This window comes from Amycolatopsis panacis (assembly GCF_003600245.1).
GTDB lineage: Bacteria > Actinomycetota > Actinomycetes > Mycobacteriales > Pseudonocardiaceae > Amycolatopsis > Amycolatopsis sulphurea.
Genome location: NZ_QZFV01000153.1, coordinates 1 through 115,343 on the forward strand (window position 1 = coordinate 1; position 115,343 = coordinate 115,343).

A 115,343-nucleotide genomic window follows, 5' to 3' on the forward strand; every position below is an offset into this window, starting at 1 on the left:
GGCCGCACCCGCCACCCCGGTGCTCGCCATCCCACCCCGCCGCCGCACCCGCCACCCCGGTGCCGCCGACGCAGCCGTCCCCGACCGGAGAACCCGCCCGAGGCCGTCGATCCATCCCTTGCCAGGCCGGAAAAACCACCCGCACCCGGCCGCCGATCCCACCCCTCCGGGCCGCCGCCCGGGGCACCATCCCCTTCCACCGTTGTGAGGACCCATGACACCGCAAACATCGACATCGCCGGACCGGACTCCGTCCGCGGGCCACACCCGAGGTGAGGGGAGCGTGCGCGGTGTCCACTTCTGAGCTTCGCAGCACTGCTGCGCAATCCACCGTGCCCGTGGCGGAGAAGACCCGGCGGCGTGGCCCGAACCGTGACGCGGTTGTCGCGGCGGTCAAGGCCGTGGCCGGGATCGTCGGCATCTTCGCGGTGTGGCAGATCGCGGTGGCCATCTTCGATCCGCCGGAATTCCTGTTGGTCGGGCCGTTTTCGGCGTTCGCCGAGCTGGCCGAACGACCGGAGTACTTCCTGAGCAACACTTTCGTCACGCTCCAGGAGGCGCTCGCCGGGTTCGCGCTCGGCACCGCGCTGGGCGTGCTGTGCGGGGCGGCGCTGCATTACTCGTCGACGGTGCGCAGCTTCCTTTACCCCGCGCTGATCGCGATCGACACCATCCCGAAGGTCGCGCTCGCGCCGCTGTTCATCGTGTGGTTCGGGTTCGGCTTCGAGTCGAAGGCCTTCGTGGCCATGGCCATAGCGTTCTTCCCGCTGGTGATCAACACCTACGACGGGCTCAGCTCGGTCCCGCACGAGCTGCAGGAGCTGGCCCGGATCAACAAGGCCTCGCAGTGGAAGAAGATGACGAAGATCGAGTTCATCCACGCGCTCCCGGCGGTGCTCTCCGGCGCGAAGATCTCGATCTCGCTGGCCGTCGGCGGCGCCGTGGTCGGTGAGTTCATCGCCGGTTCGAAGGGGCTGGGCTACGTGATCCTGCTCGCGAACAGCCAGGTCGACCTGGCGTCGATGTTCGCCGCGTTCATCATCCTCGCGGTGATCGCGCTGGCGTTGTTCTTCCTTGTGGATCAAGCGGGACGCAGGCTCGTCCCGTGGAAGAACCACTCGAGCTGAGCGGGGGAGTGAAGATGCGGATACGGAACTCGGTGCCGCGAACCCGCCGGTGGACGGCCGTGGCCGCGATGGCGGCGCTGCTCGCGACGCTCGCCGGCTGCGGCAGCTCGGACGGGCGCGACTCGATGACGCTGATGCTCGACGTTGGGTATCTCCCGAAGCACGCCCTGTTCGTCTCGGCGATGGAGCGTGGTTTCTTTGCGGCAGAAGGCATCGACCTCACGGTGATGCCGGGCTCGGGCTCGACGAACACCGTCACCTCCGTCGAGACCGGCAAGGTCGACGTCGGCTGGGCGGACTTCGGCGCGACCGTCACCAGCCAGGGGCGCGGCGCCAAGGTCAAGCAGGTCGATCTGCTGCAGGCCAGGTCGGCGTACGCGGTGGTCGCGCTGGCGGGCAGCGGGATCTCCACGTGGAAGGACCTGCCGGGCAAGACGGTCGCGACCGAGGGCGCCGGCGCCATGACCGCGATGTGGCCGCTCGCGATGAACAAGCTCGGCCTGAAGCCGGGCGAGGTCAACGTGGTGCACGCTTCGAGCGCGTCGAAGATCCCGGGCCTGCTGGCCCGGCAGTGGGACGCGAACCTGGCCCTCTACGTTTCCGACGGGCCTGCCATCGACGCGCTCGGCAAGCAGGCCGTCGTGCTGAAGTGGTCCGATCTCGGCATCGACCTGTACGGCAACGGGATCATCGCCTCCGACGACAAGCTCAAGACCGATCCCGATCAGATCAGGCGGTTCAACCGCGCGATGCAGAAAGGCTACCTCTGGGCGTGCGCGCATCCGCTGGACGCCGCGCACGATTTCCAGCAGGAGGTCTCCGGTTTCGAGGACCGGACGGTGACGCTCGCGATCGGTCAGCAGTGTGCGCTCAACTGGGGCAACGGGCCCGGCGCGGACAAGTTCGGCGTGATGGACGACGCCGGGGTGCAGAAGGTGCTCGACGTGGCCCGCCGCTACCTCGGGATGAACGCCAAGGCCAAGCTCACTCCGGCCGACGTGTACAGCAACGCCTACCTCGAACCGTTGCCGCGCAACGAGAAAATCCAGGCACCGTGAACGCCGGGACGGAGAAGAAGATGAACGACGACTACGCCATCTCGATCGAGAACGTCGGCAAGACCTACCGGTCCCGGGACGGGCGGGAGCATCCGGTCCTCAAAGGACTGGACTTCCGGGTGCGGCCCGGCGAGTTCGTGTCCATCGTCGGCCAGTCCGGCAGCGGGAAGACCACGCTGCTCAAGACGATCTCCGGGCTGCAGGAACCCACCGAGGGCCGGATCCTGGTCAAGGGCAGGCCGATCAGCGAGGGCGTGGAGGACATCGCGATGGTGTTCCAGGCCCCGGTGCTGCTGCCGTGGCGGAACAACCTGGACAACGTGCTGCTGCCGCTGGAATTCCGCGGCACCCGCAACGAGCAGTCCCGCGACTACGCCAGGGAACTGCTGGAGATGGTCGGCCTGGGCGACAAGGCCAAGCGGTACTCCTACGAACTCAGCGGCGGGATGCAGCAGCGGGTGGCGATCTGCCGCGCGCTGGTGTCGCGGCCGGACCTGCTGCTGATGGACGAGCCGTTCGGCGCGCTCGACGCGATGACCCGTGACTCGATGAACTTCGAGATCCAGCGCATTTGGCGCACCACCGGGTGCAGCGTGCTGTTCGTGACGCACAGTATTTCCGAGGCCGTCTGGCTGGGCGACCGGGTGGTGGTCGTGGGCGACAAGCCCGGCCGGATCGTCGCCGACGTCACGATCGACCTGCCCCGGCCGCGGGACACCACGCACCGGTTCTCGCCGGAATTCTCGGGCTATGTCACGGAGATCGAAGCCCACATCGGAGTCACGGCGGGCATCAGCTGACCGCCGCCGCGCCACCGCCACAGTCCTCAATAGACAGTGATTCGAGAGGAGCCCGAATGCTCACCCTGACCGCCGACCCCGCCGAGGTCGAGCGACGCTACGGCCTCGACGCGCGCAAGAGCCTGCTGTTCTCCGCGATCCGCCTGGACTCCCACCCGCTGGTCGCGCCGTTGATCGCGGAGCGCGGGGAGGACCGGTATCTGCTGGTGCGCCAGCAGGAGCAGGGCAACGTCCTGTCCGCCGGGGTCCCGAAGGAGCAGATCCGGTTCTACGCCCCGTGGGTCACCATCGACCCGCGGATCATCGCCGACACCCCCGCGTCGGCGTCGCTCACGGCCCTGGTCGCGGAGCTGGCCGGCGATGGCCCGGTGCGCCTCGCGGCGGATGTGGTCTACAGCCACTACCGCACGCTGTCCGGCACGGTCGACCTCGTCGCGGACGATCAGGCGCCGGCCCCGGTCACCGCCTACGAGATCGACCCCGCGCAGGTGCTGGCGCGGTTCGCCGGATGGCGCGCCGAGGGCGTCAAGACCGCGCGGCGGTTGATCGAGGACGTCGAGCACCTCGCCGGTCTTGCCGAGCAGTTCACTGTGGACGTCGACACCCGGTTCGAAGCGCTGCGCGAACTCGCCGAAAGGCGTTCCCTCGACGCACTGCTGCTCGCCGCCCCGCCGAACTTCAGCGAAGTGACCGGGTTCGCCGGTGCGGAGGGCGCGACCGCGCTGTGGCTGGCCGGCACGAACCGGCTGCTCGTGCTCGCCCCGGACGGCACGGCCGGGATCCCCGGGACGCCGGTCGCGCGGTTCCCGTCCACCGGTGCGGCGGTGCGTGCGCTGGCTTCCGGCGCGCGGACCGGGGTGGAGGACGAGTGGATCGGCGTCGGCCTCGCCCGCGAGCTTGAGCACGAGGGGGCGGAACTCGTTCCGGTGTCCACGGATCTCGCGCACTGGCGCGACATCCGTGACCACGAGGACCTGGCGTTCCAGGTGGTCGCGGCCCGGACGAGCGTGTTCGCCATCGAGGAGGCACTGGCCTGGGCGGAGGCCGGGCTGGCCGCCGGGCGCGCCTTCTCAGAGCTGGACATCAACGCGGTGTATCTCGACAAGATCGCCGAATTCCGCAAGGAGAACGGGATCGACTTCGCGGTCAAGCCCTATTTCACGAACCTGCACTCGTCCAACCGGATGCTTTTCCCCGGGCCGCCGGTGGACTTCCCGATCAACGACGAGACCACCTGCATCCAGCTGGACGCGGGGGTCCGCGTCGCCTTCGACGGGGTGACCGTGGCGACTTCGGACATGGCGCGATCGCTGCCCCGCACCGAGGCGGCGAAGGCCGCGTATGCGTTCTTCTTCGACGTGGTGCGGGAAGGCATCATCGGACAGCTGAAGCCGGGCGTGGTGTGTGAAGACGTGCACGAGGGCACGATGCGGTATCTGGAGCCTCATCTGGACCGGATGATCGAGATCGGCATGCTGGGTCCGGAGGTGGATTTCCGGGCGGAGTACCGCAAACGCAACGTCGGGCACCTGATGGGCAAGCAGGAGTCGTTCGCGAACGAACTCCGGCCCGGGTACCGGCACGTGCTCACGGCCGGGTCCTTCGGCGCCGCGGAAATCCCGTGGCGGTACGACAACGCCGCGATCGGCACCGAGGATCTCTGGTACATCGGGTCCGACCGCACGTACATCGTGAGCAAGCGATGACGTCGGCGCTGGAGCGGCTCGACGCGCTGTCCCTCGAACTGCCGGTGCTCGGGCCGCCCAAGTACGCCTACGAGGCGACCACCCAGTGGGGCGAGTTGCTGTTCGTCTCCGGTCAGATCTCGCGTACCGGGGCCGGAGTGGTGCTGACCGGCCGTCTCGGCGAAACGGTGGACACGGCCGAAGGCGTGGCCGCTGCCCGGGTGGCCGCGCTGAACCTGCTGGCCCGGCTGCACGCCGCCGTCGGGCTCGACCGGGTCGAGCGGGTGCTGAAGCTGACCGCGTGGGTTTCCGGGACCCCGGACTTCACCGGCCAGCCGACCATTGTGGACGGTGCCTCACAGCTCCTGATCGACGTGCTCGGCGAGGCGGGCAGACACGCCAGGACCGCGCTCCCGGCACCGGTGCTCCCAGCCGGCGCGATCGTCGAACTGGACGCCGTCGTGGCGGTCCGCTCCTGAAGGCTGTGAAGGGCACCTTCACGGCCTCAGCGTCCGTGAAGGTGCCCTTCACAGCTTGTGGCTTCAGTCGAGGAGTTCGACGTGTCCGAGGGTGCCGTCCAGCCGGATCCGCTGGCCGTCGCGGATCCGGCGGGTGGCCTCGGGGACGCCGACGACGGCGGGGAGGCCGTATTCGCGGGCGACCACCGCGCCGTGGGTCATCAGGCCGCCGACTTCCGTGACCAGCCCGGCGATCCGGACGAACACCGGGGACCAGCTGGGGTCGGTATAGGCGGTGACGAGGATGTCCCCGGCGGCCACGTCGGCCTCGGCCAGGTCGAGGACCACGCGGGCGCGGCCTTCGACCGTCCCGGTGGACACCGGCAGGCCGGGGAGCGCGCCCTCGGGAACGTCGTCGCGGTGGTGGCTGCCGGAAACGGTTTCCCCGTCGGAGGTGAGTACTCGCTGTGGCGTGAGCTTCTGGTGTGCGGCGAATTCTTCCTTGCGCTGCCGGATGAGGTCCGCGTCGGCGGTGCCGGTGCGAGCGGCTTCGTGTAACTCCTCGAAACGCAGGAAGTAGCAGTCCTGTGGGGCTTCGAGAATCCCGGCCGCGACCATCCGGTCCGCCTCGGCCAGCAACGCCTTCTTGTACTGGAAATAGCGACTGATCATGCCGTACTTCGGGTATTCGCGATAGCCGATAAAGGTGCGTAGCCGAGCGATCTCCGTCTTGGTCTCTTCGGCTTTCCGTGCGCCGTCCGGCAGGTTGCGCAGGCGTTCGAGCAGGTCTTGTTCTTTCTGGCGGGCTGTTTCCCGGCCGTGCTCGAAACGGCGCCGGGATTCGCCGGGTGCGAAGTTCTCGACGTTGCCCAGCAGGACCGGCAGCAGTGCGGTGGGCTGCTCGCTCCAGCGCGGCCGCGTGATGTCGATCTCGCCGGTGCAGCGCATGCCGTAGGCATCGAGATAGGCGACGATGGCGGCGCGTGATTCGCCACCGCCCGGCAGGGCAGGCAATTCGTCCAGGAAGCCGTCGTCGGTGACGGTGTGCAGGAATTTCACCACTTCCGGATTCGGACGGAGGGCATCCGCGACGTCGAGCAGGGCCAGCCCCATCTCCGACGAAACGTTGTCAGGTGCGGATTGCGAAAGGACGTCGGTCGTGTTCTCCTCGCCGAGCCACGTGCGCATATGCTCGTTCAGCCACGTCGTGGCGCCCATCCCGGCCATGATCGCCTGATGGCTTTGCGGGTTGAACAGAAGCCGTTTCATCTCCTGCAGATCCGTCCGGATGAACTCGAACAGCGCGATGCCCCGCTTCTTCCGGATCTCGCGGGTGAGGGTGGCGACGGACCGCTGGTTCTCCGCGATCAATGCGTGCACGAACGCCGGATCGATCTCGATCGGTTCGGGCGTGACGCCGAACGGCGACAGGACTTCGCCACCGTCCGAGGGCTCCGGCAGGAAACCGCGGTCGAATACGGTTTGCAGGGCGTCGCGCGTCATCGGATCCGACGCGCCCAGCATGTCCAGGAACCCGGCGCGGCCGACCTTCGTCGCCACGCGCGCGGTCAGGTCGACGAACAGCCGGCTGCCCGCCTCGGCCATCGGCCACGGCGTGGTCAGCTGCCACACCGACAACCCGAGCGGCCGCATCGCGTCGGTCATCATCTGCTGGTGACCGACCGAGAGGTAGACGCGATTGCCGTCGCTTGTGGACGGTGGAATCGGGTACAGCGTGGTGATCGGCCTGCTCTGCACGATCTGGAAACCCCCGCCGTCCAGGCACCACTCGATGTCCTGCGGACGGCCGAAATACGCCTGGATCCGCCGTCCCAGCCGCGCGAGCCGCAGCACTTGTTCGTCGGTGAGCGCGGGCAGCTCCCCGGCTTCGGGTGCCAGTGTGTCCTCCCGCGTGCCACCGCCGGGTAGCGGGCGGATCGCCAATCGCTTGGTGGAAACCGTTTTCTCGACGATCTCGTCTTCGCGCACCCGATAGCTGTCCGCGTTCACGAGTCCGGAAACGAGGGCTTCCCCGAGTCCGAACCCGGCGTCGATGCTCGTGACCTTCCGGTCCGAGGTGATCGGATCGGCGGTGAACAGGATCCCGGACGCCGCCGAATCGACCATGCGCTGCACCAGCACGGCCATTTCCACCCGACGATGGCCGAATCCGTTGCGCAGCCGGTAGGTCACCGCCCGGTCGGTGAACAGCGAGGCCCAGCAACGCCGGATGTGGTGCAGAATCGCCGCCCGCCCGGTGACGTTCAGATACGTGTCCTGCTGACCGGCGAACGAGGCCGTCGGCAGATCCTCGGCGGTCGCACTGGAACGGACGGCGTAGGCGGCCTGCTCGTCGAGCGGTGCGAGCAACGCCGCCGCCACCTCATCCGGAACCGGCGCGCCGGCGATGATCTCGCGCACCCGCGCGCTCCCGGCGGCGATCGCGTCCCGATCGCCCGGATCCAATTCGGACAAACGGTCGATTCCCGCCGTGAGCCCTGCCACGTCCGCCAGCACGCTCCGGAAGGCGTGCGTGGTCACGCAGTACCCGGCGGGGACGCGGACTCCCTCGATTCGCGAGAGTTCCGCCAGCTGTGCGCCCTTGCCGCCGACCACCGGGACCTGCTCCCGGCCGATCGCGGAGAAGTCCAGCACCAGCGGCCCGGCCGTCTCGCCGATGCCCTTGATTTGTGCCACGTTGTTCGTCCCCCGTACTTCCGATTCCGGCCGGGGTCCTGTTCCGGCCAGGACCGACGATTCTGCCCGGTCACCGGGGTCTTGCCGCAAGACCGGGGGTGCGCTATATGTTAAAGGGGAGGGGCTTTCTGGTCCCTCTGTCCGAGATGGATTCCCCGGGTTACCGAGGCGAACTGAGCTGCTGCGTTCCGATGACCGAGAGCAGCTTCAGCTTTCGTGGCTCTCACTCCCCGGAATCGCTGTGTTCGGGGTCGAGCAAGGTCACCGAAACGGCTGACCACCGTCGACGGGTTCGGACTGCAGTTCGGCAGCAACCCCCTGGGGCACTTCGCGCTCGTCGCCGGCCTGCTGCCGCTGCTGCGCGCGGGACGTGTCCGGGTGACCTCGCAGGTCAGCATCGCGGCGAACGCGATCAACTGGGACGACCTCGGCTGGGAACGGTCCTATCACCCTCAGCGCGCGTACCGCCAGTCGTGTTCGGGCTCGAACTGGAACGGCGCAGCCAGGCCGGTGGCTGGGGGATCACCAGCAATCTCTCGCACCCCGGCGTCGCCCCGACCGGCCTGCTGAATGCGCGCCCGGAACTCGGCCGGGCACGGGACACTCTCGCCGTCCGGGATCCGGGCGCTCTCCCGTCGCGGCATCCTGCTCGGGACGGTCGAAACCGTGCTGCTTCCCGCCACTTCCCCGGATGCACGTGGCGGGCCCTTCCACGGCCCCAGCAGTCTCGGGCACCTGTCCGGCGCGCCCGCCGAGCAGGCCCTGTACTCCCGGCTTCGCAGCGAGGACGATCCGCGCGCCTGTGGGAAGTCTCGGAGAAGCTCAGCCGGACCCCTTTCCCGGCCATGGTTGGGGAATTAGTGTCTAAAAAGGACACTAGGCGATACTGATCTCGTGCCTCGTCTCCGGGATATGCCCCCGTTTGGGAAAGAACAGCAGCGTGGCGAGCACCCCGACAGCCAGCAGCACCACGGCCGCGGCGAGCAGCAGGGGATAGCCGAACGTGCCCGCCAGCGCGGTGCTCGCCGCGCCCACGCCGAACGAGACCGCGGTGCCGACCGTGCTCAGCGCCGTGTAGTCGCTGCCCGCGCTGTCCGGCCTGCACAGATCCATGGAGACGGTGGACGCCGCGGTGGTCGCCGCTGCGTAGACGAGGTGGACCAGGCAGATGATGATCGTGGTGAACAGCGGGTCGGCATGGCCGTACGCCACCGCGAACAGCCCGGGCACGACGATGAGCTGCGCGATGCCGAACACCAGCAGACTGCGCCGCTGCCCGAGCCGCGCGGTGATCGGCCCCGCGGCCAGACCACCCGCGATCGCGACCAGGCTGCCGAACACGGTGACCACGACGCCGATCTGCGACAGCGACCAGCCGGCGTCGAGCAACATCGGGTTGAGCAGCGTGAAATAGCCCCCGATTCCCGCCCACGGCAAGGGAAGCAGGATCAACGCCCACCGCGCCACCCCCGGTTGGCGCAGCAGGTCCGCCAGCGTCGCGAGCCCGTTTCGCTCCGGCCGCACCGGCGCCGGTTCCCGGAACCGCAGCACCGGCAGCATCGGCAACGCGGTCGCCACCACGAGGATGAGCAGCGCCGCCGTCCAGCCGATCCGGTCATAGACCAGCAGAACCGCGCCGCTGCCCAGAATCGTGCCGACAAACCCGGCCGCGGTCTGGATACCGTTCGCGACCCCGCGCCCGGACTCGTCGAGCAACCGGATGGACAAGGCGTCCGTGGCGACGTCCTGCGTGCCCATCAGCACCCACAGTACGAGCACCAGCACCGTCACGCCGCCGAGATCCCCGACCGGGTCGAGCGGTATCAGCGCGGCCACCGCCAGCGTCATCGCCGGCTGCGTCACCAGCAGCCACGACCGGTAGTGCCCGAAACGCCGTGCGCCGTAGCGGTCCACCAACGGTGCCCAGAGAAACTTCACCAGCCCGAGGATCGTCAGCGCCTGGAACGCGCCGAGCTGCTCCAGGGAGACGCCTTGCTGGTAGAGGATCGTCGTCAGCCCGCCGAGCCCGAGGAACCCCGGGGCCATCGACTGGCCCGCCCAGAGAGCGCCCAGGAGGAGGTAGACCCGCTGGGCCGGTCGTCGCTTCATGATCACGAGCGTTCCCGGAGGCGGGGCGGTGGCGGGGGGTGATGTCCGGAATCCTGCGGACTTCGTCTGCCCGGGGGGTGGTGGGGGTTCCTTGGCGGATTCGTGAGGGGATTGGGGTTCTTGCTGCGGAAATCGTGTTGCATCTGGGGTAGAGATTTGTTTCCGGAATCGTGGGATATTCTGTCCCGGGGTTGGCCGGCCGAGCTGCCCTGTCTGCATGAGGTGACGCTCACGCCATTAGGAGGCAGGGTATTCGCTGGTCACAGTAAATGTGGCGACGATCGTGGCCACCCTTTGCTGACAGCGTGCGGTGATCATGGCTAGAGTGATGGTGTGACCGCGTGTGGTCGTGTGACAGGTGGAGGGGACGGCCGGGTTCGCCGTGATTGAGCGGCCGGTCGAGGAGGAGGGGCATCGCGTGTCGAATGGTCAGGGGCCGAGTGGCCATGCAGGGTATATCCCGCCGGAGGAGTTGGCTCAGCGTGAGGCTGAGCGGGCGGCTTCGGTGGTGGTGCCGAATCCGGCTGCGGTGGTGTCCGCTGCGCAGAATGCGGTCCAAGATGTGAGCGCGAATGCGGCGGTGGCGGGTGGCCGGTTCGAGATGGATCTCGATGCGCTGAAGGCGCTGCTTCCGGAGTGGCAGGAGATCGCCGACAAGCTTCGACGTATGCGCGAGCGAGCGCAGCCATTGCCGGGCTTGCGACAACCTGCCAAGGACCCGGGCAGTACGGTCCAGATAAGAGCTGCGAGAAGCCATGCGCTGGCCTATCTGGCCAGTTTGCAGCAGCAATTCGTCTATGCGCAGGGTTACGTGGACAAACTGAGGACGGCGATCGACAATTATGGGAAGAGGGAGAGCGCGAACACCGATGCGGTGCGTAAGCAAGGATAATCCGGTGATCAAGACCCTCGCTCTCTCCGCCATGACCGCCGCCGCGCTCTTGGTGGCGACGGCATGCTCGTCCCCGTCCGGAACGCCCAGCCCGGCCACGTCAGCTCCGCCTGTGTCGATCAGTACCGGTCCGACAGTGCCGCAGGTGTCCAACCCCTTGAACGCAAGCAAATTCGAACAGGATCCTTGCGGATTGCTGACGCATGCGCAGGCGGGCCAGTTCATCGACGGTGTCCGTACTAGCGGAAAGAGCGGCGGCAGGTTTCCGATGTGCCACTGGAACGGTGAGAAAGGCAGCGGTTTCGGTGTAAGTTTTATCGTCGGCCAAGGTGGCTTGGCGACTGTCTATGAAAATGGCCAGAATGGTGGCGCCGGGTACTTCGAGCCGGCTCCGGATGTTGCGGGATATCCGGCGGCCTTCACCGCTACTATGGATGACCGTAAAAGTGGTGGGTGTCAGATCATGGTCGGGATCACGAACGACGAATTGGTTACAGTCGGGGCGACTCTGTGGACCAGTTCGCCCTCCTACAACGCCCCCTGTCCGGTGGCAACCAAAGCGGCGGAACTTGTGGTGGCCAAGCTCAAGGGTGGTGCGTAGTGGATTCGGAGTTGTCGGCGCAGCAGATCATCGATCTGGTGCGCGCGGGAGTGGGGCCCGGCGACCTGTTCCACGGCTCGACGACCAGCGGCGATCTGGCCGCGCAGCATGACGAGGTCGCGGGTCGGATGCAGCGGTTGCAGGACAAGATGAGCCAGTGCTGGAAGGGTGACGCGGCGGGGCAGGCCTACGCCGGTGCGGGGCCGCTGGTGCAGGCATCGAAGGTCAGTGGTCAGCATCTCCAGCAGGCTGGGGATCTTTACAACGGCCAGGGTAATTCGTATCACACCCTGAAGAGCAAAGTTCAGTCTGCCGGAAATCTGGGTGACCGGCCGAGTGGTGACCTCGTCAGCGGGACCTGGTTTTCCTTTCTCACCAATCGGGCCGACGAGATCGAGAAGTGGGATCGGAAAGCACAAGGCGTGATCGACAGTTATCACGCTTATCACGGGGAATCCACTGACAATTCCGGCAGGTGGGCCAGTCCGTCGCAGTACGGGGATTTGTCGATGCCGTCCGGTGGTGGCGAATTCGGTCCTGCGCAGCCGGACGGTGGTGGGCAGGAGCATCGGCCGTCGGTCGCGGCGCCGGGTGGGCACGGTAGTGCCGGTGGGGTCACTGGCGGTACGCATTCGGCGGGTGGCCATCGCGGGAATCCGGGCGACAATGGTGGGCATGCTGGGGCGCCAGGAGGGGCCCCAGGGGTACATGCCGGGAGCGGTCCGGGTGTCTCGGGATCGGGGTCCCATGCCCCGTCGGCCGGCACTACCAGCGCGGGTTACGTCCCGCCTGCCAGCACCACGGGGGTCGGACCGGGTGGGTGGAATTCGATCGGGAGCCAGTCCGGTACCGGTGGGGGTGGGCTTGGCCTGCCTGGTGGTTTCGGGCCAACGGGCGGGAACGGTGGGTTCGGGCCGCCCGGTGGGTTTGGCCAGACAGGCGGGTTTGGTGCGGTCGGTGGGTTCGGCCCGACAGGTGGGTTCGGGCCGGGTGGCGCGGGTGGCGGTAGCGGGAGTTACGGCGCGGGCAGCGGGGCGGTCGGCGGTGGCAGCGTCGGGCGGGGCGCGGGCACCGGGGCGGGTGTGGGAAGTGGGGTGGGCAGCGGCGCGGGTGCGGTGAACGACGGGGTGGCAGCCCGCGCCGGGACACCGGCGTCGGGATCCGGCGGGCGGGCCGGGGCGCCGGGGATGGGTGGCATGGGCGCCGGGGGCAAAGGCGGCAAGGGCGAGGGGGACCAGGAACACAAGACGGCGGACTATCTCCTCGAAGCCGATCCGGACGACGCGCTGGTCGGCGAGTTGCCCAGGGCGGTGCCGCCGGTGATCGGGCTCTGACCGGGATGCTCGTGCATGATCGGGCACTGGTGTTGCCGGTCGGGTGTCTGGCGCTGGCCGCCGAGCTGGCGGGGGTTTCGCTCCCGGCAGCACTGGCCGGGGCACCGGTCTGGCGGGCGCCGGAAAGGTTCCGCTCTGTTCGCGACGGTGCGGCGCAGGCATTGTCGGAGCGAGGTATTGGGAACAGCGGCGGGCTGAGGGGTGATTTCGCGCGGACGATGATCGTGCTGTGCCGGGGTGCCCGTGAGCTGTCCGCGCTGGTGGATTCCGGGCCGGATCGTCGTTATCGCGTGCTGGTGTCCGCCGAAGGACAGGACGCGGTGCTGGCTTGCCGTGCACCGTCGTCGGATCACGTGCTGATTCGGCCGGCGCGGGCGGAAGCGCTTGCCGAAGAGCTGGCGGGCGAATTGCCGGCCAACGGGCCCGGGGCAGGCCCGGCGATGTCGGTTCCGGAAGCGGACCTCCGGCGTGCCATGGACGGCGCACCGCCTCGCCGCGACGTCCGGAGGGTCATGGACGTCGCGGGTCTCCCGCGTAGCGGTGCCGCCCAGTTCGCCGCGGCGACCCGTGACCGGATTGGTGGACGTCGCACCAGCGGCGGCAACCTTTGTACCTACTACGACACCTCGCGCGGCCGTTATCTGTTCTCTGTCAACGGCGAACCGGGGCAGGGCCGGTACGTCAACGTCACCCCGGCGCGTCCGGAAACGCTGATCGCACAGCTGCGTGCACTCGTGAACTGAGCGGGTACCGACGCTAGGCCAGCAACTCCTGCAGTTCCCGGACCGCGACGCTCAGTTCCTCCGCGAAGCGGTGCATCTCGGCGGCGACAGGTTTCGGTGTGCTGAGGTAGATGTTCCAACGGTCCGGCAGCAGGACGTACGCGACGCCGATGCACTGCTGGCTGGTCGAGCCGAAGCCGAAGTACTGGATGTTGACCGACGGCGCCGAGCTGGTGCTGAGGTAGTCGTTGCGCGACTTCAGCCAGCCTGGCGAGGTGTACAGGGCGGGCGGCTCCGGGTCGCCGCGGCGTTGGGCGATCAGCTGCAGTTCCCAGAGGTGTTGTTCCGGGGCGTCGCCGGCTTGGCATTGCTTCGCGCGGGTGACGTGCTGTGTGGCGGCGGTGCGGAACGCTTCACGCTTGTCGTCGAGTGAGGCGGTGGAAGTGGTCATGACGTCGGCGAAGCGGACGACCTCGGGCGTGACAACGCGCATAGCCTCAGTGCGGCCGTTCTGGAATTGCCGGGTGGCGATGGACTCGTACGTCGCGCCGGTGAGGCCTTTCGCGCGTCGGTGGGCCAGTTGGTACGCCAACTGCGCGAAGGCATCCGGGGACATGCCTAGCTCCTTCGCCCGGTTCGCGCCGAAGTCGAACGAGACGGTCTGCGTCGCGGTCGCGTCGGCGTACGCGGCGAAGGCGGCGCCGGCAGCAAGGGCGTCCTCGCGGAGTGCGTCGGTGAGGGTGAACTCGACGGGCTCGTAGCGGGGTACGCCGGAAGCGGGCTCCCGCGGTGCACGCGAGCCGGTCAGCACGGCGTCGGTGAAGCCGAGGATGGTGGTGCCGTCGAGTTCGCAGTGTTCGACGTTGATCCCGGCGGTGCCGTCCTCGAAGACGATGAGCGATACGGCCTTGTCGAACCAGCGGTTGCCACTGTCTCCGTGCAGCAGCCGGTCGCAGGCTTCGAGAGCGGTGGACGGCGTGAAATCGTCCAGGCACAGGCAGAGCAGCGCCGTCTCGATGGTGTCCAGCGCCGCGCCGTTCCCGGCTTCGATCAGCGCCGCACGCGAGGCGGCCCACTCCGCGCGGGCCTTCGTGGTGAAGTGCCCGGCGGCGACGTCGGCGACGTGGTCGTCCTTGAGGATCGCGCGCAGACCGTCGGCGAGCTGCTCGGCGGAGTACGGGCGGCTGTTCTCGTCGAGGACGTCCAGCCGGTACGGGGTGTTCTTGCGGAACACCACGATGTGCCGCTCGCGCGAAGGCCCTTCCCAGCCTTCGCGATACGGCGTCCGCGCAGTATCCAGCTCCACGCCCGGGATCCGCGTCGCCGAGAAGAGAAACTTGTGCTGCACCATCGACTGTGGCACTCCCCGCACGAGAACCGGCGGCAGCAGCTCGTCATCGACCTTCAGCTTGTAATCGACGGCGGACGCGGTCAGCTCGGCCGCCCGCTCCACCTGGCCCAGCGGAGACTCGCGGAACAGGAAGAAGAAGTTGGCGTTGAGCGCGATCCGGTCGCGGCGGCCTAGGTAGCGGTACGGCCAGAACGTGTCGAGCCAGCTGCGTACACCGGGCGAGCGGTCGTACGCCTCCAGCGTGGCCTGGAGTTCGTGCGCCGGGCTGTCCGGCGCCAGGAACGCCGCGACCGCGGCTTCGGTCTCGGCCAGCTCCTCCGCCGTGAGCAGCGGCGCGCACCACTCCAGGAAGCGGCGGCCGCTGTGCTCCAACGTGGGGACCGGGACCCGGGGCAGCCGGTCGTCGTTGCCGAAGGTGCGGGTGGACCATCCCGGACTGCTCACGGTCATCCTTCTTCTCGAGGCGAAACAGCGCCGAGCAGGGCCGCGAGATCCACGGCCGCGCCCGCAGGCTGGGAAACGTACAACCGCGCGTAGAGCGAACCTTCGGACTCCAGCCCGGTCGGGTCGACACCGGCAGCGGTCAGGTTGCCGATGATCTGCGCCTGCTCCTCTTCGGAGGCGAAGCTCCGCTGCCGGAACACGCCGTCGACCTCCGCGGTCTCGTAGCCCAGCGAGGCCAGGCTGTCCGCGACCGGCGCGTAGGAGAACATCCGCAGCACGAAGTGGGCCATCCACGGCCGCGCGCCGCGGGCGATCCGCGTGATGGTCTTCTCGGTGACGTAGCCGACGGCACCGGTGGAGACGACGAGATCGACGTCCTCCAGCAGCGCGCTCTGGGCGCTGTCCGGGTCGTCGCGTTCGAAGTCCGCGTGGATCGTCTCGTCGAGAAACCCGGCCGACAGCGCGTACGCGAGCGCCGGCGCGGAGCTGTCCAGGCCGTAGAACCGCGCGGCGCTCGTGTCGGTGATGCGCGCGCGGTCGGCTTCGAGCAGCTCGTCGCGGCTCATGGCGAGTACGGCTGGGTCGGTGTAATGGGTGTACACCTCGTCGATCGTCGTGGCGCAGCGCTGCAGGCTCGCGTTGACGCCGTACGAGCAGCCGACGTCGAGCAGGGTCGGACGCTCGGCGGGGTGCGCGTCGATCAGCTTCGCGACGTACGGCTTCGCACGCTGCGGGATGTCGTAGCCGACGCGCTGCAGCGTGGTGAAGAACGGCCGCGGGTCGGGTTCGGTGTAGATGTGGTCGAACGAGATCTTGCCGGTCGAGTCGAAAGGCACGGGCCAGGCTCCTGATCTAGTCGAGCAGTTCGTCACCCCGGTCGGGGCGCCCTAGCAGATGGGCGGGCAGGACCCGGCCGAACAGCTGCCTGGTCCGTTCCGCGCTGCCGATGACCCCCGGGCGCTCACTGTAGGCGAAGATCGCGGAGTGGCGCGCGATCCCGCCACCCACCTTAGTGACCCGGTGCAAGGCGAAGCGTCCTTGGAACAACTGCAGGTCCCCCGGACGGAGGCGGAGACGGTGCACCGGATGGGTGCCGTCCTCCCGGAGCACCGCCCGCACGGCCGGGAAATTCTCGTCCGCCGCGGACCGGATGTTCGGGCAGTATTCAAAGATTCCACCTTCGCCGGCAGCCTGGGTGAGCAGGCTGACGGTGTAGGAGTTCGTATCGAAGTGCCACGGATGCGCGCGACCGGGCGCGATGACGTTGAGCGTCAGCCCGGCGAGCGGATCGGCGAGTTCGTGCAGCACGGGCAGGCCGAAACAGCCGGCGACGAACCGCTGGAACAGCGGGCTGGTGTAGAGCTTGCTGATGATCGACGACGCCGGGATGCGGTCCCGCGCGACGAAAGCGTTGCCGCGCTCCATGATCGTGCGGCCCGGATGGTCCTCGGGCAGCGGCTCGCCGATCGCGGTGTTGTAGGCGTTTACCTTTTCGATTTTGGCGTACGTGTACGCCTCCAGCTGCGCGCATTCCGCCCGCAGCGCCTCGTGCAGCTCGGGCCGGATGAAGTCGGCGAGCACGTGGCAGCCGAAAGCGGCCAGCTCCGCCCGCGCGTTCGCGACGACCTCCTGCCAGGCCGGGCTGCCCGGTTCGGTGAGTGGGTAACGGTCGGTGCCGACCATGTCCAGTGCGGCCGCGGAGGTGCTCACTTGACGTCCTCTCGGCAGGTGAAGCTGCGATGCTTGCCCTGGTCGTGAAGGAAAGTGGTAGCACAGATCCCGCCCGGCCAACGGTCGGTTTGTGAGCGGTCACACAAGGTCATCGGGGGCGGGCGGGGAGGCGGCCGGGTGCGACGGCGGGAGGTTCCTGCCCGGCGTGGTGGATCACCCGGCCGGGTCCTTGCCCGGTGTTACCGGCTGGGAGCAGGCCCGCGGCCTGGACTGATCGGGTAACCGTGCCGGGGAACGTGTCGCACGGAAGGTCATCACTCGGTGTGATCGGCTTCCCGGGCCGAGCCGGCGGCCTAGACTGGCCGGATCCCGAAGCTCACACCAGCGATCGAGGTGAAGAGATGAATCTGCCCGACCCGAGCGCCGACAATCGCGCGGTGGTCACCGGCGCCTCCTCCGGGATAGGCACCGCGCTGGCCGGGGCATTGGCTCGCCGCGGATATCACCTGGTGCTGATCGCCCGTCGCGCGGACCGGCTCCGGGAGCTGGCGGATCGGCTGGCGCGGGAGCACGGGATCGAGGCCGAGGTCCGCGCCTGCGATCTCGGCGACCGGGCGGCTCGGGAAGAGCTGGCCCGGGAGCTGTCCGGCCGGGAAATCGCGGTGCTGTGCAACAACGCCGGGTTCGCCACGTATGGCCCGCTGTCCGCGGCCGATCCCGAGCGTGAGCGGGAGGAAGTGGAACTCGACGTGGCCGCGGTGCACGACCTCACCCAGGCCGTGCTGCCCGGCATGCTCGACCGCAAGGCCGGCGGCATCCTGATCACCGGTTCCACCGCGGGCAACCAGCCCGGCCCGCTGAACGCCACTTACGCCGCGTGCAAGGCGTTCGCGAACACGCTGGCCGAGTCACTGCACACCGAGCTGAAGGGCACCGGGGTCGGGTGCACGCTGCTCGCCCCGGGGCCGGTCCGCACCGAGTTCGCGGAAGTCGCCGAGGTGAGCAAGCTGACCGACATGCTGCCGGAAGCCCTGCTGGTGTCCGTCGATCGCGTGGCGGAGCAGGCCATCGACGGCCTCGCCGGCGGCAAGCGACGGGTCGTGCCCGGTCCGCTGGCCAAGGCACAGACCCTGCTCGGCACTTACGGGCCGCGTGGCTTGTCCGGTCCGGTCCTGCGTGGCGTTTACCGACGGGCAGGGTGACCGGCCCCTACCGGCAGCGGTGGCACCCCTACTGGCCCGACCAAGCAAGCCAGGTCCACTGGCGCCCAAAGGCTGTGAAGGCCACCTTCACGGACTCTGCGTCCGTGAAGGGACCCTTCACAGCTTTTCGCCCCGTCGCACCACCGCACCGCCTGCGGCTCCTGCCGGGAGGTTGAGCGACGGCCGGGATGCGGCAGCCGCCGTCCCGGTCAAGTCTTGACCGGCGAAACTCCGGCCATCGCCTCCCGGCCAGACCGCCTCAGCCGCCAACCTCCGTCGTCAGGTACTTGCCGAGCACCGGGGCAATCGCCGTGAGCGCCGCCGGTTCGGTCATCGCGTTGTGTTCGCAGTCGACGGGGACCTCCTCGATGTGACCCGCGACCAGCGGCTGCCACGGGGCGGCGAAGCCGGACGGGTGACTGCGTGAAGCGGTGAAGAACAGCAGGTCCGTCTCCACCGGATGGGTGAACGGGGTGCGCAGCAAGGTCGTCTGCCCGCGCTGGATCTCGGGCAGCGCGGCGAGACTGCGTTCCCCGAGGCCGGCGAGCGGGTGATCGATCTCGCGGAGGAAAGCGTGCAGCACGGCGAAATCGAGTTCCTGTGCCGGGTCCAGTTCGAGCCCCAGTTCACGAAGTGCGTCGTAGAGCCCGCCGGCGTCCGGTTGGTCATAGCCGGGGCCGGGCACCGTCGTGTCGAGCATCGCGAGCAGCCCGATCTTCTCGCCTTGAGCGACGAGTCGTTCGGCGACGGCGTGGGCCACCGCGCCGCCGGACGACCAGCCGAGCAGGTGGTACGGCCCGTGCGGCTGGATCGAACGGATCCGGGCCAGGTAGTCCTCGGCCATTTCGGGCACCGATCCGGCGAAAGTTCCGCTGCCGTCGAGACCGGCGGCTTGTAGTGCGTAAATCGGCTGTTCCCGATCAAGGTGGTGCAGCAGACCCGCGTAGACCCAGCCGAGTCCGGTCGCGGGGTGCACGCAGAACAACGGCGGTCTGCTGCCGGTCCGCAGCGGCAGCAGGACTTCCAGCGACGTGCCGGTGGTGTTCGTGCCGAGGCGTTCGGCCAGACCGGCGACGGTCGGCGTTTCGAACAGCGCGCGTACGGCCAGTTCGACGCCGAGTGCGGCGCGCACCTTCGCGACGAGCTGGGTCGCCAGCAGGGAATGCCCGCCCAGCTCGAAAAAGTTGTCGTCGATGTGCACCGGCGACACGCCGACGACTTCGGCGAAGAGGGCGCACAGCGTCCGTTCGCGGTCGTTGCGGGGTTCCCGGCCGTCGCCGGTCTTTGCGGCTTGAGGGGCCGGTAGCTGCCGCCGGTCGAGTTTGCCGCTGGCGTTCAGCGGGAGCCGGTCGAGGGGCACGATCGCGGCCGGGACCTGGTGTCCGGGCAGCTCGTGGCGGGCGAACGCGGCCAGCTCGCCGGGCCGGATCTCCTGGTCTCCGGCGGGCACGAGGTAGGCGACGAGGCTGGTGTCGTCCCGGGCGTCCCGGCGGGCGAGCACGGCGACCTGGGCGACCGACTCGTGCCGGGCTAGGACGGCTTCGGTTTCGCCGGGTTCGACGCGGTGGCCCCGGATCTTGACCTGGTCGTCGACCCGGCCGACGAATTCGAGCAGCCCGTCGGCACGCCAGCGGACCAGGTCGCCGGTCCGGTACATCCGTTGTCCCGGCTCGTCGAACGGGCAGGCGACGAAGCGCTCCGCGGTCAGGGCGAACCGTCCGAAGTAGCCGCGGGCCAGCCCGGCCCCGGCCAGGTACAGCTCGCCGGGCACGCCCGGTGGCACTGGGTTCAGGTGATCATCGAGTACGTAGGTCCGGTAGTTCGTGATGGCCCGGCCGATCGGGGCGACCCCGGCGGCGTTTCCGTCGTCGAACCACGCTGTGGCGTAGACGCAGGCTTCGGTGGGGCCGTAGAGGTTCGCGATCCGGACGCCCGGTGCGGCGGCGCGCAGGTCGTGCATCAGCCGCGGGGTGACCGCTTCGCCGACCAGGATTACTGTGCCCAGCTTCAGTTTTCCGCCCGGAACGAGTGCTGCGGAGATCGCTGACGGGGCGGTGCAGACGAGGCTGGCCTCGGGCCGTTCGCCGTCGGCGAGGGCGAGCACGTCGCGCACCATCTCGATGCATCCACCGTTCAACAGCGGCAGGAGAGTGTCCGACACCGAGACGTCGAAGGTTGCCGACGTCGTCGCGAGAGTGGCGCCGAATACGTTGTCGGGCAAGGTTTCCGACGCCCAGCTGGAGAGGTTCGCCACCGAACGGTGCGTGACCACGACGCCCTTCGGCCGCCCGGTCGACCCCGAGGTGTAGATGACGTAGGCCGCGTCCTCCGGGTGCAGAGCTGCTGTCAAGTCGGCGGGGTCGAGCGCGTTGAGGGTCGCCACCGTCGACGGGTCGTCGAGCACGATCCGGCGCACCTCGGCAGGCAGGCTGGCCGCGCTCGCGGTGTCGGTGAGCACGACGACCGGCTGCGAATCTTCGACGAGGTAACGGATTCGCTCGGCCGGGTGGGACGGGTCGAGTGGCACGTAGGCCGCGCCCGCGATCAGGACCGCCCACATGGCGGTAGGCAGTCGTTCGTCGCGGGGGAGGGCCAGCGCGACTCGGGCGCCTGGGCCGCCGCCTTCCGCCACGATCAGCCGGGCGAGCCGGTTGGCCGTGCTGCGCAGCTCCGCGTAGGTCAGTGTGCGGCCTGCTGCGCGGATCGCGGTCGCGTCGGGTTGACGAGCTGCTGCGGCCGTGAAGAGGGCCGGCAGGGTTTCCGCGGGGACTTCGGCGGCGGAGCCGTTCCACGCGTGCAGCAGCCGGGTGCGTTCGTCCGGCGCGAGCAGCTCTATCTGGCTGATTCGCTGGTCCGGATCGGCGGTCACCGCGTCCAGCATGCGCAGCAGACGGCTGACGATCGCCTCCGCGGTCTCCCGGTCGAACAGGTCGGCGGAGTATCCGAGCGCGCCCCGCGCTCCGCCTTCCCGGCCGTCCTCGTGGTAGCGGGCCTCCAAGTGGACGGACAGGTCGAACATCGCGGCCTCGACGCCGACCGGGGTGCCCTCGGCGGTGAGGCCGGGCAGGCGCAGCTCGGTGTCCCGGGTGTTCTGGAAGGCGAACATCACCTGGAACAGCGGGTGCCGGGCGGTCGAGCGGTCCGGGTTGAGCGTTTCCACCAGGTGCTCGAACGGCAGATCCTGATGCGCGTAGGCGTTCAGGTTCGCCTCGCGCACCCGGTCGAGCACCTCACGCAGGGTCGGATCGCCGCTGGTGTCGGTGCGCAGCACCAGCGTGTTGACGAAGAAACCGACCAGCTCGTCGAGGGCCTCGTCGGTGCGCCCGGCGATCGGCGAGCCGATCGGGACGTCGGAGCCGGCGCCGAGCCGGGTCAGCAGGGCCGCGAGCGCGGTCTGGACGACCATGAACGCGGTCGCGTGGCAGTCCACGGCCAGCCGGTTGATCCGGGCGTGGAGTTCCGGGCCGTAGCCGAAGGGGACGCTGCTGCCGGCGTGGCTGGGCGTCTTCGGCCGTGGCCGGTCCGTCGGCAGCGCGAGTTCGTCCGGGATCCCGGCGAGTGCGCGCCGCCAGTACGCGATCTGCTCGTTCACGAGGCTGTCCGGATCGGCCTCGTCGCCGAGCAGTTCTCGTTGCCACAGCGTGTAATCCGCGTACTGCACGGGTAGCTCGGCCCATTGCGGTGCCTGTCCTGCGCAACGCTGCGTGTAGGCGGTGCTGAGGTCGCGGGCGAGCGGGACCAGCGACCAGCCGTCCCCCGCGACGTGGTGCAGGACCAGCACCAGGACGTGCTGTTCCGGGGAAACGGTGAGCAGCCGGATGCGCAGGGGCAGGTCCGTTGTGAGGTCGAAGCCCTCCGCGACGGTCTCCGCGATGGCGTCGCCGAGCCCGTCACCGTCTACTTCGGACACGAACAGTTCGGCTCGCGCGGCTTCGGGCGCGAGGATCAGCTGGTGCGGAACGCCGTCGACATCGGGGAAAACGGTCCGTAGCGTTTCGTGCCGCGCGAGGACGTCGCTGATCGCGGCGGTCAGTGCGGCTCGATCCACCAGGCCGGTGAGGCGCACCGCCATCGGGATGTTGTAGGTGGCGCTCGGGCCTTCCAGCCGGTTGAGGAACCACTGCCGGCGCTGGGCGGGTGAAAGCGGGATGCGGTCCGGGCGCTGCGCCCGCACGAGGGGGCGGCGCCGCGTGTCGCCTGCCCGGTCGATCAGCCGTGCGAGGCCCGCGACGGTCGGTGTGCCGAACAGATCGCGGATCGCCAGGTCGACGCCGAACGTCGCGCGGACCCGGGAGATCAGCCGGGTGGCCATCAGCGAGTGTCCGCCGAGGTCGAAGAACCCGTCATCGATGCCTACCCCGGGCAGGCCGAGGATTTCGGCGTAGATCCGGCACAGCGCGTCTTCGCGCGAATCGCGTGGACCACGGCCGACCGGAAGTCCGGAGGCTTCGGGAGCCGGGAGCGCCCGCCGGTCCAGCTTTCCGTTCGGAGTCACCGGCAGTGCATCGAGGGCCACGAAACCGGCGGGGACAAGGTGTCCTGGCAACCGCTCGGCGAGGAATTCCCGAAGGACGGGCGCATCGTCGCCGGGGACCACGTACGCGAACAGCCGGGTGTCGCCCGACTCGTCGGTGCGGGGCACCACGGCGACCTGCTCGACTGCCTTGTGCTGCAACAAAACCGCCTCGATCTCGGCGGGTTCGACGCGGAAGCCGCGGACCTTGACCTGGTCGTCGGCGCGGCCGGCGAATTCGAGCGACCCGTCGGCACGGCGGAGCGCGAGGTCGCCGGTGCGGTACATGCGACGACCGGGTGCGCCGAAGGGGCACGCCACGAAGCGTTCCGCCGTGAGCGCAGCGCGGCCGAGATAGCCGCGCGCCAGCTGCTTTCCGGCGATGTACAGCTCGCCGATCACGCCGGGAGGGACTGGTTGCAGTGCCGCATCCAGCACGTACAGGGCGGTGTTCCAGACCGGCCGGCCGATCGGCACCGAGGTGGCGCCGGGTTCGGGACGGCATTCCCAGCTGCTCACGTCGACCGCCGCTTCGGTCGGTCCGTAGAGGTTGTGCAGTGGTACGCCGATCATCTCGTCCGTTTTGCGGGCCAGATCGGCGGACAGGGCTTCGCCGCTGCTGATCAGGCGGCGTAGCGAGGGTAGCCCGGCAGTGGGCTCCGCGACGAACGCGGCGAGCATCGATGGTACAAAGTGGACGGTGGTGACCTGTTGCTCGCGGATCAGGCCCGCCAGGTAGGCCGGGTCCCGGTGCCCGTCGGGCTTGGCGACGACCAGCGCGGCGCCGGTGATCAGCGGCCAGAAGAACTCCCACACCGAGACGTCGAATCCGGCCGGGGTCTTCTGCAGCACGCGGTCGGTTTCGTTGAGGCTGTAGCGATCCTGCATCCACAACAGCCGGTTGACGATCCCTTCGTGGGACACCGCGACGCCCTTGGGGTGGCCGGTCGACCCCGACGTGTGGATCACATAGGCGGGATGCTCCGGCAGGCAGCGCGGCAGGGCGGTGTCGATCGGTTCCGCATCGAAGAGGTAGTGCCCTTCGGTCAGGATCAGGACCGGCTCTGCGTCGTTGAGTAGATAGTGGACCCGTTCGGCCGGGTAGCCCGGGTCGATCGGCACGTACGCGGCGCCGGCCTTCAGCACGGCCACCAGCGCGACCACGAGCTGTTCGGACCTCGGCAGCATGACTGCGACGCGGGTTTCCGGGCGTGCGCCGTGTTCGACCAGGTGCCGGGCGAGCCGATCGGCGCGCTGATCGAGTTCGCGGTAGGTCAGCTCGGCGCCTTCGAACACCACGGCGGTTCGCTTCGGCGTGCGCTGCGCCTGTTCGGCCAGCAGCTCGGGCAGCGTCGTGTGGGGGACGTCGTGGGCCGTGTCGTTCCAGGCGTGCACGGCCTGGTCCCGTTCAGCCGGGTCGAGCAGCTCGGCCGCGCCGATCCGCTGTGCGGGATCGGCCGTCATCGCGTCGAGAATGCGCGCGAGACGCGCGGCCAGCTCGTCGACGGCCGGTGCGTCGAACAGGTCGGCCGAGTACTCGATCATGCCGGCCAGCCCGGCCGGGGTCCCGTCCTCGTCGAAGGACTCCCGGAGGTGAATGGCGAGGTCGAACTTGTTCTGCACGATCCGGGTCAGCGGTTCGGCGCTGGTGGACAGGCCCGCGAAAACCGGGTCGGGCGCGGCGCCGTGCAGGGACAGCAGCACTTGGAACAGCGGGAGCCGCCCGGCGGAGCGGTCCGGCTTGAGGATCTCGACGAGTCGTTCGAACGGCACGTCCTGGTGCGCGTAGGCGTCGAGATTGGTTTCGCTGATCCGGCGGAGCAGCTCGTGCCAGGTCGGGTTGCCGCTGGTATCGGTGCGCAGCACGAGGGTGTTGAGGAAGACGCCGATCAGCTCGTCGAGCGACTGGTCGGTGCGCCCGGCCACCGGGGTGCCGACAGGGATGTCGTCGCCGGCGCCGAGCCGGGTGAGCAGCGCGGTGAGCCCCGCCTGGCCGACCATGTACAGGCTGGTGCCGGTGTCATTGGCGAGCGCGGCCAGCCGCCGATGCAGCTGCGCGTCGAGATGGAACGTCGTGGTCGCCCCGTGGTAGGCGGCGGTGCGCGGGCGGGCGCCGGGCAGCCGCAGATCCTCCGGCAGGCCCGCCAGCGTCCGGCGCCAGTAGCCGATCTGGGCGCCGGCCAGGCTGTCCGGATCGTCCTCGCGGCCGAGGAGTTCGCGTTGCCACAGCGCATAGTCCGCGTACTGGACGGGCAAATCCGTCCACTGTGGATTCTTTCCGGAGTGACGCGCGGTGTAGGCGGCGGCGAGGTCGCGGGCCAGCGGTCCCATCGACCAGCCGTCCCCGGCGATGTGGTGCAGCACGAGCGTGAGCACGTGTTCTTCAGGGGACAGGGCGAACAGGCATGCCCGGAGCGGCAGTTCGGTGGCGAGATCGAACCCGTTGCCGCAGAAGGATTCGAGCCGTCCGGCGAGTTCCGCGGGGCCGACTTCTTCGGTGCGGAGTCCGACCCGGGCCTGCTCCGGCGGGACGACGTCCTGATACGGCGTGCCGTCGACGTCCGGGTAACGGGTGCGCAGCGGCTCGTGCCGGTCGCTGAGGTCCTGGACGGCTGCGGCCAGCGCGTCGCGGTCGAGCGGGCCACGCAACCGCATCGCGATCGGCATGTTGTACGTGGAGGTGTTCTCTTCGAGCCGGTTGAGGAACCACAGCCGTTGCTGGGCGAAGGACAACGGCAGTCGTTCGGGTCTCTCGGCGCGGACGACCGGCCGCCGCAGCGTGGTCGCGGCCCGGTCGATCACCTGCGAAAGCCCGGCGACCGTCGGCGCCGTGAACAGGTCCCGGATCGACACATCGACACCGAGAGTGGCCCGCACTCGTGCGATCAGCCGGGTGGCCAGCAGGGAATGCCCGCCGAGGTCGAAGAATCCGTCGTCGATCCCGACCCGGGGCAGGCCGAGCACCTCGGCGATGAGGCGGCACAGCGCTTCTTCCCTGGCGTTGCGTGGTCCCCGCCCGGTCGCCGAGACGGCTGCGCCCGGCGCCGGAAGCGCCCGCCGGTCGACTTTGCCGTTGGGGGTCAGCGGGATGCTGTCGAGCACGACGAAGGCCGACGGCACAAGGTGTTCCGGCAGCGTCCGGCGGACGTGCTCGCGCACCGACTCGACCAGCCTTGCCGACGCCGGTGCGGCGACCGGATCGTTGGTGAAGGACGGCGAACCGGCGGCAGGCGGGCCGGGCCGGTAGGCGGTGCCCGGCGCGGTCCCGGGTGCGGTGAACACGACGTCCAGCTCATCCGGCCGCCCGGCGCCCGACCAGGTGACCACGGCGCCGTGCCCGGTTTCGCCGCCCAGCGCGGCGAAAGCCTCGGGTCCGGGGGCGTCCGCCTCGGCCAGCGCGGCGAATGCGGCCGCCGTGTCTCCGTCCTGAATGGCTTGTGCAGCCGCGAGTTCTCCGGTCACTCGGATGTTCGGCACATGTGTCACACGCAGGTGTTCCGGGTAGCTGGCCAGGGCGTCCCGCAATGCGGCCAGGCTGGTCACGTCGATGCCCCAGGCGAGTTCTGCCCCGGGGCCTGTCGGCTCCGGCAGGGCTGTGGTGCGTAGCACGACGTCGTAGCGGTGCCGGGTGAGTTCGTTGCGGTCGTCGCCGTCCTTGACCCGGATGTCGGCTGCTGCGCCGAGCGTCGTGAAGAAGTCGGGGTCGACGAGCAGCTCCTTCTCCCGCTGGACGGCCAGGTCGATCGCTTCACGCAGTGGCTCGGCCGCGCCGTCGGTCCGGCCGTTCAGCTCGACGGCCGTGCGCAGGGCGCGGTGCAGCCGGAGGTTGCGGACGTCGCCGACGAACACTGCGCCGCCGGGTGCGAGCAGGCCGAGCGCCTGGTCGAGCACGTCGGTGAGGTACTCGGCGCTGGGGAAGTACTGCGCGACGGAGTTCACCACGATGGTGTCGAAGAATCCGGTGGGCAGGCCGTCGAATACGTGCGCCGGTTGCGCGCGCAGCTCGACTCGCCCGGCGAGATCGGGCCGGGCGAGGACTTGGCCGCGGACGCGATCGATCACGACCGTGGAGATATCGGTGCCCCAGTAGCTTTCGCACTGCGGAGCCAGGGGTTCGAGGAGCAGGCCGCTGCCGACCCCCAGCTCCAGCACTCTGCGTGGGGCGAGTTCCCGGATCCGGGCCACGGTGGCGTCCCGCCAGCGCCGCATCTCGGCGACCGGGATCTCCTCGCCGGTGTAGCTGCTGTTCCACCCGGAGAAGTCCGAGCCGAGCCCGGCGGAGAGGCCCGCGTGATGGGCGTCGTAGGTGGCCTGCCAGTCGCCGAGCTGCTGGTGCTCACCGGCTTCGTCCCGCCCGGCTTCGCCGTGGTCGGCCACCAGGTACGCGGTCAAGTGCCGGTCGCCCGGCCGGTCCTCCCGGGCGGTGACGACGGTTTGCCGGACGCCCGGGTGCGCGGCCAGCACGGCCTCGATCTCGCCCGGTTCGATCCGGAATCCGCGGATCTTCACCTGGTCGTCGGCCCGCCCGCCGAAGTCCAGCTGCCCGTCCGCGCGCCAGCGGGCGAGGTCTCCCGTGCGGTACATCCGCTCGCCCGGTCTGCCGAACGGGCAGGCCACGAACCGTTCCGCTGTCAACGCGGGCCGGCGCAGGTAGCTGCGGGCCAGCCCGGCGCCCGCAAGGTACAGCTCACCCGTGACACCGACCGGGACCGGTTGCAGCGTCTCGTCGAGCACGTACACGCGGGTGTTGTCCAGCGGCCGACCGATCGGCGGCGTACCCGTTCCGGACAGCGCTTCGGTCACCGTCGCGCACACGGTCGACTCAGTCGGGCCGTACGCATTGAAGAGCTGGCGTTCCGGTGCCCACTTGGCCACGAGGGAACCCGTACTTGCTTCGCTCGCGACGACCACCGTCACCCCGGTGGGCAGGCCGCCTGGTGGCAGCGCGGCCAGGACCGAAGGCGGCAGCGTCACATGGGTGACGCCGGTGTCGCGGATGAAGGCGGCCAGCTCTGGGCCTGGCACCACCTGCTCGGCTGAGGGGACGATTAGCGTGCCCCCGGACAGCAAAGCCATGGCGCAGTCCCAGAATGCTGCGTCGAAACTGGGGGAGGCGAACTGAAGTACGCGAGCGCCGGGACCGGTGCCAACGCGTACACGCTGACTGTGCGCCAGGCTCGCCACTCCGGCGTTCGTCACCACGACGCCCTTCGGTTTGCCCGTGGAACCGGACGTGTAGATCACGTACGCGGGCGAAGCGAGCGGCCGCACTACTGGCTGGTCTTCAGGGGAGTAGTCGGCGAGTTCGACGGCCATGTCGTCCAGCACGACGCGCGGGGCGTCGCCCAGCGGAAGGAGGGACGCTGTCTCCTGGTCGGTCACTACGAGCACAGGCTGGGCGTCGGTGAGCATGAAGCCGATGCGTTCGGCCGGGTAGCCGGGGTCGATCGGCAGGTAGGCGGCGCCGGTCTTGAGTACCGCGAGCATCGCGGTCACCAGCTCAGGCGACCGGGGAAGCGCCAGCGCGACCAGCGTTTCGGGCCCGGCGCCGCGGCGGGCGAGCAGCTGCGCCAGGCGATTGGCCGCCGCGTTGAGTTCGCCGTACGTGAGCGTGCCGCGATCGAAGGTCAGCGCGGGGGCGTCCGGCGCGGTGGAGACGGTGGCCTCGAAGAGGTCCGCGAACCCGGCCTCGCCGACCTCGCACGCGGTGGCGTTCCAGCCGGTCAGGACCTGGGTTCGTTCGCCCGGCGCCAGCACGTCCAGCGCGCCGATACGCGCGCCGGGATCGGCGACCATGGCCTCGAACACGCGGATCAGGCGTGCGCCGAGTTCCGTTGCGCTCGAAGGGTCGAACAGGTCGGCCGCGTACTCGATGGTCCCCCTCAGCCCGGCGGGACGGCCGTCCGGGCCGGTCAGCTCGCCCATGCTGAAAGCGAGGTCGAACTTGGCGGTGGGCGTGTAGAGCTGCTCGCCTTCGACGACCAGCCCCGGCAGCTGCAGCCGCGGCAACGTGTTGTTCTGGAACGCGAGCATCACCTGGAACAGCGGGTGCCGGGCCAGCGTCCGGTCCGGGCGCAGGATGTCGACCAGCCGCTCGAACGGCAGATCCTGGTGTGCATAGGCGGCAAGGGCCGTTTCACGGGAGCGGGCGACGAGTTCCCGCAACGATGGGTCGCCGCCGGTGTCGACGCGCAGCACCAGCGTGTTGACGAAGAAGCCGACCAGATCGTGCAGAGCCTCCTCGGTGCGGCCCGCGATCGGCGTGCCGAGCGGGATGTCGGCTCCGGCGCCCAGCCTGCTCAGGAGCGCGGCGAGACCGGCTTGGACGACCATGAACAGGCTCGCGTCCGATTCCGCGGCGAGCCGGGCCAGCCGGCTGTGCAGCTGGGCGTCCACCCGGAACGGGACGTTGCCGCCTTCGTGGCTCGGCGCGGGCGGCCGGGGCCGGTCCGCGGGCAGCCGCAGTTCGTCGGGCAGGTCGGCCAGCGCCTTGCGCCAGTACTCGATCTGCTCGCTGATCAGGCTGTCCGGGTCGGCTTCCGCGCCGAGGAGTTCCTGTTGCCAGAGCGTGTAATCGGCGTACTGGATGGGCAGCTCCGCCCAGTCCGGCGCGTGTCCTTCGCGGCGGGCCTGATACGCCTCGGTCAGGTCGCGGGCCAGCGGCGCCATCGACCAGCCGTCGCCCGCGATGTGGTGGATCACCATGGCCAGCACGTGTTCGGTGGCCGACAGCGCGAACAGCTCGGCCCGGATCGGGATCTCGGCGGCCAGGTCGAACGGGCGCGCGGCGAGCCCGGCGATCGCCGCGGTGCAGTCCGCTTCGGCGACCTCGGTGACCGGCACCGTCAGCCGTGCCTCGGCCGGGCCGAGGATGTGCTGGCAGGGCACGTCGTCCACGTCGGTGAAGACCGTCCGCAGCGGCTCGTGCCGGTCGACGAGGTCCTGCAGCGCCGCGACGAGCGCGTCGCGGTCGAGTTCGCCGGTCAGGCGCAGCACGGCGGGCATGTTGTAGGTGGCGTTCGGGCCTTCCAGCCGGTTGAGGAACCACAGCCGCTGCTGGGCGTGCGAGAGCGGAATCATGCCATCTCCTCAGGCTGCGGCCGTGGCCACCGTGCTGTGCGGCCGATCCGCCGGTTTACGGGTGACCACGGCGGGCGCGGGTGCGCCGGGCGGGCATTCGCAGAATCTTCCGCGCGCCGCCCGGGGACAAGGCGCCGGACAGCACCGGACGGAATGAGACGAACCGTGCGGGTCGTTCCGGCCGCCGGAGGGAATTCGCCCGGAATGGCAGGATCGGTGATGACCGGCCGCCGCGGAAAGTGGTTGAAAAGTGCATTCATCGCACTCCGTGGCACCCCCGTCGCCCTATGCGGTGAGGAATAATTCGCTTGGTTGGGCCAGGTGGCGGAGAGGACTCCGACTTTGTTGCCGACCGCGTGCGCGTATGGCACTGTATGGACGTGGCGACCATGGGGGAAGCCGCTCATCCGGGGGGACGGTGAACTGGGGTGCATCCGAACCGCTCGCGGCGATACGGATTTCTCGCGGCCGGCTGGGCGGTGCTGTTCGCGGGCGCGCATTTCTTCTGGGCCCTCGGCGGAGAACTCGGGCTGGACATCTCGGCGGGCAGCCGGCTGGCCGCCGAGCGGCCGGGCTGGTTCGTGGCCGGGGGCCTCTGGGGGGTCGGCGGGCTCTGCCTGGTCGGCGCGGTGGTGGCCGGCGGGCTGGCCCGGCGCGGCGTCCGCGGCCGCCGGTGGCGGCTGCTGAAGCTGCTCGGCTGGGGGGTCGCGGCGCTGCTGCTCGTGCGGGGGATCGGCATCGAGGTGCTGATCCTGTCCGGGGTGCGGGGCGTCGACGACGCGGTCAGCTCCGGGCAGCGATTCTGGACGCTCGCCCTGTGGAATCCCTGGTTCATCCTCGGGGGTCTGCTGTTCGCGCTGGCCGCGCGGAACTTCGGCAAGGAGCCGGCCGCGAGGCCGGCCGGTGAGGTGCCCGAAGCCGTCCGCTGAGGCCGCCCGCGACGATTTCCCGGTTCCGGCCGGACCGATCAAAGGGGGTTTGATTTGTCCTGGGAAAAACCTGCGACCGCGGCGGAATTCGTGCAGCGATTGCGAGAACTGCGGCTCAGCGTGGGGCAGCCGTCCCTGCGCAGGCTGCAGCAACTCGGCGGCCGTACCACGGTGCCCAGTGGGGACGTGGTCGACGCCTTGCCGAGAAGCACCGTTTCGACCGTTTTGCGGGGCAGTAAACTGCCGCGCGCGGATTTCGTTTCCGTGTTCGTGACCGCCTGCCTGGTGCACGGCAAGCATTCGGCCGAGGAAGTGGCCGAGGTGACCGCGCACTGGCTCGGGCACTGGCGGGCGCTTTACGCGGCCGGGGACGGCGCCGACCTCGTGCCGATCCCCGACGCGCCGAAACCGGCGGTCGCGCCCCGGCAGCTTCCGTTCGACGTTTCGCTGCTGGTGGGCCGGGAGGCCGATTTCGAGGCCGCCGAGGCGATGGCCCGCCTGCCGCGCCGGGAGAACGTGTTCCTGATCTCCGGCCCGGCCGGCGTCGGGAAGTCCGCGTTCGCGATCCGGTGGGCGCACCGGCGGCTCGACGGGTCTCCGGACGGCCAGCTCTACGTCGACCTGCGCTCGGCCCGCGGCCCGCACTCGACGGCGAACGCGGTCGGGGCGCTGCTGAGCGGGCTGGGGGTGGCCGAGGCCGACTGTCCCGCGGATCCGCGGCGGCGGGTGGATCTCTACCGTTCGCTGGTCGCCGACCGGCGGCTGCTGGTCGTGCTCGACAATGCCAGCGACGCCGCGCAGGTCCGGCCGCTGCTGGCCACCGGCCCGCACTGCCGGACCGTGATCACCAGCCGCAACCGGATGTCCGGGCTGGTGGCCCGCGAGGGCGCGCGCCGGATGTTTCTCGGCGCCCTCCGCCCGGAAGCCGCGCGCACCCTGCTGACCACGGTGATCGGCGAGGAGTACCTGTTCGGTGCCCGCGCGGAGCTGGCCGAGCTGGCGGAGTTGTGCGCGTATCTGCCGCTCGTGCTGCGGTTGGCCGCGGTCAAGTTCGCCGACCGGCCCGAACAGGGTTTCCGGAACTTCGTCCGCGACCTGCGCGAGAGCGAGCGCCTGGTTTCGCTGGCGCTCGACGACGACACGGAGACCTCGCCCGCCGCCGCGCTCGAATCCTCGTACTGCGCGGTCGAAACCGGCGCTCAGCGGCATTTCCGCGCGCTCGGGTGCGCGGGGCAGGGGGAGTTCACGCTGGAGCAGGCCGCGGCCGTGGCCGGGATCCCGCTCCCCGAGGCCGCCCGCCTCGCCGGGCTGCTGGCGGCCGAGCACCTGGTGGACCTCCGTGGCGACCGGATCCGCCTGCACCGCGTGCTGCAGGCCTTCGCCAGGGCCAAGGCGGGGATCGCCGACGACGAGCCGACGGCGGCGTGCGGGGCCGGTCACGGGTCTCTCCAGCTGGCCGCCTGGTGACCGGCCGCGCTACCCACTCCTCACCACCGAAGCCGGGCGCGCGACGGCGATCAGCGTGCCCACGGTGAGCAGCACCCGATCGCCCACCCGGCTTTCCCCGGAGAGGAACGCGTTGTCCTCGGCGACGCGATCGAGCCGCACGAAGTGGCGGATCACGTCGCCGGGGAAGGCCGCGCCGGCGAACCGGCAGTCCCGGAGTTTGCCGACCATCGGCACCGCATCGTCGTCATCGCCGTTTGATCGTCCGTCCAGCCAGAGCAGTGCCGCGGACTGGCCGAACGATTCGAGCACGAGTGACCGCGGATAGGCGTAGCGGTCCTCCGGCAGCCCGGCGGCCAGCCCGCCGTAACAGGGTTCGCCGCCGGTCACCGCCTTGGCGGTTTCGATGGCGTGCCCGGGGTCGAGCGCGGTGATCCGGTCGACCAGGACCATCGGGTGGCGGACCGGGAGCAGGGCGAGCAGGTGCGCGTAGCCGCGGTTCATGACCTACCGCCCCGGACCAGCTCGACGGTCATCTTCGCCACGTCCGTGCCGTCGTCGCGGCGACAGCCGAGCGCGGCCCGCAGCGCACCGGGACCGGCGGCGGAAACCCTGATGTGCAAGCACAATTGATCACCTTCGAGCATCGGGCGGAGCACCCGCACCGACACCACCTGCCCCAGTTCCAGCCAATCCCCGAGCGCGTCGGCCGCGCCCAGATGCGTGCCGAGGGCGGGGGCGCGGTGCAACTCGCCGCCCACCGCCTGCCGGATCCCGTCGAGCAGGAAGACGGCGGGGTAGAGCGTGGTCCCCGGGAAGTGCCCGTTCAGGTAGGGATCGCCCGCCCGGACGGTCTTGACCGCTTCGATCACCAGCTCGGACCCCTCCGGGTGGGTCGATATCCGGTCGGCGCCGTCGATCGGTCGGGCGTAGGTCCATTGAGCCGTCACAGAAACCACACTCCGTCGTAGTCGGTCCATCGGGCTGCGAGCATCGCGGTGTCCGAGCAGGTGACGCCGTCGATCAGGGCGCCGTCGTCGAGGCCGAAGGCGGTCAGGTCCGGCCGGTCGACGTGCACCGGGACGCCCTTGGCGACCAGGGCGCACACCGTCTGCCGGGGTGCGGGTAGGTCCACCGAACCGACCCGGAACGCGGGGAGCGGCTCCTCGTCGGCGACCGCGGCAGTGACGGCGTTTCCACGCAGGACCACTTCGACGCCGCCGAGCTGATCGCCCAGCATCAGGACGCCGTATAGCGCGTCGAAGAACTGCGCTTCGACGCTTCCACGGTAACCGCGGTCGACCACCATCAGGTAAGCCATCTACGCGCCTCCGATGTAGACGGTCCGGCGCGCCGCGGCGATCGTGGCCGCCAGCCGGGCATCGGAGCGCAGCCGGACCTCGGGCAGGTGGTCCCGGGCGCCTCGCTCGCTGCTGCACGCTGTGCAGGCTATCCAGCCGAGCTGTCCTTTGTGGTCGGTCAGCAATCGCCGGATCAGGGTGGCCGCGGTCGGTGCCGGGTCTGCCGGGCCGCGCAGGTCGGCTGGTTTGGTCTCGCCCAGCGAGTTCTGCGTCAGCATCGTGTTGTACCCGCACGCCCAGATCCGGATCGAGCCGTCGCGGGCCAGCACGGCTTGCGCGAGACGGATCACGGTGGTCAGGGCGTCGGTGGTGTGCGGCGGCGCGGTGAGCACCACCAGCACGTCCCATGTCCGGCGTTCGATGACGGCTGCCATTTCAGTGCCACACCACTTTCACGCCGGCTGTCAGCAGAGCCTCGGCGACGTCGTCCATGCCGGCCGGTGTCACGCCGTCCGCCAGCGGTGCGGTTCGCAGCGCGCGGTGGGCCAGCGTGAACGCGTCGATCCACACCTGCCCTCCGGCGTCGACGACCTGGGGCAGGACCGGGTGCGCGCCGCGGATGCCGAGCGCGACAGCGTCGGCGACGAGGAACAGCCGCACCCGCTCACCGGCCCGTGCCAGTGCTTCGGCGTCCGCGAGGAAGCGGTTCGCCGTCGCGTCGGCTCGGGTTTCGACGAGCAGGTACGCGCGGTCCGGCGTCATGCCGGGTTCTGCAGCTTCCGGTTCAGCAGCGCCGAAATGTCCGGCATCGTACGCACCTCGGCGATCTCGTGTGACTCGATCCGGACCTGATAGGACCGTTCCAGGGTGACCGCCAGCTCCATCGCGAGCAGGGAGTCGACGCCGAGGTCGCGGACGAAGTCCACCTCCGGCGTGATCGAGTCCACCTCGACCTCCAGCACGTCGGCGACCAGTTCGCGGACCTCGTCCTGGTCGAATGCCGCTTCGACACTCATTGGATTCTCCTTGTGTGATAGGTGTTTCGCGGTTACCCGCAGCCGCCGGCCGGCCCAATGTCGGCCCCGGCGCGGACTGGTTCGGATCGGTCGGCTCCGGCCAGCCAGTCGAGTTCCACGCCGGCCTCCGGCGCTTCGCCCCGGACCTTCGCGACCCAGGCACGCAGCCGGTCGACGCCGAAGTACTTGTCGCGGCCGTGGAGGAAGAACGGGACGCCGAAGAGGCCGTCCTTGTACGAGCGGATCAGGGTGTCGGCGCCCTGGCGCCGGATCTCCGGGTCGTCCGCTGCCCCGGCGACGCGGGCGGCGTCGAGGCCGAGTTCGGTCGCGATCTCCGCGATGGTGGCCCGGTCGGTGATGTCGCGGCTCTCCAGCCAGCGGGCGCGGTAGACCAGCGCCGCGTACTCGCGTCCGCGTCCGGCAGCCTCCGCGACCAGGTACCCGAGGTGGGCGATCTCCCAGTTCGGGTCGCGGTCCACCGGCCAGGTGACGCTGAGCCCGCGCGCCTCGGCGAGCCTGCGGGCGTCCTGGAGGATGTAGAAGTTCTTGGCCCGCGACATGTCGACGATCGGCAGCCGGACGCCGTCGTCGTCCAGGATCGCCTGGGTCCGCTCGTCCGGTTCCCAGAAAGGGATCCACTCGACACGGTCCGCGACGTCCGGGTAGTGGGCCAGCAGATCGTGGTGGGCGAGCCAGGAATAAGGGCTGCGCAACGAGAAGTACCAGCGCGATGGTTTGGCTGCCATGGGCCGTGGGTCTCCTTTCCGTAGGGGCTCAGAGCGAGATGCCGCCGTCGATCTCGACGACGGTCCCGGTGATGTAGGCGGCCCGTTCGGAGACGAGGAACGACACGAGGTCGGCCACCTCACCGGCCTGTCCCATGCGCCGCAGCGCGATTCGCTTGACGGCATCCTCGGCGATCTTGCCGGGCAGCGCGGCGGTCATGTCGGTGTCGATGAACCCGGGCGCGACCGCGTTCGCGCGGATTCCGTACGGACCGGCCTCTTTGGCCAGGGAACGGGTGAACCCGATGATCCCGGCCTTGGCCGCCGCGTAGTTCGTCTGCCGGGCGTGGCCCTTTACCCCGGCCACCGAGGAGAGGTTCACGATCACCCCGGATTTCGCTTTCATCATCTCGAAGATCGCGGCGCGGCAGACGTGGTACATCCCGTCGAGGTTGGTGCCGAGCACGTGGTGCCAGTCCTCGTCCGGCATCAGCACCAGCGCGCCGTCCCTGGTCACACCCGCCGAAGTCACCACGGCGCCGATCGGGCCGAGGGCGTCGTGGGTGGCGCGGACCCAGGCGTGGACTGCTTTGCCGTCGGTCACCTCCACCCGGGAACCGATCGCCCGCCTGCCCAGGTCGGCGATCTCCTTTTCCAGTTCCAGCGCGGCTTTTTCGTTGCTGCGGTAGCAGAACGCCACGTCGTGGCCGTCTTCGGCGAGCCGGCGGGCGATCGCGCGGCCGATGCCGCGTGAGCCGCCGCTGACCAGTGCGGCGGGGACCGGGGTGTCAGGCATGTGTACTCCTTGGTTCTTCCGTCCGGAACGCGAGCACCGCTTGCCGGACGGCCTGCACCGGTTCCGCGCCGACGGAACTTCCGCCTTCGAACAGCAGGGTGTCCCCGAGCGAACGCGTGAGGATCACCCGGTGGGTGACGATCTCGCCCGGCAGCACGGGTTTGCCGATGCCGACCCCGGTGACGCTGCCGAGCAGCAGCAGGGCGTCCGCGCCGCCGGTGCCCGGCGTCCCGACGGCGAGCAAGGCCGCGGCCTGGACCCAGGATTCGAGCAGCAAGGGCACCGGGTATGCGGTGCCCGCGGTGTCGGCCGCGTAGCAGAATTCGTTGCCGGTCACGGCTTTGGTCGCGGTGAGCCGTTCTCCCGCGGCGAGTTCGGTCACCCGGTCGACGAGCAGGATCGGGTAGCGGTGCGGGAGCATTCTCCGGATGTCGGCGGCGTCGAGCACGGTGTCAGCGCTCACTGTCTCGTGCTGTTCGGGCCGCCGTCCGGGGCCGTAGCGGAGCCGGATTGTGGCGACTTCGCCGTCGCCGGTGGAGAGCCGTGCCGAACAGCGCCAGCCTTCGTCGCGGGGTTGCCAGGTCAGCTCCGTGGTGACGATGGCGCCGGGGACCACGATTCCGGTGAACCGGGCCGACTCGATTTCCGTTGGCCTGGAATCGGTTACGGCTGTGGGCCGGGCGAGGCGAGCGCTGCGCAGGGCGCAGTCCAGCAGGCATACGCCGGGGAAGATCGGCCGTCCGGGGTAGTGCCCGGCGAACACCGGCTCCGTCGCTTCGACGGCGAGCCGGGTGATGGCCCGAAATCGTTGCGGGCGGCCAGGATCCGGCTCGATCGGTGCCACGAGGGTGATCGGCGCGAGGACGGTGATCCCTTCGCCGGTGGCCGTTGCCACGCTCCCGGCGCTCATCGCGCCCCGAGCCCGCCGTCGGTTCCGCTGCCCCCGGCTGGGGAGGCTGTGAAGGGAACCTTCACGGACTCTGGGGCTGTGAAGGTTCCCTTCACAGCCGTTGTCTCGCGGTGGGGTGGCACCTGGCGGGGGAGTGGTAGGTGTTTCGCAGGTTTCGGCGGTGGGGGCCACGGCGCGGGTACTCATCGCATGCCTAACAGTGCGCAGCCGACCACGTTGTCCCGATCGGCTGCCAGCACGGCCGCGACTCGGCCGCGTGCTTCGGGGGCCTGTTCGGCCGCGGCGAGGACTGCTGCGATCTGGAACGCCGCGCTCGCGGCACCGGCGTCGCCCCAGAGGTCCGCACCCGGCAGCTCGCGCAGAGTAGCCCCGGCAAGCGGCAGCTCCGGCGTCCCCGGAGGCGGGGAGACGGCCCAGAGGTCCGCGGCCGTGCATCCGGCCTTGTCGAGCGCGCGGGCGAGGCAGCGCGCGAGGGCCGTGGCCTGTTCACCGTCGCGGTAGACCCCGTGGGTGACGTCGAGGACTTCGGCGAGCACCGGCCCGGCCGCGGTGAGGGCGGGTTCGAGCAGCAGCACCGAACAGCCCTCGCCGAGTGGCAGCGGGGCGCCGGCGTGGTGTTCGAGCCAGGCGCGTTCCGGGGTGAGTTCCTCGGCGCCGCCGCAGAGTACCGACGCGGCGCGGCCGGAGGCGAGCAGGCGCATGGCGTAGCGCAGCGCGAACAGCCCGGCGACCCGCCCACCGGCGACGGTCACGTTGGGGCCCTTGAGTTCGTGCCAGATGGCGCATTGCGCGGCCGAGCTGTTCATGATGGCGTTCGGGATCCGCGCCGTGTCGATGTGGAACGGCCGTTCGCGGGTGAGCGTGTCGCGGGTGATGTCCATCATGCTCCGGGAGCTGCCCGCGGTCGTGCCGAGGACCAGCGCCGCCCGTTCGCCGGTCGCGACGGGGCGGGCGTGCCCAGCCGTGGCGAGCAGGTCGCCGACCGCGGCGACCGCCAGGGCCGACACTCGGTCCATCGAGCGGGTTCCCTTGCGCCCCAGCACATCCCGGGTGACAAACCCGGGTACCTGCGCGGCCGGCCGGGACGGCTCGGGCCACGGGCCGGGCTCGGGCGGGGCCAGCGCGCCCGAGCCCGCCGCGACCCCGGCCGCGAACGGCGCCCGTCCGATGCCCAGCGGTGAGACCGCCGACCAGGCGGAGATGACCGGCGCGGTCACGAGCCCGTGCCCCGCAAAGCCCGGGCGACGCGGTCGTCCCAGGTGACGACGCGGGCCTGGTTGCCGTTCTCGAGGACGCCGTAGCCGTGGGTGATGGTGCCGGTCGCCACCTGCACCAGGCGCCCATCTCGTACGACGTGGCATTCCATTCGCGCGGTGTAGAGCAAGTTCTTGAAGATGCTTTCGACGGTGTAGACCGTGTAGAGGTCCTCTTCCAGCAGGGCTTCGCCGAGGATCTCGATCCGCGAGTGCGTCACCGCCGGTATCCAGTTGCGCTCGGTCAGCTGCGCCGCGATGGAGATGCCGCGGTCGGCGACGAAGCGGTGCTTGGCCTCCTCCATCTGCCGGAGGTAGGACGACATGTGCAGGCGGTTGTAGAAATGCACGTACGGGTACGGGATCCGGAATTTCCAGCCGTAGCCGTTGCGGCCCGCGAGCAGCTGCGTGAGCACCGGGTCGTCGTCGGTCGTGCCGCCCGACACCAGCGCCGGGCCGGTGACGGCGGGTACCGCATCACCGGGGGCGGGGTCGCCGATCGTGGGCACGGTGAACCGGTCGAGCACGGCGGGCGCGGGCACCCGGGCCGGGAGGCGGCGGTCGTCCTCGTCCCGGCGGAGCACGGCCGTGACCGAAGCGGTGACGATCTTCTTCGGCCGGCCTTCGCGGTCGACGGTGATGGTGACCTTGAAGCGGAACGCGTGGTCCTCGTCCGTGGCCACCGGTTTCACTTCGAGCACGGCCTCGTCGTCGACGAACAGGCCGCCGCGCAGCCGGGCTTCGAGATCCACTACGTCGAAGCCGAGGCCGTACTGCTCGTAGAGCGCGCCGACGGGCAGCCCGGCCCGCCGGAAATGCGCGAGCACGGCCTTTTCGACGAGGTAGTTGACGTGCTTGAAACCGATGTAGGTCCCGATGTTCGCGCCCTCGTAGCCGGGCGTGAGGGTGACCGTGGTGGTCTCGCCGAGCACGTTCTTGACCGCGAGGTCGGTGTCAGTCATCAGATTCGCTCCAAGGATGTCGGGTGGGGCGGCTTCCCGGCCGGTCCGCGGACCGGCGCCGGTCGTTGCAGGAACTCGTCGAGCAGGTCCGCGAACCGTTCCGGTTGCTCGGCCATCGGGAAGTGGCCGGCGTCCTCGACGGTGCGCAGCGTCGCCGTGGAGAGCCGCTCGGCCAGGGCGGCGGCCTCGGCGGTAGCGGCGATGCGGTCGCCGGTGCCGGAGACGACCAGCGCGGGCGCCGTCAGGTTCTCGGTGCGCAGCCACGGCGTCCGGAGGTAGGACTCGAAGAACCGCGACCAGCCGTACGGCCCGATGAACTCGCACAGCCGCTCGGCCATCGCCCGGTGCAGGACGGGCTTCGCCCGTGCACCAGCCGCGAGCCGGATGCCCTCTTCCATGGCGAGCACGAACTTCTCCGGCAGGCCGGTCATCGTGGCCCAGTCGAAGTCTTCGGGCCGTGCGCGGAAGTAGGGCGAGATGAGCACGATCCCGCGGAGGTCGGGCGCGGCCGGTCCGCAGAGCAGGTCGAGCAGCAGCATGGCGGAGAAGGAGTGCCCCACGACGACGTCGGCCGGACCCTCGGCGGCCGCGAGCGTGTCGAGCGCTTCGGCCAGCCAGGCCGAGGGTTCCGCACGGTAGCCCCAGTCGGCCGGTCCGGTGCCGCGCCACGGCAGCTCGGCCGCGAAGAACTCCGCTTGGTGCAAGGCTTTCCGGTGCGGTGCGAGTGCAATCGGCTTGTCCCAGATGGACACGCTGTCGGCCATACCGTGCAGGAGCAGCACGCGGGGGCCGTTGCCGGTGGTGAGCCGCCGGAGTATCACCGGGCGCGGCGTCATGCGGCGCTCCCGGCGGTGAGGACGACACCGGCCACGGCGTCGTCGGCATCCCCGGAGACCGCGTACACCGGCCCTTCGCCACCCGAGGCGAAGTGTCCAACGGCTGCGGCGCATTGCAGTACGCCGAGTGCTCCGGATGCGTGCCCCCAGCGATCGGCGAGCGCGTGCCGTGGCACCCCGGGCAGGACGCCGGCAGGAGCGTCCTGCGGGGCGAACCAGGCCGCCGCGGTGCCGGTCAGCTCGGAGAGGCAGGCTCCGAGCGATCCGGCGCGGGCGTACTGGCCGACATTGGCGACCACGGTGGCCTCCCGTGCGCTGGCGGTGGCTGTCGTTTCGAGCACGAGCGCAGCCGCGCCGTCGAACGGGGACGCTTGGCCGGTGAGCCGCTGCACGACGGCGGTGTCCGGTTCGACGCCGACCACCAGCACGTGCCGGGCGCGGGCGGCGGCAAGCAGGGTGACCGCCCAGTGCACCGCGTCAAGGCCGGACGGTTCACCGTTGCACAGCATCACATTCGGGCCGCGCAGGCCGAACCTGATGGCCACTTCGGACGCAGTGACGTTGCTCGACAGCCGCGGGGTGAGGACCGGGCTGACGAGCCGGGTGCCGCGGTCCTCCGCGATTCCCGTGACGACCTCGCACACCGAGTCGAAGTTGCCGAAATTCGAACTGACGACCACGGCGATCGAGTCGGCGGGCACCGTCAGTTGTGCGTTGACCGACGGCGCGCCCGGTCCTTGCAGCCGGGCGTCGCCGAGCATCAGCCCGGCGGCGTTGAGTGCGTCGCGCGCTGCGCAGAGTGCGAGCTGCGTCGCACGATCTTGGTACCGCAGGCCTTTCTTGCCGATCCGCGCGGCCGGGTCCACCGGCTCTGCTCCGGCGGCGGTCCCCGTAACCAGGTCGGCGGGCCGGTGCGCACCGGGCACGGCCAGGCCGACGGCGGTGACGACGGCGCTCATCGCTGCGCCGCCACGATCGCGACGGCGTTGATCCCGCCGAACCCGAAGGCGTTGACCTGCGCCAGCGCGAGGTTCGCCGCTTCGGGTGAGTTCCGCACGACACGGAAGCCGGCGGCGTCGTCGATCGGGTCGTCCAGTCCGATGGTCGGCGGGACGACGCTCTGCGTCATCGCCCGCAGCGCGACGATCAGGCTGTGCACCCCGGAAGCACCGGAGGTGTGGCCGGTCATCGACTTCATCGCGGTCATCAGCGTCTTTTCCGGGGCTGCGCCGAACACCGTGCGCATCGCCTCGGCCTCGGCGGCGTCGTTGGCGTGGGTTCCGGTGCCGTGCAGCATCACCAGGTCGATGTCCTCGGGTGCGGTGCCCGCTCGCTCGTGGGCTTCGCGGATGGCGGTGGCGATATTCGCCGGAGCCGGTGCCGTGGCGTGGTGGGCGTCGCAGTTGACCGCGACTCCGCGCACCCGGCCGAGACAGCGTTCGCCCGGATTCTCGTTCCGGCGCAGCACGATCGCGGACGCCCCTTCCCCGAGGACGGTGCCCCTCCGATTGCGGTCGAACGGCCGCACGGTGTCCGGCGCCACCGATTGCAGCCGGTCGGCCATCCCGACCATGCTCTCGGTGATCGCGTCGACCCCGGCCACGACCACCGTCTCCGCGGCGCCGGAGGCCAGCAGGTCGGTGCCCAGTGCGAGGGCGTAGATCGAGGCCGAGCAGGCGTTGGAGAACGTGTGGGTGTTCGTCGCGCCGAAGCGTTCCCGCAACGCGGTGCCGAAGTGCAGGCGTCCGGGGGACATCGGGACGCCGTCGCGGGCCCAGAGTTCGACCGAGCGCAGCTCACGCAGACCGGTGCCGACCAGCACGGGGATGTCGCCCAGCTGCTCGTCCATCCCGGCTTCGGCGAGCGCCTGCGTGATCGCGTCCAGCAGGAATGCAGTGGCCCGGCCGGGCACGTCGCCCCCGTCCCGGTTGTCGATTTCGAACAGCCTGTCGCCGGTGTAGAAGGAGCGGTCGAATCCGCGCATCGGCGCCAATCCGGACTTCCCCGCGCACAGGCTTTCGAAGATCTCGGCCGGTGAGCCGCCGATCGCGGCCACCGCGCCGGTGCCGATGATCGGCCGGCCACCAGCGGCGTTCACGCGGCCACCTCGTAACGGCCGAGGACGGTGACGGCGTTGTTGCCGCCGAAACCGAGCCCGTTGTTCTGCACGATCCGCAGGTCTGCTTCGACGGCGTGATTGGGCACGCAGTCGATCCGGCACTCCGGGTCGGTGCGGTCGTGGTTGATGGTCGGCGGGATGAACCGGTGCGTGATCGCCACGGCGCAGGCGATCGCGGCCAGGGCGCTCGCCGCGCCCATGGTGTGCCCGAGCATCGACTTGACCGACACCGTGGGCGGCGGCCGCTCGCCGTAGATCTCGCGGATCGCCTCCGCCTCGGTCACGTCGTTGGCCCTGGTGCCGGTGCCGTGCGCGGAGATGAGGTCGACCTCGCAGGGTTTGACCCCGGCGTCTTCGAGCGCCAGCGCCATCACGCGGGCGACGCTGGCCTGGTCCGGCGCGACCTGGTGGTAGGCATCGCAGTTGAGCCCGTAGCCGAGGACTTCGGCGTGGATCCGGGCGCCGCGGGCCAGTGCCGAGTCCAGGCTTTCCAGCACCAGCATGCCGGCGCCTTCGCCCGTGAGGATGCCCAAGCGGTCGACGTCGAAGGGGCGGCATCGGTCGGGGGCGATCGTGCCCAGCCGGTAGAATCCGGCGAATGTCTTGCGGCACATGGCATCTGCTCCGCCGCAGAGGGCGAAGTCGACGTCGCCGGAGCGGATCGCGTCGCAGCCGTAGCCGATCGCGTAGTTCCCGGCGGCGCACGCCGTCGGGATCGTCACCGCCTCCACATCGGACAGTCCGAGTTCCAGTGCGACGGCCGCGGACAGCCGTCCGGCTCGTAGCCGGGACGCCACCGCGGGATCCATCGCGGAGGAGCCCTGTGCCAGCTCCGTCGCCACCAGCCCGTCGAGATCGTGCGATTCGCCATCGGTGGTGCCGACCGACACCAGCCCGGCGCGCCCGGCGAGCGCGGCCGGGCCGAGGCCGGCGTCGTCCACGGCCATCCGCGCGGCCGACACGGCGAACCTGCTCGCCGGGCCGAGGCCGTCCAGCGGCAGTGCGCGGATCCAGGCCGCGGCGTCGAACTCGCCGAGGCCGCAGCCGGTGGAATGGTCGAAGCCGGTGGTGTCGAACGCCGTGATGGGCCCGGCGCCGCTGCGCCCGGCCCGCAGGCCCTCGGCGAACTCCCGGACGCCGGTTCCGATACTCGACAGCACTCCGAGGCCGGTGACGACCACCCGCCTGCCGCCGGTCACAGACGACACCATGACTCCCCGTCCTCGCGTCTTCGCTACTTCGCCCAGCCGGCGGTCTCGGACACGACGTCGTACACGCCTCGCAGGTGCGACATCCGGGCGAGTTCGGCCTGGTCGATGACGACCCCGAACTCCCGTTCCAGCGCGCCCAGGATCTCGATGGCACGCAGCGAGTCGGCGCCGTATTCCTCGTTGAAAAGGCCTTCGTCGGTGACCTCGTCCTCTTCGAGTTCGAGAATTTCGCAGACGATCTCCTTGATCTTCGCGAAATTCTTCTCCACGGTTTCGACCATGTCGGACCCCGTTCTCCCGTGCGGCGCGGAACTCTTTTCGACAACCCCGATTCCACTGGCGCGGCTGGTGTCCCGCAAGGTCGCGGACGGCACGGGACGGAACGAGACAGCCCTGCCACCTGCGCTGCTCCAGGATCCTCGGTTAGCCTGCGAACACAGTGGTACTGGGGAGTGCCCGCGTTTCGCGCGGCACCTATTCGGCACAGCCGAACAGGGAAAGAGAATACAGATGAGTGACGATTACGAACTGCGGAAAGCGGCCCGGCAGGAACTGGCGAGAGCATGGCGGCCGGGTGAACCGTTGCCGGAGATCTCCTACACGCCGGAGGAGGACGCGCTCTGGGAGACGGTGACCGCGAAGCTGCGTTCCCTGCACGAGGAGGTGGCCTGCGCGTCCTACCGCCGGGCCGCCCGCAACGTCGTCCTGCCGCCGGACCGGGTGCCGCAGCTCGCGGAGATCTCCGCGGTGCTGACCGCGCGGACCGGCTTCCACCTCCGGCCCGCCGAGGGCACCGTGCCGATCGAGCGGTTCCTCCGCGCCTTCGGCGAAAGCGGGTTCTGCGCGACGCAGTACCTGCGGTCACCCGATTCGCCTTATCACTCACCGGAACCCGACGTGCTCCACGAGCTGGTCGGCCACGCGGTCATGCTCGGCGATCCGGTGTTCGCCGACCTCTACCGCGCCTTCGGCCGCGCGGCCCGGCGGGATATCACGCCCCGCCGGTTGCAGGAGATCACGCAGGTCTTCTGGTTCACCATGGAGACCGGTGTGCTGCTGGAACAGGGCGGGCCACGGGTCTACGGCGCGGCGCTGCTGTCCTCGGTCGCGGAGATGGAATCCCTGGCACAGGTGGATCTGCGGCCGTTCGACGTCGCCGCGATCCTCGCGCAGGACTTCGACGACATGCACTGTATGCCGGTACTGTTCGCCGTCGAATCGGTGCCGCGCCTGGCCGCCGAACTGGACCGTTTCCTCACCGGATCCTGACCGCCCCTCGAACCGGCGAAACCTTACGGAGAACGCATGAGAATCCAGGTCACCCTGACCGAACAGTTGCAGGACTACATCGCGGATGTCTCGTTGTCGGAGCCGCCGGTGTTGCGCGAGCTACGCGAGGAGACCTCGCGTCTCGATCAGCGGAACATGCAGATTCCGCCGGAGCAGGGCCAGTTCCTTTCGGTGCTGCTGCGCGCGATCGGCGCGAAACGGACGCTGGAGGTCGGAGTCTTCACCGGCTACAGCCTGCTGAGCACGGCGCTGACCCTGCCCGAGGACGGCCGCGTCACGGCGTGCGACATCAGCGAGGAGTGGGCCGGTGTCGCGCGCCGCTACTGCGCGCGGGCCGGCGTCGAGCACAAGGTGGACTTCCGGATCGGTGACGCCCGGCAGAGTGTCGCCGCGCTCGCCGAGGAGGAGGGCGCCGCCGGTTCGTTCGACTTCATCTTCCTGGATGCGGACAAGGAGGGTTACGAGACCTACTACGAGCACGGCCTCACCCTGCTGCGGCCGGGCGGGCTGCTCGTCGCCGACAACGTGCTCTGGTCGGGCCGGGTGATCGACGAATCGGTCCAGGACGACGAGACCAGGGCGTTGCGTGCCTTCAACGCGAAGCTGGCCAAGGACGAGCGCATCCACCTCTCGATGCTCCCCTTCGCCGACGGCCTCACCTTCGCCGTCAAACGCTAGTCGCCCCCGCGCTGCCCGGTACCAAGGCTGTGAAGGGACCCTTCACGGACGCTGAGTCCGTGAAGGGTCCCTTCACAGCCTTGGCTTGGGTAGTCCGCGGGCATCGCGCCGGGCGGCGCCGCGGGAGATCGCGAGCGGATCCCATCCTGGTGCCCGGGCGGGTAGTTTGGCGGGGTCGCCGAGCACCGTGCCCTGATGGACGTCGGCCAGCAGTGGTTTGCCGAGAATCTGCGCCACGCAAGCCACTCCGCCGGCCATCACCCCGGTGACGCCGCTGCCGTAACGGGTGCTCTGGCCGACGACGTGTAGCCCCCGGACCGCGGTGGCGGTGTCGGGCCGGGCACCGGTGGTGCCCCAGTTCGCGAGGCCGAACGGGGTCCCGCCGGTCGAGAGCGTGTAGCGCTCCTGGGTGAGCGGGGTGGCGAGTTCCAGATGCGTGATGTGGTCCCGGAACGGGCCCAGCACGCGCTCGCCGGCCCGGACGACCGCGTCGGTAAAGCGCTGTTTTTCCGCCAGATAAGCGGGTTCGCGCCGGTACCGGACGCCGTCGGCGGGTCCCTGCGGCACCCCCCAGTGCCGGTGACCAGGCGGGCACATCGTCATCAGCTGGAAGTTCGCGTGTCCGGGTGGGCAGAGATTCGGCGAGCCGGGATCCTTGAGCGAGGCGAACGAGATGAACAGGAACCGGATGTCCGACGGCTGCGCACCGTCGTGCAGGCCGCGGTAGAGAATGTCGATGTCCTCGTCGTCGTACCACCAGATGTTCGCTTCCCGCCGCCGCGCCAGTTCGCGGTCGAGTGCTATGTAGACCGTCGCGAACGGGAGGCCCATCGTCGCTTCCCGGGTGGACTTGGCGATCCGCGGGCCGAAGTGTTCGGCACCGGCGAGTTCCAGGACCGTGCGCCGGTAGTCGGCGTTGGAGATCACCAGCGGCGCGGTGATGACCTCTCCATCGGCCAGGCGCACGCCGGTGACGGTCCGGTCCACGACGTCGATCTTCGTGACACGTGCTTTGGTGCGCAGCTCTCCGCCGTGGGCTTCGAGCACCTCCACCAGCGTCGCGGCCAGCTGTTGCCCGCCTCCTGCCGGGAAGTAGGCGCCGCGCAGGTAATGGTCGGTCACCACGGCGTGGATGGTCACCGTGGCGACGTCCGGCGCCATGCCGTAGTTCGGCGACTGGGCGGCCAGCACGGTACGGGCGCGAGTGGACAGTCCACAGTGGTCGAACAAATCGGACAGTCGCTTTCGGCCCCATGCCTGCACGGTCGGGGTTCCGGCGGCGACTTCCGCGAGTGACGCGCCGGCGAGCATAGCCCAGCGTTGCTCCTCGCCGATCGCGCGGCAGACGCCGGCAAAGGTGCGCAGACCCTCGGCGTCGCCGGGCAGTGCTCGTTCCAGCCGCGCCAGGTAGTCGTCCCAGTCCGCCGGGACGTCCAAGGTCAGGCCCGGCAGCATGATCTGGTCGAAGCAGTCCCGGTCCAGCTCCCGGAACCGTACGCGGTCGCGGGCGCCGAGCCCGGCCAGGATCGCCGGGATGATCCCGTCCGGTCCGCAGTCGCCGAGGTAGTGCACGCCGACGTCGAATTCGTAGGCGCGACGGCGCCGGAAGACGTGGCTGTTGCCGCCGGCCCAGTCGTGCTGTTCGAGCACGAGCACCCGCCGTCCCGTGACGGCGAGATAAGCCGCGGCGGTCAATCCGCCGAGCCCGCCGCCCACGACGATCGCGTCCCACGGCTCTTCGCCGGCGGTCACGGTGCGCTCACCTGGATCGGCGCCGGGCGGCGGAGCCGCAGCAACGCACAGCCGAGCGATCCGTCGTGGTCGACCGCCGTCACCAGGGCCAGCCGCCCGGCGAGGGCGGAATCGTCTTCGGCGGCGGTGAGCACGGCGAGAATCTGGAACGTGGCGGCCGCGGCTGCGGTGTCCCCGATCAGTGTCGCGCAGGGGACTCTCTCAGGATGATGGTCACTGAACAGCTCGGCGAGGGCTTCGTCCGCGGCGCCGTCCGTGGCAAGTACGCCGATGTCTCCGGGTTTCGCGTCAGCCTTGTCCAGCGCACGGCGCAGGCACGACAACAGGATCGGACCGGCGTCGGCTGCTTCGTGCACTCCGAACTCCAGCGCTACGACGTCGGCCAAGCCGTCTTGGGTGCCGGGAGGGTCCAGCCGCAGCATTGCCGCTCCCTCGCCGAGCACGGTGCCGTCCGGGCTCAGCTGGGCGCGGGCGGCGGAGTATTCCTCGGCGGCGCCACAGAGAAGCGTGCCTGCGCGGCCGCTGGCTTGCAGCCGCCGCGAGTAGTTCAGCGCGAGCAGGCCGGAGACACGGCCACCGGCCACCGTCGCGTTTGGACCCTTGAGCTGATGCCAGATCGCACACTGGCCCGCCGCGCAGTTCATCACCGTGCTGGGGAACCGGGCCGCGTCGACGTAGAACGGCCTTTCTCCTTCGAGGGAACTCCGAGTGAAGTCCATTGTGGACTGCGTGCTGCCGGTGGTGCCCAGGACCAGACCCGCGGTGGACAGCCCGCTGGTGAGTTGGCCGGTCACGGCGACCGACAGGGCGGTCACGCGGTCCATCGAGCGGGTGCCCTTACTGCCGAGCACCGCCCTGGCGTCGAAGCCGGGGACCAGCCCCGGCACCGGGACCCCGGCGCGTATCCCGGCGCGGAAAGCGTCCGCACCTGCGCCGAACGGGGAGAACGCGGACCAGGCGGTGATGACGGGGTTCACGCGGCGACTCCCTCGTACCGGCCGAATACGACAACGGAGTTGTTGCCGCCGAAGGCGAGTCCGTTGTTCTGTACGATCCGCAGGTCCGCGGCCACCGCCTGGTTCGGTACGCAGTCGAGGCCGCATTCCGGGTCGGTCTCGACGTGGTTGACGGTCGGCGGGATGAAGCCGTGTTCCAGCGCCAATGTGCAGCCGATCGCGGCCAGCGCGCTGGCCGCGCCCATGGAGTGTCCGAGCATCGACTTCATCGACACCGTCCGAGGTGGACGGTCGCCGAACACCTCGTGGATCGCACCGGCTTCCGTGCGGTCATTGGCCTGCGTGCCCGTGCCGTGTGCCGAGACGAGGTCGACCTCGCGTGGTTGGACGCCCGCGTCGGCCAAGGCCAGCCGCATGCAGTCGGCGACGCTTTCCCGCAGCGGCGCGACCTGGTGGTGGGCGTCGCAGTTGAGCCCGTACCCGAGGACCTCGGCGTGGATCCGAGCCCCGCGGGACAGCGCGGAGGCGAGGCTTTCCAGCACGAGCATTCCGGCGCCTTCGCTGGTGAGAATCCCTTTCCGGCCGACGTCGAACGGTCGGCAGTAGTCCGGGGCAATGGTGCCGAGCCGGTAGAAACCGGCGAAAGTCTTGAGGCACGAGGCATCCGCGCCACCGCAGAAGGCCAGATCCGCTTCACCGGCCCGGATCGCGTCGAAACCGTAGCCGATCGCGTAGTTCCCCGCCGCGCAGGCAGTCGGCACGGTCATTGCTTCGACGTCGGTCAGTGCGAATTCGCGCGCAACCGACGTCGCCATCCGGGCGGGCGAGGCGCGGCGCTCGACGGCGGGATCGGTTTCGCCGGCGACGAGCCGGTCGAGGTCGCGGGTCTCGCCGTCGGTGGTGCCGACCGAGACCAGGACGTGGCCCGCGGTCAGCTCTCGCGGGGTCAGCCGGGCGTCGGCCGCGGCCATCCGGGCCGCGGCGACGGCGAACCGCGCCGCCGGACCCAGTTCGACCGGATCGAGCCGCTCGATCCACCGTTCCGGCTCGAAACCGGTCACTTCGCACCCGTTCGCGTGGTCGAAACCGGTGGTGTCGAACGCGGTGATCGGACCGGCGCCACTGCGTCCCGCCCGCAACCCGGCGAGAAACTCGGCGGTGCCGACGCCGATGCTGGAAATCGCGCCGGCCCCGGTGATCACCACCCGGCGCGCGGGGTCCGTCTTCGGTTGTCCAGTCACGAAACGACCGTCCTTTCTCGCCGTCGACCTGCTTAAGCGTCGAAGCGCGGCGGGTCGTCCCGCAAGCGGGGGACAGCACGGGACGGAACGAGACAGCCGACTCCGGCCACCGCGTGTCACGCTGGGTTCGTCGCCGAAACCGCACCGGCCGCCCGAAGTGTCCGGACACCTCGGGCGGCGATAGCCGGTTCAGGCGAACGAGATCGCCGCCGTGGCGCGCTCCTGTGCCTCGTTGGACGCGCCGATCAGGCAGCCGCCCGCTACCGTGGTGCAGTCGACCGTGACGGGCTTACCGCTCTGGTCCTTGCCCTGGAACGACTTCGCGACCTTGGTCGTGGTGGACCCGGCGCCCGCGGCGTCGGTGGTGAGCTGCGAGATCCCGTCGACGTTGCACACCAGCGTCGCAGCGGCACCGGCGCATTCGGTGACGAAGACATTCTGGCCGGCACCGAAACCCGACACGGCGACGGAAACCGTTGCCCCGTCGGCAAGGCCGGTCGACGGCGTGACCGTGGCCCCCACCCCGGCTTCGCCCGCCGACGCCGGGACCGAAACGGCCAGCACCGCCGCGACGGCAGCGGCGCCGGCGAGCCCGGCCTTGACGGCGAACGCGAGACTGTTCTTGGACATGGTTGTACCAACCCCGATTCTGGTGACATGGTGAAAAGGAAAGATCGCCGGGCGAAGAGACGCCCGGGTTGATCATTCTTGTGTCGATCACTGTGTGCCGATCAATCCTGTGTCGATCGTTTTCGACGTTACAAGCCGGTGTGTTGGTCGTCAACCGCGCCGGATATGCGTCCGGTCAACGGTTTCGCCGATGGTGTCTCGTTCCGTCCCGTGCCGTCCGCGGTCTTGCCGGACGCGGGGCGGCGGGAGAGTCTGCGGTCAACGGACCCATCCGGTTAGGGGAGATCTGTGACCAATCCTTTCGAAGACACGGCGGCCTCGTATTCCGTGCTCGTCAACGAGGAAGGCCAGTATTCGCTGTGGCCGGAGTTCGCGGGCATTCCGGCGGGCTGGACCGCCGAGCTGTCCGGCGCCGATCGCGAAACCTGCCTCGCCCACATCGAGGAGCATTGGACCGACCTGCGCCCGAAGAGCCTGCGCGAAAGTCTGTGAAGGGTCCCTTCACAGCCTCAGCGTCCGTGAAGGGACCCTTCACAGCCCTTGGCACCTACTTCCGGGAAACGAGAATGAACGTCGAAGGCGTGTGGTTGTCGCTTTCCGCGGCACAGCGGGGAATCTGGTTCGGTCACCAGCTCGACCCGAGTGGCCGGCGGTACCGGATCGCGGAGTACTTCGACATCCGGGGTCCGGTGGACTCCGCGATGTTCGGCGCGGCCTGGACCCGGGTCGTCGACGAAACGGAGGCACTGCGCGTCCGGTTCGCCGAAGAACCGGACGGTCCGCGGCAGCTCGTCGGCCCCGCGGCGGACCATGGCGTCGAGCTGGTCGACGTCTCCGGCAGCGAGGACCCGCAGGGTGTTGCGCTCGAACGCATGCACGCCGACCTCGACCGGCCTGCCGACCTCATCGCCGGGTCCCTCCATACGGTGCTGCTGTTCAAGCTCGCAGAAGACCGCTACTTCTGGTACTTCCAGTTCCACCACGCCATCCTCGACGGCCACAGTGGCGCGCTGGTCGTACGCCGCGTCGCCGAGGTGTACACGGCGCTCGCCGCCGGTGAACCCATCCCGGTGGCCGAGCCCCGCCCGCTGCGCGCCCTGCTTGAAGACGACGCGGCCTACCGCGAGTCCGAGCAGTTCACCCGCGACCGGGAGTTCTGGCACGACCGGCTCGCCGACCGCCCGGAACCGGCAACGCTCGCCGCTGCCCCGACCGGCCCAGCCGAAGGCAGGCTCCGCTGCTCGACCGGACTGCCCGGGGACGAACAGCGGCGCCTCACCGAGGCCACCGGACGCGCCCTGCCCACAGTGGTCCTTGCGGCCGTCGCGGCCTACCTGCACCGCGTGACCGGCGCCCACGACCTCGTACTCGGCCTGCCGGTCGCGGCACGATCGGGCGCGAGCACGGCGGACACGCCCGGCATGGTCTCGAACCTCCTGCCGCTTCGGCTCACCGTCTCAAGTGGACAGACCTGCGCCGAGCTGGCCCGGCACGTGCTCGGCCGGACGCGGGAAGCGTTGCGCCATCAGCGTTATCGCTACGAAGACATGCGGCGGGACCAACGGCTGGCGCTGCTGGACGAGCCGCTGACCGGTCCCGCGGTCAACGTACTGCCCTTCGGGTACGACCGTGGTTTCGGCGGTCACCCGGCGACGTCGCACAACCTCGTCGGCGGACCGGCCGAAGACCTTTCGATCACGGTGTACGACCGCGGAGACGGGCAAGGTCTGCGCATCGACTTCGACGCCACGGCCCAGCGTTACCGGCCCGAGGATCTCGCCACGCACCAGCGCGGATTCCTGCGGGTGCTCGAAGCGATGGCGGACGACCCGGCGCAGCCACTCGGCCGGATCGACCTGCTCGACCCGGCCGAGCGGCAGCGGGTGGTGCACGAGTGGAACGCCACCACCCGGCCGCATCCCGTGGCGACGTGGCCGGAGCTGTTCGAAGCCCAGGTCGCCAAGACCCCCGACGCGACAGCGGTCGTCTTCGAGGACGTCGCGGTGAGCTACGCCCAGCTGAACGCTCGGGCGAACCGCCTCGCCCACGCGCTGATCGAGGCCGGAGTGGGACCCGAACGCCTGGTGGCGCTGGCATTGCCACGGTCGATCGAGCTGATCACCGCCATGGTCGCGGTGTTCAAGGCCGGTGGCGCCTCCGTGCCGCTGGATCCGGCGTATCCCGCCGAGCGGCTCGCGTTCCTGATCGCCGACAGCGCACCGTCCTGTGTGGTCGTCGGCGAGACATCGGTGGTGGACCTGCCCGCGGACGTGCCGCGGATCGTGCTCGACGGCCGTCACGAGACCGGCGCAGATGCGATCGTCGAGAACAGGCGTGCCACGCTGGCGTCGGACCACCCGGCCTACGTCATCCACACTTCCGGCTCCTCGGGCACGCCGAAGGGGGTCGTCGTCACTCACGCCGGGGTGGCGTCGCTCGCTTTCGCGCAGATCGCCCGCCTCGGCGTCGACGAGCACAGCAGGGTGCTGCAGTTCGCGTCGCCGAGCTTCGACGCGGCGTTCTCCGAGTTGTCGATGGCGCTGTTGTCCGGGGCCACGCTGGTGCTCGCGCACGCCGACGACCTCGTGCCTGGCATCACCCTGACCGAGCTGGCCGCCAAACACGCGCTTACCCACGTCACGTTCCCGCCTGCCGTGCTCGCCGCGATGCGGCCCGGCGACCTGCCCGCGGATCTGACCCTCAACGTCGCGGGCGAGGCCTGCCCGGCCGAGGTCGCCGCCGCCTGGGCGCCGGGACGCCGGATGCTCAACGCTTACGGCCCCACCGAGGCCACGGTCTGCGCGACCATGTCGGATCCCTTGTCTGGAAAGGGAATCCCGCCGATCGGCAGGCCGATCGACAACACCCGGGTGTTCGTATTGGACAGTGCGCTGCAACCGGTTCCGCCGGGCATCACCGGCGAGCTGCACCTGGCCGGGCCGACCCTGGCCCGGGGCTACCGGGGCCGCCCCGGCGCGACCGCCGAACGGTTCGTCGCCGCGCCGGACGGGCTGGGCCTGGCACCGGGGGAGCGGCTCTACCGGACCGGCGACCTCGCCCGCTGGCGTGCGGACGGGCAGCTCGACTTCCTCGGCCGAGCCGACGACCAGATCAAGATCCGCGGGTTCCGCATCGAACCGGGCGAGGTCGAGGCCGCCCTCGGCCGCGACGGCGACGTCCGCGAGGTCGCCGTGGTCGCCCGCGAAGACGTGCCCGGCGATGAGCGGCTCGTGGCCTACGTCGTGCCGCACGAGGGGCGCGGGCTCGACACGGCTCGTCTCCGGCGTTCGGCTGCCGCGTCGCTGCCCCGGCACCTGGTGCCGGCCGCGATCGTCGAGCTGGACCGGCTTCCCCTGACCCCCAACGGAAAGCTCGACCGCCGGGCGTTGCCCGCGGCCCGGTTCGCCGGTGCCGGGACGGGCCGCGGCCCGCGCAGTCCACGCGAGGAGATCCTGTGCGGGCTCTTCGCGGACGTCACCGGCGCGGCCAAGGTCCGGATCGACGACAGCTTCTTCGAACTCGGCGGGCATTCGCTGCTCGCCACCAGGCTCGTCGCCCGGATCCGCCCGGTTTTCGGCGTCGAGCTGACCGTCCGCGACGTTTTCGGGGCGCCCACCGTCGCCGAGCTCGCGCAACGTGTGGACGAGGTCGGCGGATCGGTGCGGCCGGCGGTCACGCGGGCGTCGCGTCCCGAGCGGGTGCCGCTGTCGTTCGCCCAGCGCCGGCTGTGGTTCCTCGCGCAGATGGAGGGGCGCAGCGCGACCTACAACATGCCCGCGGTCCTGCGGCTCACCGGCGAGCTGGACCGGGCCGCGCTGGTGGCGGCGCTCGGCGACCTGACCGACCGGCACGAGGCGTTGCGTACGGTCTTCCCCGAGTTCGACGGCGTTCCCTGCCAGCGCGTACTCGACGCGCGGCCCGAGGTCGCCTGCGTCGAGGTCGCTCCGGACGAACTCGCCGTGGCGACGGCCGCGTTTTGTGCCGAGGGGTTTGATTTGGCGGTCGATCCGCCGCTACGCGCCCGGCTCTTCGCGTTGTCCCCGGACGAGCACGTGCTTGCGCTGGTGGTCCACCACATCGCCGGTGACGGCTGGTCCATGGCGCCGCTCGCGGACGATTTGGCCACTGCGTACGAGGCCCGGTGCGCGGGGCTCGAACCCGGCGCCGCCGCGTTGCCGGTGCAGTACGTTGACTACACCCTCTGGCAGCACGAACTGTTCGGCACCGAGGACGATCCGGAAAGCCTGATCACGCGCCAGATCGAGTACTGGTCCACGGCGCTGGCCGGGATCCCGGACGAGCTTCCGTTGCCGGTCGACCGGCAACGTCCGGCGGTGTCCGGATACCGGGGCTCCACCGTGCCGTTCGAAATCGGCGCGGGCCTGCACGCGCGACTCACCGAGCTGGCGAGACAGAGCGACGCGAGCTTGTTCATGGTCGTGCAGGCCGGTCTGTCGGCGGTGCTGAACCGGCTGGGCGCGGGCACCGACATCCCGATCGGTTCGGCGATCGCGGGCCGCACTGACGAGAGTCTCGACGAGCTGGTCGGATTCTTCGTCAACACCCTCGTGCTGCGCACCGACCTCGGCGGCGACCCGTCGCTGCGCGAGCTGATCGCCCGGGTGCGCGAGACCGACCTCAACGCCTACGCCCACCAGGACTTGCCGTTCGAACGGCTGGTGGAGCTGCTCAACCCGAGCCGGTCGGCCTCGCGGCACCCGCTGTTCCAGGTGATGCTCGCCTTCCAGAACCTGGCCGACGTCGAGTTCCGGCTACCAGGGCTGACCGTCGCGGCCGAGCAGGTCTACACCGAGACGGCGAAGTTCGACCTCGCCTTCAGCGTCTTCGAGCGCTTCGACGGCGAAGGCGGCCCGAACGGGCTGAACGGCGTCGTCGAATACTCGGTCGAGCTTTTCGACCAGCCGACCGTGAAGCGGATTCTGGCCGCGCTGGTCCGGGTTTTCGAGGTCATGGTGGCCGACTCCGGGACGCGGCTTTCCGGGGTCGACGTGCTGGACGAGGCCGAGCGACGGCTCGTGCTCGACACCTGGAACGACACTGAACGCGATGTCGCCGTGTCGACCTTGCCCGCGCTGTTCGAAGCGCGGGTGGCTGAGACGCCCGATGCCGTGGCCCTCTGCTACGAGAACACGTCGCTGACTTACCGGGAGTTGAACCGCGACGCCAACCGGCTGGCCCGGTTGCTGATCGGCCGCGGCGTCGGCCCGGATCGGCTGGTCGCGCTCGCGTTGCCACGGTCGGTCGAGCTGATCACGGCCATGCTGGCGGTTTCGAAGGCAGGCGCGGCCTACGTGCCGCTGGATCCCGGCTACCCGGCCGAGCGGCTCGCGTTCATGCTCGCTGATGCCGCCCCGGCCTGTGTACTCACCGCGGAGACGGTCGCCGTGCCGCTGCCTGCCGGGCTCGATCGGCTGGACCTGGACGCTCCTGGTACGGGGGAGATCCTTTTAGGACTGTCAGAAAAGGACGTCGAGGACGCCGAACGGACGGCTCCGCTGCGGCCGGATCACGCGGCCTACGTCATCTACACCTCCGGCTCCACCGGGGTCCCGAAGGGCGTCGTGGTGGCCCACGCCGGGATCGCGAGCCGGATGGGCGCCGAGATCGAGCGGCTGGAGGTCCTGCCGGACAGCCGGGTGCTGCAGTTCGCGTCCCCGAGCTTCGACGGTGCGTTCTCGGACATGTGCATGGCGCTGCTCGCCGGGGCCGCGCTGATCCTCGCGCCCGCCGACAAGCTGCTCGGACCGCCGCTGAGCGCGCTGATGACCGAGCAGGGCGTGACTCATGTGACGCTGCCACCGCCGGTGCTGTCCACGCTGCCCGAAGACGGCCTGCCACGCGGGATGATGCTGATCGTCGCCGGTGACGCCTGCCCGGCCGATCTCGTCGAGCGCTGGTCGTCCGGGCGGCGGATGGTCAACGCCTACGGCCCCACCGAGGCCACGGTCTGCGTGACGATCAGCGACCGGCTGGTGCCGGGCGGGCCGCCGCCGATCGGGCGGCCGCTGGACAACACCCGCGTGTACATCCTGGACGAACGACTACGGCCGGTTCCCCCGGGCGTCGCCGGTGAGGTCTATCTCGCCGGCGACGCCCTCGCCCGCGGCTACCTCCGGCGCCCGGGGCTGACGGCCGAGCGGTTCGTGGCGTGTCCCTTCGGGAAACCGGGCGAGCGGATGTACCGTGCCGGAGACGTCGCCCGCTGGCGGACGGACGGCCAGCTCGAATTCGCCGGTCGCGCCGACGACCAGGTGAAGCTGCGTGGTTTCCGCATCGAGCTGGGCGAGATCGAGGCGGTACTGGCCGCCCAGCCCGGCGTCGGCCAGGCTGTGGTCGTGGCCCGCGAAGACCGGCCCGGGGACAAGCGGCTGGTCGGCTACCTCGTGCCCGAGCGGACCGCGCGGGTCGACCGGCGGTGGGAAGAAGAACGGGTCGCCGACTGGCAGGTCACCTACGACTCGCTCTATGCCGACGCGGGTGCGGGTGGATTCGGTGCGGACTTCTCGGGCTGGAACAGCAGTTACAGCGGCCACCCGATCCCGGTCGAGCAGATGCGTGCGTGGCAGGCGGCGACCGTCGAGCGGATCCTGGAGCCGAAGCCGCGGCGGGTGCTCGAAATCGGTGTCGGCACCGGCCTGATCCTCGCGAAGGTCGCGCCGGAATGCGAGACCTATTGGGGCACCGACATTTCGGCCCGGGTCGTCGACAGCGTCCGTGCGCATGTGGATGAGGATCCGCAGCTGAAAGGCCGGGTGGAACTGAGAGTCCAGCCCGCGCACGTGCTCGACGGGCTGCCGGTGGGCTTCTTCGACACGGTGGTGCTGAATTCCGTGGTCCAGTACTTCCCGAACGCCGCCTACCTGCGTGAGGTGCTGGAACAGGTTCTCGGGCTGCTCGCTCCGGGGGGCCGGGTATTCGTCGGCGACGTCCGCAACTTGCCGTTGCTGGCAGCATTGCGCACGGCCGTGGAGCTGGGCAGGCCGGACGGACCGGCGGACGCCGGAGCGCTGCGTAAGGCCGTCGAGCAGACGGTGGCGCTGGAGAAGGAGTTGCTGCTCGATCCGGCGTTCTTCACGACTTTGCCTGCCGTCGCCGACATTCGCGTCAAGGAAGCCCACTTCCGGAACGAGCTGACCGCACATCGCTACGACGTCGTCCTGCACCGGGAACCGTGCGAGCGGGCGGAAATCGGACCTGTCCGCGAGGTCGAGTGGACTGGCAGACTCGACGGGTTGTTCTCGGCGCAGCCTGCCGCGGTGTTGCTGCGGGATGTGCCGGACCCGCGGGTGGCGCATGAGGTCGCGGCGGCGCGGATCCTGGCGGACGGCGGAAGCTTGGCAGCCGCCCGATCCTGTCTGTCCAATGTGGATGAGTCTATTCCGGACGCCGAGGACTTCGCCGCAGTGGCCGCGCAAGCGGGCCATCGGGCACTGGTCCGGCCGCCGGGTGCAGACGGCCTGCGCGATGTGCTGTTCGTGCCCGCGGACGTGACCGGTGTGCTGCCGGCCATTGCGCGCACTGCCGAGGGACCTCAGGCCAACGACCCCTCCCGCGCCGCCGACGCCGCCTCGCTGGTCGCCGCGGTCAAGGCACGCGCCCAGGAAACGTTCCCGGAGCACATGGTCCCGTCGGCGCTGGTCGTGCTGGAGGAATTGCCGCTCACCCCGAACGGGAAGGTGGACCGGCGCGCGCTGCCCGCACCGGATCTCCCCGCCGCCACCAGCGGACGGGGTCCGCGCGACGAGCGGGAGGAAGTCCTCTGCCACCTGTTCGGCGAGCTGCTCGGCGTGCCGGAGGTCGGGATCGACGACGACTTCTTCGACCTCGGCGGCCACTCCCTGCTGGCGACCCGGCTGGTGTCGCGCATCCGCGCCACGCTGGGGGTCGAGCTGGCGATTCCCGACCTGTTCACCGCGCCGACCGTGGCCAAGCTGTCCGGACGGCTGGCCGGGGCGCGCAAGCGGGCGCGTCCGGTGCTGCGGCCCCGCGCCCGCTGAAACCCCCGTGCACCACGAACCGAAGGGAAAAGGAAGGCCATGTCCGCTGAAGAGGAGTTCGACGTAGTGGTGGCCGGCGGCGGGCCGGGCGGCTCGACCGTCGCGTCCTTCGTCGCGATGCAGGGCCACCGGGTGCTCCTGCTGGAGAAGGAAGCGTTTCCGCGCTACCAGATCGGCGAGTCGCTGCTGCCCGCGACCGTGCACGGCATCTGCGGGCTGCTCGGTGTTTCCGCGGAGATCGAGAAGGCCGGGTTCGTGCGCAAGCTCGGCGGCACGTTCCGCTGGGGCACCAGCCCCGAGCCGTGGTCGTTCTCGTTCGCCATCTCACCGCGGATGGCCGGCCCGACCTCCCACGCCTACCAGGTCGAGCGGATGAAGTTCGACGACATCCTGCTCAAGCACGCCCGGAAAGTGGGCGTGGACGTGCGCGAACAATGCGCGGTGGCAGAGGTGACCGAGGACGCCGGCCGGGCAAGCGGTGTCGTGTACACCGATTCCGCCGGAACTCGGCACGAAGTCGCCGCGAAGTTCGTCGTCGACGCGTCCGGCAACAAGAGCCGGATTCACCGTGCGGCCGGCGGAGAACGCGCCTACTCCGACTTCTTCCGCAACATCGCCCTCTTCGGCTACTTCGAAGGTGCCAAGCGGCTGCCCGAACCACGCAAGGGGAACATCTTCTGCGCCGCCTTCGACGAAGGCTGGTTCTGGTACATCCCGCTCAGTGATCGGCTCACCAGCGTCGGTGCCGTGGTCAGCCGCGAGTTCGCCGAGTCGGTGCAGGGTGACTCCGCCGAGGCACTGTCCCGGCTCATCGTCCGATGCCCACGCATCGCGGACCTCCTGTCCGACGCCGAACGCGTCACCGAAGGCGCGTACGGCGAAGTGCGTGTGCGCAAGGACTATTCCTACCGTAACAGTCGCTTTTGGCGCCCGGGAATGGTTCTGGTGGGCGATGCGGCGTGCTTCGTCGACCCGGTCTTCTCCTCGGGCGTGCACCTCGCGACCTACAGCGCGCTGCTCGCCGCGCGGTCGCTCAACTCGGTACTGGCGGGCGAGGTGGACGAGGAGCGGAGTTTCGCGGAGTTCGAAGCGCGGTACCGTCACGAGTACAGCCTTTTCTACGAGTTCCTGGTGTCGTTCTATGACATGAACAGTGACCACGAGTCGTATTTCTGGCAGGCAAAGAGGGTTACCAACTTCGCGGACTCGGAACTCGAAGCATTCGTCGAGCTGGTGGGCGGCGTCGCGTCGCTGGACGGCGCGTTCGTCGATGTCGAGTCGGCAAGGGCGCGATTCAAGCACACCGCGGGCGAGCTGGAGTCGTCAGTGTCCGAAGTGGACCGTTCCGGCGGAGACGACGCCACTGCGCTCTACCAGTCGGCGATCATGGGGCACGTCATGGAACAGGGCACGCAGGTGCAGGCCCACGCCGTGCTCGGCGGCGAACTCGACGCCGAGGACGTGTTCTTCCCCGGCGGGCTGCTGCCTTCGGCGGACGGCCTGCGCTGGGTGGTGCCCGCGGAATGAGCCGCGCATGACCGGCGACCAGATCGCCGTCCTGCTGGCGGACCTGGCGATCATCCTGCTGCTGGCCCGGATCTGCGGCGCGCTCGCGCGCAAATGCGGTCAGCCCCCGGTGATCGGCGAGGTGGTGGCAGGGATTCTGCTCGGGCCGACGCTGTTCGGCGGGCGCCTGTCCGCGTTCCTGTTCCCGGCCGACGTGCGTCCGTCCCTTTCGGTGCTGGCCAACGTCGGGCTCGCGCTGTTCATGTTCATGGTCGGTCTGGAGGTCGACCAGCAGAAGCTGCGCGGCGTGGCCAGGGTCTCCGCGGGAATCGCGGTGGGTTCGCTGGTGCTGCCGTTCGGGCTCGGGGTGCTGTTGGCCCTGTTCCTCGGCCGCGGCACCGCCGGCGGGCCGGACATCGGTTTCGTGCTGTTCGTCGGCACCGCGATGGCGATGACGGCGTTCCCCGTGCTGGCCCGGATCCTGACCGACCGCGGAATGGAAAGGACGCTGCTCGGCGGGATCGCCCTGTCCAGCGCCGCGATCATCGACGTCCTGGCGTGGTGCATGCTCGCCGCGGTGGTGGCCGTGGCGGGCGGCGGCTTCCGGTGGCAGCTGCTCGCCCTCGTGCCCTACGGGGTGCTGATGGTCTGGGTGGTGCGGCCGCTGCTCAAGCGGTGGATCCCCCGGATCCCGGCCGACGGCGCGGCGCGGGCCGAGCTGGTCGCGGTGGGGCTGCTCGGCTGGCTCCTCTCGGCGGCGGCCACCGAATGGCTGGGCCTGCATTTCATTTTCGGCGCGTTTCTCTTCGGCCTGCTCGTCCCGCGCGATCGGGGCGGGGTGTTCCGCGACGAACTGGTGCGCCGGGTAGGCCCGGTGACCACTTCGCTGTTCGTGCCGGTCTATTTCGTGGTGGCCGGATTCGGGGTGAACTTCGCTCAGCTCGGCCGGAGCGGGTTCGGCGAGGTCGCGCTGATCCTGGCGCTGGCGATCGCCGGAAAGTTCGCGGGCGCGTTCGTGAGCGCGCGGGTGCAGAGCCTCGGCGTGCGCGATTCGCTGGTGCTCGGCACCTTGATGAATGTCCGTGGCATGACCGAATTGGTGGTACTCGGCGTGGGTCTGCAACTGGGTGTGATCGACGGCAGGCTCTATTCGGAAATGACCGCGATGGCCTTGGTGACCACCGCGATGACCGGCCCGTTGCTGAGCGCATTCGGCGCGAAACGGGCGGCTTCGCTGCCCGCGCAGATCTGACTCTGGTAGCGTGATTTCCGTGGATACTCTCGCGGCCCTGAGCCTGCCGGCTCTGGTCCTGCTCATCCTCGTCATCGCCGTGCTCGAAGGCCTCTGGGTGTGGATCACCGGCCTCGGCGTCATTCCCTGGCTGCGCAAGCGCACCGGCCGCTCGATCACCACGGCCGTGCTCACCGACTTCTCGAGGACCTTCGACCCGGGCAAGCAGACCGAGATCGAACAGCACGCCGCCGAAGACCTCCGGACCGACGAGCAGGGCAGCGGCGCCCCGCCCCGGGAGCCCGAAGATGCCCCGGACAACGTCGGCCGCCCCTTGCGGCCCGCTTCAGGGATCGATCTGGCCTCGGGCGTGGTGTACCTGGAGCCGTCCAGGGAGAAGAAGGATCCGGACCGGCCCTGAGGGTTCTCGGAAGCGAGCACGCCGCGGCGCCGTGAGAAGGCTGTGAAGGTTCCCTTCGCCACCTCGGATTCTGTGAAGGGCCCCTTCACAGACTGGCCGGCGCGAGTTCCTCAGTCGCTGCGCAGACTGCGGTGGAACCCGAGCGAGACCGCCCCCATCACCCCGCCGCACAGCAGAAACGTGACCGGCGTGCTGGACAGCTGGGTCACCAGCCCGCCGAGCAGCGCGCCGACCGGATTGGCGACGTTGCCCACCGTGCGATAGCAGCTCGTCACCCGCGCAAGGAGGTTGTCCGGGACGATTTCCTGACGGAGCGTCAAGGTGATCACCAGCCAGGTGGTGCCGGCACAGCCGAACACGAACAGGGCAAGCGCGGTGGTAGCGGCGAGCTGGACGACGCCGATCAGGACGAGCGAACCGGTGATCGCCACGACGGACCCGATGAGCAGAGCCGGTTGTCCCAGCCGGATCCGCAGGATCGGCGCGAGCCACGCCATCAGCAGGTTGCCCACCGCGAAGAACGCCGTCAGGACGCCGTAGCCGAAGCCACCCAGCTCAAGTTCGCCTCGCACGTACAGCACGAAGACGGCCAGAATCACGCCGGTGATCAGGGAAATGGCGCAGTAGACGGCGGTCTGGTCGCGCAGTTCCCGGTTGCGCCACAGCCAGCGCAGCCCGGTGGCCAGATCCGCGGTGATGGACTGCTTCGCCGCAGGACGGGCCGCCGGGCTGCTACGCAGGGTGAGCACCAGCGCGGCAGCCAGCAGGAAGGACGCGGCGTCGATGGCGAAGACCGAGACCACGGACAGTCCGAAAAGGACACCGCCGATCGGTGGCCCGAGGAAGAGCGAGGTGATGCCCTGCGCGGCCGCGAGCCGTCCGTTGGCCGGGCCCAACTGCCGCTTGTCCGGGATCACCGCGGGCAGGAACGACATCGCCGCGGTGTCGAACAGGACCTGGGCACAGCCCAGCAGGAACGCGAAGACCACCAGCGCCGGCGGCGATCCGCCGCCGAACGCGAGCACCAGCGCGAACCCGCCGGTCAGGGCCGCGCGGAAGAAGTCCGTCGACCACATCAGGGTGCGGCGGTTGAGCCGGTCGGCCACCACCCCGGAGGTCAGGCCCAGCAGCAGCCACGGCGCCCGGCCGGCGACGGTGACCAGCGCGACCAGGCTCGGCCGGTCGGTCAGCGAGGCCGCGAGCAGGGGCAGTGCCGCGTAACGCAGACCGTCGCCGGTGCCGCTGATGGCGGCGGCGGTGAGCAGCCGATGGAACGCGGCCGGCAGCGGCCCCGTGCGACTCTGGGCGCCCGACGCCTTCGCGCTTGTCATGCCGGAATACCGGTCACGCGTGCGCCTCGACCTGCGCAGGCACGCTCCCGGTGAGCACGAAACTGTCCCGGATCTCGTACATCATCCGCGCAGTCACCTGGCGGTCGGCAATGCGCTGTTCGGGGTGCGCGGGCCGCATCGCGGACACCGAGTGCCGGACGTAGGACTCGGTGGTGAGCCGCCGGTAGCCGTGTGAGGAAACCCCGGGGACGAGCGAGTAATCCGTCCACAGCAGGAACGGGTAGCCATGCTCGGGCGGGATGTCCGGGGAGGCCCAGTCGGCAGGCCCCGGCTCGGCTCGCAGGTCCAGGGCCAGTTCGCCGACCTGGAGCACCAGCCCGTCCGTCCCGGCCCGCGGGGCGGCGAACACCTTGTGGAAACCCAGCAGATAGCCGCGGATCAGCGAGTGCTCGTTGTCGACGAAAGTGACGACGGGGAAAATGAAATCCTCGCCACCCCAGTGCACGGGCACCTTGACGATCGTCTCGGCGAACCGGATCGAATGCTGCTCCGAGGTAGTCGACTCGACCTGCGAGGTGGTCACGACGAATCGGCGGGCCACCAGCCGTTCGATCAGGTCCGCCGGTACCCCGGGCCCGGCCAGCGCGCGGAAGTCGACCGGGTCGGTTTCGTCGAACAGCATGGAACGGCCGGTGCAGGAGAAGGCGTTCGGGAATCGGATGGACATGGAACGGCTCCAGGATCTCGGATCAGCGAGCGGACGGCCAGTTCACGGCGGTGTAGTCGACCTCGCCGCCGAATCTCTGCTCGGCCTCGCCGAAGCGGGCTCGCACGACGTCGAACAGCTCGTCCGGCCGCGGCATGATCGCCTCGGCGTGGCCGAGGTCCTTGCGCATGTGACGCAGGGCGAAGTCCAGCTCGTCCGGCGCCACGGGCAGCATCTTGTCCAGCTTGCTGGCACAGACCAGGGCCATCCACCCGTCACTGGCGATGATCCGCTGGGCGACCGGGAAATCCGGGCCGAGCAGCTCCTCCAGCGGCGGCACGAACGAACTCAGGGTGGCCAGCATCGTGGCGCCCCAGGCGTTGTAGAGCAGCTTGAACCGGGTCGGGTGCCCCGGCTCGCGGAAGTCGTACCGGGTGCGGACGAACAGCTTCAGCACCTGGTCGATCCGCTCGTCGGAGCCGCTCGCGTGCACGAACGCCGAGAGCGTGCCCGATTCCGCGCCGCTGCGGCTCCCGGTGACCGGGCACTCCACGCCGACGCCGCCGGAGGCCCGGATCAGCTCGTGCCACCACAGCACCTGCGCCAGGCCCAGCGTCGTCAGCTCGATGCAGACCGCGCCCGCGGCCACGGCCTCGCCGATCGGCTCCAGCGACCAGAATTCCCGGCTCCGGTCGTCGTTCTCGAAACAGCCCACGATGACATCCGGGCGCAGCGCGGACAAGCCGTCCTCGGACACGCAGCGCACACCCGGCACGGGGGAGCGGGCGGCATGCCTGCTGTGCAGCGCGACGGTGTGTCCGGGGTGCCCGGCCAGGTGCGCCAGAATTCCCCGGGTCATCACGCCCAGCCCGCTGACCAGTACCGTCGTCTCCCTCACCGGGAGCCGTCCTCGCCGGCGACCGCGCCGAGAATCTGTTCCTTCAGATCACCGGCCACGACCATGTTCTTGTACACCAGCGCACTGTCCGGAATGGACACTCCGAGCTCGTCCTCGATGGTGGTGATGAGTTCGACCACGCCGATCGAATCGATGCCGAGGTCGTCGAGGATCCGGGAATCCGGGCGGATTTCCACGCCGCTGTCCACGTCCGCGGCCGCGCGCATCTTCACGTCGATGAAATCGGCGAGCTCCTGCCGTTGCACGATCGGTGCTCCTTTCCGTTGGCCGCCGGCACCTCAGACGGCGGGGAAGTAACGAATCTGCGACCACTGGTCGATGTTCGCGAGGATCGCGTCGTCGGTCACCTTCCGCACGTGGTCGAAGAACCGCTCGCAGGTGTCCATCGGGGGATCCAGCCGCTCGTAGTGGAACGCCACGTTGTCCGGGCCGTCCAGCCGGGAATAGGCCAGGAAGACCGGCAGCTGGTACTTCCGCACCATCAGATAAGGGAAAATCGACACCTGCCGGTCCAGGCCGAGCAGGCGGAACCCGACGGAATTGCGGCCCGCGGTGGATCCCACGACGGTGTCCGGCGGCCAGATGATCCCGTACCCCTCCTTGATCGCGGACTCCTGCAGCCGGGCACCCAGCAGGCTAGGGGTGGGGATGATCCGCAACCCGGCCGAATCCGGGAAGGTGACCGGCCGGGCGATGCGCGCGAGCGCAACCAGCGGCGCGAAACCCTGGTCCCGGAACATCGGGAGGGTCACCCGTTCCCCCAGGAACGCCAGGTGCGCGGCCGGCGCGAAGGCCGGCCCGATGTGCGGGGAGATGAACAGCTTCGGACCGGGGATCGAGCACACTTCGGCGGCCGGGCCGACCGGTGGTTCCGCGATCACCTCCTGCCGCACCAGGGTGCGCGTCAGCGCGGGCATGTGCTGCTGCAGCAGCGCGGTGATCGACTCGGAGAAGGCGTCCGGACCGCCCACGCGGCCCACGGCCTCGGCGAGTTCGGAGGTCAGCGGTGCGTCGGCGGCCAGCACGTAGCGGCGGTCGCGGGTGCGCTCCCAGATCTCGTCCAGGCTGTCCTCGATCAGCTGTTCCCGGTCCGGCCAGGACAGCTGCCCGGGATCCGGATCCCCGGGGCCGCGCCCGAAGGTCACGTCCACCGCGGGCGGAAGATCTCCGGCCAGGCCGTCCAGCGAGGCCTGGGCCAGCTCGGTGAGTGTGTAGTGAACGTTCACAGTCCTCTTCCTTCCGGGCGTGCGGCCGGGCGGTGCCGGGCCATCTGCGTCACGTGCTCAACCCCCGGCCAGCCGGCGCACGGCTTCCCGGATCAGGTTCCGGTCCGTGGCAAGGGACATCCGTGCCCACCGCCGGCCCTCGGCCCCGAATTTGCGGCCGGACATCAGCCGCACGCCGCAGGTGCGTTCCAGCCGCTCGGCCGCGTCCTCGGTGAACGACCGGCCGCCGAGATCCAGCCAGAGGAAGTAGGTCGCCTCCGGCGGGTGGACGGCGATGCCGCTGCCCGCGGCGGTCAACCCGGCCACGGCGAAATCCCGATTGGCCCGCAACCGCACCAAAGTGTGCCGCAGCCACCTGCTGTCGGTTCCGTATGCGGCCCGCAAAGCGGCTTGCTGCACGGTTTTGGGCATGGTCATCCGGGCACCGATCCGGCCGGGCGAATCCCGCCAGCGGCCGTCTCGGGCGAACAGGGCGAACGCGACGCCGAGACCCGACATGTTGTGCGACTTCGTCGGCCCCGACAAGGTGAGTGTGCGTGCCCGCGCGTCTTCGCCGAGGGAGGCGAACGGGATGTGCCTTCCGGTGAGCACCAATCGACCGTGAAGTTCGTTGGACACCACCAGAATGTCCCACTTCGCGGCGAGCCCGGCCAGGTGGCGCAGCGCGCCGGCGCCGAAGGTGCGGCCGGTGGGATTGTGCGGGTTGCACACGTAGATGACTCTGGTCCGGCCGGACACCACCCGGTCCAGCAGCGACCAGGCACCGTCGAGATAGCCGTGGATGTCCACGGGGACGGGCACGCCGCCCGCGCCGGTGATACTCCGCGGGATGTGCTCGTAGCTCGGGGCGAAGTAGACCGCCTCGTCGCCGGGCGCCAGCACGTCGTTGAGCAGCAGATACGAGGCCGCCACACAGCTGGAGACGAGCCAGAATTCGGCCGGATCGACGCGCATCGCGTACGCCTGGCGGTAGAACGCGGCCAGCACTTCGGTCGTGCCGTTGGCGGTGTAGTGCGGCGGGTATACCAGCGGCTCACGTATGGCGCGGCGGACGGCCGCCCTGATCACCGGATCGAGCGGGAAGTCCATGTCCGCGATGTCGACCGGAATGACCGCTGGTGGGGCGCCCCGCCATTTCGCGGACAGCGTACGCCGTCCGCGCAGCGCCCGCGGGACGCGGACCGGTCCGTCCCGGACTTCGCCCGGGGCGAGGTCGTCGTCGACTTTCACCGTCATGTCCGGCTCACCGAGGGCTGTGAAGGGACCCTTCACAGCCCCTGAGTCCGTGAAGGTGCCCTTCACGGCATGCGAGCCGTGCTTGTCAGCCACGAGCGGCCTCCATGATCGCTTCGTCGACATCGCGTGCCGCCTCTTCCGGCTCACCAGTCCAGCGCGAGCGTGATGTCCGCGCGGGGCAGCCGGTAGGACTCCCGCCCGGTGAGGCTGTTGAGGATGACCGCGCTGCGCCACGCGGCGAGGCTCAGGTTCGGGTCGGCGATGCCGTGGCTGCCCTGCGCGGCGTTCTGCACGTAGATCCGGTTGCCCGGCGGGCCGTCCCAGCCCAGGCTGTAGTCCTCGTCGACGTGGTAGACGCCGTCGGTGATCGGCAGCCGTTCCAGCAGCGGGGACAGGAAATCCGGCACCTCGGGGCGGAATCCGGTGGCGAGGATGACGTGGTCGGCCTCGAATTCGTGCCAGCTGTCCGCGGTACGGTCCCGCACCGCCGCCCGGTAACGGCCGGTGCTGGTCGTGGTGAGCCGGACGAGTTCGCAGTGCGGGTGCAGCCCGTGCCGGATCGGATGCTTGTCGAGATAGTCCAGTTCGTAGAGCCTGCGGTAGATCTCGCCGAGCAGGTGACCGGAGATCCCGGTCTGGGCCGGTCGCTGCCCGCGCAGCAGTGACCGGCGCCGATCCACCGGCAGCTGCCGGAAATGCTCGACGTAGCGCGGGTGGGCCCATTCGGTGGAGAACGGCGACTCGTCCAGCGGCGTCAGCCCGTCCCCGGCGGTGATCCAGGTCAGGCCACGTGGATGCCCGGCCCGTCCGGACAGCACCTCCAGCGCCACCTCGCCCGCGCTCTGCCCGCCACCGACCAGCAGCACTTCCTGGCCCGCCAGGCTCGCCACCTCCTGGTGGAACCGGGCGGCGTGCGTCACCCGGCCACCGCGTACCTCGCGCGCACACGGCGGCAGGTACGGCCGCTGGCCGACGCCGAGCACCAGATCCTTTACGCGCCACCGCGATTGGCTGGAATGCACGAGGAAGCCCGCCCCGTCGTGCTCGACGCTCTTCACGTGCTGGTTCAGGTGCACGCCGAGTTCGGTGGCCGCCCAGCGGAAGTACTGGTCGAACTCCTTGCGGCTGACCGTGCCGCCGCTGGCGATCAGGTGCCGGTACAGCCTGCCCTGCTCGCTCAGGAAGTTCAGGAAGCTGTACCGGCTGCGCGGATCCACCAGGCTGACCAGGTCCTTGACGCCGCTGACCTGCAACCGCGAGCCGTTCAGCAGCAGACCGGGATGCCAGCTGACCGAGGCACGCGACTCCACGACGCTGATCTCCGGCCGAGCGAGCGGCGCGCCGAGCGCGGCGAGGCTCAGATTGGCGGGACCGGCCCCGATCGCGAGCACCTCGGCCTGTCGTTCGTAGGTCATCTGGTGTCGGCCCCTCCCTCGTCGCGGTCGTCGGCGTCACTGGAACTCGGCGTAGCCGGGCAGCACGGACCGGCCGTTGTTGTGGTGTTTCAGCGATTCGTAGTACTCGCCGCGCACCAGTGCGAGCGACTCGCGCAGCGCGGCCCCCTCGCCGCCCGGCAACGTGGTGTGGCCGCTGCTCCGGCACACTTCGCCGAACGCCGGCGGCACCGTGGAAACCGCCGCCCGGTCCCGGGTTCCGGTTGCCACGGCCAGCAGGAGCACGCCGAACTGGAACGTGTTCATCCGGTGCGGCGACCGGACCGCCAGCTCGCGCAACGCCTGCACCACCTCGGCATCGGTTTCGATGCGCAGCAACGCTTTCAGCGCGGCCAGCGACATACCGACCTCACTGCCGGCCAGCATCGGGTGCTCGCCCAACTCGCGTGCCTGGACCAACCGGGCGCGCTCGGCGGCGTCCGCCACCCGGTCCAGCCCGGCCCCGCCGCACCGGACGATGTCGGCGTAGCACAGCGGTTCGCCGCCGCGCTGCGGGAGCAGGCAGCGCAGGCTTTCCAGACGCAGCTTGAGCCGGTGTACTGCGCGTTCGGTCCGGAACAGGTACCAGGTACTGGTGTCGGCCGGCGTCATCAACGCCAGACCTGCTTGGTGCGCAAGCACTTCCAGACGTTGGCGCAGGCCGATCCGCGGTGGCGCGGCCGGGCGGTGCACCTCGAACGAGCACACCAGCGGGTACCGCAGACCGTGCCACAAGTCCAGGCCGTGCAACGACGCGGCCCGCGGCAGATCTCCCGCCCGGACGAACAACGTGAGCACCAGCAGCCCCGGATGGCGGGAACGCAGGTGGTCGTCCAGCCCGCGCGCCGGATGTGCCGCGGGGAGATCCTCGGGAGTCACCACGATCAGGTCGAGATCCGACGCCAGCCGCGGGCCGTCCGCGCCCCGCCGGACCGATGGTTCACCGCGTGCGAGCGAGCCGCCCAGATACAGATTGGCGTCGCCGACGCGATACTGCGCGAAATAATCGCGGATTGTGATTACGTATTCCCGGATTTCTTCGTCGACTCGCTCCCGCGCGGCGGCGGGAACACAGAGGCTTGCGCCGAACCAGGTCCGCGGCAGCTGACCGAGGCCGGTCGAATCCGCTGTACTGCTGCTCAACGTCACCTCCATCCGAAACCGGAATGCCGCTGTGCCCTACGCCGCCGCGTACAGGCACCACACCATCGTCGGAGTGAATTCCTCCAGCACGGACAGCCCGGCCAGGCCGTTCACCACGTCGATCGAGGCGATGCATCCCGCGGTCTCACCCGCCGCCGCGGCTTGCGCGGCCAGCGGCTTGGCCCGCACGAACGACAACGCCGCGCCGGGCGCGTAGAGGTGCGCGAACGCCAGCGTCGACGGGTGGATGGTCAGGGTGGCGGGCGGCTCGTTCCCCGGGCCGAGGCGGCTGTTGACCGCCAGGCACATCGTCTTGGTTTCCTGCTCCCACAACGCGACCATGCGCAATCTGCCCAGAAAGCCGAAGTGCAGATCGGCCCAGGTCTCGGCGACCCCGTCGGCGTCGCGGTGCACGTACCCGGCCGGGACCAGCGCGCACCCGCCGTCGCGGCAGGTCGCCGCCATCGCCTCCCGGAACGTGCCCGCCAGCCGGACGTCGGAGAACAGCGACGAGGCCAGTGATTCCGCGTCCGTGCCGGCCGGGCCGAGCGTCGTCACCGACGCCTGCCGATAGCGCTCCGGCACCGGTATGCCGAGGCGGACGCTTGATTCTGCAATGGCCATGCTCATCCCCTCGCCAGGACCGGTCCGGCGGATCGGTCTCCCTCCGAAGCCAGGCCGGACAGCCGGAGTTGCGAGACGGCGATCCGGTGTGGTTGCGCGAACAGCCGGATCACCGCGCACCGGCGGACGGCTTCCTGGACGATCGTGCGGAGCGCCGCTTCGGGCGGGACGCTTTCCGCCGGCAGCACGGACACCGTGCACCGGACGTCCTGCAGGGGGATCGGTGCCGCCGGATCGGCCTGCAGCAGCCCGCGCACGTCCACTCGCGCGTCCGAGCGTACCCGCCAGGTCAGCGGGGGTACGCCCGCCTGCTTCGCCAGCGCGTTGGCCAGGTCGGCGGCCATTCCCATCAGCAGGTACTCCTGCGGGTTCGGCCCCCAGTCCACCCCGGCAAGCTGCTTCGGCTGGTCGACCCGCAGGACGTCGGCGGAATCGCGGGCGCCCTCGGACACGAACTGCGTTCCGCTGATCCACCGCAACCGGCGCGCGGCGGACTCTTCGACGCTGAACTGCCCGGCGCTGAACTGCGCGGCGGTCTGCGGAAACCGCACCGTGACGGGGATGGCCTCGACGACGGTCCGGTGGTTCGGGCTGTAGGTCTTCACCTGCGTGATCAGCTCCCGCACCAGCTCCGGGGAAGCGTCGGATTCGATGTCCAGGGCGTAGCCGACGCCGTCCCCGTGCTCGATGCCGAGGCGGACCGCATCGAATTCGACGCCGCGTGCGCTGCCACCGCCGATCAGGGTTTTCAAGGTGCAGGAACCGATTCCGGTGAGGGCCAGCTCCATCGGCGTGGGTTCCCCGGTCGGCACCACGACACCCGGCGGTGCCACCGGCTGCTCGAACTGGCGGGCCGATTTGATGGTGCCGAGAATCGCCGGCCGGACCCGGGCCGTCAGCCCTCTTGTCGGCGAGCACTCCGCTTCGGCCCCGTAGCGGTATTGTGCCTCGGCCGGGTCGGTCCGTGTTTCGTGCACCACTTCGCTGAAACTGGCCGTGTTGAAGCTGTTGCGCATTTCTCACACTCCATCCGGCGAGCCGAGTGCCTGGGCCAGATCGCGGATCAGGTCGCCCGCGTTCTCGATACCGGCCGAGAAGCGGATCAATCCGGGATTGATGCCGATCGCGCTGCGCTGCCGGGCGGTGAGAGAACTGTGCGAGGTATTGAACGGCATGCTGACCAGTGATTCCACGCCACCCAGACTCGTCGCGACGTACGGGATCTCCAGCTTTCCCATGACGGCCAAAGCGGCCGCGTCGCCACCGGCCACCTCGAAGCTGACCATTCCGCCGAACCCGGGATATCCGGAAAGGTCGATCGGCGGCCGGGGCACGGTTCCGCAGGTGGGGTGGAGTACCCGGTGCACCGCGGGATGGCCGCTGAGAAAACGGGCGACTTCCTCGGCATTGCGATTCTGCGCGGCCACCCGGATCGCCAGTGTTTTCAGACCGCGTTCCAGCAGGAAACAGGAGAAGGGCTCCAGCGTCCCGCCGAAGCGCATCGCCTGGCTCCAGATGCGGTCCAGGAATTTCCGCGGGCCGGCGATCGCGCCGGCGGTGAGATCGCTGTGCCCGCTGAGATACTTCGTCGCGCTGTGCACCACCACCGTCGCCCCGCGCTCCAGCGGCCGGGAATTCACCGGCGACAGGAACGTATTGTCGACGACCAGCAGGGCGTCCGCGTCGGCCGCCAGTTTCGCCAGCGCGGGCAGATCGATCATCTTGAGCAGTGGATTGGTCAGGGTCTCGAAGAACAGCAGCTGCGTTTCCGGGCGGATGGCCGTGGCGACCGACGCCAAGTCTGTCGGGTCGACGAAACTGACCTCGCGACCGGCCGAGGGCATGTCCTCGCGCAGCAGGTTGTAGGTGCCGCCGTAGACGTCGTGCGCGGAGATGATGTGGCTGCCCGCATTGGTCAGGCCGTAGATGGTGGCGGCAATCGCGCTCATGCCCGAGGAGGTGACGACCGCGCTCTCCGCGTTCTCCAGCGTGGCGATCTTTTCCTGGACCGCCCACTGGCTGGGGTTGCCGTAGCGGGTGTAGATCGGGACATCGCGAAAGGAGCCATCGTCGAATGCCTGATAGCTCAGCTCGTCGAGCAGGAACGTACTGGTCTGGAAAATGGGTGTGCCGACGCTGCCGGTGACCGGGTCCTCATAGGTTCCCGCGTGGACGGCCAGCGTTTCCGGGGAAAGCGCGCGCGACATCAGGCGATTCTGCTCGGTGACCGGCCCGCGGCTACGCTTGCGCTCGAGTTCGTCGAACCACTTCGTTTCGCCGCCCGTTTTGTCGAACCCCAAGGCGACACGTTTGTTACCGGGCAACGATTCCCCCTTGTGCATCCGGATGACTGCGCGTCCGGACGGCCTGCGAAGATGCGTTTTCCGAATAGTGCCACACTTGGCGAAGCTGTCAACCGGCGCCGGATATGCCCACTCGATCGGCTCAGGACGTCGGGCGGTTTCTCCGGATCGTCGTAAATTGGCGGCAATGCCTCGTACGAGCCACTTTGCCGTCCCGGCAGGTGACCCGGGCGCGGACGCGATGACCCGAAATTACCGGACGATTCCATCGGCCGAGGGACGCCGATGGTGACACGATTACTCGAAAGGGGCGCGCACCGTCGCCGCTAGTGGTTTCGCCGCCGCACGGCGTGCCCGCTACGGTGTCCCGATGCAGCAGGAAGCGAATACCTTCGACCAGAGCATGGCCGGCTGGCAGCAGTGGCAGGAGAGCCCGTGGGGGCGGCTGCGGTACGCGCTGGCCGCGGCGAACCTGCGGCGCCACCTCGGCCCCGCCCCGCTGGACGTGCTCGACGTCGGCGGCGGTGACGGTGGCGATGCCGTGGCTCTCGCCCTGGCCGGTCACCGGGTGCGGATCGTGGACAACTCGGCGGAGATGCTGACCGCCGCGCAGCGGCGCGCGGAGGCGGCCGGCGTCGGCGACCGGGTGACGTGCGTGCGGTCGGACCTGCTGCACATGTCCGCCGAGACAGCCGATGTCGTGTTGTGCCATAACGTGCTGCAGTACGTCACTTCCGTCCGGGAAGCCCTTGAGGCAGTGGTCCGGCCACTCCGGCCCGGCGGCCTCCTGTCGGTCATGGCGATCAACAAACATTCGGCCCCATTGGTGACCGCCATCCGCAAACTCGATCCGGCCGCCGCACTCGCCGCCCTCGACAGCGACCAGCTCGAAACCGCCACCTTCGGCACCGTCGTCGCCCTGTTCACCGCCGCCGACCTCGCCGCTGCCATGTCCGAGGCGAACTGCCCGCCCACCGCGCATTACGGAATCCGCAACGTCTGCGATTACATCGCCGATGACGACCGCAAGAAGGATCCGGCCTTTTACGCGGATCTGGAACGCTTGGAGCTGGCGCTGAGCGATCGCGATCCGTACCGGCAGACGGCCCGTCTGTGCCAGCTCGTCGGTACTCGCCTTTGAGCGGGTACGTCGGCTGTGCCTCAAACAATTTCGCAACCTGCAAGGTATATCCATAGAATCAAACCCACGGTGTGCGCCAAACGCCCCCGCTTCGCCTGCCAATAGCCATCGAACCTTGTCAACCGCTTTTCGTGTGATCACCCTCCCGGATCAATCTCGGATGACTTTGTGACAATCCGGTACCTACTTGACATCATGTACCGCTCGGCACACGCTGTTCGCATTGGTCTGCACCAAAATGGGTCCGTGTCAGGCCCCGTGACGGTGGCCGGCCCTGGCCGAGGCGGGAGGGCGGAGCAGTGCGGCGAAGCAGGACGTGGGCCCGGCTCACGGCGGCGATCGGCGCGGCCGTGGTGGTGTTCGCCGCCGGGTGCGGGCCGGGGGGCGCCGGCGGCCGGACGCTGACGGTCTGGCTGATGAGCGGACCGGTGCCCGACGACACGGTCAACGCGATCGGCAAGGACTTCGAAGCCGCCCATCCCGGCGTCAAGGTCGATTATCAGGTCCAGCAATGGGACGGCATCGGGCAGAAGCTGACCACCGCTTTGACCCGCACCAGCGGCGGCCCGGACATCATCGAGCTGGGCACCACGCAGGACGCGCAGTACACCTCCCAAGGCGCGCTGCAGGACCTCACGGGCTCGGTCGGCGAACTCAACGGCCCGCAATGGCTGCCCACGCTCAAGGAATCCGGTGCCTACGGCGGCAAGCAGTACGGGGTGCCGTTCTATGCGGCCAGCCGGGTCGTCGTCTACCGCACCGATCTGTTCCGGCGGGCGGGCATCACCGCGCCGCCCGCCTCCGCCGACGAATGGCTGGCCGATCTGGCCAAGCTCAAAGCGCTGCCGGGCGTGGACCCGCTGTATCTGCCCGGCCAGAGTTGGTACGCCCTGCTGTCGTTCATCTGGGATCACGGCGGGGATCTCGCCCACAACGAAGGCGGGACCTGGCGGTCCACTGTGAACACTCCGGAAGCCAAGGCAGGCTTTGCCTTCTACAAGCAGTTGGTCGATACCTCCGGCACCACCGCGGCCAAGGACACCGACGAGGCCACCCCGCAGCAGTCGGACGTGATCGCCAAGGGGGACACCGCAAGCTTTATCGGCTTCGGTTCCGATCTGGCCGAGGTGATCGCGTCGAACCCTTCGCTGAAGGACAAGTTCGGCGCCTTCCCGATCCCCTCGCGCACCGCCGGCAAGACCGCACCGGTGCTGGAGGCCGGCTCGATCCTGGCCATCCCGGCCAACAGCAAGAACGCGGATCTGGCCAAGGACTGGCTGAAGATCGAGACCAGCGCGAAGTACCAGGCGCAGCTGGCCGCCACCGACTCGGTGCCCGGCACCTCCACCGACACCAGCGCGTTGCGGGCCACCCCGGTCGGCCGGGCGATGGTGGCCGCCTCGAAGGACGGCAAGGTCACCCCGGTCACGCCCCGATGGACGGCCGTCGAGGCCGACAACCCGTTGAAATCGGCCCTGACCGCGTACCTGACCGGGAAGAAGAGCCTGGATCAGGCCGTGTCGGACGCGGATTCCGCGATCACCAAGACGTTGACGAGTTCGAGCTGAGCGGATGACGGCGACTACGGACACCGGCGTGGGGATCACCCCGCCGGCAACGCGTCCCACCGTGCCATGGCGGCGGAGGCTTCCTTACCTGCTCCTGCTGCCCGCGACGGTGACGGTGCTGGCGCTGGTGGGATACCCGGTGCTGTCGGCGGTGCTGACCAGCTTCCGGCAATCGGATCTCGCGGAGCTGGTCAGCGGCGAGACGGTGTGGAACGGCCTGGGCAACTACACGGCCGTTCTGTCCGATCCGGCATTCTGGCTGAGCACGGTGCGTACCCTGCTGTTCACTGCGGCGTGCGTGTCCACCAGCGTGCTCGGCGGGCTCCTCGTCGCGTTGCTGATGCGACACGTGCATCGCGTCGTGCGCGGTGTGCTGCAAGTGAGCCTAGTGCTGGCCTGGGCGATGCCGATGCTGGCGGCGACCACTGTGTTCCAGTGGATGTTCGACCAGAACTACGGGATCCTCAACAAGACGTTGGTGCAGCTGGGTTTTCCGTCGTTCGCCGGGTACTCCTGGTTCTCCACCGGGTGGTCGACGATGGCCGTGATCATGGTCCTGATCGCGTGGCAGAGCATTCCGTTCGTGGCGTTCACCCTGTACGCGGGCATCCTCGGCGTACCGGGTGAGCTGTACGAGGCGGCGAGCCTGGACGGGGCGAGCAGCTGGCAGGCGTTCCGCTCGGTGACCTGGACGGCCTTGCGCCCGCTGATCAACATCGTGACGTTCCTGTCGTTGTTGTGGGATTTCAAGGTGTTCACGCAGGTGTGGGCGATCCGGCAGGGCGGCCCGGACGGCGGGAGCACGACGTTGCCGGTGCTGCAGTTCATCAAGGGCATCGCCACCAGCCACTTCGGCGTCGCCGCCGCGGTGAGCGTGCTCATGACGCTGATGCTGGTCGCGATCACCTGGCAGAACCTGCGGTTGATGCTGCGTGCCGAGGAGGCGGAGTGATGCCGCGTGCCGGTGTCCAGAAGGTCGTCGTGTCCGCGGTGGGTGTGCTGGCCGCGGCGTTCTTCGCCTTCCCGACCTACTGGATGATCAGCACGGCCCTGAAGCCGGGCGACCAGTTGTTGTCCGACAGCTACGATCTGGTGCCGTTCGGGGTGACGCTCCGGCATTTCGTGGACGGCATCGGCAAAGCCGGATTCACCACGGCGCTGGGCAACAGCGTGATCGCCGCGCTGGGTGCGGTGGCCTGCGCGCTGGTGGCCGGGCTGCTGGCCGCGGTACCGCTGGCGCGCATGCGTTTCCGTGGCCGCAGGGGTTTCGTGCTGCTGGTGCTGGTCGCGCAGATGGCGCCGTTCGAGGCGCTGCTGATCCCGATGTACCTGCTGATGCGCGACCTGGACCTGCTCGACCGCCTGCCCGGGTTGATCCTGGTCTATTTCGGTGCGACCCTGCCGTTCACCGCGTGGACGTTGCGTGGCTTCATCCGGGGCATTCCGGCGGACCTGGAGGAGGCCGCCATGGTGGACGGCTGCGGACGGTGGTCGGCGTTTCGCCGGGTGACCCTGCCGCTGCTGGGACCAGGCCTGGTGGCGACTTCGGTGTTCAGCTTCATCACAGCGTGGAACGAGTTCCTGTACGCGCTGACGTTCATGCAGAGCGAGGACAACTTCACCCTGCCGGTGTGGCTGTCGGGCTTCCATACCCAGTTCGGCACGGACTGGGGCGGGACGATGGCGGCGTCGACGGTGTTCACGCTGCCGGTGCTGATCTTTTTCCTGGTGGTGCAGCGCAATCTCGTCGCCGGCCTGACCGCCGGAGCGGTAAAGGGCTGACGTTTTCGGGCTCCCGAAGGCTGTGAAGGGTCCCTTCACGGACTCAAAGGCGGTGAAGGGACCCTTCACGGCGCCGCCGGCCTACCCGATTGCCAGATTGCCGGAGGTGGGTGGGGTTACTAGGTTGATCAAGAGGAACGGCGGGGATGTGAAAGGGCGGTATATGCGGACGGAAAGCATCTCCCGGGTGGCGCGTCCGGTGCGAGCCTGTTTGTCGGGCGAGGATCTGGACTGGTTGGGTGGACGTTCGGTGTGCGTCGCGCTCGATCTGTGCACCACGGTGGAATTGGCCGAGAGCGGTGGGAAAACCGAATGGTCGGCGGAGATCTGGGCCTTCCTGAGGGAACGGATTCCGGCGCTGCCGCCGGAGCCGCCGCCGGTGCGGGTGACCAGCCTGGCGCCGCTGGCCAGCGGGCTTTCCTCGTCCACCGCGCTGATCCTCGGCCTGTTCGAGGTGTTCGTCCCTGCCGCGTCGGGGATTTCGCGGGAGCAGGTGATCCAATGGGCCTATGAGTTCGAGTTCGCCATCTGCAACGGCGGTGGCATGGATCATCTCGCGATCGCCTTGGGCGGCGTCACCTTGTTTCACGGCCGCCCCGCCGGTCTGCCCGAGGTCGGCGGCCGGATCGGTCTTCCGGCGGAGTGGTCGCTCGTCGTCATCGACTCGGGGACGCCGAAATCGACGCCGGATCACATTCGGTCGGTGCGCGCGCAATGCGCCGCCGGAGATCCGGTGCTCGCCGAATATGTCGCGCGCTCGGATGACGCCTCCGGCGTAGTGTGGAAAGGAATCCAGGCAGAGGATCTCGAAATGGTGAGTACCGGGATGGCCGCCGCGCATGAGGCGATGCGTGACTGTCAGCAGATGTCCACGTCACTGCTCGAACAGTTGCGGGTCCGCGCGTACCAGGCCGCCGGGATGACACTGAAGGTCAGTGGCGCCGGCGGGGGAGGGGCACTGGTGGGCGTGTGCGCGACCGCCGACGCACCCGCGCTCACCAGCGCACTGCGTGCCGCCTATCAGCGGAGTCACCCCGGCGTTCAGGTTCTGGTGGCCGCGCCGGCTCCCTCGCTTTCATAGGCCAGCCATTGCGCGAAATGGTGCAGCCGGTAACGGAACTCCGCTTTCCACCGCGGCGACGCGAGCACCGGCGTAGTCGGCGGTGGACAGGCCCGCTCATCGTGAATGGGCACCGGCCGGACGACCTGCGCGATGATCTCGGCCAGTTCGAGGACGGAGATCTCGGGTGACCCGATGCCACCCGCCCCGTCGCCGTCCACTGCGCTGCTGACGGCTTCGGCAAGGTCCCAGACATGCCGTGGCCGCAGCAGCGCGGGGGTGCCGTCCGTAATGCGGATGGGCTTGCTCCGCAACGAGGCCCACACCAGCTTCCCGATCACCGAATCCGGCGGGCAGCCGGGCCCGTAGAGTTCCCGGGTGTCCAGCCGCAGCCGCCCGCCCGCATGACGGACCACGACGGTCTCCCGTTCGTCCACTGTGGAGACGATCACCGGGTGCCCGCGGTCGGTCAGCGCCTGCGCGAGATGCTCGCCGAGCGTACTTTCCGCGCCCCCTAGGGTAATCTCCGGTTTGGCCCGCCGGGGGAGCAGCTCCGCTTCGCGGCCCGTGAGCAGCGCGCGTTCGGCCACCTCCGCGAGCTGATCCTGTACCTCACGGATCACCTGCAGAGGCGTACTGTTGCTGATTCCCCCGGCCCCGATAGTGCGCAGAGCCTCCGCCACCGCCCCGCGATCGACCTCGCCGTTCGCGTCTTTGGTCAGGACTCCCAGCGCGTATGCGGTCAGCCAGGTTCCTTGCACGGCAACCGGATCCAGGCCACGTACCCGAGGAGCGGTCAGGTGCCGCGCGCCCAGACCCGACAGGTACGGTTCGGTCTCCAGATGCAGCCAGCGAGGCGGGTCGGCATGCGGCACCCGGACCACGCACTGGGCAACTCCGTTCTTGAAGAACGGCACCGCGGGCAGGGCGTCCAGCCGGCGGTCCTCCTGCCCAGGACGATCGGCCGGCCGGTAACACGCGGAGCGGCGCGGCCCACGGAACGCGTTTCCGGCGATGCTGGGTGGGTCGTCGTGTTCCGCGAGGTTCGGCACGCTGACGAAGCAGGGCACCCCGGTCGCCCGGAGGTACTGGTGCATCAGGATGTCCTCGGGCCAGGTGTCCCACCGCTGCCGGACGTAGCCGACGTATCCGGCGGCGACCGCGCTGGGCAGGATGAGCGCCGCGCACGGGGTGTATTCGTTGACCGCGCGTACCCAGCGCACGCCGGTCAACGCACCCAGCCGGACCGCGCCGCCGTTGCGCGAGTCCCAGAGTGAGAACAGGGCCAGCGCGGCGCCGGGCATCGCCGCGATCGCCGCCCTGGCCCGGTCGAACAGGCCCGGCGCCAGAAGCATGTCGTCCTGCACGACAAGGTGATGCGTCGAGCCGGCGGGGATCGACTCGCAGGCCGCCACCATGGTCCGCACAGCGGTCGGCGGCCCGGCGGGCTCCGGATCCGTGACCACGGTGAGCGCACCGGGCGGGGCCTGCGCAGCGGTCCGGATAGCCGCCTCACCCCGCGAAGGATGAGTCAGCACCGAACCGCTGAGCACGAACCGGTGGGTCACGCCAGCCCCGACCAGGACGCCCACTCCGCGACCTGGGCCATGCCTTCGGCCAAGCCGAGTCGCGGGCGGAAGCCGAGTGTTGCCAGACGGCTGGTGTCCACTGTGGTCACACCGGCGTAGAACTTCCGATCGGCCTCCGACCATGCCGCGTTGTCCGGGAGGTGATGCCGTGGCAGTCGCAGCATGTCGCGGTAGTAGTCGTAGAAGGTGCCCCACGCCACGGATTCCGGTCCGGAGAGCAGCAGCCGCCGGCCGTTCACCCCATCCGCCTCGGCGAGGAAGACGACCGCTTCCGCGACATCGTGCACGTGCACCGCGTTGCACACACCGCCTGCTTCGCTGGGCAGGCAGGAGTTGTCCTCGGGCAGCTTGCGCAGCGGCCGGACAGTCCATAGTGGACCACCGGGGCCATAAACCACAGTGGGCTGCACGCAGACGACTTCCATCGGGTCACCGGCCGCCTGGAGCACCGCCTGTTCGGCGGCGAGCTTCTGGTGCGCATAGGACAGATCGTCCGGTTCGGCGGCGACCAGGGCGGAATCCTCGGTGAGAACGGGTCCAGCCGCCGGGTCGTAGACGCTCATACTGCTCACGTGCACAAGGCGGCGCACACCGGCCTTCCGTGCCGCGGCCACGACGGCCTTGGTGCCGTCCACGCTGACCGCCCAGCGCCGCGCCCGGTCGCTGTCGCTGCCGTACACGGTGTGCACGACGATATCGCAGCCTTGAACCGCGTCGGCCAGCTCCGTCGCCTCCAGGATGTCCGGACGCAGGAACTCCACACGTTCACTGTCCCAATGCGCCAACCTGGCCCATTTCGGCAGCGATCGTCCTAACGCGACAACAGTGGTCTTCTCGTCCCGCAGCAGCAGATCCACCACCTGCGCGCCGATGAATCCGGTCGCGCCCGTCACCGCGACCCGCCGTGAGCCCCGGGACGCGATCCTTCGCGAGGTCTGCCACGGCCGTGGCAGGCTCGAGACCCGTTCTGCCTGGCAGCGATGGGAAAGCTCGACGCCCATCTCGGCCTCGGTCAGCGTCGCGACCGCGGTGTCCTCGCCGCGCAGCGCCCTGTCGAACTCGACGAGCTGCCGGTGGAACAGCCCGTCGCGGGTGAGCTGGGACGGCCCGAGCGCCGGAACCGCGTCCTCGTCGATGATGGCACCATCGGCATCGCGCGCGACGTAATCCGCCGTCCGTACGGTGCCGACGCTCACCGACGCGGCGGAGCCCTCGATGGTGATCTGGTTCTCCATCCGGCGCAACCAGCTCAGCTCGATGTCGATGTCGACCCCGCCGGCCCGCAGTTCCAGCCGTACCTCGGTGTCCACACCTCCGGCGCGATTGTCGGTGCAGCGAACCAGTTCGATCCGCGTGCCGAACCAGTGCGTGAGCAGATCGGCCACATGCGGGCTCAGGTCGGTCAGCACCCCGCCGCCGGCCTTGGCATCGAAGGTGAACGGGCTCAGCACCGGCCAGCCGTACTCGGCACCTTCGCGCCAGCGCACCCGGCGTACCGTGCCGAACCAGCCGGACTCCAGCTTCTGCTTGATCCAGTAGGCAGCCGGGAAGAAGCGCCGGACGTGGGCGGGCACCACCATCACACCCCCGGCCAGCGCTGCCGCCCGGACTTCGGCGCATTCCTCCACCGTGCGGACGACCGGCTTTTCGAGCAGCACGTGCTTGCCCGCCCGCGCCAGCATCGCGGTAATCGAAGCGTGCGACGCAGGTCCGGTCGCGACGATCGCCGCGTCAATCTCGTCGAGTGCCGCGCTGATGTCCTGGGTGCACAATGGCGGGGGACCGGGATCGAAGCCCTTCGCCTCCCGCAGCTGCTGGTAACGCTCACCGGCCCGCGCCGCGTGCTCGCCGGCGCTGTCCGCGAGCACGGTGAGCCGGAACGGCTCCCCGCTGACCAGCGCGGGCAGATGGCACCGTTCGGTCACCGCGCCGCAGCCCACGATGCCCAGCCGCAGCGGCCGCGTCCCGGCGGTCATCGCGACAGCCCGGACTCGTGGACGATCCAGACATTCGGCTCCCAATAGGTGCCCATTTCCGCCTCCCTGTCGATCCGCACGGTCGCGAGGCCGTGCGGGAATACGTAATCGCCGGTTTCGGGAAAACTCATGCCGGTCCACGACTCCCATTCCGCGATGGTGCCGGTGATCAGCGACGACTCCGGAATGGCCGCCGCGACCACCCCGCCGCCGCGCAGGTGGGTGCGAATCCACGGGTCGAACGCGGCCCCGTCCTCGCGGGTCCAGGATGCGTAACGGTCGATCGGCACCAGCGGATAGCGGTCCTTCCACGTCGGCCGCAGGGGCACGATCACGTGGCCGAAGCCGGCCGCGCGCGCCGTGGCACGCAGTGCTTCCAGCATCGTCGTGGCCAGCTTCCGGCCCTGATGCCGCGGCGCTACTTCGATGCCCAGCGCGCATAGCGTGTTCGGGGCGATTCCGGCGTCGTGCTCGGCAAAACCGGCGACGATGGCGGCGTCGAGCCCGGGACCCAGGCTCTCCTGGCTGCCGTCCCACTGACACGGAATTCCCCGGGCGGTGGCGAGCACATCATCGGTGTCCGGATCGTGCAACACCAGCTGATAATTGCCGAAAATCTCGTGCAACCGGTCCCAATAGCCGGGGATCACGTCACCGTGCAGATTGTATTCCGGCCAGACGCCCTCGAACAGCTCGGGTATCCGTTTCCACAGATCCGGCCGCTCCGTGTAATCGACCGTTTTCAGTGCCATGTCTCCTCCCCGGGACCTTCGCTGATCGAGTACATCGGTCCTTCCGCACCGTGCACGAGGACCGGTCGCGGCACGGGATAGTGCGCCATCGCCGCCCGGATCTCCGGCTCCAGCACCGACATCACCGCGTGCGGCCGGGCGCGGATCCCGATCTTCCGGTGGTGTGCCAGGGAAAACGTGTTCTCGCCATGGTAGCTGTACAGATACAGATGGCCGTGGCCGCTGATGTGGTGCACCCGGACCTGCTCGTGCAGCTTGATCAGCACGCCCCAGTCCTCGCCGAAATGCTCGTAGCGGCCCGATTCCGGGTATCGGAAGCGCCGGTCGTTGGTCATCAGCATGGTGCCGGGCAGCAACGGAAACCGGGCCTTCGGCTCCGGCAGGGTCCAATCGATCCAGTACAGGCTTCGGTCCTGTTCGAACAGCTGCAGATGGTCGCTGAGGAAACAGGTGTGCGCGTCGTTGCCGAGCAGCTCGCGCACCTGGACCGCCAGCCGGTCCGGATGACTGCAATCGTCGTCGTCCCAGATACAGACCAGATCGCCCTCGGCCGCGTCCAGCGAGATGTTGCGCAGCGCGCCCAGCCGCAGACCGGGATCGGCGTCGATGATCCGGACGTCGCTGATCTCGTACGCGCGCACCAGATCGGCCAGCCGGGCTCGGTACTCGGCGCCGCCCTGGTTGACGATGACCAGCTCGCGGGCGGCATAACGCTGCCTGGCGAAGCACCCGATCGCCCTGGCGGCCAGCGCCGGCCGATCCCGGGTGATCATCAGGCAGCTCACCGCAGGGTTCATTCGATCGCCTCGGCTTCCCAGACGATGACCACCGGAAGACCGGCCCACGCCGCGTTGGCCGCTTCGGGGATCAGCTCCTCGTATCCGCCGGGCGCCAGCGGCCCGGTGAACAGCGGCTCGTGACAGGACCGGACGGCGAAGCCGTGCTCCGCGAACGCGGCCAGGTATTCACTGGCGAGATGCGCGTGGTAGCGGATGAACGCCAGCTCCCCGGGCTTGTGCGAGAACAAGGCGGGACCCTGCAGCAGCACCATCATCGGGTGCACCTCGGTCACGATCAGCCGCCCGCCGGGGCGAAGCACCCGCCGGAACTCGCCGATCGCCGGACCGATGTCGTTCAGGTGGGACAACGCCAGCGCGCACACCGCGAGGTCGACGGCGTGGTCGGTGACCGGGAGCCGTTCCAGGTCGCCGATCCGGAACTCGGCCGAAGGCACCTTCGTTTTCGCCCGCCGCATCATCTCCGGCGACTGGTCGACCCCGATGACCTCATGGCCCCTGGCGACCAGGCCCGTGGTGTGCCGCCCGGTTCCGCAGGCCGCGTCGAGGGCCTGCCCCGGCGGCAGATCGGCCAGCAGCCCGGCCACGACGGGTTCCTCGGCCGTCAGGAAGAAATTGGGCAGTGAATCGTAATTCTCCGACCAGACCCGGTAACCGGTGGCGACATCGAGTTCGGACAATAGCTCAACCGGCGGAATCGCGGCCGTGTCCGGCGCGGAGATCTTGCTGATCTCGTCGATCCGGGCCGCGATGAAGTCCTCGTCCCCGTCGATCGCGCTGCGCATCAGCGCCAGTCCTTCGACACCCAGCATGAGTTCCCGGACGCGGGCCCGATCCGCCATTTTTTCCCCTTTGTAGAGTGGAGTACGCCATGGCACGATACTGCTGCCATGTCCTTTCCGGAACCGAACGGAGTTGTGTGTGATCGAGGGCTATTTGTCGCACGAGAGCGTCACTGCCGGTGGGCGGCTCGATATCCATGTCTCCACCGATGCCCCGTTCTTCAAGGTCGATTTCCACCGCGTCGGCGCCGAGCACGAGTTCGCCGGTACCACCGGCTGGCTGCCGGGCAGCCAGAGCTCTGTTCCCGAGCATCCGGACGGTATCGCGGGTCATGCCTCGCCCACTGTGGACTGGCGCTGGCCCGCGCATCCGTTCACCATACCGGCGCAGTGGCGGCCGGGCGTCTATGTCGGCTTCCTTGTGACGTCCGAGGATACCGGTGATTACGACAAGAACGATCTCACCGGATTCGAAAAGCTGTGTTTCGTCCTGCGGTCGAGCGTACCGGGCATGAACAGGATTCTCTACAAGAGGTCCACGTTCACCCGGCACGCCTACAACCGATCCGACGCACCCGGAATCGAGCGCGCGAGCAGTCTGTACGACAATCCTGTATACACCTCGCGTGGGCACAAGGTGAGTATGCGCCGTCCCGGCCATATCGAAGATGTGGCGTATTGGGACGCTCCGTTCATCGCCTGGCTCGAACGGTCCGGTTACCAGGTCGATTTCTGCACCGATCTCGATCTGCATGCCGACCCGGGGCTGTTGTCCTCCTATCGGCTGCTGCTCAGCGTCGGGCACGACGAGTACTGGACCGAGCGGATGCGCGACGCGGTGGAGGCCTTCGTCGGCGGAGGTGGGAACGTCGCCTTCTTCAGCGCCAACACCTGCTGGTGGCGGGTGCATCTCACGGACGGCGACACCGCGTTCGTGACCGACACCGACCACCGGGCCGGCGACGAGTACCCGCACCTGCCCGCCACCGACCTGTGGTGGGCGCCGGACGGCGCCGGCCGGCCCGAGAACACCCTGACCGGCGTGAGCTTCCGCAACGGCGGGATGTGGCAGTGGCCGGGCGGGTGGCCTGCCGACCGGCCCTGCCCCGGATTCACCGTGCAGCATCCCGGACACTGGGTGTTCGAGGGCACCGGGCTGCAGGCCGGCTCCGCGCTCGGCGCCGGCCTGCCCCTGATCGGATACGAGTGCGACGGCGCCGCTTTCGCCTACGACGAACACGGCGTCGCTCGGGCTACCGGCACCGACGGCACCCCGGATTCCTTTCTCATCCTGGGCATCGCGGTCCTGGAGCCGGTCCACGACGACTTCTTCGATCTGCGCGCCGGGCACTGGAACTGCGTCTCCCGCGAGGCCGGCCGCACCGGTCCGCGTGCGGCCACCATGGGCGTCCACACCCGCAACGGCACCGTGTTCACCGCGGCGACCACCGATTGGCCGATGATCGTGGCCCGCGGCGGTGACGCGGCGCTGGATCGCGTCACCCGCAACGTCCTCGACCGGCTCAGCATCTGAGTCCTCCGACCAGGTCGGCGACCCCGGCCATGTCCGCGGCCCGCCACACCCCCGGCCGCAGCGGTGGCGGATCCTCCGCCACCGCCTGGTCCGGCCGGCACAGGTGAATCGCGCGCATGCCCGCGGCCAGCGGTCCCTCTACGTCGGGGACCCACAGATCCCCGACGTAGAGGGCCTCCTCCGGCTGCAGCCCAGACAGCCGGAGGGTGTGCCGGAAGATGCGCGGGTCGGGTTTACGCATCCCGGCCTGGGCCGAGGGCACGATCGTCTCGAACACCCCGGCCAGTCCCACCTGTTCGATCGCCTCGTCGAGATTCCAGTACCAGTTCGAACAGACCGCGATGGTGTAATCACGGCGCAGTTCGGTCAGCACGCCGAGCACGTCGTCGTACCGCGCCATGGTGAACGTCTTGGTCTCCCGGTCGAGGTCGGCGACGAGCGCCGCCAGCCGATCCTCCGGCACGCCGCACCGGCGGGCCCGTGCACTCAGCCGGTCCAGTTCCCAGCGGTGGTACTCCTCGCGGCTGCGCGAAGGCGCCAGGTGCACCTCACCGTCGGCCGGCCCCGCGTCGTTGCGGTCGCCCCACCGGAGCCCGGCCTCGGGCAGGCCGTGCCGGACGAACACGTCCTGGTGCGGCATTCCCCAGCTGGTGAGCCGGGCGAGTGTGCCGTTGAAATCGAAGAGGACGCCCCGGATCATTGCCGCCCGCTCAGAATCGCCCGCTGCGGCGGGGGAAGTAGTCCTCCATGCCGCCCTCGCGCTCGATGTCCACTGTGGAACAGTGCAGGCCGCCGCCGAACGGGCCGACCGCGCGGAAGGGCACCGGGACGATCTCGAACCCCAGCGAGCTGAGCTGCTCGGCGATGCGTACTTCCTTCTCCTCGACGCAGATCGTGTTCTGGTCGATGTTGAACATGTTCGCCGCCAGCCACGGGCTGCAGAAGGACAGCCTCGGCAGATGCTCCCAGCTGACCGGCTGCACCGCCTCAACGACCTCCCAGTCGTTGAGGTGGAAGTACTTCATCAGCTCGTCGTCGGCCAGCCGCTCACCGCAGTGCAGCACCAGGCCGGGACGCAGCGGCACCCAGGTGGAGTCCAGGTGCAGCGGATGGGTGTTGGTGGAGGTGACCGCGTGCACTCGCAGGTCCGGGAAGTGCCGCTGGAGCCAGTCGTGGCCCTTCCGGTTGGTGACCAGGGAGAGCTGGACGAACAGGTCCTTGCCGAACCGGGCGATGTCGGCCGCGTCGAACAGCGGCTCCTCCTCGGTGAGCACCAGATCGTGCCGGGCGACCCGGTCCAGCTGGTCCTCGGTGCTGAGGGTGTTGTAGTAGTCCCAGAAATCCTCGTGGTAGGAGGCGTCGGTCAGCCGGGGCTTGGGCGCGGCCTCCCAGCGCATCGCGGGATCGTCCTCGAACAGCGACTGCAGCAGCGGCCGGTAGCAGAGGTATTCGAACCAGCGGCTCCGGTAGCTCATCGTGGCTTCGAGGATTTCCGAGCCGACCGTGATGAGCACGTCCCGGGGCGGCATGCAGCCGAACATCGAGTCGTGCGTCCAGTCCGGGGTGTGCACCTGCTGGGTGAAGTCCAGCGGTGTGGGCCGGTCCACCCGGATTCCCCGGCGCCGCAGCATTTCGGCGAAGTTGTCGAGCTGCTCGTTCGCCTCCGCGGTCATCTCCTCGGGCATCGGCCCGTAGGTGCCCAGCGGGAACCCGTCCTCGGGGAAGTCCCGGCGTACGGCGGCCTCGGGCGCCTGCACCACGGTCCCGGTGGCGCGTCCGACAATGGTGTGCCGGAGCGGGTCCCAGCCGTTCCAGGAGTTGACTCGGGTCGGGTGCTCGGTCGTCGACACAGTGGTGAAGGTCCTTTCCGCAGCAGGGATGCCCATCAGATGAACAGGTCGGTGTCGTTGTCCAGTACCGCTCGGCCCCGCCCGGCCGCGATCTCGTCCATTTCGAGATTGGACCGGTGCCGGGCACAATGGAAGCGGCAATCCCGGCTCGGGTCGACGATCGACCGGTCGGATTTCTGCCAGATGTCCACCAGGCTTTCGGTCACCGCGTCGCCGAGACGGGCGGCGGGGTTGCCCCGGTGATAAGGGCAGACATAGACGCCGGACGGGGTCACCAGCGTGCGTAATTCGGTGACCCGGCAGGTTCGGTATTCCTTTTCCTGGATCGGCCCTTCCCGTTCCTGGAGGGAGGTTAGGGTGGAGGAGTTGATGATCTGGAAGTCCGCGCTTTCCAGATATCGGGCTTTTTCGATCTGCGTGTCGATGGATTCCCGCATCTGCTCGGAGATCCCGACGATGTGGTGCTGCTCGTCGAACATCGCCTTGACCTCGAAGTAGTCGCAGCCGATGTCCTTGGCCAGCTCCGCGCCCTGGAGCACCTCGTCGTGATTGCTGAGGACGGTGCCGTCCGCTTCTTCGCGGGACATGACCAGGAACGAGTAGCCCAGCGCGCCGGTCTTGGCGCGTGCGAACAGGCGCATGTTCGCGACGACCCGGTCGAAGACGCTCTCGCCCTTGCGGTTGGGGCGGAACAACCGGTACGTCTCGGTGGTCGCCGCGTCCATGGAGACCCGGATCCACGAGGCATAACGGGCCAGGCCGGGCAGGTTCTGCTCGATCATGGTGCCGTTGGTGACCACGCCGAGCGCGATACCGGCCTCGCCGAGCGTGTGGATGACCGAGCGGGTGCCCCGGTGGGCCAGCGGTTCGCCGCCGCCGATGAGAATGACCGCCTTGACGCCCATCGTCACCAGTTCGCCGGCCAGCGCCTCCAGTCGCTGCGCGCTGAATCGCCCCTGATTGAGCAGTTTCCCGCTGATGCATTCCGGACAAGCCAGATCGCAGAAAGTAGTGGGGTCGAGATCGACCACTGTCGGACTTTCCGACCGTTCTCCTCCGGCCACTCTGGCCACTTCGGGAAAAATGGAAGGCTGATACAGCTTCGTGGTGAGATCGAGGCGATCAATCGTCACAGACTCGCACCTTTCGGTTCTTGTATCGCGGCTATCGAAACCGACTTCCGCGATAAACCGAGATGGGACACTACCATCGGTGACGATCAAGCTGGCCCGCCGATCGGGTGACGCCGGGAGTACTGCATCCGGTGCCGTGAACAGGAAAGATTTCGCCCGCCGTATGCGTTAGCCGGTTGGGCCGGTGACTCATGTCACAGTTTATCCGGTCTTTCTTTTGGCGCACGATTCAATGCGAGTATTTCGCCTTGGCGCGGTAAACCGGTGGGTCGGCCCCGCTCGCGGCAGCCGTGCTCATGTGAGCGACTGGAGCATTCATGCCTTACTTTGTTGTCCGGCCCGAGGTGGAACTCTTCGCTACCGACGAGGGAACCGGCCCCGCTGTTCTGTTACTGCACGGCTGGGCAGGCGACGGCACCGACTGGAGCCCGCTCGCTGCCGACCTGATCGCCGATCATCGCGTTGTCGTGCCCGATCACCGCGGTCATGGCCGCTCATCGGTCCCCGACGGACCGTATGACGCGAAGACCCTCGCCGCCGACGCCGCCACCCTGTTGCGTGCTTGCGACGTGCCTTCAGCCGTGGTGATCGGGCATTCCCTTGGAGGAGCAGTCGCCTCCGCACTCGCCGTCGAAGAACCCGATCTCGTCGACGCCCTCGTCCTCGTAGAACCCGCCCAAGGCCGTCACGACGATTTACTCAAACCCGCCCTCGAAGCAATGCGCGCCGATCCGCACTCGGCCGCCGCGCAAGTGTTCGCAACCTTCCCCGCCCCCGATTCCCCGCCGTGGCTGGAGGTCTGGCGACGCCGCCGACTCGCTGGGACTCCACTGCGCGTGATCGCCGATGTCTACGAACAGCTCTTCGCCGGCCCCGAGGCCCTGGGCCGAGAAGCCGTCGGCCGCTCCTACCTTTCCCGCCGGCGCTGCCCGATCCTGAGCATTTACGGCGGTGCTTCCCCCACATTCGCCGCCTGGGACCGAGCCCTGCCGCACGGCCCCCACGACGAAGTCGTGGAGTGGCCCACCGCGGGACATTTCCCCCAGCACGACGATCCGGCCGGGTTCAGCGCACTGGTCCGGCGCTGGCTGTCCGGACTGGGCTTCGGGTGAGTTGATTCGCTGAGTCCACAGTGGACGTCGGAATTCGATGGCCAGGCTTAAGGATCCGCACATGCCGAATGACAGCGACGAAACCGGGGACGTTCCGCCAGTCGACATGATGCGCCGAACACCGACGCCATTCGGGCGGCGGGGTTCGCGGTGGACGCGCCCCCAGGGTGTCGGCAAAGTTGGTCGGGGACCCGGCAGTGGGCGATGCGGAGGTGTGTGCGACCACCTCGTAGGGTGCGCCGGACCGGTTTCGGGTCTGTGAAGGGTCCCTTCACAGACTCAGAGTCCGTGAAGGGTCCCTTCACGGACCTCTACACCGACTTTGCCGGAACCCTGGGACGAGCCCCTGTGGTTCACTGGCGCGGCGAAGTGCGCCAAGTGCTCCCAATGCTCCCAGTGCAAGAACGGGTGCACCGACGATCCGCCCCCGTCTCCCGCGCGGAGCTGGACCGAAGAGGCAGCATGGTCAGCGAGGACTGGGCGAGCCTCCCCGCCGCTGTCCGGCGAGCGATCGAAAGCCGGACAGGTGCCGTGGCCGCGACGGTTTCGCCGGACAACGGCCGGAACTCCGATTTCCTGGCAACGCTCCAGACCTCGCAAGGCCCTTGCTTCGTCAAGGGCGTCCTGACCGGCACACGACGAGCGCGGGCGCAGCAGACGGAAGCACGGGTCGGGGCCCGGCCGAACTCTGCTGCCCCGCGTCTCCTCTGGGAAGTGACCGCCGACGGGTGGCACGTGCTCGGGTTCGAGGCCCTCAGCGGGCATCACCCCAGCCTTGCGCCGGGCTCGCCGGACCTGCCGATGGTCGCCGAAACCGTAGCTGCGATGGCGCGGGAGCTAAGCCCGTCCCCCGTCGAACTTGAGAAGTCCACGGACCAGTGGGCATGGTCCGCCCCGTGGCGTCGGCTGTCGAAGTCGGACCGCGAACTTGACAGTTGGGACAAGGCCCACCTGCCTGAACTGCTGGAATGGGAGCGGCGCGGGATCGAGGCCGTCAACGGGAACAGCCTTGTACACGGCGACATGCACCCGCTCAACATCCTCGTCTCCGACCGCGCGCGGGTTGTCGACTGGGCGTGGTCAAGCGTCGGCGCACCATGGCTTGACCCGGCAGCGCTGGTGCTGCGGCTCATCGCCGACGGCCACACCCCGGAACAGGCCGAAGAGTGGGCGAAGGCGATCGCGGCGTACAGGGACACCCCCGCCGAAGCAGTGACCGCGTTTGCGGTGTTGGTCTTCGGAATGTGGGCCTACCGTGGGGTGTTCCCCGGGCTTACCGACGTTGCCCGGCAGTACGTCCGGCACCGACTGGGGGCTTGATCCCGGAACCGCACAGAGACGCTCCCGGCCCGAGTTGCAGCACCTCTATGGCTGTGAAGGGTCCCTTCACAGCCTCAGAGTCCGTGAAGGGACCCTTCACAGCCTTCATCGTGGTGCACGCGGAGCGGCCCCCACTCAAACAGGATCGCCGACAGAAGCCCGGGCACCATGGGCGTGGTGGGCCGCGTTGGCGAGCCGCGTGAACTCGGGGTCGGCGTCGATCAGCTCCCCATAGGTGCCCGTGGCCCGGATGGTTCCGTTGTCCAGCACCATGATCTGGTCAGCAGAGCGGATGGTGGAGATCCGGTGGGCGATCACCAGCAGAGAACACTCGCCGCGGAGATCGTCGAGGGTGCCGGTCAGGGCCGCTTCGGTGATCGGGTCGAGGTGTGCGGTGGGTTCGTCCAGCAGCAGCAGGTGTGGCCGGGTCAGCAGGGCGCGGGCGATGGCGAGGCGCTGGCGTTCGCCGCTGGAAAGGCAAGCGCCGCGTTCACCGACGGGGGAGTCGAGTCCGGCGGGGAGGCTTTCGATCTTCTCGCGTAGCCGGACGAGGTCGACGGCATGCCAGAGGGCGTTTTCGTCGGCGTCGGGGGCGGCGTAGCGGAGATTGTCGCGGAGGGTGCCGTGCAGGATCGGGCAGTCCTGTTCGACCCAGCTGACGCGTTCGCGCCAGGAAGGGAGGTCGAGGTCGGCCGGGGCCTCGCCGCCGAGGCGGATGGTGCCCTGCCACGGTTGGTAGAAGCGGTTGATCAGGGCGAAGGTGGTGGACTTGCCTGCCCCGGACGCGCCGACCAGCGCCACGAGTGAGTGCTGCGGGACGGTGAACGTCAGGTCGCGTAGCACCGGAGTGGTTGCGGTGTAACCGAAGTGCAGGCCGCGGACGTCGAGAACGGCCGGTTCCGGTTGTCCGGCGGCGGGTGCGGCCGGGCGGGCGCTCGGTGAGGTCGCGGATTCTTCGATCGGCAGGCAGAGAATTTCCCGGGTACGTTCGGCGGCGCCTTTGACCTTGTACACCGTGGTGATGCCTTCGACGAGCTGGGCGATGGGCAGCACGAGCTGGTTGGCGTAGAGCAGGATCGCCACCAGCGAGCCGAGCGCGAGTTCGTGCCGGCTGATCCGCAAAGCGCCGACGAACAACACAAGGACGAAGGCGCCGTTGACGATGGTCTCGATGATCGGGCCGACGGCGGAGGTCAGGCGGGCGCTCTGCACTCCGGCCAGGTAGGCCTCCTGCGCCAGTGCCTGCAGGTGCCGGGTCTCGCGGTGCTCGGCGCGGCTGATCCGTACCGTGCGGATGGCCCCGAGCACCCGTTCCAGATCGGCGGTCATCGTCCCCACAGCGGACTGCAGCCGGAGCGACACCCTGCCGATTCTGGACGCTGTCACGGTGATCACGACGGCACCGAGGACCAGCACGCCCAGGACCACGCACATCAGGACCGGGTCGATCAGGAACATGATCGTGAACGCGGCCACGGTCATGATCACGTTCGCCGTGATCTCCACGACGGCCCGGGTTACCGCCTCCCGCACCAGGATCACGTCCGTGGAGGCCCGCGACAGCAGATCGCCCACGCGGAACCGGCCGAAGGCGGGGATCGTCAACCGCAGCAGGTGGTCGAACAGCGTCGTCCGCAGGCGCAGCAGGAACCGTTCCCCGGTCCGTTCGAGCAGGAACGAACCCCAGGCACCGACCAGCGCCTGCAGGAGCAGCAGGACGACGAGACCGATGATCAAGGCGATGACCAGCCGCCCGCCGGAGAGCGCGTCGATCACCGCTTTCATCGCGATGGGCTGCGCGATCCCGAATCCGGCCGACGCGGTCATGAGCAGCATCGCGACGGTGAGCGCCGCGCGTTGCCCGGTGGTCATCCGCCAGAGATGGCGAAACATCGTTCTCCCCGGGAAGCAGTGGTCACGCGCGGGTCAGGAAGCCGGCTTCGAGCAGCTGGCCGGTCATCGCGGTGATGTCCTGGTGTGCTTCGGACGGCTCGATGCCGTACTCGGCGGCGTAGTCGTGGGCGGCGTCCTGGACGGACTGCCCGGCCAGCAGCCGCCGGAGCGAGTCGGCGCCGGTGTGATTGAGCTGCCAGTAGTGCCCGGTCCGCTGGTTGAGCAGAACGGCGCCGTCACCGGTGTCGGCGGTGAGTGCGTCGCGGTGCAACCGCAGGATTCCGGTACCGCCGGTCGTTCGCCAGCGTCCGCGCGAGGCCCCCGGTCGCGGTGGGGCGACGGTGATCAGCGGTACGTAGTAGCCCTCGGGTACGGGCTCGCCGATCATGGTGCCCTCGGCCTCCACCCAGGCATGCGCGCCGAAAGGCATGGTGCGCGCGCCCAGCTGCCAGGTCGGCCACACCCCACGGGTGCGGCAGAGCAACGCGGTCGCGATGGAGCGCTTCAAGCATCCGTTGACCGCGCACCGGATGCTGCTCGCGACGATCGCCTCGCGGGCGGCGGAAGTCTGCGCGGCCGATGCCGGACGCGCGCGGCGGCTGGCGAGTTCCAGGATCGGGCGCAGAAGCCTCGGCGGCAACCGGGTGAGCGGGGTCGCCGCCGCGATGGCCATCAGCGACGAAAGCCTGGTACGCAAGGGAAGCCGGACCCGTTCGGGTGCGGCGAAGGGCGTGCTCAATCAGTCTCCTTGAATCAGCCCACGGGGATTTCGTTGTCGGCGGACGGAGCCGGACCGGATCGCCGGACGGCCCCGGTCTCGCGCAGCCATGTCTCGCAGCCGAGGGTCATTTCGAGATTGGGGGTCACGTCGTCGTGGTCGGATCCGCTCTGGGTGTACAGACTGGTCCGCAGCGCGTCGAGGTCGATGAGCCCGCGGGCGGCCAGTGCCGAGCCGGCGAAGTGGTCGAGCAGGTCGGGCACGTGGTCCTGCAACGCCCGGCAGACCTCCTCCTCGTAGTCGCCCTTGGTGCGGCGGTCGAGGATCATGTCCGGTACCTGGCCGCGCATCGCCTCGGCCAGCACCGGCTTGTACTGCCAAGGTGTGTACCGCTCGTGGGGCCGGACCGAGAGGGCGGCTTCGACGACCCGATCGTCCAAATAGGGCAGATCCAGCCGTAGCCCGCCGGCGGCGTACTCCCGGCAGACCTGCCGTAGCAACGGCCCGGCGAAACGCAGGCTGGTCAGGGCCTCGTGCTGGCCTCGGTCGCTCGCCAGCGGTACCGCTTCGGCGGCGATGCCGCGCAGCACCCGCCGCGCCGTGCTCACCGCGTCGCCGGTGGCCCACGGCGACGGGCGCAACGCGTAGGCCCAGCCGACTTTCGGGCCGGTCAGTGGTGGAGGTGGGGCAGTGAGGGCGGCGGCGCTGTCCCGCCACCACGTGCGCAGGTCGCGGTTGTCCCAGAGCGCGGCCATCGTGGGCAGCAGCGGCCACCGGCCCAGCGCGCGGTGCACTCGCAGATGCCGCAACGCCGTCACCGGCTGACGCCGGATGAGCGTGTGCAAGTATGCCGCGCTGCCGGTGAACAACTCGTCCGCGCCGTGCCCGGCCAGGTGCAGTGTGCAGCCGCGTTCGACGAGGTAACGCACTTGGTGCCGGATGGTGTTCATGCCCCGGACCAGGGCGTGCGGCGCCTCGGTGTCCGGCAGCGAATACGGCGGCGTGAAGACCGGGGGACCGGTGCCCGCCGGCAGTTCGATCTGCTCGGCCTGATCCAGCAACCTCGCGGCGTGCCCGGCGTAGAAGGGATCGTCGTTGATCGCGCTGCCTTCGGTCCGGCGGAAGACGATGAGATCGGGGGTGTGTTCGGCGGCGAGGAAACACAGCGTGGTGGAGTCCATCCCACCGGACAGGTCGGCCGATACCCGGCCGGCCGGTTTGCGCCACGCGACTGCCTCCCGCAGCGCCGCCCGTACCCTCTTGGCCCCGACTTGCAACGGCAGGACCGGATCGGGCGGGTTCCACCAGCGGACTTCGGCCGCCCGGTCCTCGCGGATCAGCAGATAGGAATCCGGGGCGACCCGATCCACCCCGCGCCACCAGCTCCGCTCGCTCATCGGCGGGATCAGCTGCTGGCACGCGATGTTGACCGCGAGCATGTCCTCGTCCGGTTCGGCGCCGGCCATCACCGCCAGCGCGTCCGCCCGGTCGGCCGCGACCGGGACACCGTCGATCCGGGCGGTGAACACCGGGCGCGTGCCGGTGAGCGTGCCCTGGAACCGGACCTGCCCGTGCACCGACGCCACGAGGTGCGCGCTGCCCGGCAACGCCCGCGCCAGGCGGTCCAGATCCGCCGGCGTCTCCACCCTCCCGGCCGCGACGGCCAGACGTTCGGCGCTGATCGGGCCGAACCCGAAGATCGCGATCCGGACCGCGCCCGCCCCGCCCACCACCAGCTGATCCGGCGACCAGTGGCCCACCAGCCACGGCCGCCCGGACGGATGCGCCACGATTTCCGGCGCTTGGTGCGGAATCCGCCCGCTCGCCCAGGTACCACCCGGCGAGTCGGGCACCACGATCAGGCTGTTGGTCAACTCGTACATGGACTGCCTCACAAGCGAGAACTCCGACCGGGACGACGGTGGTGCGCGAGGGGGGCGGGGACACGCCCGCCCCCCTCACCGGCACTCACCGAATCAGTGCGGCTTCTTGAATCCGATCGTGGTCGCGTCCTTCTTCAAGTGGATCGTGCCGAGTGTGTCGGTGGCGACCCGACCGGCCTTGGCGGCGATCGGCGGCACGTAGCGTTTCGGAGTTGCCTTCTTGGTCATGAACTTGCCTCTTTCGTTCGCAGCGGTCCGGGTGACCGCAACGACTCCTCACCCTTGACTGCCCGCCACACCAAGGCAACGGCGCTTCCCCCTGCTCTAACCGGGTGAGTGATCAGCATTACCGGCAGCGACCGACGCGGTCCGTTCACATCCCCCCGATCCGGGCAGCTGATCCACTCTGGGCGGTCATCACCACCAGGCCAAGGCTGTGAAGGGTCCCTTCACAGACGCAGAGTCCGTGAAGGGACCCTTCACAGCCTTGGCGACGTGACCCGTTCGAATGGCGCGTTAACGAGTGATCGATGCTATGCGGCAGGGAATGTCGGTGTTCTCGTCGGTGTGGTAGCTCGCGCACACCCGGTGGTAGCCGTCGGCGATCTGCAATGCGATACCGGCCCGAAGGTCGCCGCGGACGAGCAGGATCGGCGAGAGATCCTTGTGGTCGTGGATTTTCCGCAGGTCCGAGTGCACGTGGGGGTCGTCGGCCGGGAGCAGGGCCAGTGCTGCGGCGCGCAGGATGTCCTTGGCCTTGAAGAAGGCGGCGTTGTGGCTGTTCCGCAGCTTCTTGACGACATGGTCGACGAGGTCGGGTTCGGCGATCAGGGCGAGATAAGAGGCAGCGGCCGGGTAGTCGTGGTGCTGAGGTTCGTCGAGCCAGGTCACGGTGGTCATGGGTCAGGCCTTTCTCTTGTCGAACGTGTCCAGTGCGGCGCCTGCGGTGTCGAAGTAGCTGTCCGCGCCGATCGTCCGGGTCAGTCCATACCGGTCGAGTTGTTCCCGGACCTCGGGCAGGACGCCGGAAAGTACGAGGCGGCTGCCGTGGGTGTGCAGGCGTTTGGCGACCGCGGCCAGGACGTCGGCCGAGGTGTAGTCGACGTCGCCGACGGCGACGCAGTCGAGGCAGAACCAGCGCACGGTGGGGTTGTTGGTGAGCAGGGTGGTCACGTCGGTGCTCAAGCGCATCGCGTTGGCGAAATACATGCTGCTGCCGAAGCGGTAGACAATGATGCCTTCGGCCGTGCGGCGGCCGGGCGTGACCGGCTCGGGTTGCCAGTGGCCGGCGGGTGATTTGACCAGAACACCGCTGTGCGGGTGGTAGCTGTGCCGCAGGTGGTCGACGACGGACACGATGATCGCCAGCACGACGCCCTGCTCGACACCGGTGAACACGACGGCGGCCGCGGTCAGCAGCGCCACGACGAATTCCGCGCGCCGAACCCGGAGGATGCGCCGCAGCCCGGCGATGTCGACCAGGTCGATGCCGATCAGGAACACCACGGTGGCCAGTGCCGCGAGTGGCAGTGCGCCCAGCGGGCCGGTCAGCAGGACCAGCACCATGACGGTGACCACGCCGGCGGCCAGGGGAGCGATCTGGCTGCGGCCGCCCGCGCCGTCGACGATCTGCGTTTTGGTGGGGCTGCCGTTGACGACGAACGTGCCGGTGAACGCCGCGCCGACATTCGCGGTGCCGAGGCCGACGAGGTCGGCGTCCTCGTCGACGGTCTCCCCATAGCGGGCGGCGTAGGCGCGCGAGGTCGCGGAACTCTGGGCGAGGATCACCACGAACATCGACACCGCGGTGCCGAGCAAGCCGGACATCTCGGACAGATCGAAGGTCGGCAGCGCGAGGTGCGGCATACCCTGCGGAACCGACCCCAGCACGCTGACCCCGTGTGCGGACAGGTCGACGACCTTGCTGACCACGATCGCGCCGACGACGGCGATCAACCCGCCGGGCACTCTCTTCGCCACCAGGCGGATCCCGACGACTACGACCACCACTGTCGCGGACACCAACGCGGTCGTGACGTTGATGTGGCCGAGCGCGCGAACGAGGTTGATCAGCTTCGGCACGGTCTGGCTGCCCTCGGCGTGCACGCCGAGCATGTCGGGCAGCTGCCCCGCCGCGACCTGGATGCCGACGCCGGTGAGGAAGCCGATCAGAACCGTGCGGGACAGGAAATTGGCCAGGAAACCGAGCCGGATCAGCCGGGCCAGCAGCAGCATCGCGCCGACCAGCAACGCGGCCGTGCCGGCGAGCCGAACGTAGGCCGCCGAAGCCGGGGCGGCCGAACCGGCCAGGCCGGCGGCGAGGATCGCCGCGGTCGCCGAGTCCGCGCCGACCACCAGGTGCCGCGACGCACCGAACAACGCGAACAGCACCACCGGCGCGAGCATGGTGTACAGCCCGGTGACCGGCGGCATCCCGGCGATCTTGGCGTACCCCATCACTTCCGGGACGGCCAGCGCGGCCAGCGTGACACCCGCCAGCGCGTCGGAACCCAGAGCACGCCGCCTGATCGGCAAGACACCGGCCAGCAGCGGGATCCGCCGGGCCGGACTCGGCGCCGGCGAGTCCTGATGGGTCATCCGAGCGATTGTCCCAGGTGGCCGGTACCAACGCAGCTTCTCGCCGCGACCGGGTGACCGGCTGGTAGGCCGGCTGCGGTCCTTTCCTCGCTGACGCACCGGATCCGTCGGCCCCGCGACAACCGCGTGCCCGTATCGAAACCCCGATCTGAAGCCGATCAGGCCAACACATCACCCCTGCCAAAGATCCGGGCTAGCACAAGAGGAGTCGGTACAGCGGCTCGTCGGCCCTGCCGCCGAGGTCAGCGCCACCCCGCGCCATACCGCCAAACTCCCACGCTCGATGGTCTATTTCCGGATCGCATGGGTGGCAAGGCGAAAGCGCTGGATCTTGCCCACCGCGGTTCGCGGGAGTTCGTCGACGAGGTGGATCTCGCGCGGGCGCCTCGGGCCGGAAAGGCGCTCCTCACACCACCGCGTCAGATCATCCGGCAGGCTGGACGGCGCGGCGGCCGTCGGGACTATGAAAGCCACGGGCACCTCGTCGCGGACCGGGTCCGGCATGCCGACGACCGCCGCGTCCAGGACGTCGGGATGGTTGACGAGCATCGATTCCAGTTCGACGACGGACACGTTCTCACCGGCGACTTTGAGCATGTCGCCGCTGCGGCCGACGAACACCACCTCGCCGTGTGCGTCGAGGCGGCCCAGATCTCCGGTCCGCAGCCACGTGAACCCGCTGCCGTCCGGCTCCTGCAGAGCGGCAGCGGTCGCGGTGGGATTGCCGCGGTACCCGGCGAACAGGGACAGCCCCGGAAACCCGCCGACCTGGATTTCGCCGATCTCGCCGGGTGCGACCGGTTCGCCGCTGTCCGGGTCGCGGAGGCGGACGTGACAGCCCAGGGTCGGGGTCCCCAGCGTCATTTTCGTCAGGTTCAGTCGCCGGCTCATGAGTACCGCCGGGGCGGTCTCGGTCATTCCGTAGATCTGCCGGGGCCGGCAGCGGACGAGGGCGGCGAATCTTGCGAACTCGTCGTCGGTGAGGTTCTGGGAGAACCAGACGTTCTCCAGAGGCCGCGACAACGGCGTCGGTTCCGCGCGCGCCAGGATCATCCGGATCGGTGCCGCGAACAGGGATACGTGCGTGGCTCGCGACTGCTCGGCCTGTTTCAGGAACCGTGATGCCGAGAACGAGCTGACGAGGACCACGGTCGCGCCCACCGAGATGGCGGCGGAAATCGAGTAGTACTGGGCGTTGGCATGGAAAAGCGGGAGTACGACGAGAAAACGCGACCCGGCCCGGAGACCGGAGGCGGCGGCCATCACATCGCCGGCGAAGGCGTAGTTGGCCTGTGTCAGCTCCACGATCTTGGGCGCCGAGGTCGTGCCCGACGTGAACATCAGCGCCAGTTTGTCCAGCGGCGCCACCGATATGGGTTGCGGATCGACGCCCTCGGGAGTGCGCAGCGCGGCCAGGGTCCCGTCGTCCGGTTCGACGATGACGACGGGTGCCGCGGATTCCGAGGCACGGTAGGCGGGGGCCTGCGCGGTGCCGCAGACCGCGAGTGCGGGTTTCACGCGAGCCGCCTGTGTCGCCAATTCGGCGGCGGTACTGCGCGGGTCGCACGGAAGGATGATCCAGCCGCTGCGGGCGGCCGCGACCATGACGGCGATGAACGCGGGGCAGTTGGGCAGGATCAGCTGGATGCAGTCGCCCTGGCGGAGCCCGTACGTGGCGATCGCACGCCGGACCTGCTCGACCACGGTGTCGAATTCGCGGTAGGTCCACGCGAGCACTTCCCCGTCGGATGGCGCGTATTCGAGAAAGGTCGCGTCGGGCGCCGCCACCGTGGCGAGCGTCCAACGGTGGGCCAGGGTCGTCCAGTCTGCCAGCGATTCCACCACCGAAGTATCGAGGCGGCCCGGCGCGGCGACCATGACCCCGCGAGGTGAAAACCCGGGCTCTTGCTCGTACCGGAGAGACAACGGCATACTCAGGCCGATGAACCCCGACTCGCCGGGCCCGCCGCCGGACATCGTGCGCACGCTGGTCGATCTCGGGACCGAATTGCAGGCCGAGGAGATCGACCTCCCGCGCGTGCTGGACATGGCGACGCGCAACGCCGTACGGCTGCTCGGCACCGACATCGGGTGGCTTTCGCTGTTCAACGACGCCACGTCCCGCATGCGCGTGGCCGTCAGCCACGGCGTTACCGGTGCTGACTTCGCCGCCATGGAGATCGCGCACGACGAGGGCTTGGGCGGTGCCGCTCTCGAACGTCGCGGCCCCGTCGTCATTTCCGACTACGCCTCATGGGCGTCGCCGGGACCGGTGCGCGATGCGATGCTCGCCGAAGGAGTCGCCTCGGTCGTCTGCGCGCCGATGCTGCGCGGCGACTGCGTTGTCGGGGTGCTCTACGCCGCGAACCGCACACCGACGGACTTCACGCCCGCCGATGTCTCCATCGTCACGGCGCTGGCGGCTCAGGCGTCGGTCGCCATCGGCAATGGCCGCCTCTACAGCAGCCTCCTCGACAAGACCCGCACGCTCGAGGCCACCTTCGAGATTCACCGCGCGCTGGGCGAGGCGGCGATGTCCGACATCGGCGTCGACCGGGTGGTGCGTGCGCTCGGCGAACTCACCGGACGGCGGCTGCTGCTCGAACAACGAGTCGTCCCGCCGTTCGAGATCTTCAGCGAGCCGGCCGACGACGGCGATGGCGAGACGGCAGTCGCCGCAGTGGTTCCGGTCCGCAGGAACGAGGCAGACGTCGGCCGGATCACGGTGTTCGGTCACGCCCCGCTCAGCGAGCTCGAACAGAACGCGTTGTCCCATGGGGCCACGGTTCTCGCCCTGGAGCTGATGAAGCACGAGGCCGCCCAGGACGTCGAATGGCGCCTGCGAGGGGAGCTGCTTGAGCAGCTCCTCGAAACCGGCGGTGCGCACTCCGGCGAACTGGTGGCCCGGGCCAAGCGATTCGGGATCGATCTCGGCGGTTCGTGCGTGATCGTGGTCATCGAAGCGTCCGGACTCGAACCACCGGCGCTGCGCGCGCTCGTCCAGCGCGTGATCACCTCGCACGACGCCGGCGTCGACCGGCACACCACGCTGAGTGGGCAGCGCGGTGATCGCGGCGTTGTCGCGCTGATCGGCGAGGGGCATGACCTCGACCGGTTCGTCCGCTTCCTCGTGCGGGCCGCGGGCGACGCTGTCGTCTGGATCGGTACCAGTGCGGGCCGGCCGACCGTCGCCGAGGGCTTTCGCGAGGCCGCGGCCTGCTCGCGGCTGGCAAGGCAGGCCAGTCCTGAACAGGCGCGCGTGATCCACGGGTCGGCGTTGGGGCCGCTGCGCTTCATGCTGGATATCCGGGACCTCACGAATGCGCGCTCGTTCGTCGAGGACGTGCTCGGCGCGGTCGCGGCGCACGAGGACGCCGGGGGCGCGCAACTGCTGACCACATTGCGTGCCTATATCGAGGAGGACGGCCACCATCAGCGCATCGCGCGCCGGTGCCACGTCCATGCCAGCACGGTGAAGTATCGCCTCGCCCGGATCGCCGACCTGCTCGGAAGGCCGCTTCAGCCCTGGGAAACGCGGTTCGAGATCACCCTCGCGTTCCGGCTGGCGGATCTTCTGCGAAGCCTTCCCGACGAACGGTCCGCCGGCCTCCCCCGGGATTGAACCGGCCGGTGCGTCCGGCTCGTCGATCACCTCGCGCAGAGCGCGACCCGGGCGCCGACGCGCGAGAACCGATCATTTGGCGAGGAGCCCGGCGTCGACCGGCAGCGTCACTCCGGTGATGTAGCGCGCCTCCGCGGACAAGAGCCAGGCCACCGCGTGGGCGACGTCCTCGGGCTCGAGCCACGCGACGGGGAGTAGGTGGCGATTCCGGTAGAACTCCCGCAGCGCGGCGATTCCCTCCGGTCCCCGCTTGCCCGTCCGGCGCTCTGCATGGTCGGGGTTGTTGACCATGGGAGTGTTCACCGACGTCGGGTGGACCGTGTTGACCCGGATCGACCGCGGCCCCAGTTCGTGGGCAAGGGACCGCATCATCCCGACGACCGCGTGCTTGCTCATGACGTAACCGGCGTAGCCACTCATCCCCGTCGCGCCCGCGACGGAACTGGTGAGCACGATCGCGCCCCCCTCGGGGCGGAAATGCGGCAGGGCGGCGCGCACGGTGTTCCACGTCCCCGTCACGTTGACATCGAGGGACTTCTGCCAGTCCTCGGGCGCGAGGTCCTCGTTGGTTCCCGGTCGGAGCAATCCCGCGTTGGCGAAAACCCCGCCGATCGGGCCGAGCCGGTCGGCCACGGCTGCCGTCGCCGCGGCCAGGTCGGCAGGTCGCCGCAGATCCGCCGCGGCGGCGACCGCCTGACCGCCCTCGGCCCGGATCGCCTCGGCGACCGGCTCCGCGAGGGCACGCCCGTCGCGGTCGGCCATGTCGAGGGCCGCGACCCTGGCGCCACGCGCGGCCAGGAGGCGGCAGACCGCGCTGCCGATCCCGCCCGCGGCGCCGGTGACCACGATCGTGCTGTCGAAAGTCATGATCGTCTCCGGAAGTCGTGTGGTGGCGCCGGTCGTGTCACGTCAATGCGGGCGCGACGGCGACGACCCGCCCGCCGACGCAACGGTTCGTCAGCGTGCCGACCCGTTCGATCGTCGTCTCGAGAACCTGGTCGGCGCCGAGGTATACCGGCGGAGTCATGCAGTGTCCGACGCCCGCGCAGGTGCCGGTGGCGACGATGTCGCCTGGTTCGAGGGTGATCCATTCGCTGATGTAGGCGAGGATCTGAGCCGGCGTGAAGATCTGATCCGTCGTGCGGCCGTCCTGGCGAACCTCGCCGTCGACCCGGGTCGACAACGCGAGGTCCGGGTTCGGGTCCAGTTCGTCGACGGTGACGATCCAGGGTCCGACCGGCGTGGAGGCCTCGATGTTCTTGCCCGGGATCCACTGCGATTCGTGGACTTGGTAGTCGCGGGCGGAGACGTCGTTGACCACGGTGAATCCGCCGATGGCCTGGGCCGCCTGCGCCTCGTCGGCCTCCCGCAGGCGGCGTCCGACGACCACGCCCAGCTCGGCCTCCCAATCGACCATTTTCGAGGTGTTCGGGAGCAGGATGTCGTCGGCGGGACCGATCAATGTGGACGGATACTTCGAGAACACGATCGGATGCCGGGGCTTGGGCAGCTTCGCCTCCGCCATGTGCGTGTAGTAGTTGAGTCCGATGCAGAAGAACTTGGCGTCGTTGTCGATCGGGGCCAGCAACTCCGCGGACCCGGCCGGGATCCGTGCGCCGAGGGGCAGATCCTGTCCCGACGCGACGAGCGACAAAGCAGAGGCGACACTTTCGGTCTCGAGCAAGCGGATCCGGTCGTCCTCGACGAGCGCCGGCGTGGCGCGGCCCTCGAACCTCACCCGGGCAAGCTTCATGACATTCACACCTTTCCGAAATCAGAAATGGGCATACGACGGGCGGCTAGTACATGTCGGCGTTCGCCACGCCGGGAAATTCGGGCTCTACGTGCTTCAGCACGGCGGCGACGCCGGCCTGAGCGTCCGGCATCGTCCGGCTGAAAGCCTCGGCATACAGCGAATGCTCGAAGATCGCGATGTTGTGGTGGTACCAGCCGTTGACAGCGGCTTTGGTCGCCTGAAGCGCGAACTGCGGGCCGCGGGCCAGTTTCGCGGCGATGCCTTCGGCGATCGGCATCAGGTCGTCGTGGGGCACGCACCTCGCGACCAGTCCCATGTCGGCGGCCTCTTGGCCGGTGATGTGCTCGCAGAGCAGGAGGTTGTACTTGGCCTTGGCCATTCCGATCGACATCGGCCAGATGAGTGCGGCGTGGTCTCCCGCCGCCATGCCTATCTTGATGTGGCCGTCGATCAGCACGGCTCGCTCGCTGGCAAGGGTGATGTCCGCGCACAGCGCGACCGCGAGTCCGCCGCCGACCGCGACGCCGTTGATCGCGGAGATGATCGGCTTGCGACACGCGAGCATGTTCCGGACGATGGCGCGGCCGTCTCGCGTGTCCACCTCGAGCGGCCCGTTTCCCGCCGCCATGTCTCCACCGGCGCAGAATGCCCGGCCCGCTCCCGTGATGATCGCGACGTTCATGTCGGGATCGGCGTCGAAGTCTTTCCAGATCCGGCCTTGCTCGCCGTGGCCCTGCTCGCCGGACGCGTTGAGCTTCTCCGGCCGGTTCATGGTGATGCGCAGAATCCGATCGTCACCCGGCTCAACTTTGAGGAATTCGTAGTCTTCATACATCTCAAGTCTCTCCTTGGAGATTGTGCGCCGGGTGATCAGCGACGCCGAAGTATTCGTCTGTGCGAGAATCGCCTGACCACGTGAGGTGCACCGCCGAAAAACAGCTGGAGCATGCCGGCGTGTCCGGCTTTGCCGGGTACAGGGAGCCAAATTCTGAGGCGGAGGTCGATACGCATGCCGCCGGTAGCGGTGGTACGTCGAGCGAAAATGCGTTACTCCGCTATCCGGTGCGGAGCTGTCGATCAGTCGCAGCAGCGCACTGCCGGAACCGATTGACCATATTCCTTGGCCAGCAACATTTGCGTGGTGAATGCGATGTGGTCGCGCAGCAGTTCGGCGCCGCGCTCCACTTCTCTTCCGACGGCTGCGTCGGCGAGGGCCTGGTGCTCGGCGGCCGGGTTGCGGCCGTTCGCGGCGTTCAAGGGCGTCGCCCAGCGCCGGTACAGTTCGGCCTCCGCGCGCAAGCCCTGCGCCATTTCGACGAGACGCCGGTTGCCGCACCCGGCGAGCAACGCGGCGTGGAACGCCTCGTGCGCGAGGTACCAGCCGTCGTCGCGGACCTCCCCGGGGGTTCGGGGTTCGCGGCGAGCCAGCAGGTGGTGGGTCGCCACCACCTCGGCCTCCCAGTGGTCGTCGCCGAACAGCATCGCCTGCCGGAACGTGAGACTCTCGAGTTCGACCCGGGCCGCGGTCAGGTCGGTCAGCTCCTCCGCGGACAGGGACGCCACGGCGTAGCCCTGGTGCGCCTGGAGCGTCACCAACCTCTCGCCCGTGAGCTTCGTGAGCGCCTCGCGGGCCGGACCCACGCTCGTGCCGTACTCCGCGCACAGCTCGGGAAACTTCAGCCGCTGCCCGGGCTTCAGGCGCGCCATGAAGATGTCCGCCCGAAGCCGCTCGTACAGCTCGTCCGCCCGAGTGCCGGACTTACCCTGCTTGGCCATAGTCGAAACGCTACCTGATCAGACAATCTGAGCGCAACTTTTTAAAGTTGGGTTGACACGAGAAAGTGGGGCGCGCAGGATGCGTGGCAGATGCGGCGCTGCCGGCCCCGGCGCCGGCCCGCATCGCCACTGGCGGCAAGCTTCAATGAGGAGGCGAGTTGACGCAGTTGCTGAACCCCTGGATCAGCGGCGGACCGGGATTCCCCGCCGCCCGCCCGCGCATCCAGCAGGAGAATCCGGACCGGGTACGACGCCTGATTGCGTCTCCGGTGATCTGGAACTGACTTTCGACAGCTTGGGTTTCCGGCCTCCGCCCCGGTGGGTACGCGGGTCGCGAAGCGCATCTTTCCTATTCGGGACGGCCTCGTCATCCGTGCGAACGGGTATGTGATCTGGCGTCCGATATCACCTGGTAGGCGGCGATTTACCGATCCGGCCGAACGTAGGCGGATCCCGCGCGGTACGTGACCGTCGCGACGCGAACCGGATAGCCGTGACTGTGGCCGGATTGGCAACGAACGACACGGAGAGGAGCCTGAGATGCGGTTCGTGACGTACGAGTCGCCCGGCGGAGGTGACCGTGCCGGTGTGGTCGACGAGGGGCGAGTGTGTGGGTTCGAGCCGGGGTTGACGCTACTCGACCTGCTGGATCGGGGTGACCTGGCGCGCGATGCCGAACACGTCGTCGCGTCGCCGAGCGAGGTGGTTCCCTTGCGGGAAGTCACCTTGCGGGCGCCGCTCGAACCACGCTCGTTGCGGGACTGCGCGGGTTTCCTCCAGCATCTGCGCAATCTGTCCGCGACCGCGGATATGCCGGTCGACGATCGGCACCTGCGGTTCCCGCCCTTCTACTTCTCGAATGTGGCCGCGGTGATCGGCCCCTATGATGACGTGCCGATCGCACCGGACAGCACGATGTTCGACTATGAGCTGGAAATCGCCGCGGTGATCGGAAAAGCGGGTGCCAACATCCCGCTCGCGCAGGCCGAGGAGCACATCGCCGGTTACCTGATCCTCTGCGACTGGAGTGCGCGGGACCTGCAGCTGAACGAGATGCCGCTCCGTCTCGGCCCGGGGAAGGGAAAGGACACCGCCAACACGCTGGGGCCGATGCTCGTCACCCCCGACGAACTCGAACCGTTCCGCGCCGGCCGTGCTTTCGACCTCGAAATGACCGGTTATGTCAACGGCGAACTCGTCAGCCGCGGGCGCTGGAGTACGATCGACTGGGGATTCGCCGACATGATCACCTATGTCTCCCGCGGTACGAACCTGCGTGCCGGCGACGTCATCGGGTCGGGCACCGTCGAGACCGGCTGCCTTTTCGAGCACTATTCGATCGACCCCCGGAATTTCCGCGGCTGGCTCCGGCCCGGGGACGAAGTGCGGCTGGTCGTGGAGCAGCTCGGCGAACTCCGCCAGCGGGTCGTCGAAGGCGTCAAAGCCGAACGGTTGAGCAGCGGCTACTAGCAGAGGCGAAAACGCCTCCGGTGAATGAAGATCTCCTCGTTTGGGAGGTACCGTGAAGCTGTGGGATCACACGTGGATGCAGGTCGAAAAGTACCTTGAGCACGACGACCGGGTCGTGGTGCCGCTCGGTTCCACCGAGCAGCATGCCTACCTTTCCGTCGGCACCGACGCGATTCTCTGCGAGAAGGGCGCTGTCGAGGCGGCACGATCCGAGGGGGTGCCGGTACTTCCCGTTCTCCCGTTCGGTCTGACACCTCTCTTCACTGCGTTCCCGGGGACGGTCAGTCTCCGGATGGCGACCTACGTCGCGCTGCTCACCGATGTCCTCGATGCCCTTTATGCGCAAGGTTTCCGGCGGATCGTGCTGCTGAGCGGGCATGGCGGGAACGCGCCGGCGGCCCAGCTCGGGCAGGAATGGGGAGCGGCCCACGCCGATGCCGAGGTGATGTTCCACGGCTGGTTCACCGACCCCCGGGTATGGTCGGTGGCAACCGGTCTTGCCGAGGCCGGACACGCCTCCTGGGTCGAGAATTTCGCCGACGTCCGCATCGATGGGGTCGGGATACCCGCCGGCGCCAAGCCTCTTGTGCCACCTGCCGCATTGCGGACGGCTTCTCCGGAACACGCGCGGGAATTGCTGGGCGATGGCTCCGGTGGAGGTGCCTATCAGCTCGAACAGCACTACGCCGACAAGGTATGGGCTACGGCTGTGACCCTGCTTCGGGAACAGCTCAGCTCCGGATGGAATGCGAGAAAATGAGCATCATTGAGCTTGCGACGATGAGGGCCAAGGCGGGCCGGGCCGATGACATGGGCAGAGCGCTTCCGGTCGCGCTGTCGGTCATCGGAGAAGCGGAGGGATGTCTCGCAGCGGCAGCTTTACGCTGTGTCGAGCGTCCTGATGAGTTCGTATTGCGGATCCAGTGGGTCTCGGTGGCGGCGCACGAGGCTTTCCGGGAGACGGCGGAATTCGCGAAGTATCGGGCGGCCTTCGCCGATCATCTCGGCGAAGTCGTGGGTTTCGCCCATTACCAGGTCATCTGAAAGGCAGCATGATGAACGTTCCTGTGATCAGCGAGATCGGCCACGTCGCGCTTCGGGTCCGGGACCTGGCCGCGGCGGAGGAGTTCGCCACGAATGTCCTGGGCCTGCATCTGACCGAGCGCACCGCCGACGCGCTGTGGTTCACCCACGGCACACCCCATCACAGCCTCCAGTACATCGCCGCGGAGGAGGACTCCCTCGATCATGCCGGGCTCCTGACTCCCGATGCGGAATCGCTTGCCGAGGCGCGCAAACGGGTGGAATCGGCCGGCCTGCGGATCATCGGCGACGGGCCGGTGAGCCGCGGCGTCGAGGACGGCTTCGTCTTCGAGGACGAGGACGGGTTCGTCTTCGAGATCTACAGCCGCATGACGCGCACCGAGCCGGGCTCCGCCGCCGGGGTGCTGCGACCGCGACGGCTCGGGCATTTCAACTTCTTCGTTCCCGAACCGCGGCGGATGGAGCGGATGCTCACCGGCCTGTTCGATTTCCGGGTCTCCGACCGGATCGAAGAAGGGGTTTTCCTGCGCTGCAACGTGGATCACCATGGGATCGGGGTGTTCCCGGGTCGTGGGCGTATTCATCACTGTGCCTGGGAGTATCCGACGATGATCGAGGTCGCGGCGATCGCCGACCTGATCGACGCTCGCGGCGAATCCGTTCTCTGGGGGCCACTGCGCCACGGCATGGGTCGCAACATCGCCACGTACGTGCAGGAGCCGAGCGGGCTCGTCCAGGAGTTCTACTGTGATATGGAACGGATTTACGACGATGCCGGGCACACCCCGGGGGAGTGGACCTACGACGGGCACAAGTGGGTGACGCTGTGGGGTCCGCATCTCACCCCGGAGGGCTTCGCCGAGTTGGGGCTGCCGCCCGGAACGCGCGATCGCACGGAGCGCGCGTGATGCCGAGCGCGGTAGTCCTGGACGGCGCCGAACTCGTCTGGGCCGAGTCGCCGCGTTGGCGAGAGGGACGGTTGTGGGTGTCGGACACCCAGGGCTGCCGGCTCGTCGTCATCGGCGCGGACGGCACGCGGGTTCATCCACTCGACACACCGGTCAACGGCACGGGTTTCCTGCCCTCCGGCGAACTCGTCGCCGCGCGGATGCACGTGCCGCGTCTGGACCGCTTCGACGGGCACGACTGGTCGGTGCACGCCGACCTGGCGAGGCTGGTCGATGGCCGGCTCGGTGATCTGATCGCGTTGCCGGATGGCACGGTCTATGTCGACGAGGTGCGGACGCCGGACGAACCCGGTCGTCTCCTGAAGGTCGAGCCCGGGGGCAGCGCCTCCGTCGCGGCCGGGGAACTCGTGTTCCCCAACGGTCTCGCCGTGATCGGCGAGGGCCGCACGCTGATCGTGGCCGAGACGTTCGCCGGCCGGCTCACCGCCTTCACGATCGGCCCGGACGGGAACCTCGGCGACCGGCGAATGTGGTTCGACCTCAAGGAAAAGCTGGGTGCCCGCTACCTCCCGGACGGCATCTGGGCCTGCCGGGACGGATCCGTCTGGGTCGCTACGACCACCGGTCACGCGTTCCTGCGCATCCGGGACGGCGACGTCGTCGACCGGATCGACGTCGACGGGTTCGCGATCGCCTGTTGTCTCAACGAGGACGAGACCGATCTCTACGCCACCACGGCGACGAGTCTGGACCCCGGAATCCCGGTGACGGAGGCCGTGCGCGAACAGCGCACGCAGGCGCGCGTCACCCGGTTCAGCCCTGGCAGGAATCAGCACTGACTCAAGAAGTGAGGATGCGCGGCGCGCCCGAACTACCGGCGACTGTTCCCGCATCGAAGACGGCTTGCCCGGATCGGAGAGTGAGACCTGATGGACCTGAGGAAGAGCGAGACGCGAAGACGCCGCCGCGTGCGGCCGTTCTTCGCCGCCTCCGCCACGATTGCGGTAGCGACTGTTCTGCTGGCCGGCTGCGACTCGTCGACAGGCTCGTCGGCCCCCGGCGGGGGCTCGGGCAATGCCGATGTGGCGGCAGCCAAGGCTGTCGTCGCCAAGTACACCGGCAAGCCGAGCCCGTTCCCTGTGACGGTGCCTCTCAAGCACGCCGTGCCTGCCGACGCGAAGTTCGTCTATCTCCAGGCGTCGGACCCCATCGGCGCCCTGCTCGGCTCTCTCCTGGAGCCGGCCGTGCGGGCCGCCGGTGGCCAGTTCGTGGCCATTCCGGCGGGCCAGACGGCATCGTCGGTGCAGGCAGCCGCCTCCAGCGCCCTGGCGATGAAGCCCGCGGTCGTCCTGCTGCCGGCGTTCATCCCGTCCCAGTTCGGGAGCAAGCTCAAGGCACTCCGCGAGGCAGGAGCCCAGATCGTCGGTGCCGGCATGATCGGCGCGAAGCAGTACGGCATTCAGTTCTGCGACGGCTGCGAGGAGATGAACGCCCTGGACGGGCGGGTGATGGCCGACTGGGTGGTCGCCACCAAGGGCGCGAACGCGAACGCCGTGTTCTATACCGTGCCCCAGCTGTCCTTCACCCCGACGATGTGGGCGGCCTTCAAGGAAGAGATGGCCAAGTTGTGCCCGGGCTGCACGGCGCGCAACGTCCCGATCGACGTATCGACCTTCGGCACGACCGCTCCGCGAACGATCGTGAACGACCTGCAGGCGCACGCCGGCAGCAATGTCGCGGTCTTTTCGACGATGGACATGGCCCAGGGTCTCCCCGGGGCCATGAGTGCCGCGGGCCTCGACGTGTCGACCATCGGTGGGGCGCCGACGCCGGAGAATCTCCAGGACATCAAGGCCGGGAAGCTGACGGCGGGCGTGGCGATCGACCTCCCCACTTATGCCTGGACCATGGTCGATGCCGGGGCGCGGCTGATGCAGGGCCAAGAGCCTGAAGCAGGCGAAATCTACTCGCCCATTCAGATCCTTGAGCGCAACGACATCACGTTCGATCCGAGTCGCGGTTTCTCCGGCTACCCGGACTACGTCCAACGCTTTACCGCGCTCTGGCATCCCTAGGAGCAGCCACATGCCGGCGATAGCAGACAAGCCGTCGAACGGGGCGACCCTGCTCCGTGTCGACGGGCTTTCGAAGACCTTTCCGGGACTCAAGGCACTGGATGACGTGTCGTTCACCGTCGGTGCCGGCGAAATCGCCGCCGTCGTCGGGCACAACGGCTCGGGCAAGTCGACCTTGGTGAAGGTCCTTGCCGGGGTGTACCAGCCCGATCCCGGATCGGTGATCGAGATCCGGGACGCGAGCGGGAAACCGCTGGCCGAGAGCGCCGCCCGGGATGGCCTGCATTTCATCCATCAGGACCTGGGCCTCATCCCCATGCTCACCACGATCGAGAACATGGGGCTGGGCAGATCAGCGAACGGAAGGGGGCTCCGCCCCGTCCGGACCGCTCGGGAACGGGACGAAGCCAGGCGCCTCATCGCTCGTTTCGGCGCCGCGTTCGATCCCACGACGCCCGTGGCCCTCCTGTCGCCGGCGGAACGGGCGATCGTGGCGATAGCCCGCGCCATGGACGGCTGGACCCGATCCGAAAACGTCCTCGTGCTCGACGAGCCGACCACCGCCTTCCACGGCGACGAAGTCGAAACGCTGTTCGGCGCGGTGCGCCGGGTGGCGGCCGAAGGGGCCGGTGTCGTGTTCATCTCCCATCGGCTGGACGAGGTATTGGGGCTCGCCGACCGAGTCGTCGCGCTGCGGGACGGCCGGGTCGTCGCCGACCAGCCGGCCGCCTCGCTCGACCACGACCAGATGATTCGCCTGATCGCCGGACGCGCGGTCGCGGACACCGACGTCTCGAGAACGTCCCAGCCGCAGCGGCGGGTTCTGCGCGTCAGCGGGATCGCAAGCGAAAAGATCAAGGACATTTCGCTCGAACTCGGCGCCGGTGAGATCGTCGGCGTGAGCGGGATCCTCGGGTCCGGGCGGGAGGAGCTGGCCGGGTTGATCTTCGGTGCGGTTCATCGTGCGCGGGGGACGGTCGAGGTCGAGGGAAACCTGCTCGTGTCCGATGATCCGGTGGCGGCGATCGAGGCCGGCCTTGGCTATGTTCCGGCCGATCGGAGGCGGGACGGCGCGGTCATGGACATGGACGTCCGGGAAAACCTCACGCTTTCGCTGCTGCGTCCGCTTCGGCGGCGGCTGGGCCGCCTCGACGGGCGAGCGGAGCGTGCCGAAACCCGGCAGTGGGTGGACATCGTCGAGCTTCGCCCGCCGAATCCCGGCCAGCGGCTCAAGCTCTTCAGCGGCGGTAACCAGCAGAAAGTCGTGCTGGCCAAATGGCTGCGCACGAAACCGCTGGTCCTGCTTCTCGACGAGCCGACTCAGGGCGTCGATGTCGGTGCCAAGGCGGCCATCTACCAGCTGATCGCGGCGGCTGCGGCAGCAGGCACCGGTGTCCTCCTCTGTTCGTCGGACACCAAGGAGCTCGTTTCGCTGTGCGATCGGGTCCTGGTACTGGAAACGGGACGCATTCTCGAGTCCATCGACCGCGGGGAGCTGACTGAGGCGCGACTCGTCCGCGCCGAGCTTGGGCTCGATGCCGGCGCTTCCTCGGACGGGCTCACCACGACGGAGGTTCGGCATGGCTCCTAAGGTTGTGACGAAGACGCGGGACGCGAGTGATTCGCCGCTGACCGGGGAATTCGGTGCCGGGGAGATCCAGGTGCGCGAATGGCAGAGCCCCCCGTTGGCAACGCGCGTGCGGAAGGCACTGTCCTTTCGGAACATGAGCGCGCTGTATCTGTTCGTGGTGCTCTTCGTCGCTTTCGCGATCTGGGTGCCCAGCACCTTCCTGACCGCGAGCACCTGGCGTTCCCTGATCTCCGACCAGGCGATCACGTGCCTGGTCGCGCTGGGTGCGGTGCCGGCGTTGGCGGCGGGCGTTTTCGAGCTGGCGATCGGCAGCGAGGTCGGTCTGGGGGCGGTCCTGGTCGCTTGGCTGCTCGCCGACCGCCACGTACCCGTTCCGCTGGCGATCGCCCTGACCGTCGTGGCCGCGGTTCTCGTCGGCGTGCTCAACTGGGTGTTGATCGCGCGCGCCCGGGTACCGTCGTTCATCGCGACGCTGGGTATGAGTTCGGTTCTCACCGCGGTGATCTTGTGGCTCTCCGGCGGCGCGCAAATCCTGAACCTTCCGGCGGGTTTCGAGCGCATCGCGAATCACCAGATCCTTGGACTGCAGCTACCGGTGTACGTCATGCTCGCCATTGCGATCCTCGTGTGGTACGTGCTGGAGCGCACTCCTGCCGGTCGTGGCGTATACGCGGCGGGAGCGGATCCCGACGCCGCGGCGCTGGCGGGCGTGCGCGTGTCTCGCGTGATCTTGTGCGCGGCCGTGGCGTGCGCCGTGATCGGCGGCGTGGCGGGCCTTCTGGAGAGTTCGCAGCTGTCGACAGGCGACCCGACGATCGGGCCTGGCTACCTGCTTCCCGGCATTGCCGCCGTCTTCCTCGGCTCAACGCAGTTCCGCGGCGGCCGGATGAACGTATGGGGCACGGTCGTCGCGGCGTACGTGATTGCAACCGGCGTCAAGGGGCTGCAGCTCGCCGGTGCGCCGACGTGGATACCGGATCTGTTCAACGGCGCCGCGCTCCTGGTCGCAGTGGGCATAGCGGCACACCAGAAGTCGCCGGTCTCCCGGACTGCCGCGGTTCGCCGGCTCCTGCGGTCCGCTACCCGTTCGGTGCGCTCCGCCCGGCGCGCACGTCGCGCCGAGCAGCTTGCGCGCGTGCGTGGCGGCGTCGGCGATCTCGCGGTCGCCGGCGGCGGAAAGGTGGCCTGGACACCACCGACCTTTGCCGCACGTACGCTGCGCAGGCTGTCCATCCGCAACATTGGTGCGCTCTATCTCTTGGCGTTCATCGTCGTTGTCTTCTCCCTCTGGGTCCCGGCCACGTTCCTGACCTCCGGGACCTGGCGGTCGCTCATCTCCGACCAAGCCATCACCTGTCTGGCCGCGGTCGCTCTCGTGCCGGTGATCGCGTCGGGAGTCGTTGATCTCGCGGTCGGCGCGGAAGTCGGCTTGGGCGGCATTCTGGTCGCCTGGCTTCTCGCCGACCGGCATCTGACGGTGCCGATGGCCGTCGGCGTCACGCTGCTGTGCGCGGTCGCGGTCGGGCTGGTCAACTGGGCGCTGATCGTGCGCGGGCGAATCCCTCCCTTCATCGCCACCCTCGGCATGAGTTCCGTGCTGGTGGCGGTCATCGCGTGGGTTTCCGGCGGGACGCAGATTCTCGACCTGCCCGCGGGGTTTCAGAAGATCGGGAACCACCAGATTCTCGGGCTGCAACTGCCGGTGTACATCCTGCTGGTGATCGCCGTGATCACGTGGTACGTCGTCGAGCGCACACCGGCCGGCCGGCAGCTCTACGCGACCGGAGCCAACCCCGCGGCGGCCCGCTTGGCGGGGATCCGCACCTCCCGTGTCATCCTGCTCGCCACGATCGCGTGCGCCGTGATCGCCGCCGTCGCCGGCCTGCTTGAGAGCGCTCAACTCGGGACGGGCGATCCCACGGTCGGTCCTGGCTATCTTCTGCCCACGATCGCCGCGGTGTTCCTGGGATCGACCCAGTTCAAGAATGGCCGCATGAATGTGTGGGGCACCGTCGTCGGCGCATACGTGATTGCGACCGGTGTCAAGGGACTGCAACTTGCGGGGGCGCCGACCTGGTCCCCGGAGCTTTTCGACGGTGTCATCCTGATTGCGGTCGTCGCGCTGGCGCAGTATCAACGACGACCGAGTGCGTGGGCAGCCCGTATCCGGAAGCTGGTCAAGCGTGACCGCGCGGGGCAGACGCCTGAACGTGCGCAACCCGGCTTCAAGGCAACCAAGGGAGGGTGATGGTGGCCAGGCCACTCGGCAGCTATTCGATATGTCAGGCCGAATTTCGCCATACGCCGAGCGTGTGCGAGAGAAAAGAGGGTCGAAGAATGAGTGCGCGAGTCCATTCACCCCGGTCGGCACCGTCGATATCCGGGTCGTTCGCGGCAGATCACGGCGGTCGGGCGGGGGCGAGCAGCCATGAGTGACTCCTCCCGGCATTTCGACGTCGCGGTTGTCGGGTGCGGTACGACCGGTCTGACGCTCGCCCATCTGCTGGCGTCGGCCGGTGTCCGCGTGGCGGTCATCGATCGGTGGCGGCTGCCCGTCTCGTTCCCGCGGGCGACACATCTCGATGACGAGACGATGCGCATCTTCCAGACACTCGGGCTCACCCACATGGAGTCGCGCTACATCGGTGTCGGGACGTACCGCTTTCTCGACCCGGATGGCCGCGCGGTCATGGAGTTCGACATGCATCGGGGCAAGACGGAGCAAGGGTGGAACTCGGACTACATGTTCCATCAACCGGACTGGGAGTCGGTAATGCGGGGATTCATCCAGGAATCGGATTCCGCGTCCGCGTACTACGGGTGGCAGGTTCTCGCCATCGAAGATGCCGACGATGTCGCGCGCCTTCTCCTTCGTGACGCGTCCTCAGGAGTCGAGACGGGAATTTCCGCGAGCTATGTGGTCGGCTGCGACGGTGCGAATTCCGTGGTTCGCTCCGTCCTGGGATCCGAGCACGTCGACTATGCGGCGACGCATCGGTCGCTGATCGTCGACATCGAGCCGTTCGTCACCTCACCAGGACTGCCGCCGAACCTGGATACGTTCATTCAGGCCGGGCTGCGGAATCCGGTCACCTTTCTGTACCTGTCACGGGGGATGCTCCGGTTCGAATGGCTCCTCAGGCCGGAGGACGATACGCGGGAGTTCGAGCGATTGGACCGGATATACGGGCTTCTCGAACCATGGTTCCGGCCGAGCGAGTATCGGATCGCCCGTGCGGACATGTATCGGTGGCAGGCCGTGGTCGCCGATCGCTGGCGGAGCCACCGGCTGTTCATCGCCGGCGATGCCGCCCATGAGATGCCGCCGCACCTCGGCCAGGGAATGTGCTCGGGGGTACGGGACGCCACGAACCTGGCGTGGAAGCTGCCGCTGGTCGTCCGCGGAGAGGCGCCGCCGGAGCTGCTCGACACCTACGAAAGCGAGCGGAAGCCGCATATGACGGTGTTCGTCGAGACGGCCGCCAAAATGGCGAACCAGATCGAGGACATGGTCGAGGTCCCGGCCCACCTGGAGCCGCCACCGGTCGAAGAACGGGGCCCGCTGCGCCCCCTGATGGGCCCCGGCGTCTTCGCCGCCGGCGGTCGTTGGGCGGGTACCCTGAGCGAGCAGCCCCGGCTCGCGGACGGCACTCTCCTGGACGACGTAGTGGGCTTCCGGTTCGCTCTCGTCGGAACCGACTCAGTGCTGGGTGATGTGCGCGATACGGCGGGACCGAGTCTGCGGCGGTTCGGGATCCAG

Annotated in this window: 93 protein-coding genes and 1 pseudogene (1 of these 94 running past the window's edge); 38 read left to right on the plus strand and 56 right to left on the minus strand. The window is 69.0% G+C overall.

The window, feature by feature from the left end; genetic code table 11:
• Positions 1-290: 290 nt before the first annotated feature.
• From D5S19_RS30880 to D5S19_RS30900, 5 genes are read left to right on the plus strand one after another with little or no spacing between them, the layout of a single operon-like run.
• The gene (locus D5S19_RS30880) at positions 291-1,127 is read left to right on the plus strand and encodes an ABC transporter permease (RefSeq protein ID WP_233574274.1); all 837 of its coding nucleotides are present in this window, start codon (positions 291-293) and stop codon (positions 1,125-1,127) included.
• Positions 1,128-1,141: 14 nt separating this feature from the next.
• Complete coding sequence (locus D5S19_RS30885; RefSeq protein ID WP_233574275.1) at positions 1,142-2,185, plus strand: ABC transporter substrate-binding protein; 1,044 nt, start codon at positions 1,142-1,144, stop codon at positions 2,183-2,185.
• Positions 2,186-2,205: 20 nt separating this feature from the next.
• The gene (locus tag D5S19_RS30890; protein ID WP_120026995.1) at positions 2,206-2,985 is read left to right on the plus strand and encodes an ABC transporter ATP-binding protein; all 780 of its coding nucleotides are present in this window, start codon (positions 2,206-2,208) and stop codon (positions 2,983-2,985) included.
• Positions 2,986-3,041: 56 nt separating this feature from the next.
• Positions 3,042-4,691, plus strand: a complete 1,650-nt coding sequence (locus tag D5S19_RS30895) for an aminopeptidase P family N-terminal domain-containing protein (RefSeq protein WP_120026876.1) — start codon at positions 3,042-3,044, stop codon at positions 4,689-4,691.
• The gene (locus D5S19_RS30900) at positions 4,688-5,149 is read left to right on the plus strand and encodes a RidA family protein (RefSeq protein WP_120026877.1); all 462 of its coding nucleotides are present in this window, start codon (positions 4,688-4,690) and stop codon (positions 5,147-5,149) included. The genes D5S19_RS30895 and D5S19_RS30900 overlap by 4 nt, the downstream gene beginning before the upstream one ends.
• A gap of 63 nt (positions 5,150-5,212) precedes the next feature.
• Here the strand turns inward: D5S19_RS30900 and rph are convergent, their stop codons facing one another.
• Positions 5,213-7,825 carry a rifamycin-inactivating phosphotransferase gene (rph, locus tag D5S19_RS30905; protein ID WP_233574276.1) on the minus strand — a complete coding sequence of 871 codons (2,613 nt, stop codon included), beginning with the start codon at positions 7,823-7,825 and terminating at the stop codon, positions 5,213-5,215.
• 876 nt (positions 7,826-8,701) lie between these two features.
• Positions 8,702-9,934, minus strand: a complete 1,233-nt coding sequence (locus D5S19_RS30915; RefSeq protein WP_158605678.1) for an MFS transporter — start codon at positions 9,932-9,934, stop codon at positions 8,702-8,704.
• Positions 9,935-10,292: 358 nt separating this feature from the next.
• On the opposite strand from D5S19_RS30915, the gene D5S19_RS30920 reads away from it, so the two are divergent.
• Genes D5S19_RS30920 through D5S19_RS30935 form a run of 4 tightly spaced genes read left to right on the plus strand, consistent with a single transcriptional unit; the run spans position 10,293 to position 13,504 of the window.
• Positions 10,293-10,826 (plus strand): hypothetical protein, encoded by a 534-nt coding sequence (locus tag D5S19_RS30920; RefSeq protein ID WP_199730800.1) that lies wholly within the window; start codon positions 10,293-10,295, stop codon positions 10,824-10,826.
• A gap of 4 nt (positions 10,827-10,830) precedes the next feature.
• Entirely contained in the window at positions 10,831-11,427 is a 597-nt protein-coding gene (locus tag D5S19_RS30925) for a DUF3558 domain-containing protein (protein WP_233574277.1), read from the plus strand.
• Positions 11,427-12,761 carry a hypothetical protein gene (locus D5S19_RS30930; protein WP_120026879.1) on the plus strand — a complete coding sequence of 445 codons (1,335 nt, stop codon included), beginning with the start codon at positions 11,427-11,429 and terminating at the stop codon, positions 12,759-12,761. Before D5S19_RS30925 ends, D5S19_RS30930 begins: the two co-directional genes overlap by 1 nt.
• 5 nt (positions 12,762-12,766) lie before the next feature.
• On the plus strand, positions 12,767-13,504 hold the full coding sequence (locus tag D5S19_RS30935) for an ESX secretion-associated protein EspG (protein ID WP_120026880.1): 738 nt from the start codon (positions 12,767-12,769) through the stop codon (positions 13,502-13,504).
• A 13-nt stretch (positions 13,505-13,517) separates the two neighbouring features.
• Here D5S19_RS30935 and D5S19_RS30940 read toward each other — a convergent pair whose 3' ends face one another.
• From D5S19_RS30940 to D5S19_RS30950, 3 genes are read right to left on the minus strand one after another with little or no spacing between them, the layout of a single operon-like run.
• On the minus strand, positions 13,518-15,284 hold the full coding sequence (locus tag D5S19_RS30940; RefSeq protein WP_199730801.1) for a choline/carnitine O-acyltransferase: 1,767 nt from the start codon (positions 15,282-15,284) through the stop codon (positions 13,518-13,520).
• Positions 15,281-16,114, minus strand: coding sequence for a class I SAM-dependent methyltransferase (locus tag D5S19_RS30945; RefSeq protein WP_120026882.1), 834 nt, complete (start codon positions 16,112-16,114; stop codon positions 15,281-15,283). The genes D5S19_RS30940 and D5S19_RS30945 overlap by 4 nt, the downstream gene beginning before the upstream one ends.
• A 16-nt stretch (positions 16,115-16,130) precedes the next feature.
• The gene (locus D5S19_RS30950; protein ID WP_199730815.1) at positions 16,131-16,961 is read right to left on the minus strand and encodes a HalD/BesD family halogenase; all 831 of its coding nucleotides are present in this window, start codon (positions 16,959-16,961) and stop codon (positions 16,131-16,133) included.
• Between the two features lie 389 nt (positions 16,962-17,350).
• Between D5S19_RS30950 and D5S19_RS30955 the strand changes: the two genes are divergently transcribed.
• Positions 17,351-18,151, plus strand: a complete 801-nt coding sequence (locus tag D5S19_RS30955) for an SDR family NAD(P)-dependent oxidoreductase (RefSeq protein ID WP_120026884.1) — start codon at positions 17,351-17,353, stop codon at positions 18,149-18,151.
• 259 nt (positions 18,152-18,410) lie between these two features.
• Here D5S19_RS30955 and D5S19_RS30960 read toward each other — a convergent pair.
• Positions 18,411-29,744: pseudogene (locus tag D5S19_RS30960) on the minus strand (amino acid adenylation domain-containing protein); the annotation flags it as partial.
• Between the two features lie 428 nt (positions 29,745-30,172).
• Between D5S19_RS30960 and D5S19_RS30965 the strand changes: the two are divergent.
• Positions 30,173-30,673: a DUF3995 domain-containing protein gene (locus D5S19_RS30965; protein ID WP_120026886.1), complete on the plus strand. Its 501-nt coding sequence runs from the start codon at positions 30,173-30,175 to the stop codon at positions 30,671-30,673.
• 54 nt (positions 30,674-30,727) lie between these two features.
• Entirely contained in the window at positions 30,728-32,140 is a 1,413-nt protein-coding gene (locus D5S19_RS32225; protein ID WP_158605679.1) for an NB-ARC domain-containing protein, read from the plus strand.
• A gap of 9 nt (positions 32,141-32,149) precedes the next feature.
• On the opposite strand, the gene D5S19_RS30975 is transcribed toward D5S19_RS32225, so the two are convergent.
• The 16 genes from D5S19_RS30975 to D5S19_RS31045 form a co-directional block, all read right to left on the minus strand.
• Positions 32,150-32,623, minus strand: a complete 474-nt coding sequence (locus tag D5S19_RS30975; protein ID WP_120026887.1) for a 3-hydroxyacyl-ACP dehydratase FabZ family protein — start codon at positions 32,621-32,623, stop codon at positions 32,150-32,152.
• Positions 32,620-33,069 carry a hotdog family protein gene (locus D5S19_RS30980; RefSeq protein WP_158605680.1) on the minus strand — a complete coding sequence of 150 codons (450 nt, stop codon included), beginning with the start codon at positions 33,067-33,069 and terminating at the stop codon, positions 32,620-32,622. The genes D5S19_RS30975 and D5S19_RS30980 overlap by 4 nt, the downstream gene beginning before the upstream one ends.
• Positions 33,066-33,440, minus strand: a complete 375-nt coding sequence (locus D5S19_RS30985; RefSeq protein ID WP_120026889.1) for a DsrE family protein — start codon at positions 33,438-33,440, stop codon at positions 33,066-33,068. Before D5S19_RS30985 ends, D5S19_RS30980 begins: the two co-directional genes overlap by 4 nt.
• On the minus strand, positions 33,441-33,854 hold the full coding sequence (locus tag D5S19_RS30990; protein ID WP_120026890.1) for a hypothetical protein: 414 nt from the start codon (positions 33,852-33,854) through the stop codon (positions 33,441-33,443).
• A 1-nt stretch (position 33,855) separates the two neighbouring features.
• Positions 33,856-34,182 carry a hypothetical protein gene (locus D5S19_RS30995; protein ID WP_120026891.1) on the minus strand — a complete coding sequence of 109 codons (327 nt, stop codon included), beginning with the start codon at positions 34,180-34,182 and terminating at the stop codon, positions 33,856-33,858.
• The gene (locus tag D5S19_RS31000) at positions 34,179-34,436 is read right to left on the minus strand and encodes an acyl carrier protein (RefSeq protein WP_120026892.1); all 258 of its coding nucleotides are present in this window, start codon (positions 34,434-34,436) and stop codon (positions 34,179-34,181) included. Before D5S19_RS31000 ends, D5S19_RS30995 begins: the two co-directional genes overlap by 4 nt.
• Positions 34,437-34,468: 32 nt before the next feature.
• Positions 34,469-35,182, minus strand: a complete 714-nt coding sequence (locus D5S19_RS31005) for a 2-hydroxychromene-2-carboxylate isomerase (RefSeq protein ID WP_120026893.1) — start codon at positions 35,180-35,182, stop codon at positions 34,469-34,471.
• Positions 35,183-35,210: 28 nt separating this feature from the next.
• On the minus strand, positions 35,211-35,957 hold the full coding sequence (gene fabG, locus D5S19_RS31010) for a 3-oxoacyl-ACP reductase FabG (RefSeq protein ID WP_120026894.1): 747 nt from the start codon (positions 35,955-35,957) through the stop codon (positions 35,211-35,213).
• Entirely contained in the window at positions 35,950-36,852 is a 903-nt protein-coding gene (locus D5S19_RS31015; protein WP_158605681.1) for a 3-hydroxyacyl-ACP dehydratase FabZ family protein, read from the minus strand. Before D5S19_RS31015 ends, fabG begins: the two co-directional genes overlap by 8 nt.
• A gap of 197 nt (positions 36,853-37,049) precedes the next feature.
• On the minus strand, positions 37,050-38,084 hold the full coding sequence (locus D5S19_RS31020; protein WP_199730802.1) for a beta-ketoacyl synthase N-terminal-like domain-containing protein: 1,035 nt from the start codon (positions 38,082-38,084) through the stop codon (positions 37,050-37,052).
• A complete protein-coding gene (locus D5S19_RS32645) occupies positions 38,081-39,082 on the minus strand; it encodes an acyl-CoA thioesterase family protein (protein WP_199730803.1) in 1,002 nt (333 codons plus the stop codon). Before D5S19_RS32645 ends, D5S19_RS31020 begins: the two co-directional genes overlap by 4 nt.
• The gene (locus tag D5S19_RS31025) at positions 39,082-39,918 is read right to left on the minus strand and encodes an alpha/beta fold hydrolase (RefSeq protein ID WP_158605682.1); all 837 of its coding nucleotides are present in this window, start codon (positions 39,916-39,918) and stop codon (positions 39,082-39,084) included. Before D5S19_RS31025 ends, D5S19_RS32645 begins: the two co-directional genes overlap by 1 nt.
• Positions 39,915-40,877, minus strand: a complete 963-nt coding sequence (locus D5S19_RS31030; protein WP_120026898.1) for a beta-ketoacyl synthase N-terminal-like domain-containing protein — start codon at positions 40,875-40,877, stop codon at positions 39,915-39,917. Before D5S19_RS31030 ends, D5S19_RS31025 begins: the two co-directional genes overlap by 4 nt.
• Entirely contained in the window at positions 40,874-42,016 is a 1,143-nt protein-coding gene (locus D5S19_RS31035) for a beta-ketoacyl synthase N-terminal-like domain-containing protein (RefSeq protein WP_120026899.1), read from the minus strand. The genes D5S19_RS31030 and D5S19_RS31035 overlap by 4 nt, the downstream gene beginning before the upstream one ends.
• Positions 42,013-43,248, minus strand: coding sequence for a beta-ketoacyl-[acyl-carrier-protein] synthase family protein (locus D5S19_RS31040; protein ID WP_120026900.1), 1,236 nt, complete (start codon positions 43,246-43,248; stop codon positions 42,013-42,015). Before D5S19_RS31040 ends, D5S19_RS31035 begins: the two co-directional genes overlap by 4 nt.
• 23 nt (positions 43,249-43,271) lie before the next feature.
• Positions 43,272-43,529 carry an acyl carrier protein gene (locus D5S19_RS31045; RefSeq protein ID WP_120026901.1) on the minus strand — a complete coding sequence of 86 codons (258 nt, stop codon included), beginning with the start codon at positions 43,527-43,529 and terminating at the stop codon, positions 43,272-43,274.
• Positions 43,530-43,758: 229 nt separating this feature from the next.
• Between D5S19_RS31045 and D5S19_RS31050 the strand changes: the two genes are divergently transcribed.
• Both D5S19_RS31050 and D5S19_RS31055 read left to right on the plus strand, forming a co-directional pair.
• Complete coding sequence (locus tag D5S19_RS31050; RefSeq protein ID WP_158605683.1) at positions 43,759-44,517, plus strand: amino acid hydroxylase; 759 nt, start codon at positions 43,759-43,761, stop codon at positions 44,515-44,517.
• Positions 44,518-44,553: 36 nt separating this feature from the next.
• The gene (locus tag D5S19_RS31055) at positions 44,554-45,216 is read left to right on the plus strand and encodes a class I SAM-dependent methyltransferase (protein ID WP_120026903.1); all 663 of its coding nucleotides are present in this window, start codon (positions 44,554-44,556) and stop codon (positions 45,214-45,216) included.
• 72 nt (positions 45,217-45,288) lie between these two features.
• Here the strand turns inward: D5S19_RS31055 and D5S19_RS31060 are convergent, their stop codons facing one another.
• The 4 genes from D5S19_RS31060 to D5S19_RS31075 form a co-directional block, all read right to left on the minus strand.
• Entirely contained in the window at positions 45,289-46,968 is a 1,680-nt protein-coding gene (locus D5S19_RS31060) for a phytoene desaturase family protein (RefSeq protein WP_120026904.1), read from the minus strand.
• Positions 46,965-47,945 (minus strand): beta-ketoacyl synthase N-terminal-like domain-containing protein, encoded by a 981-nt coding sequence (locus D5S19_RS31065; protein ID WP_120026905.1) that lies wholly within the window; start codon positions 47,943-47,945, stop codon positions 46,965-46,967. Before D5S19_RS31065 ends, D5S19_RS31060 begins: the two co-directional genes overlap by 4 nt.
• Positions 47,942-49,165, minus strand: a complete 1,224-nt coding sequence (locus D5S19_RS31070) for a beta-ketoacyl-[acyl-carrier-protein] synthase family protein (protein ID WP_233574278.1) — start codon at positions 49,163-49,165, stop codon at positions 47,942-47,944. Before D5S19_RS31070 ends, D5S19_RS31065 begins: the two co-directional genes overlap by 4 nt.
• Positions 49,166-49,354: 189 nt before the next feature.
• Positions 49,355-49,795, minus strand: coding sequence for an enediyne antibiotic chromoprotein (locus tag D5S19_RS31075; protein ID WP_120026906.1), 441 nt, complete (start codon positions 49,793-49,795; stop codon positions 49,355-49,357).
• Positions 49,796-50,083: 288 nt separating this feature from the next.
• Between D5S19_RS31075 and D5S19_RS31080 the strand changes: the two genes are divergently transcribed.
• From D5S19_RS31080 to D5S19_RS31100, 5 genes are all read left to right on the plus strand, one after another.
• On the plus strand, positions 50,084-50,287 hold the full coding sequence (locus D5S19_RS31080) for an MbtH family protein (protein WP_120026907.1): 204 nt from the start codon (positions 50,084-50,086) through the stop codon (positions 50,285-50,287).
• A gap of 74 nt (positions 50,288-50,361) precedes the next feature.
• Complete coding sequence (locus D5S19_RS31085; protein WP_120026908.1) at positions 50,362-57,813, plus strand: non-ribosomal peptide synthetase; 7,452 nt, start codon at positions 50,362-50,364, stop codon at positions 57,811-57,813.
• 39 nt (positions 57,814-57,852) lie between these two features.
• Positions 57,853-59,340, plus strand: coding sequence for a tryptophan 7-halogenase (locus D5S19_RS31090; protein ID WP_120026909.1), 1,488 nt, complete (start codon positions 57,853-57,855; stop codon positions 59,338-59,340).
• 7 nt (positions 59,341-59,347) lie between these two features.
• Complete coding sequence (locus D5S19_RS31095; RefSeq protein ID WP_120026910.1) at positions 59,348-60,571, plus strand: cation:proton antiporter; 1,224 nt, start codon at positions 59,348-59,350, stop codon at positions 60,569-60,571.
• A gap of 19 nt (positions 60,572-60,590) precedes the next feature.
• Entirely contained in the window at positions 60,591-60,971 is a 381-nt protein-coding gene (locus D5S19_RS31100) for a hypothetical protein (protein ID WP_147397537.1), read from the plus strand.
• Positions 60,972-61,081: 110 nt separating this feature from the next.
• Here D5S19_RS31100 and D5S19_RS31105 read toward each other — a convergent pair whose 3' ends face one another.
• The 11 genes from D5S19_RS31105 to D5S19_RS31155 all read right to left on the minus strand — a co-directional run bounded on the left by D5S19_RS31105 (position 61,082) and on the right by D5S19_RS31155 (position 71,850).
• A complete protein-coding gene (locus D5S19_RS31105; RefSeq protein WP_120026912.1) occupies positions 61,082-62,302 on the minus strand; it encodes an MFS transporter in 1,221 nt (406 codons plus the stop codon).
• Between the two features lie 13 nt (positions 62,303-62,315).
• The gene (locus D5S19_RS31110; RefSeq protein WP_120026913.1) at positions 62,316-62,990 is read right to left on the minus strand and encodes an acetoacetate decarboxylase family protein; all 675 of its coding nucleotides are present in this window, start codon (positions 62,988-62,990) and stop codon (positions 62,316-62,318) included.
• Between the two features lie 22 nt (positions 62,991-63,012).
• Positions 63,013-63,867, minus strand: a complete 855-nt coding sequence (locus D5S19_RS31115; protein ID WP_120026914.1) for an NAD(P)-binding domain-containing protein — start codon at positions 63,865-63,867, stop codon at positions 63,013-63,015.
• Positions 63,864-64,133, minus strand: coding sequence for an acyl carrier protein (locus D5S19_RS31120; RefSeq protein ID WP_199730804.1), 270 nt, complete (start codon positions 64,131-64,133; stop codon positions 63,864-63,866). The genes D5S19_RS31115 and D5S19_RS31120 overlap by 4 nt, the downstream gene beginning before the upstream one ends.
• A gap of 33 nt (positions 64,134-64,166) precedes the next feature.
• Positions 64,167-65,114, minus strand: coding sequence for a hypothetical protein (locus tag D5S19_RS31125; RefSeq protein WP_120026915.1), 948 nt, complete (start codon positions 65,112-65,114; stop codon positions 64,167-64,169).
• 57 nt (positions 65,115-65,171) lie between these two features.
• A complete protein-coding gene (locus tag D5S19_RS31130) occupies positions 65,172-66,350 on the minus strand; it encodes an aminotransferase class I/II-fold pyridoxal phosphate-dependent enzyme (protein ID WP_158605684.1) in 1,179 nt (392 codons plus the stop codon).
• A gap of 143 nt (positions 66,351-66,493) precedes the next feature.
• A complete protein-coding gene (locus tag D5S19_RS31135) occupies positions 66,494-67,765 on the minus strand; it encodes a lysine N(6)-hydroxylase/L-ornithine N(5)-oxygenase family protein (RefSeq protein ID WP_120026917.1) in 1,272 nt (423 codons plus the stop codon).
• A gap of 36 nt (positions 67,766-67,801) precedes the next feature.
• Complete coding sequence (locus D5S19_RS31140; RefSeq protein ID WP_147397538.1) at positions 67,802-68,926, minus strand: nucleotidyltransferase family protein; 1,125 nt, start codon at positions 68,924-68,926, stop codon at positions 67,802-67,804.
• 36 nt (positions 68,927-68,962) lie between these two features.
• Positions 68,963-69,550 carry a hypothetical protein gene (locus D5S19_RS31145; RefSeq protein WP_120026919.1) on the minus strand — a complete coding sequence of 196 codons (588 nt, stop codon included), beginning with the start codon at positions 69,548-69,550 and terminating at the stop codon, positions 68,963-68,965.
• Between the two features lie 2 nt (positions 69,551-69,552).
• On the minus strand, positions 69,553-70,566 hold the full coding sequence (locus D5S19_RS31150) for an OsmC family protein (protein WP_120026920.1): 1,014 nt from the start codon (positions 70,564-70,566) through the stop codon (positions 69,553-69,555).
• Positions 70,567-70,569: 3 nt separating this feature from the next.
• Positions 70,570-71,850, minus strand: a complete 1,281-nt coding sequence (locus D5S19_RS31155; protein WP_199730805.1) for a trans-sulfuration enzyme family protein — start codon at positions 71,848-71,850, stop codon at positions 70,570-70,572.
• Between the two features lie 373 nt (positions 71,851-72,223).
• Here D5S19_RS31155 and D5S19_RS31160 point away from each other — a divergent pair, with 373 nt between their 5' ends.
• From D5S19_RS31160 to D5S19_RS31180, 5 genes are all read left to right on the plus strand, one after another.
• The gene (locus D5S19_RS31160) at positions 72,224-72,994 is read left to right on the plus strand and encodes a methyltransferase domain-containing protein (RefSeq protein WP_120026922.1); all 771 of its coding nucleotides are present in this window, start codon (positions 72,224-72,226) and stop codon (positions 72,992-72,994) included.
• Between the two features lie 299 nt (positions 72,995-73,293).
• Positions 73,294-74,562: an extracellular solute-binding protein gene (locus D5S19_RS31165; RefSeq protein WP_120026923.1), complete on the plus strand. Its 1,269-nt coding sequence runs from the start codon at positions 73,294-73,296 to the stop codon at positions 74,560-74,562.
• 4 nt (positions 74,563-74,566) lie between these two features.
• Positions 74,567-75,514 (plus strand): carbohydrate ABC transporter permease, encoded by a 948-nt coding sequence (locus D5S19_RS31170; protein WP_120026924.1) that lies wholly within the window; start codon positions 74,567-74,569, stop codon positions 75,512-75,514.
• Positions 75,514-76,344: a carbohydrate ABC transporter permease gene (locus tag D5S19_RS31175; protein WP_120026925.1), complete on the plus strand. Its 831-nt coding sequence runs from the start codon at positions 75,514-75,516 to the stop codon at positions 76,342-76,344. The genes D5S19_RS31170 and D5S19_RS31175 overlap by 1 nt, the downstream gene beginning before the upstream one ends.
• A gap of 187 nt (positions 76,345-76,531) precedes the next feature.
• Entirely contained in the window at positions 76,532-77,425 is an 894-nt protein-coding gene (locus D5S19_RS31180) for a GHMP family kinase ATP-binding protein (RefSeq protein ID WP_158605685.1), read from the plus strand.
• Here the strand turns inward: D5S19_RS31180 and D5S19_RS31185 are convergent.
• The 5 genes from D5S19_RS31185 to D5S19_RS31205 are packed head-to-tail and all read right to left on the minus strand — an operon-like array spanning position 77,386 to position 83,360.
• Entirely contained in the window at positions 77,386-78,972 is a 1,587-nt protein-coding gene (locus tag D5S19_RS31185) for a Rossmann-fold NAD(P)-binding domain-containing protein (RefSeq protein WP_147397540.1), read from the minus strand. The genes D5S19_RS31180 and D5S19_RS31185 overlap by 40 nt on opposite strands.
• Positions 78,969-80,969 carry an NAD-dependent epimerase/dehydratase family protein gene (locus D5S19_RS31190; RefSeq protein WP_120026928.1) on the minus strand — a complete coding sequence of 667 codons (2,001 nt, stop codon included), beginning with the start codon at positions 80,967-80,969 and terminating at the stop codon, positions 78,969-78,971. The genes D5S19_RS31185 and D5S19_RS31190 overlap by 4 nt, the downstream gene beginning before the upstream one ends.
• On the minus strand, positions 80,966-81,721 hold the full coding sequence (locus D5S19_RS31195; RefSeq protein ID WP_120026929.1) for a GNAT family N-acetyltransferase: 756 nt from the start codon (positions 81,719-81,721) through the stop codon (positions 80,966-80,968). Before D5S19_RS31195 ends, D5S19_RS31190 begins: the two co-directional genes overlap by 4 nt.
• Positions 81,712-82,518, minus strand: a complete 807-nt coding sequence (locus D5S19_RS31200) for a glycosyltransferase family 2 protein (RefSeq protein ID WP_120026930.1) — start codon at positions 82,516-82,518, stop codon at positions 81,712-81,714. The genes D5S19_RS31195 and D5S19_RS31200 overlap by 10 nt, the downstream gene beginning before the upstream one ends.
• On the minus strand, positions 82,515-83,360 hold the full coding sequence (locus tag D5S19_RS31205; protein ID WP_120026931.1) for a class I SAM-dependent methyltransferase: 846 nt from the start codon (positions 83,358-83,360) through the stop codon (positions 82,515-82,517). Before D5S19_RS31205 ends, D5S19_RS31200 begins: the two co-directional genes overlap by 4 nt.
• Positions 83,361-83,439: 79 nt before the next feature.
• On the opposite strand from D5S19_RS31205, the gene D5S19_RS31210 reads away from it, so the two are divergent.
• A complete protein-coding gene (locus D5S19_RS31210; RefSeq protein WP_120026932.1) occupies positions 83,440-84,834 on the plus strand; it encodes a N,N-dimethylformamidase beta subunit family domain-containing protein in 1,395 nt (464 codons plus the stop codon).
• Here D5S19_RS31210 and D5S19_RS31215 read toward each other — a convergent pair.
• Genes D5S19_RS31215 through D5S19_RS31225 form a run of 3 tightly spaced genes read right to left on the minus strand, consistent with a single transcriptional unit; the run spans position 84,824 to position 87,907 of the window.
• Positions 84,824-85,534 (minus strand): HAD family hydrolase, encoded by a 711-nt coding sequence (locus D5S19_RS31215; RefSeq protein WP_120026933.1) that lies wholly within the window; start codon positions 85,532-85,534, stop codon positions 84,824-84,826. The genes D5S19_RS31210 and D5S19_RS31215 overlap by 11 nt on opposite strands.
• 10 nt (positions 85,535-85,544) lie before the next feature.
• Positions 85,545-86,684, minus strand: coding sequence for a serine/threonine protein kinase (locus tag D5S19_RS31220; protein ID WP_199730806.1), 1,140 nt, complete (start codon positions 86,682-86,684; stop codon positions 85,545-85,547).
• A 35-nt stretch (positions 86,685-86,719) separates the two neighbouring features.
• Entirely contained in the window at positions 86,720-87,907 is a 1,188-nt protein-coding gene (locus D5S19_RS31225; protein WP_199730807.1) for a radical SAM protein, read from the minus strand.
• A 227-nt stretch (positions 87,908-88,134) separates the two neighbouring features.
• Here D5S19_RS31225 and D5S19_RS31230 point away from each other — a divergent pair, with 227 nt between their 5' ends.
• Positions 88,135-88,929: an alpha/beta fold hydrolase gene (locus D5S19_RS31230; RefSeq protein WP_120026936.1), complete on the plus strand. Its 795-nt coding sequence runs from the start codon at positions 88,135-88,137 to the stop codon at positions 88,927-88,929.
• A gap of 462 nt (positions 88,930-89,391) precedes the next feature.
• Positions 89,392-90,249, plus strand: a complete 858-nt coding sequence (locus tag D5S19_RS31235; protein WP_158605686.1) for a phosphotransferase family protein — start codon at positions 89,392-89,394, stop codon at positions 90,247-90,249.
• A 135-nt stretch (positions 90,250-90,384) separates the two neighbouring features.
• Here the strand turns inward: D5S19_RS31235 and D5S19_RS31240 are convergent, their stop codons facing one another.
• The 7 genes from D5S19_RS31240 to D5S19_RS31265 form a co-directional block, all read right to left on the minus strand.
• Positions 90,385-92,142 (minus strand): ABC transporter ATP-binding protein, encoded by a 1,758-nt coding sequence (locus tag D5S19_RS31240; protein WP_120026938.1) that lies wholly within the window; start codon positions 92,140-92,142, stop codon positions 90,385-90,387.
• Positions 92,143-92,164: 22 nt separating this feature from the next.
• Positions 92,165-92,881 (minus strand): lasso peptide biosynthesis PqqD family chaperone, encoded by a 717-nt coding sequence (locus tag D5S19_RS33455; RefSeq protein WP_120026939.1) that lies wholly within the window; start codon positions 92,879-92,881, stop codon positions 92,165-92,167.
• A gap of 14 nt (positions 92,882-92,895) precedes the next feature.
• A complete protein-coding gene (locus D5S19_RS31250; protein ID WP_120026940.1) occupies positions 92,896-94,743 on the minus strand; it encodes an asparagine synthase-related protein in 1,848 nt (615 codons plus the stop codon).
• A 93-nt stretch (positions 94,744-94,836) separates the two neighbouring features.
• Positions 94,837-94,971, minus strand: a complete 135-nt coding sequence (locus tag D5S19_RS33680; protein ID WP_267901183.1) for a hypothetical protein — start codon at positions 94,969-94,971, stop codon at positions 94,837-94,839.
• 288 nt (positions 94,972-95,259) lie between these two features.
• Positions 95,260-95,643 (minus strand): hypothetical protein, encoded by a 384-nt coding sequence (locus tag D5S19_RS31255; RefSeq protein ID WP_120026941.1) that lies wholly within the window; start codon positions 95,641-95,643, stop codon positions 95,260-95,262.
• A 3-nt stretch (positions 95,644-95,646) separates the two neighbouring features.
• Positions 95,647-97,341, minus strand: coding sequence for a SulP family inorganic anion transporter (locus tag D5S19_RS31260; protein ID WP_120026942.1), 1,695 nt, complete (start codon positions 97,339-97,341; stop codon positions 95,647-95,649).
• 288 nt (positions 97,342-97,629) lie between these two features.
• On the minus strand, positions 97,630-99,318 hold the full coding sequence (locus D5S19_RS31265) for a class I adenylate-forming enzyme family protein (RefSeq protein ID WP_199730808.1): 1,689 nt from the start codon (positions 99,316-99,318) through the stop codon (positions 97,630-97,632).
• 1 nt (position 99,319) lies between these two features.
• On the opposite strand from D5S19_RS31265, the gene D5S19_RS31270 reads away from it, so the two are divergent.
• Positions 99,320-100,963 (plus strand): helix-turn-helix domain-containing protein, encoded by a 1,644-nt coding sequence (locus D5S19_RS31270; RefSeq protein ID WP_158605687.1) that lies wholly within the window; start codon positions 99,320-99,322, stop codon positions 100,961-100,963.
• 72 nt (positions 100,964-101,035) lie between these two features.
• On the opposite strand, the gene D5S19_RS31275 is transcribed toward D5S19_RS31270, so the two are convergent.
• From D5S19_RS31275 to D5S19_RS31290, 4 genes are all read right to left on the minus strand, one after another.
• The gene (locus D5S19_RS31275; protein WP_120026945.1) at positions 101,036-101,830 is read right to left on the minus strand and encodes an SDR family oxidoreductase; all 795 of its coding nucleotides are present in this window, start codon (positions 101,828-101,830) and stop codon (positions 101,036-101,038) included.
• Between the two features lie 37 nt (positions 101,831-101,867).
• Positions 101,868-102,716 (minus strand): fumarylacetoacetate hydrolase family protein, encoded by an 849-nt coding sequence (locus D5S19_RS31280; RefSeq protein WP_120026946.1) that lies wholly within the window; start codon positions 102,714-102,716, stop codon positions 101,868-101,870.
• Positions 102,717-102,762: 46 nt separating this feature from the next.
• The gene (locus D5S19_RS31285) at positions 102,763-103,554 is read right to left on the minus strand and encodes an enoyl-CoA hydratase-related protein (RefSeq protein ID WP_120026947.1); all 792 of its coding nucleotides are present in this window, start codon (positions 103,552-103,554) and stop codon (positions 102,763-102,765) included.
• Between the two features lie 242 nt (positions 103,555-103,796).
• Entirely contained in the window at positions 103,797-104,495 is a 699-nt protein-coding gene (locus D5S19_RS31290) for an FCD domain-containing protein (RefSeq protein WP_120026948.1), read from the minus strand.
• A 158-nt stretch (positions 104,496-104,653) separates the two neighbouring features.
• Between D5S19_RS31290 and D5S19_RS33685 the strand changes: the two genes are divergently transcribed.
• The 10 genes from D5S19_RS33685 to D5S19_RS31335 form a co-directional block, all read left to right on the plus strand.
• The gene (locus tag D5S19_RS33685; RefSeq protein ID WP_267901184.1) at positions 104,654-104,779 is read left to right on the plus strand and encodes a hypothetical protein; all 126 of its coding nucleotides are present in this window, start codon (positions 104,654-104,656) and stop codon (positions 104,777-104,779) included.
• Positions 104,780-105,035: 256 nt separating this feature from the next.
• Positions 105,036-105,965, plus strand: a complete 930-nt coding sequence (locus D5S19_RS31295) for a fumarylacetoacetate hydrolase family protein (RefSeq protein WP_120026949.1) — start codon at positions 105,036-105,038, stop codon at positions 105,963-105,965.
• 52 nt (positions 105,966-106,017) lie between these two features.
• Entirely contained in the window at positions 106,018-106,725 is a 708-nt protein-coding gene (locus tag D5S19_RS31300; protein ID WP_120026950.1) for a creatininase family protein, read from the plus strand.
• On the plus strand, positions 106,722-107,009 hold the full coding sequence (locus tag D5S19_RS32230) for a putative quinol monooxygenase (RefSeq protein WP_158605688.1): 288 nt from the start codon (positions 106,722-106,724) through the stop codon (positions 107,007-107,009). Before D5S19_RS31300 ends, D5S19_RS32230 begins: the two co-directional genes overlap by 4 nt.
• Before the next feature lie 8 nt (positions 107,010-107,017).
• A complete protein-coding gene (locus D5S19_RS31310; protein ID WP_120026951.1) occupies positions 107,018-107,917 on the plus strand; it encodes a VOC family protein in 900 nt (299 codons plus the stop codon).
• Complete coding sequence (locus tag D5S19_RS31315) at positions 107,917-108,756, plus strand: SMP-30/gluconolactonase/LRE family protein (protein ID WP_120026952.1); 840 nt, start codon at positions 107,917-107,919, stop codon at positions 108,754-108,756. The genes D5S19_RS31310 and D5S19_RS31315 overlap by 1 nt, the downstream gene beginning before the upstream one ends.
• A 90-nt stretch (positions 108,757-108,846) precedes the next feature.
• Complete coding sequence (locus D5S19_RS31320; RefSeq protein ID WP_120026953.1) at positions 108,847-109,992, plus strand: substrate-binding domain-containing protein; 1,146 nt, start codon at positions 108,847-108,849, stop codon at positions 109,990-109,992.
• 10 nt (positions 109,993-110,002) lie between these two features.
• Entirely contained in the window at positions 110,003-111,583 is a 1,581-nt protein-coding gene (locus D5S19_RS31325) for a sugar ABC transporter ATP-binding protein (protein WP_120026954.1), read from the plus strand.
• Between the two features lie 4 nt (positions 111,584-111,587).
• On the plus strand, positions 111,588-113,831 hold the full coding sequence (locus D5S19_RS31330; protein ID WP_158605689.1) for an ABC transporter permease: 2,244 nt from the start codon (positions 111,588-111,590) through the stop codon (positions 113,829-113,831).
• Between the two features lie 180 nt (positions 113,832-114,011).
• Positions 114,012-115,343: the 5' portion of a bifunctional 3-(3-hydroxy-phenyl)propionate/3-hydroxycinnamic acid hydroxylase gene (locus D5S19_RS31335; protein ID WP_120026956.1), read on the plus strand. It continues 198 nt past the right edge of the window; the window shows 1,332 of its 1,530 coding nt (coding positions 1-1,332); it begins with the start codon at positions 114,012-114,014; its stop codon lies beyond the right edge, outside the window.

What these genes read in the sequence shown, in the direction of transcription:
- D5S19_RS31325 (WP_120026954.1), top strand. Translation starts at nt 110,003, where the DNA reads ATGCCGGCGATAGCAGACAAGCCGTCGAACGGGGCGACCCTGCTCCGT.
- D5S19_RS31110 (WP_120026913.1), bottom strand. Translation starts at nt 62,990, where the DNA reads ATGTCCATCCGATTCCCGAACGCCTTCTCCTGCACCGGCCGTTCCATG.
- D5S19_RS31005 (WP_120026893.1), bottom strand. Translation starts at nt 35,182, where the DNA reads ATGGCAGCCAAACCATCGCGCTGGTACTTCTCGTTGCGCAGCCCTTAT.
- D5S19_RS31105 (WP_120026912.1), bottom strand. Translation starts at nt 62,302, where the DNA reads ATGACAAGCGCGAAGGCGTCGGGCGCCCAGAGTCGCACGGGGCCGCTG.
- D5S19_RS30895 (WP_120026876.1), top strand. Translation starts at nt 3,042, where the DNA reads ATGCTCACCCTGACCGCCGACCCCGCCGAGGTCGAGCGACGCTACGGC.
- D5S19_RS31315 (WP_120026952.1), top strand. Translation starts at nt 107,917, where the DNA reads ATGCCGAGCGCGGTAGTCCTGGACGGCGCCGAACTCGTCTGGGCCGAG.
- D5S19_RS30995 (WP_120026891.1), bottom strand. Translation starts at nt 34,182, where the DNA reads ATGACGCCGGACCGCGCGTACCTGCTCGTCGAAACCCGAGCCGACGCG.
- D5S19_RS31285 (WP_120026947.1), bottom strand. Translation starts at nt 103,554, where the DNA reads ATGTATGAAGACTACGAATTCCTCAAAGTTGAGCCGGGTGACGATCGG.
- D5S19_RS31040 (WP_120026900.1), bottom strand. Translation starts at nt 43,248, where the DNA reads ATGGTGTCGTCTGTGACCGGCGGCAGGCGGGTGGTCGTCACCGGCCTC.
- D5S19_RS31205 (WP_120026931.1), bottom strand. Translation starts at nt 83,360, where the DNA reads ATGGCGGATCGGGCCCGCGTCCGGGAACTCATGCTGGGTGTCGAAGGA.
- D5S19_RS33680 (WP_267901183.1), bottom strand. Translation starts at nt 94,971, where the DNA reads ATGACCAAGAAGGCAACTCCGAAACGCTACGTGCCGCCGATCGCCGCC.
- D5S19_RS31235 (WP_158605686.1), top strand. Translation starts at nt 89,392, where the DNA reads ATGGTCAGCGAGGACTGGGCGAGCCTCCCCGCCGCTGTCCGGCGAGCG.
- D5S19_RS31230 (WP_120026936.1), top strand. Translation starts at nt 88,135, where the DNA reads ATGCCTTACTTTGTTGTCCGGCCCGAGGTGGAACTCTTCGCTACCGAC.
- D5S19_RS31000 (WP_120026892.1), bottom strand. Translation starts at nt 34,436, where the DNA reads ATGAGTGTCGAAGCGGCATTCGACCAGGACGAGGTCCGCGAACTGGTC.
- D5S19_RS31215 (WP_120026933.1), bottom strand. Translation starts at nt 85,534, where the DNA reads ATGATCCGGGGCGTCCTCTTCGATTTCAACGGCACACTCGCCCGGCTC.
- D5S19_RS31175 (WP_120026925.1), top strand. Translation starts at nt 75,514, where the DNA reads ATGCCGCGTGCCGGTGTCCAGAAGGTCGTCGTGTCCGCGGTGGGTGTG.
- D5S19_RS30990 (WP_120026890.1), bottom strand. Translation starts at nt 33,854, where the DNA reads ATGGCAGCCGTCATCGAACGCCGGACATGGGACGTGCTGGTGGTGCTC.
- D5S19_RS31150 (WP_120026920.1), bottom strand. Translation starts at nt 70,566, where the DNA reads ATGCGCAACAGCTTCAACACGGCCAGTTTCAGCGAAGTGGTGCACGAA.
- D5S19_RS30950 (WP_199730815.1), bottom strand. Translation starts at nt 16,961, where the DNA reads ATGGTCGGCACCGACCGTTACCCACTCACCGAACCGGGCAGCCCGGCC.
- D5S19_RS30900 (WP_120026877.1), top strand. Translation starts at nt 4,688, where the DNA reads ATGACGTCGGCGCTGGAGCGGCTCGACGCGCTGTCCCTCGAACTGCCG.
- D5S19_RS30885 (WP_233574275.1), top strand. Translation starts at nt 1,142, where the DNA reads ATGCGGATACGGAACTCGGTGCCGCGAACCCGCCGGTGGACGGCCGTG.
- D5S19_RS31050 (WP_158605683.1), top strand. Translation starts at nt 43,759, where the DNA reads ATGAGTGACGATTACGAACTGCGGAAAGCGGCCCGGCAGGAACTGGCG.
- D5S19_RS31290 (WP_120026948.1), bottom strand. Translation starts at nt 104,495, where the DNA reads ATGGCCAAGCAGGGTAAGTCCGGCACTCGGGCGGACGAGCTGTACGAG.
- D5S19_RS30935 (WP_120026880.1), top strand. Translation starts at nt 12,767, where the DNA reads ATGCTCGTGCATGATCGGGCACTGGTGTTGCCGGTCGGGTGTCTGGCG.
- D5S19_RS30915 (WP_158605678.1), bottom strand. Translation starts at nt 9,934, where the DNA reads ATGAAGCGACGACCGGCCCAGCGGGTCTACCTCCTCCTGGGCGCTCTC.
- D5S19_RS31030 (WP_120026898.1), bottom strand. Translation starts at nt 40,877, where the DNA reads ATGAGCGCCGTCGTCACCGCCGTCGGCCTGGCCGTGCCCGGTGCGCAC.
- D5S19_RS31250 (WP_120026940.1), bottom strand. Translation starts at nt 94,743, where the DNA reads ATGTACGAGTTGACCAACAGCCTGATCGTGGTGCCCGACTCGCCGGGT.
- D5S19_RS31145 (WP_120026919.1), bottom strand. Translation starts at nt 69,550, where the DNA reads ATGGCCATTGCAGAATCAAGCGTCCGCCTCGGCATACCGGTGCCGGAG.
- D5S19_RS31200 (WP_120026930.1), bottom strand. Translation starts at nt 82,518, where the DNA reads ATGAACCCTGCGGTGAGCTGCCTGATGATCACCCGGGATCGGCCGGCG.
- D5S19_RS31265 (WP_199730808.1), bottom strand. Translation starts at nt 99,318, where the DNA reads ATGTCCGGCGGCGGGCCCGGCGAGTCGGGGTTCATCGGCCTGAGTATG.
- fabG (WP_120026894.1), bottom strand. Translation starts at nt 35,957, where the DNA reads ATGCCTGACACCCCGGTCCCCGCCGCACTGGTCAGCGGCGGCTCACGC.
- D5S19_RS32645 (WP_199730803.1), bottom strand. Translation starts at nt 39,082, where the DNA reads ATGACTGACACCGACCTCGCGGTCAAGAACGTGCTCGGCGAGACCACC.
- D5S19_RS31280 (WP_120026946.1), bottom strand. Translation starts at nt 102,716, where the DNA reads ATGAAGCTTGCCCGGGTGAGGTTCGAGGGCCGCGCCACGCCGGCGCTC.
- D5S19_RS31090 (WP_120026909.1), top strand. Translation starts at nt 57,853, where the DNA reads ATGTCCGCTGAAGAGGAGTTCGACGTAGTGGTGGCCGGCGGCGGGCCG.
- D5S19_RS31170 (WP_120026924.1), top strand. Translation starts at nt 74,567, where the DNA reads ATGACGGCGACTACGGACACCGGCGTGGGGATCACCCCGCCGGCAACG.
- D5S19_RS31255 (WP_120026941.1), bottom strand. Translation starts at nt 95,643, where the DNA reads ATGACCACCGTGACCTGGCTCGACGAACCTCAGCACCACGACTACCCG.
- D5S19_RS31310 (WP_120026951.1), top strand. Translation starts at nt 107,018, where the DNA reads ATGATGAACGTTCCTGTGATCAGCGAGATCGGCCACGTCGCGCTTCGG.
- D5S19_RS30975 (WP_120026887.1), bottom strand. Translation starts at nt 32,623, where the DNA reads ATGAACCGCGGCTACGCGCACCTGCTCGCCCTGCTCCCGGTCCGCCAC.
- D5S19_RS31025 (WP_158605682.1), bottom strand. Translation starts at nt 39,918, where the DNA reads ATGACGCCGCGCCCGGTGATACTCCGGCGGCTCACCACCGGCAACGGC.
- D5S19_RS30955 (WP_120026884.1), top strand. Translation starts at nt 17,351, where the DNA reads ATGAATCTGCCCGACCCGAGCGCCGACAATCGCGCGGTGGTCACCGGC.
- D5S19_RS31135 (WP_120026917.1), bottom strand. Translation starts at nt 67,765, where the DNA reads ATGACCTACGAACGACAGGCCGAGGTGCTCGCGATCGGGGCCGGTCCC.
- D5S19_RS31275 (WP_120026945.1), bottom strand. Translation starts at nt 101,830, where the DNA reads ATGACTTTCGACAGCACGATCGTGGTCACCGGCGCCGCGGGCGGGATC.
- D5S19_RS31130 (WP_158605684.1), bottom strand. Translation starts at nt 66,350, where the DNA reads ATGACGGTGAAAGTCGACGACGACCTCGCCCCGGGCGAAGTCCGGGAC.
- D5S19_RS31160 (WP_120026922.1), top strand. Translation starts at nt 72,224, where the DNA reads ATGCAGCAGGAAGCGAATACCTTCGACCAGAGCATGGCCGGCTGGCAG.
- D5S19_RS31260 (WP_120026942.1), bottom strand. Translation starts at nt 97,341, where the DNA reads ATGACCCATCAGGACTCGCCGGCGCCGAGTCCGGCCCGGCGGATCCCG.
- D5S19_RS32230 (WP_158605688.1), top strand. Translation starts at nt 106,722, where the DNA reads ATGAGCATCATTGAGCTTGCGACGATGAGGGCCAAGGCGGGCCGGGCC.
- D5S19_RS31240 (WP_120026938.1), bottom strand. Translation starts at nt 92,142, where the DNA reads ATGTTTCGCCATCTCTGGCGGATGACCACCGGGCAACGCGCGGCGCTC.
- D5S19_RS31085 (WP_120026908.1), top strand. Translation starts at nt 50,362, where the DNA reads ATGAACGTCGAAGGCGTGTGGTTGTCGCTTTCCGCGGCACAGCGGGGA.
- D5S19_RS30985 (WP_120026889.1), bottom strand. Translation starts at nt 33,440, where the DNA reads ATGGCTTACCTGATGGTGGTCGACCGCGGTTACCGTGGAAGCGTCGAA.
- D5S19_RS31055 (WP_120026903.1), top strand. Translation starts at nt 44,554, where the DNA reads ATGAGAATCCAGGTCACCCTGACCGAACAGTTGCAGGACTACATCGCG.
- D5S19_RS31045 (WP_120026901.1), bottom strand. Translation starts at nt 43,529, where the DNA reads ATGGTCGAAACCGTGGAGAAGAATTTCGCGAAGATCAAGGAGATCGTC.
- D5S19_RS31295 (WP_120026949.1), top strand. Translation starts at nt 105,036, where the DNA reads ATGCGGTTCGTGACGTACGAGTCGCCCGGCGGAGGTGACCGTGCCGGT.
- D5S19_RS31190 (WP_120026928.1), bottom strand. Translation starts at nt 80,969, where the DNA reads ATGACCGCCGGGACGCGGCCGCTGCGGCTGGGCATCGTGGGCTGCGGC.
- D5S19_RS31320 (WP_120026953.1), top strand. Translation starts at nt 108,847, where the DNA reads ATGGACCTGAGGAAGAGCGAGACGCGAAGACGCCGCCGCGTGCGGCCG.
- D5S19_RS31195 (WP_120026929.1), bottom strand. Translation starts at nt 81,721, where the DNA reads ATGGCACTGAAAACGGTCGATTACACGGAGCGGCCGGATCTGTGGAAA.
- D5S19_RS30890 (WP_120026995.1), top strand. Translation starts at nt 2,206, where the DNA reads ATGAACGACGACTACGCCATCTCGATCGAGAACGTCGGCAAGACCTAC.
- D5S19_RS31075 (WP_120026906.1), bottom strand. Translation starts at nt 49,795, where the DNA reads ATGTCCAAGAACAGTCTCGCGTTCGCCGTCAAGGCCGGGCTCGCCGGC.
- D5S19_RS31095 (WP_120026910.1), top strand. Translation starts at nt 59,348, where the DNA reads ATGACCGGCGACCAGATCGCCGTCCTGCTGGCGGACCTGGCGATCATC.
- D5S19_RS30940 (WP_199730801.1), bottom strand. Translation starts at nt 15,284, where the DNA reads ATGACCGTGAGCAGTCCGGGATGGTCCACCCGCACCTTCGGCAACGAC.